This window comes from Phyllobacterium sp. K27, assembly GCF_054796155.1.
The window spans coordinates 1-115,343 of the sequence record NZ_JBTWND010000003.1 but is presented as its reverse complement, the minus strand read 5'-3'; the positions used below and the strand labels follow the sequence as shown (position 1 = coordinate 115,343).

The following is a 115,343-nucleotide window of genomic DNA, read 5'->3' as shown; positions in this document are numbered from 1 at the left end:
GGCGGTTTGGCTCGAGTGTGTTTCGGGTTTCCGTTGGGTGTGGTTATTTATCGTGAGCAGCACCGAATAGGTGCGTATGGACGGCATTGGAGCGTTTTTACGCTTTCCGTCGTACTCGCCGGTGTGTTTGCAATTCCAGTCGATTTGTCTGCGCAGAGCTTTCCATGGGTGGATCTGTTTCTTATCACCATATGTCTGCCTGCCATTGTCATTGGTGGTATTGGACAGACAAGCGCCATACGTTCGAGTTACGTGCTCGGTGGTTTGTCTTATCCGGTTTACATTTTGCATTTTCCTGTAATTTTGATGATGTCGGGTCTTAGCCAGTCATTGCTTTCAGGCTGGAATGTTCACGTTATTGCCAGCATCAGTTTCATTCTGATCCTGACTTTTTCCTGGATTGCCTGGCGTTTCTACGATGAGCCGCTGCGAAGAGTGCTCACGTCCATGGTGCGTAAGGGAGATGGCAAGCTCCATCCGTCACCGGAACCTGTGAGTGGTGCAAGTCAATCAGACGGGAGGAAGGTCAATGTTGGGGTTTAATATCAGAAGTCCAGAACGGGATCGCGAGGCTGATACTGCGCGGTTCAAACGTATTGTCACGACGCTGCTGGCCGTCAAGAATGAATTGCAAATGGAACAGCTGGGGCTCAATAAACGTTTTGCTGAAGCATCGGCAGATGCGGCACTGACACTTGAAGCAATGGCCGAGATTGCCGAACCGGACTCGTACGAAGGTCGTTTGGAAAATCTGACAGGCGTAATAAGAGCTTATGAAAAGCGAGCTGCATTTCTTGAAAGTCAATTGAGTTTTGTGGAGGGCATTTTGGGACAGGTTTCATCTTTCCACGACAATCTATAGTAACCCAAACAAATATCGGTATCAGATAATACACTGATTTCCATGAACCAGTGCCTGTTCAGAAATATTTATCCAGGTTCTTTTCTTTCAAAAAGACCTCAACCCTCTTGCGCTATGTCGATATTTTGCGGATAGTCGAGACTTAAAGCGAATTTATCTTATAAAAAACGAACCAGGACCGGAACATTCCGTGTTTCCGTTCTCTTTACGAGTACTTCAAAGACAATATTAGTACAAATTTATTATAGTTTTACCTTCGGTCTCTTGATAAGACCGTGCGGGTAAGCTTGATAAAGATGTGACTGACAGGCCATGCAGATCGTATATCGGGAAGAAACAGTTAGATAAATCCGGGGCTTATTCGGAATGAAGATTGCAGTTTTTGGAGAGGCAACTGTAAGCCTGGGCGGGCAACTTGTTCCCCGTGTTCCTGCGAATTTTTTTCGTATTATTGTTTACCTTCTGCTGGAAAGTCCTAATCATTCCGTTTCTCGCGGCAAACTTTCACAAGTTCTTTGGTCCGAGACGGATCAATCCCACGCCTCAATGAATCTGCGGCAAAGTCTTGCGCGTATCCGCAAATTTCAGGAGCAATATGGCTTAAGTCTTATCCAGGGCGATGCGACTTATGTTTACCTGAACCTCTCTCAGGTGAGAGCCGAGCTTCTGCGTATCGATCTTCTCGAATATATGGAGCTAATGCAGAAGGGGGATATCGAATCCTTGCTGCCGATGATCGAGCTTTATACGGGCGATCTCCTCGCACAAAACGAACCGCAAGCTTCCGATTTTGACGAATGGCTGGATGTTAAGCGCGTGAAGATTCGCGATGATTTGACAGCGATGTTGCTTTTGATGATTGATCAGCCTACCGGCGTAAGTATTGATGAAAAGCGCCAATGCGCACGCAAGTTGACCGAAATTGATCCTTATCAGGAAGTTGGCTATCGCGCTTTGATGCAGACGGCATCGCAGCTTGGTCTGATTGCCAAGGTGGAGCGGACATTCCGGGAATGCGCGAAAAAACTGCGCGACGATCTTGATGTCGAGCCGGAAGAGCAAACCATCGAGCTATATCAGCAGTTGCTGCCCAAGCTTTCACCAGCAACGACCCGAGGGCTCATTGCCACGCAACCAGCACAACCCATTACAATCCGGACCGAGATACAGACACCGAATGCGATCCGCGCTGCCACCCAGTTGCAACAGGCCAAACAGGCTGGCCTGCCGCGAGTCATGGTTCTCTATCTGCCGCATAATGCCTCCGATCCCATGGAACAGCTTGCCGCATCGCTGGTGGACGATATCACGATCGGCCTATGCCGTTTGCGCACACTTTCCGTTATCGCGCCCTATACGTCGAAGCGCGTGGTAACAGAATCGCCGATTGACAGTTTCGACGGACTCAAGACGCAGTTCGGTGTCAGCTACGCGGTAGACAGCAAAATTGTGCGGCGTGACGGATTTTGCTTCCTGTCGGTCAAGCTGATCGACACCGAAACGCAGGAGATCGTCTGGGCGGAAAAAACAAAATTCGATTATGTGCTGCCGGAACAGCAATATCGCCAGCTTTCCATCCGCATTATTCTTTCCGTTGTCTCGACAATCGAGAAGTCGGAACTTGACCGCTATAACAAGCTCTACCAGGACCCGAATGCCTATTACTGGTATCTCATGGGCAAGCGCGAAATCGACAAATTCGATTTGTCGAAATTGCGTCAGGCTCGTCAATCTTTCAAAAATGCCCTGACAGCTTCGCCGGATTTTGTTCCGGCACTCAGCGGCATCGCACGCACCATGCAAAAGGAATGGCTGATGCTGGCGCGTAATGAAAAAGACATACTTCTTGCCGGTGAAGAAGTTGCCAAACGCGCTGCCCCAGCCGACCCTGATGATGAGCGGCCTCTGCGGGAACTGGGCACTATCAGTATGTATCTGGGCAAATTCGACGACAGTCTCGAATATTTCGACCAAGGCAAGTCGATTAACCCCCAACATGCGGATTTGCTAGCCGACTATGCCGATGCTCTGACACATTATGGTGATTTACATGCAGCACTTGAAAAAATTCAAGAGGCAATAAGCCACAATCCGTTGGCACCCGATTATTATTATTGGGTCGGTGCGGGCACCCTTCACAGTCTCGACCGTCATCAAGACGCTATTGACTCTTTATTAAACATGCAAAACCCACGTGCAGCCTCGCGTCTTATGGCGGCGTGTTGGGCAAAGCTTGGTGAGTCAGAGAAGGCGGCAGAATATCGAGGTTACGCGTTGGAGGATAATCCGTCCTTCAAAATCGAAGATTGGACTAAGGGTTTGTGTCTAAGGTTGCCTGAGCATCGTATGAAATATGAGGCAGCTCTTCGCGAGGCTGGCTTCGAGTAGCAATCATCGCAATGAAATTTGAATAAAGGAGCGGCTCCATGGCAAAATTCTTCATCCTCGGCGAAGCAGAGACCCAAAAACTTTGGCTGGTTGATGTTGAAGGAGAGACAGTCGAAGCGTTATCGCTGGAAAAGCTACCAACTGCTGGGGACAAAAGTCTCGTCCAGCTAGTCAATCATGCTCGTGAGCACAACATAATTCTGATTAAAGGCGTCGACGTCGCAATATCGATGGATAGTCGATCGGAAGCAGCAACGATGTCTTTGTCGGAAAACGAAACAATAAACAATAAAGATTACTGAGTACAATCCAAACGTATTCTTGCTCTAAATTCGAATCATCTTATCTTTGTCATGTGGGCTCTCCTTAATGGAAAGGTTATTCGCATGGCACAAATTTATATCAGGAATGAACCAAACACAGATAAAATGTGGTTGGTAGACGTAGAAGCAAGGACTGTTGAACTTCTGGATCAGGACGTAATTGGTTCGCTTGGTCAAGCCGGCAGTACGTTTATTGAGACAATCAACCAGTTGGATCAGGATATTGTCGCTTCATCAGACCAACGCGGTGACTGTTCAGATAGGGCACTTTCGTTTGACAAGCGAAGTGATCCGTCTGATCGGGCGCTCTCGTTCGATTGGCGAAGCGGACCATCCGACCGGGCACTTTCAGCCAGTCCGTCGAGTCACTGACTTTGGACTTTTAAACGGCCTGTTGGAGCATTCATGAAATCACGGGCCGGGATTTCGGTTTTCGAAAGGCTCTCAACGGATGAAGCCAAGCTTCGTTCCGCTGCGGGCAATAACGACCCGTCATCCACAAGACTGCATGATGCGGATGTAACCGTGAACCGGTTGCGTCCGCACTTTTCCCGTTTGGGCATTGTTCGAATGGCCGAAGTGACAGGCCTGGATCGCATCGGTATCCCGGTCTGGATGGCGGTGCGCCCCAATAGCCGTACCTTGGCCGTCAGCCAGGGCAAAGGTGTTACGGCAGCACATGCGCGTGCTTCTGCTGTCATGGAAGCCGCTGAAATCGCCATTGCGGAGGATATTCCGGTTTCCTCGATCACTGCCACGAAAGCTGCGCTGCGCGACAACGGACATGCTGTTTTCGATGGGCGCATGCTTCTCATGCGCGGTGCTGACGAACCGGACGATAACGAGTCCATCGAATGGCTGGAAGGGTTTGATCTTCTCAGGCAAGTACCGGTTTTCGTGCCGCGTGAGGTCGTGTCGCTGGACTTCACGTCGCAGCGACAGCACTGGCATTACAGCCAATCAACTGATGGGTTGGCCTCCGGCAACTGCCTGCTGGAAGCCGTTATCCATGGATTGTGTGAACGGGTGGAGCGCGATGCGACAGAGCTGTGGCGCTTTCAGCGTGACGCTGGCGTTCAGGCGCGCTGTGTCGACCCGCATGCATTTTCAGACAGCAATATTGATTGGCTCGTCGACCATATCACCAGCGCTGGGTTTGTACTGAGACTTTTCGATACAAGCTCTGACATTGCGCTGCCGGTTTTCATGGCAACCATCAGCCCTGCGACGCAGCACGGCACCTATCTGCATTTCGATCTCGCGGCCGGATATGGCTGCCACCTCTCTCCACATGTAGCGGCCATGCGCGCAATTACCGAGGCGGCACAGACCCGCATCACCAATATTTCAGGGGCGCGGGATGATTTCGATCCATCGGAATATGCGCAGCGGCTTGCGCCGGACCTTGCCGTCTATATTCATGCGAAACCCGAAAGTGTTTTTCATTTCGAAGACCCGTCTCCGGTCGCACGCGCCAGTCTTGAAACCTATCTCCAACCCTTGCGCGAGCGCGGCATCAGGAGCGTGGTTGCTGTGCCGCTTGGCGGAGAAGAATATGGATTTTCCGTATGCCGCGTGCTGGTCAATGAGCTTGAAAGTCCGGCAGGAATTCGCAAGCATCGTTTTGGCGGGAGGGCGCTCAATGCAATGCTCCGCCAGTAAAGTAATGCCATGAAGATTCTTTTCGCAGGCCCAAGTCTTTCAGGAACCGAGTTTGTGCCATCACGCAGTGGAGAAGATGTGCTGCTGCCGGACCATGAACTCACCTGCCGCGGCCCGGCCAAATGCGGTGACATTACCCACGCGGTGGATCAAGGCTTTCGCACGATCGGGCTTGTCGATGGACGTTTTGAGGATGTTGCAGCCGTCTGGCACAAGGAAATCCTCTATGCCCTGTCAAAAGGCGCAACAATCTACGGCGGTGCCAGCATGGGGGCTTTGCGCGCCGCCGAATGCTACCCCTTTGGCATGATCGGCATAGGCGAAGTGTTCGAACGCTATGCCTTTGGCGGGCTGGAGGATGATGCAGCTGTTGCGCAGGTTCATGCGCCCGCCGAATTTGGCTATATCGCGTTCAGTGAAGCAATGGTCACGATTGACGCAACATTGGAAAAGGCCAAAGCCGCCGGAGCAATCAATTCGGATGAGCTGCTTTATATTCGCACCACGGCCAATGCCATATTTTTCAAGGAGCGCAGTTGGCGGCGGGTATTTGACGAGGCTTCAAAAAAAGTTGCCAGTGCAGAAGCCCGTGTCAAACCATATATCTGCAACATAAAGCGGCAAGACGCGACATTGTTGCTGGAAGCAATGTTGGGGCGACATGAGGCAAAAATGATGAGTGTGCGCGGCGTTCATTATTCTGACTGGAAATTCAACGAAACCAGCCAGTGGCTTAAGCTGAAGACTTAACTCTGCATTCATGTTCCTAGCCGAATTCAGTACAATCCTATTAGTTAGCGCAGATTCTGTAGAATTTTCTCAAAATACCGTTTGAGTCACGCTTGCGTAACGGGCAGCGATTTAGCTTTGTTCGTGTGGTCGCAAGTTTTTAAACGCATGAAAACAAAACAAAAAAAATCAAGCGTGTGTGGGAGCGAGCGGGCAGTCAGTGGGGGACCTACGCCGGAATTCTAAAGTGAATTGAATGTAGAATTTCGGCGTAGCACTGCTTCATATCCGTCCTGAAGAAACCAACCAAATAATCAAGACCCGGGCACGACACGCGCTCTCGCCGGCGCATGCGATGTCACGGGCGAGGGGTAGTATTGTGAAAGTAGCGATCGTTCATTATTGGCTTTTATCAATGCGAGGCGGTGAAAAAGTTCTTGAAGCGCTGAGCGAGATCTATCCGGACGCCGACATTTTCACACTGGTCTATGACCCGGACGCTATCACGGGCCGGTTGAAGAACCACAAAATCACAACGTCTTTCCTGCAAAAGATACCCGGCTCAAAGAAGCACTATCAGATGCTGCTGCCCTTAATGCCGCTGGCGCTGGAGAGCATGGATCTGACCAGCTATGATCTCATCATCTCAAGCGAGTCTGGTCCGGCAAAGGGTATCATTCCCAAACCCGACGCGCTGCATGTTTGCTACTGCCACTCACCCATGAGGTACATCTGGGATCACTACTTTTTCTACCATGCCACTGCGGGCTTCGTGAAACGGTTGTTCATGCCGGTGATAGCATCCTGGCTACGCCAATGGGACGTTTCGACCAGCGCGCGCGTCGATTGCTTTGTTGCCAATTCCCGTCATATCGCCAACCGCATACAAAGATATTACCGGCGGGATGCGGTCGTCATCCACCCGCCCGTCTCTGTCGATGATTTTGCCGTATCCGATGTTGTGGATGATTTTTACCTGTGTGCCGGGCAACTGGTAGGTTACAAGCGCGTTGATCTTGCGGTGGAAGCATTCACCAGAATGAACAAGAAACTTGTGGTGATCGGTACAGGCGAAGAAATGACCAGCCTCAAAAGCAAGGCAGGGCCGACAATCACATTTCTGGGTCATCAGCCTTTTGCATCTCTGAAAAGCCATATGGCACGCTGCAAGGCGCTCATTTTTCCCGGAGAAGAAGACTTCGGTATTGTGCCGGTTGAGGTCATGGCTAGCGGTCGGCCGGTTCTTGCCTATGGGAAGGGTGGGGCAGTCGATACAGTGATCGAAGGCGTTTCCGGCATGCTGTTTGCAGAACAATCGGTCGAGGCCATGATGGACTGCGTAGAGCGATTCGAGCAGGCGGAAAGAAGCTTTGTCCCTTCCAGAATTCGCGCGCACTCGCTGCGATTCAGCAAGCAGACATTCAAAGACAAAATTAGCCAACTCATCGGCAGGGAATTTGAACGCCGCAATGCGCAATACGCTGCAGACACGATGTTGCAGGCACCAGTCGTGCCTGAGAGGGGTCGCTCCGGTGCGCTTGTGCTCGCCCTGAAGCCGCCGGCACAAGCTGGTACAAACTCCCTGCGACCGGGCTGAAGGATATTTACCCTATGCTTGAACGTGTCGTAATCATCAATGACGAAGCCGTGGCCAGTGGCGGCGCGGCTGCCCTGGCATTGCTATCGGGAAGGCTGCTACACGAGGCGGGCATCGCCGTTACCTTCCTGACAGGTGACTCTGGCGCCGGTTTTCCGTTGCAGGGGAATAATGTGGAGGTTGCGGGTTTGGGAAGTCAACCACTCCTCAAATTGCCGGTTCACAAGCGCATTATGGATGGCGCATATAACAAGGCCGCCTATGAGGCGATTACGCGCTTTATTGCGCAAAGGGATACGCCGGGCACAGTTTATCACGTCCATGCATGGGCGCAGATACTGTCGCCTTCCATATTTTCGGCGCTTAAACCAGTCTACAGCCGTCTGATAATATCAGCGCATGATTTTACATTGGTATGTCCCAACGGGAGCTATGCCAATTTCAATACAAACACGGTATGTTCGTTGACGCCGTTAAGCGGGCAATGCCTGGCTTCAAACTGCGACAAACGCCGTTACGCCGACAAGCTGTGGCGCTTTGCACGTTCGTGGTTGCGCACACGGCTTCTGGATATGTCCAAGTCCAACTGCACGATTGCTTCCATTCATCCAATGATGAATGCGTGGCTGGAGCGCGGTGGAATTCCGCCATCACGCATCAGAACGGTGCTTAATCCAGTCAAGCCTTTTGCAAAAAAGCGTATAGCTGTCGAAGATAATGGTGATGTATTTTTTATAGGGCGGCTTGAGTTTGAAAAAGGTGTCGACATTGCTGCCGAAGCCGCACGGATAGTGGGACGCCGGTTGCGTGTCATCGGGGATGGAGCATTTCGTGCAGAACTCCTCCAGCGCTATCCGGAAGTTATATGGGAGGGCTGGAAGACCCATGATGAGATCAATGAACTTCTTCAGGAAGCCCGTTTCGTCGTCATGCCAAGCAGGCTCCCGGAACCCTTTGGGCTTGTCGCTCATGAAAGCCTTCAAAGCGGAATACCGATCGTCGCGTTCAAATCTGCTTTCATTGCCACTGAAGCGGAGGATATCGGATGCGGAATTGTTGCAGAAGCGCCTGACGCTGAAAGTCTGGCAGCGGCATTTGCAGAATTGGATAGTGATGATCGCGTCAAGAGCATGAGCATTGCTGCCTTCGCTCTTTCTCCGGGCTTGGCCAATACGCCAGAAAGCTGGTGCAAAGAACTGATCGACCTTTATGACGCATGTCTCACCAGTGGAGAATTGCAGGATGTGCGCCAGCTTGCTGATCGCATTGCTGGCTTGCACCCTTTTCAACAGGCGATCTGACGATCAAGCCATCAAACTACATCCGCTTTGATTGTCTTGTTTACGGGCATGAAGTGGCGATCCTGTTCGTTTGTTCACCTGATGATGCGAAATTCAGGATTCGAATGGCCCGCGCGTCCGACGACAACGCGCTATCCTTTTATTCATACTTTTTAGTTAAAGTTGTAATTGATTTAGTAGAGGGCTAAATCTGCCGGACTATCTTTGGCCCAGATTCAAGGATAGGGTTGGTTTCGTCAAAAATCCAATGCTACGAGATAGATGAAAAATACTTCTGAGAATATTGACAGTTCACGCGAGCGCCCAACGAAGTCATTTTTTGACCTCGTGGAAGAGAAGTATCTCATTCGCTGGGCTGCATTCTTCCTTTGCGTGATGTTCTGGCTCATTATCTGGCGGATGCTCTAAATCCGCTCAATCCCGTTTTCAGCTTCGTCACCGCTCGCCGCAAGCCACTCGCGCAAAATAGCAACAGACATTGGCCCGAGATTTGGGATTAGATTCAATTCCAGTTTGGAGGCCCACTGCCTGTCAGGCTCCCAATCGGGTGGCATGTCCCAAGGTGCCCCACCCTGTTCGACCCACAAGGCGTTGGCGATCCTTGTATGGACCGTTTTGGACGGGCAAAATGATTGAAGGAGAGGGGGCATGAGTAACCCAGACAAGAGTTGCATCCGTATCACACCGATCAATATGTTCGCCAAGAGCATTTCGAACTAAAACGGCTGCGAAATACCCTAACTGTTTGTTTTTACGCAACTCCGCATGGAAAATCGTTCTACACTTTCCAGGATTTGCTCTCACCAGTTTTCAGTTCAGCAGCTTCCTTTCGCCAACAGCACGACCGATACTGTCCGTATCATGATCTTCATATCGCCCCAGATAGAGCGTGATTTGAAATAGTCTGTGTCGAGTTGCACCCGTCTATCATATCCAGTACCGCTACGACCGCTAACCTGCCAAAGGCCCGTTATGCCGGGTTTCATCTCGGTGTAATATCGATAGGAATCGCCATAGCGGCAAATCTCTTCCATTACGATCGGACGGGGACCCACAATACTCATTTCCCCACGCAAAACGTTGATGAGCTGTGGAAGTTCATCCAGGCTCGAGATTCGCAAGAAGCGACCGACTCGATGGATTCTCGGATCTGTTTTGAGTTTTTGAGTTTCCGTCCATTCACGCAGTGAATCCGGACACTGAGCCAGAAGCGTAACCAGGCGCGCATCTGCATCTTTCGCCATGGAGCGGAACTTGAAGCAAGTAAACTCTCTGCCGTTCAGGCCAATTCTGTGCTGCTTGAAAACTATCGGGAAGCCGTCAGTCACGGCCAGAATGCATACAATGCAGATCAGTAACGGAAGCAGAAATATGAGCGCGAGACTGGCCAATGTGACATCAAGGGTTCTCTTGACTACATCGTAGTATAACCGGCTTTTTGCCGACATTTTTTCGGTCCGCTGTTCTATCAGCGGTTCTGTAATGTAGGACATAATGCAAACCCCAACCCATCCCATAGTTTCGGCTTGTCCAGACGCGTCGCGCTAGAAATCCTTTTGAACCGCGGCATAGACCCACTGCGTTCCAAAAAACTGCAAGCCCCCAAGCAAAAAGTCTATTCTAGTCAGGAAACTCGAAATTTACACGCTGCAACTATAGTATTGCAGAAGTTGTTGTATTGTTGTTATTTGCCGTTCGATTCCCTGTATACAAATAAACTATAGTATAAACGTTTTGCGTCAATAATTAATAGTACTTAAAGGGACATGTTGTACCCTTAGCAATATTCATTAAAATTAGAGCTAATTCCGTTAACTGCCATCGAGCGCGCTTGATTCGACGCAGCTTCGTCCGGATGGGAGTGTGCGGCGGTCGTTGAAATCTAAGCTTTATTTACTCTTGCATAAATCTATTACGAATCGGGTTCCGAGCGTATCCAGATGGTGACACCCAACAATACCGTTCATGAAGTCGGGTCTAACCAATTTTATAGTTTCTTCCGCATAATCTTCAGCATCCAGTCGTGTAATTTCCTGGATATTAAGTCCGTAGCCGTAAACCCCATGAGAATTACATTGAGACGGGCGGAAAACCCGATCACCTACTATATGAACCCGGCCTCCGTTTCGGGCGATGTCACTGCCAATAATGACAGGGTTGCGTTTATGAGGGATCACGGTTTTCAGATCTGGCCCGTCAACGGCAAAGGCATAAAGCTCGCTGGAGTGATCCATGAACGTGTGATGATCCGATAGAGAAGTCAGCAGCCACCATTGTCCTTTTGCCTTGAACATCGTTGTGTCAGCTGGGCTTTTGCCTTCAAGCGCTGTCGAGTGAAGTTCCCACCTCAGTGGAAATTGCGTGCACCGCCATATCTCGACCCGGTCTGTCTGGTGGGTTTCGGGAATCATATAAATGTCGGAACCGTTGTTGAATATAAATGGATAGGAAAGATGGTAACTCGTACGCAGGCAGGTACCGAGAAACTCGGCTTCCGTTCCGGACAGACGTGCAACGGATATCCAGGCATTCTGGCTGTTGTCCGGGAAACACTCGAAAAAGACATAGTCCTGGTCTTGCCAACGAAACAGAAAAGGATCAGCTGCCCACATGCCATCAGCAAGCTTGAGGGGTTTGGCCTTGTCGGGAGCGAAATTCTCAATGCTCCCATCACCCATATAGACTCCCCAGCTCCTGGCATTAAGTCCAACTGTCGCCCTTGTGCGTATCGCCAATTTCTCGCAGATGTTTCGGCCAAGCTGCCCCAGATATGCCATGGAATCGCCAAGCTGCGGGGCGGTTCGTGCTTTAACAGGTGGCATGGTGGAGCTTGTGACCAGCTTGCGCGTTTCAGCCAATCTGCGTAACTCGCGCAGAAGGAGAAGGACGGACTTTTCCTTGGTGAATGCACCATTCAGTGCCGCGCTGTACTTTGTGTTATAGCGTGCGCTTGCAATAACAAGAGGCTGCGGTTCCAGGTTCAGGTGCGCTACCAATTGAACAAGGGTCAGAGCGGCACGCTCTTTAACTTCCCAAAAGCCTGTCCAGTCGTGTCCATTGGCTGCATTGTCAACAAAGTCGAGTGACCATTCGCCAAACTCAATCTGCCCCAGGCATGCCTGCGGGAGAGCTTTTGCAGTCAGCCGCACTGCCACATCGATGTTTACATCGAGCAGTCCGTCACGACCGGCCCGCAAGGGCACAGGAATCCGATATTGCTTGTTTCCAAATGGTTGGGGGGGATAGTGCAGTTGTTTGACGAATATGCGCTGTTCCAGTCTGTCAATAAACCGTCCGGCAAATGATGCTTCGCGCGCCGCACCCGGACCGGTTTCGATGATTGCTGTCAGATCAAACTCGCTGCACTTCAGGATGCCTTTGATGAGCTTGATTTCCCAATTCTGTAGCCGCCCGAAGGAATCGGTTATGATGCCGATGCGAAGCCTTGTAGACATTGTGTCCCCCTTGCGCCGCGCTCATCAGCCCCCCGGACTGCGTTTAAATGCGCAAATTTCTCTTGGGTTGAGGGCGGCCCTGGACCGAATGTTCCACTTTCGCAAGCGTCCGTCCAGAATGCCTAATCTAATTGATTAGCGGGGTAGTTCCTGAAACGAAACCGGCCATCTGGTATTGATAGGGCAATCGCTTTCTACAGGCTGGTTGAACTTTGTGTGCACGCGACACGTGTCTGTGCAGAGCCAATCCGAGCGTTCAAAGCAAATGCCGGGGACATCACGCTGAAACAGTTTTCTCAGATATCTGCCGAGAGGCTTACTGCCAGGAAAGCAGCCGTAATGGGGTTTATGGCCGTGGCTTCGCGCATCTGTGCTCAGCTGGCGCAAGTTGTTGTTTTCGTTCTGGCCGCGCGAACGCTCTCGGCAGCAGAATTTGGTATCTACACCCTGATCCTGGCTATTGCCATCCTGTTGACCCGTATTGCCGAAGCTGGCTCGCGAGAGTTCATAATGAGCTGCCGTGAGGATATCTCGCTGTTCAACCAGATCGCTACAATGGCTTTGGCCAGCGGAGCAACAGCAATGGCGATTGGCTTTGGCGTTTCGGGAGCGATGGACCAATTTTTCGAGATGAGGCTGGCGGCTGAAATTCTCGCCATCTTCTCGGTCTGGGTCATATTCGCAACCTTCAGCGCGGTTTATGCCGGTTTATTGGTTCGTCAAAGTCGATCTGAAACGCACTCCATTCTTGTTATGATCGGCGAAGGCATCGGGCTGGTGGTAACATTGGCCGGTTTGCTCGCGGGGTGGGGAATATTTGCCCTGGCGGTGGGCAAGCTTTCCATGCAGATTACATATCTCTGCTGTGCCATGATCCTGACGAAGTGGATACCTCGCCCGCGCCTTCATTGGTCAATAGTGAAGGAACTCGCTGCGTTTTCCCGCTACATACTTGCGACCCGCATGGTGGCTTATTTTCATACCTATGCAGTCACGTTTGTGATCGGTATTTTCTTCGGTACGGCAAGCGTGGGTTACTACCGGGTGGCAGAACGGCTTGGGTCATCATTTGCCGATATGATGGACGAGCCGAGCCGTCTGATCGCCTGGGTCAGCCTTCGGCGTACAGTCCGGGACGATCAGAATCTTTCCGAAGTCAAACGAAGTGTGGGAAAAGAAGCGACCTTGCTGTTGCCATTCCTGCTTGCCCTTGCTGCTCCGGTTTTTATTGGCCTTGCGCTGATATCGGAAAAACTGGTGGTTCTCTTGTTGGGAGAGCAGTGGCATCCGGCAGCGCCGCTGACTGCTCTGCTCGCCTTGATGTACATGCTATACAGTCCGGCTGTACTCACCGAGCCGGTCTTGTCATTGACGGGGCAAGTACGACGTTTGCCGCTGATCTCGCTTTGTAACGTTGTTGTCGCCGTGGTGTTTCTGCTGGGAGCAGTTCCCTTTGGTATAGTAGGCGTTGCTATCGGGCAGGTCATGGCAAGCATGATAACGATATGCATAACTGTGTGGCTGCAGAGCCATTATGGCGGAGTTAACTGGAAGCGGGTAGGCACCAACAGCATTATTATTGTGCCAAGCCTGATCGCGATGATCGCAGGCATTTTCTGGGTTTCCCGGTTATCTCTGTCGCCTGAACTGGACCTTGGACTTCAAATTCTAACAGGTGCCCTGATCTATACCGGCGTGCTCGCCACGCTCTACATTTGCTTTTTTAAAGTGAACAACACTTTTGCCTGGAAGAAGGTGAAAGTGCCGAGCGAATCCAACCTCTAAAGCTGAAGAGAGTCATGATGCAGCCGACCATGAAGAATACGGACACAATATTGGCCGCTCCCGCTCAAATGAAACTTCACAGTTTTCTTGGCGTAGAGCTCGAAATTGCGACCGGTGTGCTGATGCCCAGACAAGAGACCGAGTTGCTCGGTCGGACAGTCATCGACATGCTCGCGGGCATGGGATCACCCCTCGTGATCGATATGTGTTGCGGTTCGGGAAACCTTGGGCTTGCAATTGCAGGCGCAGTTGCCTCGGCAAAGGTCATGTGTGCGGATTTGACCGATGAAACGGTGAGTGCTGCCCGGCACAATGCGATGAGGCTGGGTCTCTCGGACCGTGTCGAAATCTATCAGGGCGATTTGTTAGGTGCATTTGACGGGAAAGATCTGGCTGGAAAAGTCGATCTGGTTGTATGCAACCCGCCCTATATTTCCGCCAAGCGATTGCACGAAGCACTAGCCCATCTTCTTGTAGACGAGCCGCGTGAGGCCTTTGACGGTGGTCCTTTCGGGATTTCCATACTTCAAAGGCTGGTTCGGGATTCCGTGGCTGTGTTGCGGTCCGGCGGTTCTCTGGCTTTTGAGTTCGGCGAAGGCCAGCATCAGCAGGTGGCTCATCTGCTGTCACGATCAGGGGCATATGAACAAATTTCGTTTGTCGACAATGAAGCGGGGGTCCCCCGTGTCGCAGTTGCACGAACAAGATAGCAGGCGATGGAGAGCGTTGTATGGACGGCGCGGCATTCAGTGAGGTTCGGAACTTGGCATCCCGGGATATTCCTGCGGTGGCGGCCATGTTCTTGCGCACGTTCAAACCAGCGCATGCCACTCTTCCGTCATCGTTAGCGGATTATCTATCCGAACTTTACCTTGATCCAAACAACACCACGAATATCATTTCGCAAGTGCATATTCGCGGAGATGGAGTGCTGTCGGGCTTCATCGGGGCTCTTCCCTTGAAGATGACTTTCGCAAATGCATCGTTGCAAGCAGCAATTTGCGGCCCGTTGATGGTGGAAGATCATGAGGCAGATCCGCTTGCCGGTGCACGCCTGTTGCGCGCTTTTCTTGCCGGTCCGCAAGATATCTCATTGAGCGAAACGGCCAACGAAACATCACGGATTATGTGGCGCAAGCTGCGTGGCAAGATTCTGCCAGGATACAGTCTGGAGTGGATACGCGTGCTACGTCCTGCCGCCTTCTTTGTGGAAACGGCATCGAAGCGGTTCAAACCTTTGAAATATGCCAAGGTGCTATCGTGGTCTTTCGATGTCATTGCGCACCGCCTTATGAAAACCGGTATGCCAGAGGCACCTCACGGTGTGAGCGACTGTGACATTGGGCCGGACAGGCTGGTGCCGCTCATCACATCCTGTTTGAAAGATTACCTATTGAGGCCGGACTGGGAGCCAGCCGCTTTAAGCGAGGTTCTGGCAACCGCGCGCAATAAATCGACCTATGGCACCATGCACAGTAGAGTTGTAACGGGCCGGAATGGCGCTCCACTCGGTGCTTACCTGTTTCATGGCGATCGTGGAAAAACCGCACGCGTGCTGCAAATCATTGCCTCGAGAGGGCATGAGTCCGCCATATTGGACAGCCTGCTCTGCTATGCAAATTCCATAGGTGCAATTGCGGTTCGGGCCCGTTCACAACCACAGCTTATGGAAGCCATGATGACCCGCCAGGGCGTTTTTTTTCAACGCTCCTCCACCGTGGTGCATGCGCGGGACGCCAACATTGTGGAGGTTTTTTCAAGAGGAGATGCGTTCTTCAACGGACTTGCTGGTGAAGGCTGGAACCGTTTGAATGGCGATGAATTCTTCTGAGAATGGAACTACAAATTTATGTTGTTCGCCTTCATGAAGCCCCATATGGATTTGTTGACATCGACAATGGAGTCGATTGTTGTCTGAATCCGCAACATTTCCGCATCATCGAGTGCTTCAACTTTTCCGTATTTCAGGTTCTCATCCATATCGACAATCCGCATCAACTGAGTTGATGCGGTTCGCCCGGATTCGTCAAATGAGTATATGCAGTGGTTATACTTGTTCCGCAGGCGTTGCTCACGGGTCATTCTGGCGGTGATTTTAAGAACCGCAGCTTTGGTTTCTGGCGTTGTCGAATGTATTTTTGCAAGACGTTCGATCAGATCAATGCGGGCTCGTGTCGTGTTAAGCGTCAAGAAAATGACAGTTGCCGCTTCCTTGTTGGTATCCAGCAGGTGGGCAATCAAATAGATGAACAAACTCTCGGTATTGGTCCAAGTGTAGTTCAGTTTGCCCACCAGCATGAGGACATCGTCGAGCCGCGACATGGACACTACATAACCCGGGCCATTTCTGGCGCAGTTGCGTAGTGGCTTACCGGCGCCTTGTAACCTCTAAAAGGGGGCTGGAAGGCCTCCTGATCCCTGGTATTACGGTATACGGCAGCTGCCTGCGTGCGATTGTGGACCCGTAGTTTACGGATAAGGTTATGGACATGGACCTTAACTGTATGCTCGGACAATGTCAGGCGATCGGCAATGATCTTGTTTTGCAGGCCTTCAGAGAGCAACTCCAAAATTTGCTGTTCACGGATTGTCAGCGTTTTAATTGGTCGCGTTACACCGTCGGTCGGCTGATGAGGGTTGCTTTGAGCTCGCCCGTTCATGCCATCTCGCATTCGATCTGCCAGGCGACTGATTTCAGGCGGGTAATATTCGCCGCCATTCAACATCAGCCAAATGACTGCAAGCCATATGTCCAGTTTCAAATTGAAAGGCAGCAGACCCTGGATTGCTTTGCTATCGAACAGACTGTTGAGTTCATCCAGTCCCGTTACATTGTCATCGATCATCACCGTGATGGAAGCGTTGGGAAAGCGCTGCCTGCACCGTGAGGCCGATTCACTGAAATTCGCCACGAAGCCCGCATGTATGAGAACGAGCTGGATGTCGTCATCATAAGGCTCAGCTTCTGTAAAGACACTGCTAAGATGGATATCGATATTTGTGAAGGTGCGTTCCAGTGACTGCACCAGCCCCTGAAAGACTACGCCGGCTTCGGCATAAATAAAAATCGAACTTTTAAAGGCCTTCCCATTCTCTGCTGTTTGATCAGTTTTGATATGATCTGAAAGCTTGCGTGGTATGTTTCCACTCATGATATTCCCCTACGCCCTTTATCGGGAAGTATTTCTCCCGAGGTTTCTTTTGTTTTCTGGATGTTATCTGAATAGTTTTTCTCATGATCATTAATCAGTGTGTGTGTAGCCCCCGCTACAGGCTCTGATTACTTAAGGGTTAATAAACATTGCGTGACGCGGTCGTGACGTAGAAAGACTGATTTGCTGCCGCGTCATCCAATCCGTGCATGATTTGCTCCAAATAGGAGCGGGTCTGTTTAACCCGGAAGCGTTCAAACGCAATGAAATCCATAATATTGCTTACGTCGGTAAGTTTCTCTCGTTGCCTGATACGACCAAGAGCTAAATATAAGTGGTAGCTTTCGGTCTCATCATTTGCGTCATACCGTTACGACATCTTGGATTTCGCGGAGTAACGTAGGTGGAACCAAGAAAATAAAACCCGAGTATCTGTATTCTGAGTTTCAAGGTTCGTGATTTTCTATCACGAACTTGAGAGTACTGCTGCTTTTAAAAATCAACATCTGTCGGACGGGCATCGTAACCTCGTTAAAATGCATAGAGGTTTTGTCTTTACTCCGCAGATACCGGAGGACGAACTATGAACAATCGCAACAATCATCATCACCAGAATCCTGGTGTAGACCCATCAGCGTCAGCCAGTGCCGATGCTTCAGCCTTTGCTGCTGCTTTGGCCTTACAGCTACAGGGACAAGGCCAGGATCAGGGACAAGGCCAGGGACAGGACCAAGGCCAAGGCCAGGGTCAGGACCAAGGCCAGGGTCAAGGGCAAAGCCAGGATCAGTCTTCAACTTCAGAAAATCTCAATCTGAACGGCAATCTGAACGGCAATGGAAACTTTAACGGCAATCTTAACGAGAGCTACAACGGTAATTCCAATTCCAACTCCAATAACAATTCTTCGCACACAGAAGTAAAAGTAGATGTTGGCGTGGGATTAGACGGTTATTTGCCGACTGATGACGACTTTGCCGACCTTGATCTTCATGGCAATACTTTTGATAACATCTTTATCACCGAGTCGGGCAGTATCGACTTTGATCCCGGCAATGATGTGAACTTCGACCACGTCCTTAACGGCGCTTTCAGTGGCGGCGGCAATGATACGGGGTTTGCACTGAATCAAGTTATTGATCTTGTCGACAATGATTCACTGTCCGGCATAACCCAGACAAACAGCGGCACTGTCACACTGACCGCAACCGGCGGTGGCGCGACTGCAGGTGATGGCATCGGTACTGATGATGGAGCCTGGGGTGGTATGAACCACAGCTTCTTCGGTGGTGGTCACGGTGGCTCTGGTGGTAGCGGCGATATCGCCGCTGGCGACGACGTATCGGGCTCAAGTGCAGCAAGTGCCGCAGCCAACCTGACATCGACAGCTTTCACTCAGGAAATCGTACTCGGTGCAAACCTGCAGCAGAACGCCTTCGATGCCACTGTTATCAACGGCTCGTACACGAGTACATCGACCGGCGACACAGACGCCGTTTGATCGATATAGCGGGCGAGTTGCCTGCTTCAGAAATGGTCTGCGCGCAATGTGCGCAGACCAACTCTTCCGTACAAATATATAGAAAGCATATTGGCGGGAGCCATCAGAAAAATGTTCGGATTTGGCGATCATATTTCAGAATCCATTGCGCACTTCATCGGGTACTTCAGCACGTCGATTGAAGCAGTGAAGATGCGCCTTGAATATCGTGAATTCAAAGCCACACCGGATGCTCCGCATGCACATGGCGAAATTCTGGCTGTCGAAACAGACCCGCAGGTGCAATTGATGCTCGCCGGGTTTGTGCCGGATGTGAACTACCTTCCTGCGCCGTGGACACCAATTGGGAACAGCATACTGCCTTGGGTGAACGTCGAGCCAATTGATGTGCAGTTGCATGGACACAACCTCCTTCACAAGCTGGCCCCAATACAATCTTCCGGTCATGGCAATGGTAAACCGTTCGAGCACAGTCCTTTCATTGGGCCGCAGGTTCCAGAAACATCCGTTGTGCTTCAGCAGACCAGCCACATGCAGGATAACGACATTGTCGTTGTGGGCGAGCATTCCGCTGTTGGCTTGCATTGGGGGGATAATTCCGGTTTAGCCAGTCTATCCGTCGATGCATTGGTTGTTTCAGAATCATTTTCTGACGAGTTGCCTGAAACTACCTCCGGTATGCCACAATTTTTCGACGATCAGAGAGATAGCATAAATACCGCGGTAGAATCGTTGACCGAAACGCCGGACGTCACAGTGATCGGTTCCCCCTCAGAGGGAGTTTACCTCAATGGAACCAGAACCTCGGAAGCACCGGTACTGGATGATTACAAGCCTGCGCAACTGAGCACACCAAACGCGCCAGCACCTGCGACAAGCCACCAGACAACAACCATTAACGGGAAAGATATCGTTGGCACTGTTTCTTTGGAGGCGGGTTCCAACATACTGGTAAATGAAGTTGTTCTGAATAGTACCGGTACTTCCGGCGCGCATTTCGCTGTTGCTGGCAACTACTACAATATCAACGCCATTATCCAGACCAATGCCTATAGTGACGCAGACAGTTTCGATAATGGGTTTGCTAACCAACAGCAATTGTGCCAGCCATCCACCAACGCAATGAACATTGCCAGTTTCATCTCGCATACAGGGCAAGTTCAGGTTTCCCCTCCAACAGGCGAGGCTCCTGTTTTCCCGCAAAATTGGCAGGTCACCGTCATGAACGGAGATCTGATGCAGATGAACTGGATATCACAATATAATTTCCTCTCGGACAATGACGCGCATGTGCTCACGTCAACAGGCTCTTACACGACGATTGTGACCGGCTCGAACGGGATGCTGAACACTGCATCTCTCGCAAATCTCTATAATTCGTATGATTTGGTCATCATCGGGGGGCATCTCTACAGCGGAAACCTGATTTTTCAGACCAATGTGCTTTTTGACGATGACACGCTTACCACTGGAAGTGGGGCAGGCACGTATAGTGGACAACTGTCAACAAGTGACAATCTTTTGTGGAACTCGGCCAGCATACAAAGCGCGAGTACGACGAACTGGGTTGCCGGGCTGCCGGATCATTACAAGGATGCGATGGACGGCCTGGCTGGTGGCGATTACAACATGCCGGACGGTTTTCGATCTGACCTCGCACTCGAAGGCATTTCGGGGCTCAAGATGTTGTACATCTCAGGCAATGTCTATGACCTGAACTATATCAGCCAGACAAATATTCTCGGCGATTCTGATTATGTGGCCCAATACGAAGAGGCTCTTCTAGCCGCATCTCATGACACAGTCTGGGATATCAGCACGGGTTCGAATGCTCTGATCAACACCGCCACGATCGTTGATGGTGGGCATGGCAATGGAACATCCTATGCAGGCGGCGGCGTATACTCGGACTCTATCCTTATTCAAGCAGAGATCCTCGCAGCGCAGCCTGAACAGGGAGCAGGGCAGGGTCAGCCGCTTGCCAATGAAGTTGTTGCATTTCTCGATGATGAGGCAATGCAGCCGCAAACGACCGATCATGAACCAATTCACCTGTCGGATACGACGCATTCGGTGGATGTGATGCAAACAGCTCTCGCCTAAAAAAAAAGAATGCGTGGGGGGACGCGAGAACAATGAAATATGATGAACAGACTGACTTGCGGGTTATCTCGCAGCAGTCGCGGCAGGCATTGAATACGCGTGAGCAGGATCGAATTGAATTTGATGCCTTGCTGGCCGAAATGGAGAAGTCCATTTCTCAGGTTGCTGCTGACAGGATTGATAGGGCGCCAGAGGAAGCGCGACCGCCTTCAACCTCTGACAAAAAACAGGAAACAGAACACAAGCCTGAACAGAAAAATCCGCATGAACCATCCAGCCGCAGTGAGACTGCTGCGGTGCCAGTCATCGTCGGCGAGGGTATCGGCAAGGTTATTGAAGCGGATCGTGGCGTCTTGCCGCCAAGGGAAAACGGATCTGGCGGCAACGGTTCCGGCAATAATAATATTGTCGGCAATGGTGGCAATGGGGGTAGTTTCCACAAGCGGGTAGCGGCGGCGAGCTTTGCCGACAGTTTCAAGAATGGCGTCAATGCCGTTCGCCGAAACCTGATCATTGCCATGGGCTTCACGGTTTTTCTCAATGTCCTTGTCCTGGCGATTCCGATTTATCTGTTCCAGATATCCGACCGCGTGCTGACCAGCCGCTCAGCAGATACGCTGGTCATGCTTACAGTGGTTATTGTCGGCGCAGTGCTTGTGCAGGTCGTTCTCGACGCAATCCGGCGGTTCATTCTTATGCGGACAGCGGTCGAAGTGGCTGTGCAGCTGGGCGCTCCAATCCTGAGTGCCGCCGCACGTGCGTCCCTGCATGGCAATGGCAAGGATTACCAAGTACTTGGCGATCTTCAGCAGCTACGTTCATTCCTGACATCGGGCACTTTGCTGTCATTTTTCGATGCACCAATTGCCCCGTTATTCCTGCTTGTCGTATTTCTGATTCATCCGCATCTGGGCTATATCGTTATTGTTTCGTCTTTGCTGCTGATTGTTATTGCTTTCATAAATCAGCGCGCTACTGCAGCGTCATTTGCCGAGGCAACGAACTACCAAAGCCGGGCGATGCTGCATCTCGACTCCATGTCGCGTAACGCGCAAATCATCAATGCTCTGGCCATGATTCCTGAAGCGGTCCGCATCTGGGGGCGCGACATGGCCGGCTCCTTGAAATCACAGGTCAGAGCGCAAGATCGGAATATCATTTTCGCCAGCATTTCCAAATGCTCGCGATTGCTGACACAGGTCGCCATGTTGGGTTGGGGCGCGCATCTGGCGATTGACGGCCAACTCACGGGCGGCATGGCAATTGCGGCCTCGATCATTGCGGGTCGCGCACTGGCACCAATCGAAGGTGCTATCGAGGGCTGGAACAGTTTTATCCAGTTCCGATCGGCGTTTGGCCGTATTCGAAATCTTCTCCAGAATTCTCCGCTGAATATGGAACGCTTAAGATTACCCGATCCGCAAGGTCGGCTTGATGTTGAGCGTATTCTTTATGTTCCGCCGCCCAACAAAAAGGTTATCCTGAATGGCATTTCTTTCACATTGATGCCCGGCGAATCCATGGCTGTCATCGGAAATTCAGGTGCTGGAAAAACCACACTTGGAAAGATGCTTGTGGGGTCCATTCTCCCCACTTCGGGGAGCGTCCGTCTGGATCTGATGGACTTGCGCAACTGGGATCAGCGGCAGTTCGGTGAAAATATCGGCTATCTGCCACAGGACGTTCAGCTGTTCCCCGGCACCATCAAGGCCAATATTGCACGAATGCGCGAGGATGTAAGCGACCAGGCTATTTTTGATGCGGCTGTGCTTGCTGATGTGCATGAACTCATCGCGACCTTCCCTCAAGGGTATGAGACCGTTGTCGCAGCAGATGGCTCGCCTCTTTCCGGAGGGCAAAAACAGCGCATCGCCCTGGCACGTGCCTTCTTTGGCAATCCTACCCTTGTCGTTCTTGATGAACCAAACTCCAACCTGGATCAACAGGGCGACGTCGCACTGACCAAAGCGCTGTTTCATGCAAAAAAAAACAAGTTAACTGTTGTCACAATCACGCAACGGCCGGCGCTTTTAAACTGCGTCGACAAGATCATGGTGCTGAATAATGGCACTGTGACAATGTTCGGCACGCGCGATACTGTGCTGGAAGCACTGTCCAAGAAGAACAAACCCAAGCAACCCGTACAGACAATACAGGCGGGTGAATAGAAAATGGGAGCGATAAAATGACGGCTGCCAGCATTATGAACAGTCTTGAGTGGTATGACGGCGTTCCGCGTTCGATAAAGCCGTACAGCAAGTTTGGTATCGTTCTGGTTTTCGTGTGCTTTGGTGGTTTTGGCACATGGGCTGCAACGGCGCCCTTGGCCGCCGCTGTCATTGCGCCGGGAAGTTTTGTCGCGACGGGCAAAAACAAGGTCGTTCAGCATCTGGAGGGCGGTATCATCAGGGAGCTGCTGGTCCGCGAAGGTGATCGCGTCTACGAAAAAGATGATCTTGTTCGGCTTGATGAAACGGCAGCAAAGGCAAATTCGCAGCAATTGTTTTTACGTCAAGCGCGTTTGGAAGCGATATTGGCGCGCCTTCACGCCGTCGTCAGGGGCGAACAAAGATACCAGCCCCCCAAGATTATTCTCGACAATATGGGCAATCCGGAAATACGTGCCGTGAACGATAGTCAAAGCGATAATTTTGATGCAGCCCATGCCAAATATGCCAATGAATTACAGATGATGGAACGTAATATTTCCGCGCTGGAGTTCCGGCGTATCGGCCGGACAGCGCAAATTGAAGCGACACAGACGCAGGTCAAACTTCTGAAAACGGAATATCAGTCAAAATACTCTCTTTTCAAAAAAGGTTTGATGGCAAGGTCCGAGGTCAGTGTTCTGGAGCGGGCCGTTGCCAATGGCGAGGGAGACATTGCCCGCCTGCAGGCGGAAATCATGGAAGTGAACGCCCAGATCGAGAAATTTCAAAAAGAGATCATCCAGACGAAAGACACCGAGAAACAAGCGGCTCTCGATGAAATTCAAAGCGCAGAGGCGGAGCTCGACACAGTGCGCGAACAAACCCGCCAGGCTGACAGCATTCTTGATCGTACCTTGATCAAGGCACCGGTCTCAGGAACAATTATTCGGCTATACTACCACACGGCTGGCGGCGTCATAGAAAGTGGAAAGCCCATTGTGGAAATACTGCCGACAGGCGTTCCGTTGATCATTGAGGCGCAGATACCACGCATGCAGATTGATGAGGTGAAGGAGGGACAAGAGGCTCACATTCGCCTGAGTGCTCTTAATCAGCGCACCACACCCATCATCAATGGCCGGGTGGATTATGTGTCCGCTGACTCGATGGCTGACACCACCGCTGGCCAGAATCAGGACATTTACATAGCTCGGATCAGCATACCTGCTGACGAACTGGCGCGCATTCATGGCTTCACCCCGACACCTGGGATGCCGGCAGATATTCTCATCCAAACACATGAACGCACATTCTTCGAATATCTGGCCAAGCCGGTTATTGACAGTATGTCGCGGGCTTTCAGGGAATCCTGATCAGGATTTGGGCGTAATTGGCGCGGCAGGGTGCAGCCTTGGCTGCATCGCTTTGTTGACGGCGTTTGTTCGGGATTGTTTTGGCACCGGGAACACAGCGACAGCTGCAGCACCCGAGAGCACATAAAAGAGCATTCCCAGATCGTAGACAGTGCTGACAAGAAAGGCTGCGATGAGGCTTGCCCCGAGACCAGAGCGTATGGCCCGGACAATATGCCGATCGACCGCTCCATTGCGGAAAATTGATCGTCTAAACAATGTCGATAAAATGAATATTGTGAACAACAACAGGCCGGGCAAGCCGACATTTGATAGCAGCACAAAAAGATAGCTGGAAGCTCTTGCCCCACCAACCCCGACACCCAGACCATAACTGTCAATGAAGTTTGACCATGCTACCTCATTCCAATGGCCGCGTTCCCGCCCTGAAGCACTATCGAGTTTGCCGAGCAGACTTTCATCCAGAAATGAGCCTATTGCTTCCACCAGGGTGGGGGACAAGACGGCCATAAGAAGGACAACAGCAACAGCGCTCAAACCTCCGACGTATAACAGCAAGGGCTTGCGCATCTTTCCGCCCTGCAATGTTGGAAGAATTGACTGAACGGTCAGCATGACAAGGACAAAGATCAGTCCGACATAGGCGGTGCCTGATGTCGATAAAGCGAGCAGAATGAGAAATGCCAAAGCAAACAGGCCGGATGTGAAAGGCCGGACGTGATCGAGATAAAGGCTTGCCGATATGGCAAATAGAATGAGTGTGAAGCTGGCAAAACTCGACGACTCTGGAAAACTGGCAGAGATGCGCTTCAAGCCACCCATTTCGACATTGGTCATCAAGGAGTAATTGGCCGTATGGATGAAATCGAGAAAATCCATCGGGCCGGTGGCAAAGGTGATGAGGTCAGCCAGGGCAAAAAGCACATTCAGGCCGCACAGGATGAAGAATGCAGTGAGGAAATGCTGGTAAGCGTCCCGCGTTCTGAAGTAAGCGAACGAGGCCGCAAAACATGCGATACCCCCCAGCGCATAGACTGTCTGCGTGATGTGCGTACTGGAGAAGCTTAACGGGTTAAGTGCAATTCGACTGAGGCCTGCGGGCAGCCGTTGCACGACCATCGTTTCGGTAATGCCTGCCATCAATCTTGGGAAGAACAGGGTGGCGACAAGGCCATAAATCATAAGGAGCAGCAGCCAGAATCCGGTGCTGGGATAGAGCAAACTGCTGATCGCTGGACTAAGCCCGGTGACACGCACCACCCGAAGCGCGAAAAACACCATGAAAGCATTGGCGACAAGGATGGAAGCACCGCCCATGGCAGGCAGTGTCACGGCCGCGGCCGCGCCGAACAATGTGAGAATTACCATGCCGTAGAGGGCATATCGATGGTGCATGAACTGGACCATGATACCAAACAGAATGACGCATAACCCGAAAACATTGGTTGCCATGATCTATCTCGCGACCTTCAAGCTCATTGGCTTTGGCTTCCCGCCATCTGGTCATGTCTGATAATGTCCTGCACAATTTTGAAGGCGGCCTTTGGTCTCCCCATCCGCCAACCATTGTTTCCGTCACTGTCGAGCCGGATAAGCCCCATATAGGCCTCGAAGTCCGGCGCCCAGTAAGTTTCATCCATCAACTCGTAAATATGCGCTGCCTCGATGGGATAGAGTTTGCGCAGCCGCTGGAGCAGTTCCATTGTGGCTTTCAATCCGGCGGCCTGCGTCTCCTCATTTTCGGTACTTCCTTTGGGATGATTGAACTCAGTAATCCAGATTGGCTTTCCATATTCCGCCAATGCCTTGAATGCCCATTCCGGGTCTTGCCCATAGAGATGCCAGACTGAAATATCCCAGTCGATACCGCTCTGTTTCATGCGTTGAAAAGCACCGATGTGGCCCCACCCGGCAGTTCCCATAGCGGTTAGATAATTTCCGCCAGCCTGCTTCATGCCGGCATCAAGGCCGTGCATCACCGCTGCGACTTTTTCCCAGCGCGGCCCATAATAATCGAGTGGATAAAGCCCCCCTGCCGGGCCCCATTCACAGGGATACTGTGTGCCGTCATCTCGTATCTCACAAGGTTGGATGATGGCAAAGTTCTCAAGCTCATTGCCGAGTTCCCACACTTTGACTTGTGACCCCAGCAGAGTCGCTGTCTCATAGGCAAGGGTTTTGGACGCTGCGTGGATTTCTTCTGCCGTCGCAGTATTCAAATCCAGTTTGGGCGTGAACACAGGGAGTACGTCCACGCCGATCGCTTCAGCGAGATCTACCAGTTTTTTCAGCCTCGGAAGTTGTTCAAGGGTTTGCACGTCAACGCGATAGGAGCGCACGCCCAAAGCATTCAGGGCAGCCACCTGCTCCTCTAAACCAACGCCATGATAGGATGCCAGCGGGTGACCATTCACGCCCCAGATAAAGACTTGCTCTTCTGCCCGCGCAACCGGCTTCGGCAGTGCAAAAACTGCCAACAGGATCATTGCTGCAACAAGGCCATTGAGCTTTGTCGGCACTCTCTTTGCTCTAGTCGCCATGGAAATCAGCTATAGGCGTAACCAGTTGCGGTCCAAGATGCAGATAGCGGGTTGCCTTGCGTTTTGCGCGTATATCGCGCCAGACGCGCAATATCTGATCCTCGGTCAAATGGGCCGATGCTGCTGTTACCACAGCAGGCAATGATTCATTCAAACCGTACAGGCACTGATCCATCTGGTGGTAAGGGAGAGCAAAATAGAACTCCTCCTGTGTTTGCGCCAATTGGTAGGTATCGGTGGTAGGCGGCCGTGATGTGATCTCTTCCGGGACACCCAGATAGGCCGCCAGCTGATAGACCTGTGATTTGTAGAGATGGGCAATAGGTTTCAGATCGGCTGCGCCGTCTCCATTTTTAACGAAGAAACCTTGATCATATTCCAAGAGGTTTGGTGTGCCGATAACGGCGTAGTTCATACGGTCTGCGTGGTAGTACTCAATTTGCTTGCGGGTTCGCTGTTTCATATTGGTTGCAGCAACAATGCCCAGATAAACGGAGCTTGGCATCCGTAACTTTTCAGTTGTTCCGTCTGGACGCTGCAACACGAGCGATGAAATATTGTAGCCTTCATTCGCCAATGCATTGGCGATAACGATCTTGGACGCCCATCCGGGGCCAAACTCGGGCTCAACCTGTTTGATGAATGCATCACGCCGCTCATAGCAACCCATTGCTTCCAGTGCGGGGCCTATATCCTCAGTGACGCTTTCCAGACCAAATGTTGCAGCCACCAGCTTGCCAAGCCGCAAACTATCAGGGTCGGAATCATTTTCTGGCATGAAAAGGCACAGTACGTTTTGTGCCCCGACAGCTCTTGCGGCAAGCGCAGCACAGACGCTGGAATCGACACCTCCCGACAGACCCAGAACAAGTCCGCGGCGGCGCAAATCATGCCTTACCTGTCCGCGCATGGCAGCAACAATCCGGTTTGTTTCTGCCTCCGGGTCAATAGTCAGCGATATATGTGACACGTCGCTCTTTGCCGGCGCATGATTGTTCATGTTCAACTCTCCTGCGGCTCGGCAGCCAGTCTGCGGCTCACCTTGCCAGTGTCGGTTTTGGGTAGACTTGCACGGAACTCTACGGATTTTGGAACCATGAAATCTTCAAGATTCTTTGCGCAGAACCGGATGATCTCCCGATCAGTCAGAGCCGGATCGCTAAGGACAATAATTGCCCGTATTGCTTGTCCGAGCACCGGATCATCAATACCAATCACCACAGCTTCGGCGACCCCTGCGCAAGAATGAAGCACAGCTTCGACTTCCTTCGGGGCAACCTTCTCGCCACGCGTCTTGATGATGTCGTCTTTGCGACCGACAAAGTAGAGATAACCATCACGGTCCATCGAAAAGAGATCGCCGGTATAGAGCACTTTTTCCCATGGGTTGGGGCCGGGCCGTAGCATCCGGGCGGTTGCTTCATCGTTCTCCCAATAACCCTGCATGACGTGAGGCCCGCGAATGACAAGCTCTCCCACTACGCCTGGCTCAACGACTTTGCCTTCATCATCCACGACAAACGCTTCCGTGTTTGGAATGGCTATCCCTACTGATCCAGGGCGATGATCCAACTGTTCAGGTGGCAGGTAGGTGCAGCGCTTGCATTCGGTAAGGCCATACATGGAGTAGAGGCGGACACCGGGGAAAAGCTCGCGCAAACGTGCAATATGCGCGGGAGGCAATGCGGCAGCCGTATTGGTGATATAACGCAAGTCCGGCAGAAATCCGGCTTCTATATCGCGCATTTGAAGGATCAGTGCCGCCATGGTTGGCACCAAGGGAAAGCCTGTCACATGCTCGCGCCGCATGACATCAAAAATTGCCTGGGGGAAACTGAACGACGCTTCGAGAACAAGAGTAGCGCCGCTCCGTATCGTCATGAACAGCTGATAAAGCCCATAGTCAAACGCGAGAGGCAATACATTGAGAATTATATCGTCTTCGACGTTTTGCACATAGGTGGTGATCGAGGTTGCGGCGGCTTCGACATTGCGATGGCTCATCATTACACCCTTGGGCCGCCCCGTCGATCCTGATGTGTAAATGAGCATCGCAAGATCAACGTCGATACCGCTATGCAGAACCGGGTGCCGAGCGACTTGCAACATTTGCGTGAAAGAATGTGTTCCCAGCCGAGCGGACCCTACATCTCGTCTGGCCACAATCAACTCGCAGGCCCTGTTCAATCCAATCGCTTCGACAGCTACGGGTGCCAGCTTTTCCTGCGTGATGATTGCTCTGGCGCGACAGTTTTCAATGATATAAGCCAGCTTATCGGCTTTTGTTGATGCATTGATCGGACTGAAAACGGCCCCTGCCTTCAATATTGCGTAGATGGCAACTGTTGCCTCCCAGCAGTTGTGCATAAAGACCAGAACACGATCCCCACGCATAATGCCCTGCGACCAGAGTGAGGCAGCCAAGCGATCTGAAAGATCATCAAGCTCGGCATAGCTCAGTCGCTTGTCGCCTGCGACGAGTACAGTCTTGTTGCCCAACCTTTTCGCCGTTTGACGAAGAATGTCCTCTATCCGCATGATTGGCTCACCCTTTCAGCTCAAGCAACCGACCGCTGAAGAATGGTCTTGTTTGCCACATAACTTGCGATGTTGGCGATTGAATCAAGATTCGACGGGACGATTTCAGCGTCCTGGACACTGATCTGAAACGTGTCTTCCAGATAGGTTACGAGTTCCAGCACTCCGGTTGAGTCAATAATGTCGGTTTCGATAAGAGAGGTTGTATCGTCAAGTGGATGGCTGGTATCGCCGAACAGATAGTTTTCGACGATGAAATCCCTGATCTGTGTTTTGAGGTGCGATGTCATTTTTCTTTCCTTTCATTCAGCGGCGACAGCGTGCCGCTGTGTTTGCGCTGTGAATATTTGGTGCCATAGTTGCGTCGAGAGGATTCCAACGAAGGCCGAGTTGTCGCGGTAGCCCGCCTGTGCACCGCCCGCGCATTTCTCGACCAGTTTTCTGACAGCCACCGGGTTAAACAGGCCGGTATCGGATATCGCCTCTGTTCCCATGGCGGCCCGAACATAATCCGGCATTCCAGTCGCCGTGAACGAACGGCTATCAGGTGCACGATAGGGCTGCTTCGGTCTTGCCGTGATCGCTGGAGGTACCAGATCGCGAACGGCTCGCTTAAGAATGTGCTTCTCGGCAAGACCTTTGAGCTTCATTCCAACGGGAATGCGTGACGCAAACTCGACGAGACGATGATCGAGGAACGGGAAGCGACCCTCAAGCCCATGGGCCATGGCCATCCTGTCACTCTGACAATTGAGGATATAGCCAGGCAGAAGGAGCGATGTTTCCAGATATTGCGCCTGATGCAAGGGGTGCCATCGCGCGAAATCCTTGGAAAGACCGGAGGCAAGATCGACCGCTGCATCATAGCCTTTCAAGGCGGTTCGTAGTTCCGGGGAGAAGAACATCTTCGTTGCCGCAGTGCCCCGAAACCGTGGGCGATGCGAGTAAAGCGGGTCGGACATATTGTCGACACCAGTGCCGAAAAATGCCGCCAGATATTCCGGTGACTGCTGCTTCAGGCCGCTGAGATAGGGATAAAGTTTACGAAACAGTTGCGGACGTATCCGCGAGTTCGGCTGCGCAGCACAGAAACGGCGGACTTTCGCTTCACGAAACAGATCATATCCCGCAAAGACCTCATCGGCTCCTTCTCCAGTCAATACAACTTTATAACCCTCGCTGCTCGCAAGGCGCGACAAAAGATAAAGGGGGGCTGGAGCTGTGCGGAGAATGGGGCGCTCTGTATGTGCAATGACCGAGGGGAAGATGTTTGCGATGTCGTTCTCGCTGCAGGTCAGTGCCGAGTGATCGCTACCCAAAGCTTCGACCATTTGCATCTGAAAAGAAGTTTCGTCGTGCTCGGCCGAGTCAAAACCAATGGAAAATGTCCGCAAACGACCCGGTACAATCTTTGCTGCGATTGCAGAAACGGCGGAGGAGTCGAGTCCGCCCGAAAGATATGAGGCAACTGGCACATCTGCCCTCAAGCGAATGCGCGTGGCATCGGTCAGAAGATGCAGCAATTCTTCGCAGACATGTTCTTCCGATCGGGCAGAAGTTGCGCTGTCACGATCAGGGTATTGCAATCGCCAGTATGGCGCAGTCTTGACCGTCTCGCCCTCTACAAGCATCAAATGGGCTGGCGGCAACTCAAAAATATTCTTGAAGATCGTACGAGGAGCAATAGGTGCCCAAAGTGTAAAAATCTGATCCAAAGCATATGCGTCCACTTCAGCTTCGATACCGGGAACGGTCAAAAGGGATTTGGCTTCCGAGGCAAAGAACATGGTGCCTTTATGCCAGGTATAGAACAGTGGCCGTACACCCATGCGGTCACGTGCAAGCATCATCCGGCGACGCTTCTTGTCCCACAGCGCAAATGCAAAATCACCATTGAGCTTCTTGACGCAATCGGGGCCAATCTCCTCGTAAAGATGGAGGATGACCTCGGTATCACTGGATGTGCGAAAGACATGTCCCTGCGCGATCAGGTCATCGCGTAGTTCTACGTAATTGAACACCTCACCATTATAGCTGATGGCGAGATCGCCGCGGGTATTCTTCATGGGCTGTTGGCCATCACCAAGCCCTACAATGGAGAGCCGCATGTGTCCAAGACCAGCATTATGATCTACATGAATCCCGCTTTCATCAGGGCCGCGATGTGAGATTGCGCCAATCATTGGGTCCAACACTGAACGCCCGTCCTGAAATGCGCCTTTTGCGGCGAAATAGCCTGCAACTCCACACATAATTGCCCCCAATGACTGTAGCTGCGGAGTATATTCCCCGCTTGGGTACAGTCATTGAAGCGTATAATATGGCACTCTTGGGTCAATAAATAATTGGATTTAAAGGGCAGGGCAATACTAGTTATATTCGGGTTTTGGGTTGTATATTCATACTTTCTCACACCGATGGATAGGCGATAAAGTATAGTGTGCAGAAATGCTTTGTAGCATTTAAAAATGACTGTAAAGTTGTGGAAAAATAGCCCAAATAAGCCAAATTTATTACAATAAATCCATGATTGATTAATTGCCACCTACCCGCAGCTCCACGATAATAGTGAATAATAATAAATTGTGGGGCAGCAAAATGGGTGCGGAATTTACGTGGACGATCAATGGGATCGTGCGCAGAATGGCAGCAGCGGCGATAGTACTTTCGTGCCTTGGATTGTCGGTTCCAGCTTACGCCAATGGTGATTACAAGCTCGCTCCCTACACGCGATTGAGATTGACGGTTCTCGAGTGGATCGCTTCACGGGGAGAGTATCGCGAGTGGACTGCACTCAATGGCGAATATGTGGTGTCGGACAACGGTACCGTTCTCTTGCCGCTTATCGGTACAATGGAAATCTCTGCCCTTGATGCTTCATCTGCCGCGAGCGAAATCTCAAAGCGGATACAAAAAGCCACTGGCTTGGTGAACATGCCAAATGTGGCTGTACAGGTAGTGGATTACCCTGCCATCTTCCTCGTCGGAAACGTCGAGCGGCCCGGCGAATACAGGTTCCGGCCGGGTCTCACGGTCTTGCAGGCCGTTGCTCTGGCCGGTGGGCGGTATCGCCCCAGAGAAGAAGCACGGACCGTCGAACAGATTCAGTATCTCGGAGAGCTTCAGGCTGTTCATGGCGAAATGGTACGAACACTTGCCCGTGTCGCGCGTCTGAAAGCAGAGGTTGCCGGCGCTCAGGATATTCAGTTTCCCGGCAATCTTTCGCAATTGGCTGACGATAACAGTGTTCAATCCATCATTTCTGAAGAGCGTGCGATCTTTGATACGCAGGCGAATGGTTTAAAGCGCCAGCTTACGAACCTTGATGAGTTACGCGCGCTCTTCGCATCTGAAATCGAGGTGCTGCAGGAGAAGGTGACAGGACAGGAAAAACAGATAAAGCTGATGGATGCGGAGCTGGAGACGGTCAAGCCGCTGGTCGAGCGAGGAATCGCCACGACGTCCCGCCAATCGGATTTGCAACGCATTATCACAACGTTGCAGGCCGACAGACTTGATCAGGTTACAGCAATTATGCGGGCCCGGCAGAACATCAGTCAAGCGAGCCGCGATGCGCAAAATCTGGTCAATCTTCGCCAAACAACAGCAACGACCGAACTTCAGACAGCGCAGGCCGCTTTGGACCAGCTCAAGATAAGGCAAGATACAGCCGAGCGACTGCTCGTTGCAGCAGGATCAATTCTCTCAGGCAAGCTGAAACCGGGAGAAAGGCAGGAGCCTGATCTGGTCTTCACCATCACCAGGGCAACTGCCGCCCAGCCGATCGAGCTATCCGCAAACGAGGACACAGTGTTGGTACCCGGTGATGTCGTGCGGGCCGCTTTGAACGTGCGGTTCTCGCAGAAAACAGCCGCTTACGACGAGAACGACAAGGCCGCTGAAATCGGCGAGCCTGTATCACCGCCGGTTCCGCTCAACGCGGCAACGACACACGTCAAAACGACCCAATAAGAGATCGTGGACAATAAAATGGTCAGACAAAAACAATACTCCGCACAAACAGACGAGTTTCAGGCCGATACCAACTTGATCGGCATGAGCGACATTGTTGGGTTCCTGCGGCGCAACTGGCGCTTTGTCGGCGCTTCCATCATGGGGTCCGTACTAATCGCGATCAGCTATCTTGCTGTAGCGGAGCCAGTTTTCACTGCGACAGCGCGTATCGTCATCGATCCTGAGCAAGCAAGAATTGCCTCACAAGATGCGGTTTCTGGAACGATTGTGATTGAAACCGGGGAGGTCGAAAGTCAGGTAGAGATTATTCGCTCCGAGGCTATTGCCAAGAGCGTCATCGAGCAACTCTCATTGACTGAAGATCCTGAGCTTCAAGACGAAAAGAGCCTTCTTTCCAGTCTCGCTTTCTGGCGACCAGGTGAAGACAAGGAGGTTGAACCGGAACTGACCATGCGCAAGACAGTCGCTGGTTTCCTTGAACGCTTGCGTGTCTGGCGGGTAGGGCAATCTTATGTGCTGGACGTCGCATATAATTCTACAGATCCGGTCAAGGCCGCTACGGTCGCAAATGCCACTGCGCTGGCCTATATCAAATCCGGTCTTGATGCAAAATCAACCGCAGCAAAAAGTGGCGCTGGGTGGCTGGAAAGCAGGCTTGCTGAGATCAGCGATCAAGCCAATGCATCGGCCCGTGCCGTAGAGAACTTCCGCAATCAGAACCAGATATCGCAGGCGGGTGCTACCTCACTCGATGAGCAGCAGCTATCGGAGGCAAATATTCAGCTGTCCAGAGCCAAAGCAGACACTGCGGCCGAAAAAGCAAAGCTTGCAATGATCAACAAGTTTCTTCAATCGGAGACTTACGTTGACGGATATGTCGATGAAGCATTGCGCAGTCCGCAGATTACAGCGTTGCGTGAACGGCTGAACACCGCGTCAACTCAGCTTGACGAGTTGAAAGGGCGGTATGGCGAGAATGGACCAGCAGTGCAGGCGGCCCAACAAGAGATCACGCGCCTCAAAGGCGAGGTGCGGCAGGAAATCGTCCGGATCGGGCAGGTGTACAGATCAAATGTCGAAGCTGCTGAACGCCGTGAGCAATATGTCAATGATCAGTTGCAGGCAACAATACAGTCCGGTCTAAGCAAGGGCATGGCGCGTGTTCAGTTAAGTGAACTTGAAAGCCGCGCCAATACCTATCGGCAAATGTATCAAAGCCTGATGCAGCAATTGATCAGTGCATTGCAGCAGGAATCTTTCCCTGTAGGCGACTCCCGTCTGGTCTCCTCGGCTGCGATACCCCTTGGCAAGACCTGGCCCAAGGGGTCGCTTGTTATTGCTCTGGCAAGTGTGCTGGGCGGCCTGGCAGGCCTTGCCTATTCGGCAGTTAGAGAAGTGAGCGATCGCCGTATCAAGACGGAAAGCCGTTTGCGACGGGAACTTGGGTTGAACAGTTTGGGAACATTGCCATTTGTTTCTGCAAGAGCCATTTCAAAGGCTGCGCCCCAAGACCAGTATCAATTGCTGAATTTTGTTCTGGATCACCCCGATCATCTCTTTTCAGACGCTGTTCGCAACACCAAAGCCTCGCTTGATCTGATCATGCGGCGGCAGGGCGCGAAAGTCGTCGGCATCACATCGGCGCTGCCGGGCGAAGGCAAAACGACCGTCGCCAGCAATCTGGCACAGCTTTATGCCGCGACAGGTTCAAGAACGATGCTGATTGACACCTGTGCTGCCAATCCGACGCTGACCCGGCTTTTAACCACTATTACCGAGCCTCATCAGGCAATCCCAACAGACGTTGCGAAAGATCGGCGCGAGCTTGATCTGACAAAGGATGCAACCCGCCGCGATGCACGGTCGATACGGAAAGTCGATAATGTCAGGACCGAGGAGCCCTATCCTTCTGTGTCTGTGATAACGCCACCTGCTTTGATGGGTGTGGATGAGATAACGCATAACTCAGGTCAGGCGTATCGGTATCTGAATCTTCAGGCTCTTGAGAGTCACCTCGACAGATTGCGCGACCAGCACGATATCATCATTCTTGATCTGCCAGACCTGACAACCACTGCCGATGCACGAATTGTCAGCGTTATCGTTGATTGCGTTATTCTAACAGTGGGTGACCGGCAGAATGTTACGCTTGATGTGCTCGGGGCAGCAATTGCAAGTTGTAGCGGCATCAACCCGGATGCAGTTGGCGTCGTTTTCAATACGCCCCGGCACCCACGTACGACCGCACCACAGGCTTTGCCGTCATCGACCAGCCGAATGGACAATTCGCGCAGTTCGTTTCGACGACTTGCGAGCTGGATGACACCTGTGCGGTGGAGCAAATCCTGATGTGTGAACCGAAAAAACGACTCAAAATTGCAGTCGGGATCCCGTCAACGGGGCGGGCTGACATACTTGCCGCCACTGTGCCTTTGATTGAGCGGCAGAGCCGTTTTCCCGATCAAATTGTCATCTGTACATTGAAGCCAAGTGACGTTCCAGAGAATGTCGGGGAAGGAATGACCACGCCTTTGCTGTTGCTCCAATCATCGTCCGGATTGGCCAAACAGCGCAACGACATCATCCGGTCATTGGCAGACTTCGATATATTGCTATTTCTTGATGACGATTTTCTGATGGCACCCAATTATATAGCTGAGGTAGAACAGCTGTTCCTTGAACATGATGATATCGTCATATCAACAGGTAATGTTCTTGTCGATGGAATCGGGACTCCCGGAATTCAAGTCAATGAGGGCGCCACTCTATTGGGCGCGCTGATGGAGGTCCCGGCATCGCGCCCCGATCTGTTGAAGGATGTTTACAATGGATATGGCTGCAATATGAGTTTGCGGCTTGATGTGATGAGGCGCAACAATATCTGGTTTGATGAGAACCTTCCTCTCTACTGCTGGCTTGAAGACGTTGATCTGAGCCGGCTGCTTGCCAAACATGGCCGCATCGTCAAGTCAAACAAGCAGCGTGGTATACACCTTGGCGTGAAGAGTGGTCGCACCTCTGGAATAAAGCTCGGTTATTCGCAAATTGCCAATCCATATTATTTGGCCAGAAAAGGCACCATGGTATTCTCAAAGGCCATAGCAATGGCCTCCAAGAACCTCATTGCCAATATTGTGGGAAGCATTTCGCCGGAGGCATGGATAGACCGGAAAGGACGACTAAAGGGAAATGGATTGGCGCTCTTCGATCTTCTCCGCGGAAGGATTTCGCCGTCGGGCGTATTGGACGTTGAAAAGGCTGATTGATTATCCGGCAGCGCATCATGCCCTTGCGTGGGCTTTGTTGGTAATGATCATGGTGATGACGGTAGGTCCTGTCACTTTGCGCCCAGCGACGTGGATCGGGCCAAATGTCGAGCGGTTTTCCGCATTTCTGCTGCTGGGTATCACATTCAGCCTGACCTATCCAAAGCGGCTAATTTTTGTGGCGATCATTGTAATAATATCATGCGGATTTTTTGAATATGCGCAGCATTTCATGCAGAATAGACATGCGGATATTGGGAATTTTTTGGTGAAGATTGCGGGCGCCGCTATTGGAATGGCGGCGGTTAAATGGTTTCGTTGAACGAAGCGAGGCGGGCCTCGCTAGCACCCGCCGGATTGAAACATGGGTCCGCCGCGCCAAGCGGGATAGCCATAGCCGTTAATGAGAACAAGATCGATGTCGGAAGCGCGTAAGGCTATGCCTTCTGCAATGATGCTGTCACCCTCGACCACCAGAGCATCAATGATCTTTGCTATGATCTCACCCTGCTCGAATGAGCGACGCGCTATATTCTTGTCTTGCGAAATGGCTTCGATAAGAGTGGTTACAGCAGGGTCGATCGATCTTTTGCCGCCATCATAGGCGTAATAGCCCTTACCCGTCTTCTGACCAAAGCGTCCGGCTTCACACAAGCGATCAGCAATGGCAACATAACGTGCGGAGGGATCGCGCTTGTCGGCATCCCGCTTGCGGCGAGCCCAGGAAATGTCCAATCCCGCCAGATCAGTGACGGCATAGGGTCCCATGGGAAAACCATAGGCTTCGACGGCCGCATCAATTTCATGGGGCAGCGCGCCATCTTCAAGCATGAAATCGCATTGCTGCCGGTAGGCGGTAAACAATCGATTGCCGATGAATCCTTCACACACACCACTGACGATACCCAGCTTGCCCAGTCGCTTGGCAATCGCCAATCCTGAGGCCAGAACATCCGGTGCGATATTCTTGGTCCGGACAACTTCAACAAGGCGCATGATATTGGCCGGGGAGAAGAAATGAAGGCCAATGAACCGGCTTGGGCCATTTATCACCGAAGCAATGGCATCCGGGTTGAGATAGCTGGTGTTCGTTGCGAGAATGGCGTCGGGTCGGACTATAGAGGAAAGGGAGGCGAAAAGTTCCTGCTTCACGTCCAGATCGTCAAAGACTGCTTCAAGAACAAGATCGCACCCGGCAAAAGCAGACCGATCAAAATGAAAGCCAATACGCGAAAGCCGTTGTTCTTTAAGAGCAGGATCAATACGTCCGGATTTCACCATGCGGTCGTAAATAGCTTCGATCCGCTTGCGGCCCAGATCCATGGACTGCTCGTCGCGCTCGACAATTGTGACATCGTACCGGGCATCCGCAAAGGCAACAGCAATACCGGCACCCATGAGTCCGGCACCCGCGATCCCGACATTTTGGACGTGGCGGGGCGCTACGCCATCAAGATCGGGCAGTTTTGCCGCGAGGCGCTCCGCAGCGAAGACATGACGTAGCGCCAGCGCCTGTTCTGAACCGACCAGTTCAAGGAATTTTCCGCGCTCAAGTTCCAGACCTTGCTCAATTGGCAGATCGCCCGCACGATATACTGCTCGCGCAGCCTCGCCCGGCGATATCTGTCCGCGCGCCTTGCGCTCTATGGCGACGATCTGTGCCTCTACCACCGCCTTGTCGAATTCACGCACCGGGAACCTTCCGGTTCGACGCGGTTCGGCACCGGCAAGCGTTTGTGCAAATGTCAGTGCATCCACAATCAGGTCATTTTTTGAGATGCGGTCAACCAGCCCCAAATCGAGGGCTTTCTGTGCTGAAATGCGCTTGCCGCTTGCCACCATATCAATGGCCTCGGACATGCCAATCAGTCTGGGAAGCCTCTGCGTTCCGCCTGCACCTGGTATGATGCCAAGCTTCACCTCTGGCAGGCCAAGCTGCGCATCAAGCGACGCAATGCGGCCATGGGCTGCAAGCGCGATCTCAAGCCCCCCGCCTAAGGCCGTTCCATGAATAGCAGCAACCACAGGTTTTGCGGAATCTTCGATCAGTTGCACCAGATCATTCAGGAATGGGGGGTGAGGCGGCTTGCCAAATTCCTTGACATCTGCACCAGCGACGAAAGTCTTGCCTTTGCACGCCAAGATAATAGCTTCGATTGCAGCATCTGCATTTGCTTGCCCCAGTGCGGTAGCCAAACCCTCCCGCACCGCATGGGAAGTGGCATTTACCGGCGGGTTATCAATCCAGATCAGGCCGATATTGTCTTGGCGGTTCCAGCTGACAGACATCATCAATCCGGTACGACAGCGGTCGCCTGAATCTCGACAAGCGCTTCATCTTCGATCAGGCCTGAGACCTGCACCACGGCCATGGCTGGAAAATTCCGTCCCATGGTGGCTTTATAGGCGGCGCCAATTTCCTTTAAGGCTGCCGAATATGCCTTTCGATCCAGAACATACCAGGTCATAGTGGTGACATGTTCGGGGCCCGCACCCCCTTCATGCAAGATAGCGATGATGTTTTCGAGCGTCTGCCGCACTTGACCCGCCAGGTCTTTCGCTTCGAACTCGCATTGCCCATTCCAGCCGATTTGCCCTCCAACAAAAACCGTTCGTCCACGCGCTTCCATTCCATTGGAATAGCCGATTGGCCGGGCCCAGCCTTCCGGCTGCAAGATGCGATGGGGTGTTTTTACGGTGGTTTGGGTCATGCTAACTTCCGGTCAATTGGAGAATGCCGCTATGCCGGTTATGGCGCGGCCGAGAATAAGGGCGTGGATATCATGCGTGCCTTCATAGGTATTGACGACTTCAAGATTGATCAGATGGCGCGCAATCGGGAATTCGTCGGAGATGCCATTGCCGCCCAGCATGTCACGGGCATTGCGGGCAATTTCCAAAGCCTTGCCGCAGGAGTTCCGTTTCAGGATGGAGGTCAATTCGACGGGAGGCGAGCCTTCGTCCTTCATACGTCCAAGGCGCAGGCATCCTTGCAGTCCGAGCGCAATTTCAGTTGCCATATCAGCCAGCTTCTTCTGGATCAGCTGGTTTGCTGCGAGCGGGCGACCGAACTGCTTGCGGTCAATCACATAATCGCGTGCTGTCTCATAGCAGGACTCCGCAGCGCCCAGCGCACCCCAGGCGATACCGAACCGCGCCGAATTGAGGCAAGTGAAAGGCCCTTTCAGACCGGTCACATGCGGAAGAATATTCTCTTCCGGCACAAGCACATCTTCCATGACGATCTGACCGGTGATCGAGGCGCGCAGACCAACCTTGCCGTGAATGGCAGGCGCGGAAAGCCCTTTCCAGCCTTTTTCGAGAATGAAGCCGCGGATCAAACCGTCTTCTGTTTTAGCCCAGACGACAAATACGTCCGCAATCGGCGAATTGGAAATCCAGGTCTTGGAACCGCTCAACAGATAGCCGCCATCGACCTTGCGGGCGCGACTTGCCATGGAGCCGGGATCAGAGCCGTGGTCCGGTTCGGTCAGTCCAAAGCAGCCGATTTTCGTACCGGCAATCAGACCCGGAAGATATTTCCGCTTCTGATCTTCAGTGCCAAAGCTATGAATCGGAACGATGACCAGTGAGGATTGCACGCTCATCATGGAGCGATAGCCGCTGTCGATCCGCTCAATCTCCCGTGCAATCAGGCCATAGGAAACATAGTTTAGCCCCGCACCGCCATATTCTTCCGGCACTGTCGGCCCAAGCAGGCCAAGCGCCCCCATTTCAGCGAAGATGGACGGGTCGGTCTTTTCATGGCGGAAAGCTTCCTGCACGCGCGGGAGAAGCTTGTCTTCGGCATAGGCACGTGCGCTATCACGCACCATCCGCTCTTCCTCGCTCAATTGTGCGTCGAGATGAAACGGGTCCTGCCAGTCGTAATATGCTTTTGAACCATGCATGTGATTTATCCTGCCTTCCTGCCAGCGCTCTTCATCAACTCGCGGCCGATGATAAGTTTTTGAACTTCGGTTGCGCCCTCGTAAATGCGCAGGGCGCGTATCTCGCGGTAGAGTCGCTCGGTAATTTCCCCAACCCGCACGCCGCGCCCGCCAAAAAGTTGCAGCGCCTGATCAATGACCCATTGGGCATTCTCGGTCGCCGTCAACTTTGCCATGGCCGCTTCGCTTGTTGTTGGGAGTTTCTGCACGTCGCGCCGCCATGCGGTGCGGAAAGTGAGCAATGCGGCAGAGTCGATTGCGGTCGCCATCTCGCCCAATGTGCTTTGTGCAGTGGGCAGATCGGCAAGTGTTGCCCCAAACATCTTGCGGCTTCTGGCATGCGCTACTGCCTCATCAAGCGCCCTGCGGGCAAAACCTATGGCCGCGGCAGCCACAGATGGGCGGAAAATATCAAGCGTTCGCATTGCGATCTTGAAGCCTTCGCCGACAACCCCCAGAAGCTGCGATGCGGGTATGCGGCAATTGTCGAAGCGAATGCGGGCCAGCGGATGGGGCGCAATGGTCTCGATGCGTTCGACAATGGAAAAACCTGGCGTATCGGCAAAGACCACAAACGCCGAAATACCGCGTGTCCCCGGTGCTTCACCGGTGCGAGCGAAGACCGTATAGATATCGGCTATTCCGCCATTGGAAATCCAGATCTTCTCGCCATCCAGAATAAAATCATCGCCATCCCGGCGGGCGGCACAACTGAGTGCGGCGACATCTGAACCGGCATCAGGCTCCGATAATGCGAAAGCCGATATCAACTCGCCTCGCGCAATTTTAGGCAGGATCTGTTGCTTCAGTTCCTGCGAACCCGCAAGACTAATCGCGCCAGTGCCAAGCCCTTGCATGGCAAAGGCGAAATCTGCCAGCCCGTCCGCATAGGCAAGTGTTTCCCTGATGATGCAGAGCGAACGGCTATCGATCTCTTGCGAAACGCCGCCAAAATCCTTTGGTACGCAATGACGCAATATCCCGGCTGCGCCTAGCTGAGCGACCAGTTTTTTGCATGCGGCATCGGCATTGGTGTGATCGATCTCGCCCAAACCGCCGCTTGTGACGAAACTATCCAGTTCGGTTGCCAATGCACGCGCGTCCTCGCCAAAAAAAGGCCATTGCAAATGCTCGCGGGTCAGCATTCCCAGGGGTTTGGAAACCATCATCTAGTTCCCTTCGAACTGCGGTTTGCTCTTGGCCGCGAAGGCCTCAAAGGCACGCCGGAAATCGCCGGTCGCCATGCAGATGGCTTGTGCCTGGGCTTCCGATTCGATGATCTGGTCGATGCCCATGGCCCATTCCTGGTCCAGCATCTTCTTGGTCATGGCATGGGCAAACCATGGGCCATCGGCAACTGTGCGGGCAAAGCGCTGCGCTTCACCAAGCAAGTCAGGCCGTTCATGCAGGGCATTGTAGAATCCCCATGTATGGCCCTCGCTCGCAGTCATGGCGCGACCTGTAAAGAGCAGTTCGCTGGCACGTCCTTGCCCGATGATGCGCGGAAGAATGCCACAAGCCCCCATATCGGCACCGGCAAGTCCAACGCGGGTAAACAGAAAGGCGGTTCTGGTTTCAGGCGTGGCAATCCGGAAATCAGCGGCCATTGCGAGAATGGCTCCCGCTCCGGCGCAGATGCCGTCCACTGCCGCGATGACCGGTTGCGGGCAGGCCCTGATCTGGCGCACCAGATCCCCCGTCATGCGGGTAAAATCCAGAAGATCCGGCATTGCCATGCGTGTCAGCGGTTCGATGATGTCGAATACATCGCCGCCGGACGAGAAGTTGTTGTCAGCGCCGGTCAGTACGACTGCACGCACATCACTTGCGCGGGCAAGCGAGCGAAACAGTTCGGTCAGTTCCTCATAGCTCTCGAAGGTAAGGGGATTCTTCTTTTCCGGGCGATTGAGTGTAATCGTGGCAACGCGGCCATCGGCATCCGTCTCAAACAGAAAGTGTCTGGCCTTGTGATCCTTGAAGGGACGCTTTTTATCCTGCATTGGATTGCTCATTCCAGCCTACCCTCCCATCACTTCACCGCCGGCAACGGGGATTGCCTGGCCAGTAATTGCACTTGCTTTTTCAGACGCCAGCCAGAGCACCGTATCGGCAACTTCCTGTGGCGTAACCAGCCTGCCTTGTGGATTGGTCCGGGCAAGGCTGGCGCGGGCCTCGTCGGGCGAGCGGCCGGTCTTGTCACTGATCATTTCCACCGCATTATCGAGCAAAGGTGTATCGGTGAAGCCGGGGCAGACGGCATTGACAGTGATATCCGTTCGCGCCAGTTCCAGCGCAAGCGATCGTGTCAGGCCAATCACCCCATGTTTGGCGGCGCAATAGGCTGAAACGTATGGGTAGCCGGTAAGCCCTGCCGTGCTTGCAATATTGATGATGCGACCATTGCCGGAAAGGCGAATGGAGGAAAGCGCCGCTTTCGTTACGAGGAATGTTCCCGTCAGATTTATACCAAGAACCCTGTTCCAAAGATCAAGATCTGTCTTGTCAAAGGGAGCCGATGGCGCTTCACCGGCGCAATTGACAAGCACATTGATCTCACCGCCAATAGAAACGGACTTTGCGATGCCTTGCTCGATTCCGGCGGCGTCCATCACATCGAATCCATCAAGGACCAAAGCCTCGCCGCCCTTGTCGACGATCACGCTTGCGACTTCCGCAAGAGGCGCATGCCGCCGCCCGGCAAGCGTCACATGCATGCCTTCAGCAGCCAATGCCAATGCGATGGCCCTGCCAATGCCGGTGCCAGCGCCTGTTACGAATGCGTGCTTCTTTGCCGAGGTCATGGTTTGGCTGCCCGCGCCAGATTGTTCACATATTGCGCCTTGGCCGAATAATATTGTTTCGGCCATGCCTGATCGGCATAGCCGATCTTTGCCGCTTCATGCATCACGAAGGACGGATTAGCCAGATGCGGACGGGCCACAGCACAAAGATCCGCACGCCCTGCAGCGATAATTGAATTGGCATGATCGGCTTCGGAAATTGCGCCAACGGCAATCGTTGGAATCTGAATCTCATTGCGGATTTTGTCTGAGAACGGTGTCTGGAACAGGCGGCCATAGACCGGCTGTTCTTCCTTGACCACCTGACCGGATGAGCAGTCGATCATATCTGCCCCTGCCTCCTTGAACATTTGCGCAAAAATGGCAGCGTCTTCCGGCGTGTTTCCGCCTTCAAACCAATCATTGGTCGAAAGGCGCACGGATATGGGCTTGTCATTCGGCCAGACTTTCCGGATGGCGTGAAAGACTTCCAACGGAAACCGTGCACGACCTTCGTGGTCGCCGCCGTACTCGTCTTCACGCTGATTGGTGAGCGGCGAGAGGAAACTCGACAGGAGATAGCCGTGTGCGGCATGCAGTTCGAGAATATCGAAACCAAGCTCACGTGCTCTTTCAGTGGCTCGCACAAAATCAGCTTTGACGCGGTCCATATCATCCCGCGTCATGGCGCGCGGCGTATCAGAGTTTTGCAGATAGGGTAGGGGTGATGCAGAGATGAGGGGCCATCCGCCTTCTGTCACGGGCTGGTCAATTCCCTCCCAGGCGACTTTGGTGGAACCCTTGCGGCCCGCATGTCCAAGCTGAATACCGATCTTTGCAGGAGTCTGGTGATGCACAAAATCGACCACGCGTTTCCACGCCGTTTGCTGTTCGTCATTCCATAATCCCAGACAGCCGGGAGTAATACGCGCATCGGGGGAAACGCAGGTCATTTCCGGAAAAATCAGCGCCGCTCCACCCATAGCGCGGGCGCCGAGATGTACGAGATGAAAATCATTAGGCAGGCCGTCGGTAGCCGAATACATTGCCATGGGCGAGACCATAATGCGATTATGCAGGGTGAGGCCGCGAATTTTGAACGGCGTGAACATGGGTGGAGGTATGGAACCGTTAGGGGCAGGATCAACCCCCGCACGTTCGGCAAACCAGCGCTCAAAACCTTCCAGCCACTCCTTGTCACGAAGCCGCAGATTCTCATGGCTGATGCGCTGCGAGCGGGTCAGCATGGAATACATAAACTGTTCTGGTTCAAGAGTATCCGCATAGCGTGTGCCGACCACCTCAAACCATTCCATTGCGTTGCGCGCGGCATTCTGGATGCGCGCAACATCAACACGGCGCACATCCTCATAGGCTGCAAGAACCGCCGGTATATTGGCCTTGTCGTGACCGGCAATATCGAACTGCCGTGTAAGCTCAATAGCATCGTCAATCGCGAGCTTGGTGCCAGACCCGATAGCGAAATGTGCAGTATGGGCGCTATCGCCCATCAGAACCACATGGTTTCGGCCGTTGAAATGGCTCCATTTCTCGCAGATCAAACGGCCAAAATTAAGCCAGGCCGAACCGCGCAAATGGCGCGCATTGGTCATCAGCTTGTGCCCATCAAGCGTCTCTGCAAACAGATTTTCGCAAAAGGCGATGGATGCGTCCTGATCCATCTTGTCGAGGCCATGGGCCTTGAATACTTCATCGGTGGTTTCAACGATGAATGTGGATGTATTCTCGTCAAAACGATAAATATGCGCCTGAAACCACCCGTGTTCGGTCTTCTGGAAATCGAAGGTGAAGGCATCAAAGCATTTGTTTGTTCCAAGCCAGACAAAACGATTGGGCCGGACCACCATATCCGGACGGAAGACATCGGTATATTTTGTGCGTATCCGCGAGTTTACCCCGTCGGAGGCGATAATCAGGTCTGCCTCGGGAAACTCTTCGTCGCCATTCACGTCTTTTTCGAAGACAAGTTCCACACCAAGTTCAAGACAGCGGTCCTGTAGAATGTTCAACATTTTCTTGCGACCGATGCCGACAAAGCCATGACCGCTCGTGCGGATCTTCCGGCCCTTGAACACCAGTTCGATATCGTCCCAATGATTGAACGCTACCTCAATGGTCTCTGCTGTCTGCGGGTCCCATTGGCGCATGGACTGCATGGTTGCATCAGAGAACACGACACCCCAGCCGAACGTATCGAAGGCACGGTTACGCTCCACGACAGTTATGTGATGTTCGGGATGCTGGCGCTTCATGAGAAGAGCGAAATAGAGGCCGGCAGGGCCGCCGCCGATACAGACAATCCGCATGCTTGTTCCTCCACTTGGCCAGATGATGCTCTTCGTTTCGCGCCATCACAGCCGTTGAAAATCAAAATGAACCGGTTACAAATAAATTTCAAGCTTAAAATATATTTGTGCGGTTTAGTCTTTAGCTGTCGCGGTCTAGCTCCAATCAAACGCCGAGATAACGATCTTGAAGGGCAGACGTGAGTTGCTCGGGGGTGCCAGCAAAAACCGTCGCACCTTTTTCCAGAACAAAACAGCGATCTGCCACGGGCAGCAACTCCGCCAGTGTCTTATCGACCACCAGGATTGATTGCCCGGCAGTTTTAAGCTTTCGAATAGCCGCCCATATGTCCTGACGGATGACGGGAGCAAGGCCCTCCGTTGCTTCATCCAGCACCAGAAGACGGGGATTTGTCATAAGTGCCCGACCGATGGCCAACATCTGCTGCTCGCCGCCGGACAAAGTATTGGCAAATTGATCGCGACGTTCATTCAGGCGCGGAAACAGTTCGCCAACCTTCTGTACTGTCCATTCACTGCCTCTTGCCGCTGCAAGCAGGTTCTCGAGAACCGTCAGGTTTGGGAAACAGCGCCTTCCTTCCGGAACAAGTCCCAGCCCGAGCCGGGCTATCCTGTGCGGTCGCATGGTGGCCACCTGTTTGCCGGCAAAGCTGATGGTACCGGACCGCGCATGGGCAAGACCAAAGATTGAATTGATGGTCGTCGTTTTTCCCATACCATTGCGGCCCATCAGGGCGACAACTTCGCCTTCCTTCACATCCAGATCAACGCCGAACAATGCCTGTGAAGCACCATAGAACGTCTCAAGGCTCTTGATGCTGAGGAGCGTCATGCGGCTTCTCCAAGATAGGCTCGGCGCACGTCCGGATCATTGCGAATTTCTTCGACTTTTCCCGATGCGATAATGCGCCCGTAAACCAGCACGGATATACGATCCGCCAGAGCAAACACGGCATCCATGTCATGTTCGACAAGAAGGATCGGTGCCTCGTGACGCAGACCATCAAGGAATCCGGTCAAAGCCTTGGAGCCTTCCGGACCCATGCCTGCCATAGGCTCATCGAATAGGAACACCTTCGATCTGAGCGCCAGCGCGATGGCGATTTCAAGCTGACGACGTTCGCCATGGGAAAGCTCGGCAGCAGGCAGGTTTGCGCGTTTGGCCAAACCAACGCGCTCCAGCATGGCCATTGCTGGTTCTGTCAGGCTTTTGTCAGTCATCACGGGACGAAAGAAACGAAAGCTTGAACCTTGCCGCGCCTGCACCGCGAGCATGACATTGCGCAAGGCGGAAAATTCCGGTGCCAGCGATGATATTTGGAAACTGCGACCGAGGCCGCGATGCGCTCGCTCCGGCATGCCCAAGCCTGCCATATCCTCGCCTAGAAAATGAATGGTTCCGCTATCCTGCCGTATGGAGCCGGATATCTGGTGGATGAGCGTGCTCTTGCCAGCACCATTTGGCCCAATCAGGGCATGGATTTCTCCGGGGCGAAGATCAAGGCTTATGCCATCGGTTGCTTTGAGGGCACCGAAGCTCTTTCGCAGTTCCTTGATTTCGAGAACAGGCTCAACCATGACGCGCCTTTCCTGCAAACAGGCCCAGCAATCCGCCGCGTGCGAAAAGGACCACGCCGAGCAGAATGAGTCCGAGGAAGAGCTGCCATCTCTCCGTGATCCCGCCGAGCGTAAACTCGAACAAAACATAGAGCATGGCACCGGCAAGCGGGCCAAAGAGCCTGCCTTTGCCCCCCAAGATTATGAGCACGATCAATTCGCCGGACATGTGCCATGACAGCATTGAAGGACTGACGAACCGGTTCAGATCAGCAAAAAGTGCGCCCGCCAAACCGGTTATCATTGCTGAGGTGACGAAGGCGACGAGCTTGATGTTGAAAGGCGCAATGCCGACGGCAGCAAGGCGTGTCTCATTTTGCCTGGCTGTTTGCAGTGCGGCACCGAAGCGCGAGCCGCGCATGAGCGCAAACAGCGCCATTGCCAGAAGCAGCAATGCGTAACAGATAAGAAAGAAGGGCAAGGGCTTTGCCGTATTGAGCAGCGGAAATGTGTTGCGCACAGACAAAGACAGGCCATCCTCTCCCCCATAGGCGGGCCATGAGATGGCGAAATAGTAGATCATTTGCGCAAAGGCGAGCGTGATCATAATGAAATACACGCCTGCCGTGCGCAGGCTGATTGCTCCGATAGGCACTGCCACAAGGCCGCAGATGACAATTGCGACAAGCCATATCCACGGCATTGATGTGGTGCCCTCAAGGCCTAAGAACAGTGGTTCGGCATTGAAGGCGTGGATTGCCAGAATACCAGCCGTATAGCCGCCTATTCCAAAGAAGGCAGCATGTCCGAAAGAGACAAGCCCACCCAGTCCAAGCGCAACATTAAGCCCGACAGCAGCAAGCGCCAGAATGGCGACGCGCGTTGACAGTGTGACATAGAATGGTTCGCCGATAACGGTGGCAACCAGCGGGACTGCAAGCAGGAGCAGAGCCAGAACTGTATTGATGATTGTTTCGCGGGCAATCATTGGCCTGTCTTCCTCATGCCGCAAACAGGCCACGCGGCCTGAATGCGAGGATCAGGGCCATGACGATGTAGATCAGCATGGAGGCGAGGGCACCACCGATCATTCCGGCCTGTGCCGCAGGGAGTATCAGGGCAAGCGTCTTGGGCAGGAGAAAGCGCCCCATTGTATCTATGAGGCCCACAAGAATGGCGCCAATGAGTGCGCCTTTGATTGAGCCTATACCGCCAATGACGATAACCACGAAAGCGAGGATGAGCACGGGTTCCCCCATGCCGACCTGAACGGATTGCAGAGCGCCGACCAATGCACCTGCCAGCCCGGCCAATGCTGCTCCAAGCGCGAACACGATGGTATAAAGCGTTTGAATATCAATGCCGAGTGCCGCTATCATTTCGCGGTCAGACTCGCCCGCTCTTATGCGCATGCCAAGCCTTGTCCGTGAGATAAGAAGATAAAGGCCAAGCGCTACGGCAATTCCCACAGCAATGATGGCGAGCCGGTAAAGCTGATACTGCCCGCCTCCGGGCAAGGAAACGGCACCTTGGAGAACTGGCGGTATATCGAGATAAAGCGGAAAGGATCCGAAAACCCACCGTGATCCTTCCGAAAAAATCAGGATAAGGGCAAAGGTAGCCAGAACCTGGTCGAGATGGTCGCGGTCATAAAGGCGGCGGATAACGACAATCTCCATTATTGCTCCCGCGGCCGCGGCTGCAGCAAGGCTTGCAACCAGTCCGAGCCAAAATGAACCTGTTGTCGAAGCGACGACCGCGCAAGCGAAAGCACCGATCATATAGAGCGAGCCATGGGCGAGATTGATGAGACCCATTACGCCGAAGATCAGCGTCAGGCCGGCCGCCATGAGGAACAACATCACACCGAGCTGAAGCCCGTTGAGAAGTTGCTCGATGAGGAGTGCAATGGACAAGACGACGATCCCGGATTTAGCGCGCAGGGTTAAGCATGACACCCGCCGCAACGCGGCGGGTTAAATGGCAGATGCGAACTACATCTTGCACTTGTCTGCGTAAGCATCCTTGTGATCTTCAAAGGCAGTCGCCACGATCTTGTTTGTCAGAACGTTATCTTCCTTCACGACTTCCCGCACATAGACATTCTGGATAGGATGGTTGTTGTTATTAAATACGAATTTGCCACGCACCGACTTGAAGTCTGCTGCTTTGAGCGCTGCCTTGAATGCTTCCTTGTCCTTCACGCTTGCCTTGGACAGCGCTGCCAGAATGAGGTTTGCCGTATCCCAGCTTTGTGCCGCATAGATCGAAGGCAGGCGTTTATACTCTGCCTTGAAGGCCTCGACGAATTCCTTGTTGGCATCATTGTCGAGGTCCTTCGACCAAGTGGCCGAATTCTTCACGCCCAAGGCCGCATCGCCAATGGCACCAAGCACATCCTGGTCGAAGGAGAAGCCCGGCCCCATGACTGGCGTTGTAACTCCGGATTGCGCGTATTGCTTCATGAAGGAAATGCCCATGCCGCCTGGCAAGAAGAAGAAAACAGAATCGGCGCCTGAATCGCGGATTTGCGCGATCTCAGCAGCATAATCTGTCTGACCAACCTGCGTATAGACCTCACCGGCAAGCTCACCCTTATAGAAGCGCTTGAAACCGGTCAGGGCATCCTTGCCTGCTGGATAGTTGGGCGCGAGGATGAAGGTCTTCTTGTAATCCTTATTGGCGTACTGGCCCATGGCCTCATGGAAATTGTCGTTCTGATAGGCGACGTTAAAATAGTTTGCGTTGCAGTTCGCCCCAGCCAATGCTGAAGGACCGGCATTTGGTGAAAGATAGATGATATCCTGCGCCACAGTGTTGGGCACGACGGCCATGGCAAGGTTGGACCAGATAATTCCTGTCAGCAGGTCTACCTTGTCGCTCTGGATCATTTTCTCTGCCAGCTGCACGGCAATTTCCGGCTTTTGTGCATCGTCCTCGATAACAAGCTCGATATCCTTGTTCCCGGATTGCTTCATCGCCAGGGTAAAGGCATCGCGCATGTCGATACCAAGCCCTGCACCACCACCGGACAATGTTGTTATAACGCCGATCTTCACCGGTTCTGCATAGGCAGCGCTTGCCAGTGCAAGGCTCAATATACTGGTCGCCAGAATTTTTTTCATTTCATTCCCCTTTTATAGGTGTTCCCGTTATTTGTTGTTTGGTCGTGGAGCGTCGAGCGAACTTTTCAGAATTACAGGCATAGTTCAACCTCTGATAACAGCCCTTTTTGTCTTACAACCTCTCTCCCGTTCGAAGCCTGAACCGTTGCACTTTGCCGGTCTGGGTTTTGGGTAGGCTGTCAATGAACTTCACTGAACGCGGGTATTTATAGGGCGCGATCAGCGTCTTCACATAATCCTGTAAACGCTTGACTGTAGCATCGTCCCGCGTTGTTCCCTCTGTCAGAACGACGAATGCCTCGACGATCTGCCCGCGCTCATTATCCGGCTTGCCGACCACCGCGCATTCAAGGATTTCGGGATGTGTAAGCAATGCTGCCTCAACTTCTGGACCAGCCACATTGTACCCCGCGGTTACAATTATATCGTCTGAGCGTGCAGCGAAGTGGAAGAATCCGTCATCGTCCTGATAGAAAGCATCGCCTGTGAGGTTCCAGCCATCCCGCACATATTCGCTCTGCCGATCATCAGCCATATAGCGGCACCCTGTCGGCCCGCACACCGCAAGCTTGCCAATGGTACCGCGCGGCACTTCACGCATTTCCTCATCGACGATCCGCGCACTATAGCCGCCAACCGGTTTTCCGGTGGAAGAAGGCATAAGATCATCAAAGCGATTGGAAATGAAAATATGCAACATTTCCGTGGCGCCGATACCATCCAGAATGGGCGTTCCGGTCTTGGTAGTCCATTCTTCGAAAACGGGGCCGGGGAGGGTTTCACCCGCCGAAACGGCTACCCGAAGGGAGGAAAGGTCGGCTCCCTCATCCATGGCTTTCAGCATAGCCCGGTAAGCGGTTGGGGCAGTGAAGCTTATTGTTGCCTTATAGGTTTCGATGATCTCGATCATATTGGGCGGGGTGGCATTTTCCAGCAAGGTTGCGGCAGCGCCGAACCGCAGCGGGAAGATTGCAAGACCGCCCAGGCCGAAGGTGAAGGCCAGCGGCGGGGAACCTACAAACACATCGTCCGGCGTGACCCCCAGCACTTCTTTCGCATAGGCATCCGCAATAATGAGAAGATCGCGGTGAAAATGCATCGTTGCCTTGGGCACACCGGTCGTGCCGGAAGTAAATCCGAGCAGCGCAACGTCGTCCCGGCCGGTCTGCACAGCGGCAAATTCATGAGGTTTGCCCAAGGCAGCGCGGTCGAGTTCCGCATCATGACTGGCGGTGCCATCAAAGCCGATAACCTGCTTGAGAAACACGCTGTCCTTGGCGCAGGCGATCATTTCATCCATCAGGCGTGTATCGCACAGCGCCAGCGATATTTCTGCCTTGTCGATAATCTTGGTCAATTCACCGCTGCGCAGCATCGGCATCGTATTGACCACAACGGCACCGGCTTTTGTCGCGGCGAGCCAGCAAGCCACCATGGCGGGATTGTTGGCGGATCGGATCAGCACCCGATTGCCCGGCTTGATGCCATAATTGGAAACGAGCGCATGAGCCAGCTGGCTCGTCCACTCCGAAAGCTCCTTATAGGTGCGGCGACGGCCATTACCGATCAAGGCAATGCGATCGCCAAATCCTTTTTCCACCATGCGGTCGGTAAGCTCAACTGCGGCGTTCAGGTATTCAGGATAGTCAAATCCATCCAGACAAAAATCCGGCCACAGGTCGGGTGGCGGAAGATTATCCCGCGTAAATGTATCAGTATGCGCTGTCGGTCCTAGCATTTTGCGGCTTCCCCTGCCTGCGTTCGCTCATACCCTGGCTTCTTTGTCCGGGGCACATTGCCTGTTTCATGGTTCCCAATTGCTGCGAAAGGATTTGAGCATGACGGCAAGATGGCGTGCGTCTTCATCGCCAATGCCGCCAAGCAGTTCACCTACCCATTTTTCGTGTTCTGTTGCGATCTGCCGGAAAAGGGTCAATCCCGTATCGGTCAGTCTGACAATTGACGTGCGGCGATCACCCTCGCGGCTGGATCGGACGACAAGCCCATCCGTCACCAGCCTATCAACGATCACGGTGACATTGCCGTTTGAGACCAGCAGAAAGCGTGAAAGGTCGCTCATCAGCAGGCCCTCAGGCTCACGATTAAGCGCTGCCATTACGTCAAAACGTGGCAACGTCATATCAAATGCAGATTTTAGCCGCAGTCGTAATTCGTTCTCAATTGTTCTCGATGCACGCAACAGTCGAATCCACAAACGGAGCCGATCCTTGTTGCCGAATCCGGTATGTTCTGCGGGTCTCGAAGCGCTAATATCGTTCATCGGTTACCTCTATGGGAGGTGGAAATGGCTCCGGGTATACGGTGCTCTGCTGTAGCCACTGCAACTTCTCCAAACTGGATATACGCAGCATGACACAGCTTAAAATTATTTCAAGCATGAAGTTTTAAGTTTGAAATAATTTGTGCCAACCAGGTAACGACTGACATCGTGAAAACCGCGGTAGCTGGCAGAATAGAAATATGACTTGATAAGTCATATTTAGACAGGTAATCAAGAGATAGTCCATAAAGACCACTTTGCCGCCAGGAGTTATAATGCAAGATATCCGCTTGACCGCGACCGCGCGGGTCAACCTCCCGACACCGCTGCATTATCTCAATAAGTTGGCCGATCACTTTGCCGAGCATGGCGAGGTTGTACGGACTGAACGCACAGGCCAGATCGAGTTGAGCTACGGTACAGCAACAATTGAAGCTGACGAGGAAAGCCTGTTGCTTCGAGCGGAAAGTGTCGATGAAACCGGCCTTGCCTATATGAAGTATGCCATCGCCGACCATGTTATCGAGTTCGCCAGCAAGGAAGAGCCAAAAATCATATGGGCCGGCCACGGCACGGCGGGAAGCCCATTGCCCTATTTTCGCGAGATGCGCGTTGTTTCGGCAGAAAACATTTCTCCTAATATGAGGCGGGTACGTTTGAGCGGCAAGGATATGAACAGATTTGCCTATGGCGGCATGCATGTCCGAATTCTTATTCCCCCAGCAGATATTGACATCCCACACTGGCCCGTCTCCGGCGAAGATGGCCGTCCGGTCTGGCCTGACGGCGAGCTGAAATTGACTTCCCGCGTCTATACTATTCGCCATATCAATCCCGAAAGCGGCGAGGTCGATATTGATGTGGTGATTCATGACGGCACACCGGGAACGGAATGGGCACTCGGCGCGGCCTGCGGCGATGTCGTGGGCATGACGGGACCAGGTGGAGGCGATGCCGATGATGCGGATTGGTATTTGCTAGCTGGCGACGAAACGGCTTTGCCCGCCATTGGCCGGATCATTGAGCGCCTGCCGCCAGGTGCGAAGGTCGTTGCGCGCATTGAGGTCGACAATCCTGCCGAGCACCAGAATTTCAATTCGCAGTGCGATCTCGATCTTCAATGGCTGCATCGCAATGGCGCTCCAGCCGGGACAACGACATTGCTTCAGGATGCCGTGAAAACTGTACGTCTTCCTTCAAATGGCGAGCGCATATTCGTATGGTCAGGTTGTGAATTCACTGGTTTCAAGGCCATTCGCAATTATGTGCGTAAAGATCTGAAGCTCGCAAGAACACAACACCTTGTCGTCTCGTACTGGCGACGCGGAGTCGCTGACGACTAAAGGGTAGGAATGACATTCCATCCACGTATGACAAGCCGTGTAGAAGGCATCTCGTTGATCGAGGACTTGAAGTGGCGCTCCTGGACCGGCGTGATTGCAGACGTCTGGTCCGTCAGATGTGATCCCGATGCCAATGGTGAATATGTATCCGAAGATCCGCGCCTCTTTGTAATCCTCGACAAGACCGGTCCTGGTAATTTCAACCTGTCTCTCGATCCAGCGATCCGATGGATCAGTCACGCCTGTGCGCCACACCTGATGAGCTATATCCCGGCCGGTTTGCCCATTTGGGGACATCTTGAGAATGTCCAGTACCTGCGTCATCTCGACCTGCATCTTGATATAGGTATGTTGCGGCGACGTTTTGCAGACGACCTGATCGGTGACAGGCTCTCGGTCCCTCGTATTATGTTCTCCAATGACAAGATCGCGGCTTTGTCCCGGCTGATAGCCGGCGAATGTGTCAATGAGCAGCCTCTTCACGCTCTATATGGCGATGGATTGACGATGGCGCTTTTCGTCGAGCTCTTTCAGATTGGCGAGGTGAAGAAGCGTCCGCGTAGCCAGTTGTCACCGCGGCAACTGCGCACTGTCACGTGCTATATTGAAGAGCATTGCCTGCGGAACATACGTTTGCAGGAACTTGCTGATCTGGTTGGACTTTCGCAATCCTACTTCAGTCATGCCTTCAAAGCGTCCACAGGCATGGCACCGCATCAATGGCAAATGCGTGCCCGCATCAGAAAGGTCCAGTTGCTATTGAGCAAACCGGAACTGTCCCTGACATATATCGCATCAAGTACCGGTTTCTCCGATCAGGCGCATTTGACACGGGTATTCAAGCGCTTCGTTGGCGTTCCGCCGGCCGTGTGGCAACGGGAGCGCGCCTGACACGCTATCGCTGAACAACGAACCAAAAACGTTCAAATTACAGCAGAAAGCATCAATCCTGCGCCAATAAGTTGATGTATGAACTCAACTTATACTATCCGCGATAACGACTGGTCCTCCCATCAGCGCGGTCGCGTCGAAAGGCATTGCGAGGGGCTTATCATGCAAGCAACATTCAAATTGACAGTTTCATTATTACTGGGCAGTTCGGCTGCGTTGGTATCTTTAACGTCCGCCAGAGCTCAAACCGCAGATTCCGTTATCCGTTTGAACGAAATCGTTATTCAAGGCAGCGAAGAGAGCACAGCAACAGGGCCTGTCCAGGGGTTTGTGCCAAAACGTACCGCAACCGGCTCAAAAACGAGTACGCCGGTTGAAGATATTCCACAGGCCGTTTCGATTGTCGGCCGAGACCAGATCGACGCGCAAGGCGCGCAGAAAATTGATGAAGCGCTGCGGTACAGCGCAGGTGTATTTGCCCAACCATTCGGTGTCGATAATGATACGAACTGGATTTACATCCGCGGCTTCGATGCGACCGCCAAAGGAACTTATCTCGATGGTTTGCAGAACTTCAGCTATGGCTTTGGAGGATTTCTGATCGATTCTTTCGGGATCGAGCGCATTGAGGTTCTAAAAGGTCCCGCTTCTGTTCTTTATGGCGGGAGCAACCCTGGAGGTATTGTCAACTATATCAGCAAGCGTCCGAACGGCGAGCGCATACGCCGTGTTGAAACGGGCATCAATAGCTACGGCAATGCCTATCTGGGATTTGATATTGGCGACAAAGCTTCCGACGCGGTTGATTACAGGATCAACGGCAAGATCGGTGGCGGGGACAATTACACTGATTATTCCGAGGAGTTTCGCGGCATCATCAATCCAAGCATCAGCTGGAAGCCGGATGATGCAACCAAGCTGACCTTGAGCGCCAACTATACCCACCTTGATGCTACCCATGATGGCGGTGGTTTCCTGCCTTATTATGGTACTGTGGTGCCTACGAAATTCGGGAAGATTGACCCGAAATCAAACTTTACCGAGCCTTCAATTGATCGTTACGACCGTGAACAGGTGTCGCTCGGCTACGAATTTGAACATACATTCGACAATGACTGGACGTTCCGGCAGAACGCCCGATACGGACATAGCAGTGTCAAAGAGCATTCGCTCTACGCATTTGGCTATGCCAGCGGCCCATTTGGTTTTGCAGAACAGCCTGATCTTACCGATAATCTGTCGCGGATAAATTTCGAACACGATACGACGGTAAACAATGTTCTGATCGACAATCAGCTGGAGGGTGTTGTCAATACGGGTGCGATTGAACACACCCTGCTGTTCGGAGCTGAGTATAAATACTTCAATATCGACCACGTGCAGACAAGTGGCAGCGGTACGCCGATCAGCGCGGGCGATCCCGTCCCCGGCGCTCCGCAAGTGCCTCTTGGAGAGCCCTATATCGATCAGGTGGTGAAACAGCATCAGATCGGGTTCTATGTTCAAGACCAGTTGCGGTTCGGCGATGGTTGGCTGGTCACATTAAATGGGCGCTACGATTATGTGGATACGGAAGCAACGGGGCTTCCCTCTTATAAAGGTAACGAAGGTCGGGCGAGCGGACGAGCAGGAATTGCCTATGATTTCGCCAATGGAATTACGCCCTATGCCAGTGTCGCAACATTCTTTAGTCCGGAGATTGGCGTTACCAGTAATCTTGAGTTTTTCAAACCTGAAACAGGCCAGCAATACGAAGTTGGCGTGAAATATCGTCCCGAATGGTTTGACGGGCTGATTACCGCTTCATTGTTCGATCTGACCAAAAAGAATGTTGTAACAGGAGGCTTCCGGCAGGAAACACAAATCGGCGAGGTTAACTCTCGCGGTTTTGAGATCGAAGCTCAGGCAAATATCAATGATGCATGGAAGGTAACTGCAGCTTTCACCGCTTATGATCTGGAAGTGAAGGAGGATGCCGATCAAACTATCATCGGCAAACGGCCCTTCCTTCTTCCTGAAACGCAAGCCTCGCTTTTTGCCCAGTATACGGTTCAAACCGGAAAACTCGAAGGATTGGCACTCGGCGCCGGCGTTCGTTATGTAGGCTCGAGCTACGCCGACAAAGCGAATACACTGAAAGTACCTGATGTGACTCTGCTGGACCTGAAGATCGGCTACAAGAAGGACAATTGGGGTGTTGATCTGAATGTCACCAACGTTTTCGACAAAGAGTTTGTTTCCGGTTGTCAGGGTGTAAATGTCTGTGCGTATGGTGAGGGACGCAAGGCGCTCCTCAAAGCGCACATGACCTGGTGAGCGCGGTTTATTGATTGCGCATGCGGGATCACCGGATAAGCTGGTGGTCCCGATTTCAAACAAAGTTTTTTATGATTTCGCATTACCGCCCCATAAACCGACGTGCCATGCTTGCTCTTTCATTGGCCGCAGTTTTGCCTGCCAGATTGGCATGGGCAAAGGAACAGCGCGTTGCTGTAATTGATTGGGCCATGTTGGAGACCGCCTTGGCAATCGGCATTGTGCCAGTTGCTGCGACGGAGTTACTTCAGTTTCGATCCATTGCGGTAGAGCCGCATATGCCGGATAGTGTTGCCGATCTGGGGTTGCGGGGCACACCCAACTTCGAAATGCTGCGCATGGCAGCACCCGATATTATTCTCAGCTCAAACTTTTACGAATACCGCCGAGCCAGTCTTGAAAGGGTTGCGCCGGTCTTTTCGATGACAGTTTATGAGCCGGGAACCCCGCCCTACGGTCTTGCCGAGAAGGTGGCATTCGGGCTTGGTGACAAGCTCGATCGCCGGGAACAAGCTGCCGCCTATGTTGCACAGACATCGGCGATGATATCGGACCTGCGGACGCAATTGCAGCATCATGCCAGCCGTCCGGTTTTCATTATCAACATTGGCGATGCGAGGCATTTTCGGGCCTTCGGGCCAGACAGCATGTTCGGGGATGTTGCGGCGCGGCTTGGCTTTACAAATGCCTGGGCTGAAAAAAGCAGCTATTCCGCAGCCGCACCTGTGGGCATGGAAGCCTTGGCCCGCGTGCCGGAGGCTTCAATCATCATTGTCGGTCCCGTTCCACCGGAAGCGGAGAGCGTGCTGCCGCAGAGCGCCTTATGGAATGCGCTTCCTGCCGTGAAGGCGGGCAGGGTGGCAATGCTTGATCCGGTCAACCATTTTGGCGGCCTGCCTGCTGCCAGACGCTTCGCCCGGCTATTGGCGGGTTCCTCGCTTTTTTCAGCTGGTGGCAGCAATGGCTGAGGGCAGGACGCTTAACAGCGGGCGATTGCTATGGAGCGCTTTGCTGGTTGTTGCCGCATCGCTTTTTGTCGGACAGATCGCTGCCCAGTTCAGTCTCGTCACAAATGCCGCGCCGGAATTTGCCGGATTGCAGAAGATCATTCTGATGAATTCCATTTTGCCCCGCAGCGCAATGGCCATCCTTTGCGGGGCTGCGCTTGGCTTTTCGGGGCTGCTGCTTCAACGGGTCTTGCGCAATCCTTTGGCGGAACCTTCGACGCTCGGAATTTCGGCGGGTGCACAACTGGCTATGGCGAGCGCCATGCTGTACTTTCCCGCCCTGATGGAGAATGGTCGTGATGCCGTCGCCTTGGCAGGCGGTCTTGTTGCTGTCGTGCTCATTCTTTCGCTGACATGGCAGCGCGGTCTTGAGCCTGTCTCCTTGGTCCTGGCCGGCATGATGGTTTCGCTGACTGCGACAGCGGCAAGTGCGGCGCTTGTCCTTGCCAATGGCGAATATATGTTCTCGCTGTTCATCTGGGGCGGGGGCTCGCTGGCGCAACAAAGCTGGCAACCGGTTTTCGGGATTGTCTGGAAACTTATTTTTGCCGGTGTGGCATCCAATGTCCTGCTGCGACCCCTGTCTATCATGGGTCTTGATGATGCCAGCGCCAGGAATCTCGGCGTGGCGCTCCATACTACACGTTTTCTGGTCATTGGCCTTGCCGTCTGGCTTGCAACAAGCGTTACAGCCGAAGTTGGCATTATCGGCTTTGTCGGGCTGGCCGCACCGGCTTTGGCGCGGCTGACGGGCGCACGATCCCAACAGCAAATGCTGGTAGCTGCTCCGATTATCGGCGCGATCTTGCTATGGTTGGCGGACGGGTTTGTGCAATTGGCGGCAGGCTCCGGTGGCGAGCGCATTCCCACAGGAGCTGCAACCGCGCTGCTTGGCGGTCCGTTGTTGCTTTGGCTTTTACCAAGATTGCGTATGTTTGAATGGCCATCTCTTAATGCCAAACCTGCGCCATCCCCACGTGCGCGCAGACCAGGATGGCTCCTCGCTGCGCTTGTCGCGCTTTTAGTTTGTGCTATCTGGATGGCGCTTGTTTTGGGACGCGGGCCTGAAGGTTGGGTGGTCGCACGCGGCGATCTATTTGCCGATCTCATGCCGTGGCGCTGGCCCCGTACAGCGATAGCTGCTGCATCGGGTGCAATGCTGGCCGCCGCAGGTCAAGTCATGCAGCGCGTTACCGCCAATCCCCTCGCAAGTCCCGAAATTCTGGGGGTTGGCACGGGCGCGGGGGTAGGTATTGCTGTGCCGCTCCTGCTTTTGTCGTCTCCTGGTCAAATCACCTTGCTGGCAGGTGCCATGAGCGGTTCAATTGTTGTTCTGACATTCATGCTTGCAATGTCTGTGCGTAGCGGCTTCGGGCCCGAACGTCTTTTACTTTCCGGTATCGCCATGGGCGCTTTGTGCAGCGCCATATTAACGGCGATCATCGCAACAGGAAGTCCGCAGGCGTTCCTGCTTCTCGGTTGGGTTAGCGGTTCATCGGCCGAGCGTCAGCCGGAAGAGGCATGGCTGGCGCTGAGCGCGCTTCTCCTTCTCGCGTTGCCGCTTGTTATCACCAAACGTTGGCTCAACATGCTGCCTTTGGGGCGTGCAGTCGGTTTGGAGACTGGGTTGCCGATCCCTATGAGCCGCGCAATACTTATCGTGTTGTCGGCATGCCTCACAGCAGTTGCCTCGCTTTTCGTTGGTCCCTTGAGTTTTGTCGGTCTGATCGCACCGCATCTTGCCCGTCTTATCGGGCTGCACAGGCCGCTTATGGGCCTTGCCGGTGCCATGCTGATTGGTGCTGTTCTTATGATCGTATCGGACTGGCTTGCCCGCATGGTGGCGTTCCCTTATCAGCTGCCGCTGGGGCTGTTCGCATCGCTGATTTCCGGGCCATATCTGATATGGCTGCTGAGCAGAGGCGGTCGGACTTGATCAACCACGCATAATCATATCAGCGGCCTTTTCCGCAATCATGATTGTCGGCGAGTTGGTATTGCCCGAAGTTATTGATGGCATGATCGACGCATCGGCAACACGAAGCCCCTGGATGCCGCGCACCCGCAATTGTGGATCGACAACGGAGTCCGCATCAGCGCCCATCCGGCACGTGCCAGCCGGATGAAAAATGGTGGTTCCGATAGCGCCCGCAGCCTCAAACAGCTCAGCATCCGTCTGATATTGCGGCCCCGGTTTGAACTCTTCCGGCTTGAATTTCTGCAGAGGTTTCTGTGCAACAATGTTGCGTGTGATACGGATAGAGTCAGCTGCAACCTGACGGTCACTTTCGGTGGTCAGATAGTTTGGCCTTATGGCCGGATGGGCTCGATGATCTGACGATTTTATGTGGACCGTGCCCCGACTGTCTGGACGCAAATTGCAAACGCTCGCCGTAAAGGCCGGAAAAGCATGGACATTCTCGCCAAATTTTTCAAGCGACAGTGGCTGCACATGATATTGCAGATTGGCCGTGGCGAATGATGGATCCGATCGTGTGAACACGCCAAGCTGGCTGGGTGCCATCGACATGGGCCCTGATTGGCGAACGAGATATTCCAGGGCAATCGATGCCTTTCCGATGAGCCGATTGGCCTTTTCATTGAGCGTAGGAATGCCCGTCACCTTGTAGGCGCAGCGCAATTGCAAATGATCCTGTAGGTTCTCGCCAATATTGCGGCGCTCCAAAACCGTTTCGATACCAGCTGCTTGCAGAATATCGCCGCGCCCTATGCCGGACAGTTCCAGGATTTGCGGCGATCCGATTGAGCCTGCCGACAGAATAACTTCGCGTCGGCATTGCACGGTGGAAACGGTGCCTGCCTGATCGAACTCGACGCCCTTGACCTTCAGTCCGTCAATGACGAGCCTGCGCACATGAGCACCGGTTTTAACGGTAAGGTTGGGACGGTTCTTTGCGGGACGCAGGAAGGCCTTTGACGTATTCCAGCGAATGCCACGCTTCTGGTTGACCTTGAAGTAGGAAGAGCCCTCATTATCGCCACGGTTGAAATCGTCCGTGCGGGGAATGCCCGCCGCCTCTGCGGCATCTCTGAAAGCATCCAGAATATCCCAATGAAGCCGCGCTTCTTCGACGCGCCATTCACCACCCGACCCGTGAAACTCACTTGCGCCCAGATAGTAGTCTTCTGATTTTTTGAAATAGGGCAGAACATCATCCCATCCCCATCCCGTACAACCATCTTGGCGCCAAAGATCATAGTCGCGGGCCTGACCGCGCATATAGATCATGCCGTTGATGGACGAGCAGCCGCCAAGAACTTTGCCGCGTGGATAGGCGAGGGATCGCCCATTCAACCCTGCTTCTGCTTCCGTGCTGAAACACCAGTCGGTGCGGGGATTGGAGATACAATAGAGATAGCCCACGGGAATATGTATCCAGTGGTAATTGTCTCTGCCGCCCGCCTCCAGCAACAGGACAGAGACATCCTTGTTTTCGGACAGACGATTGGCGAGCGTACACCCCGCCGTGCCGGCACCGACAATGACGTAATCATAAACATGGCTCATGGTCAGTTTTCCGGCTTGCCTTCAAGTTTCTTGCCGAAACGCGAAGCATAAAGCTCACCGATAACGCCGCGACGGAACACAAGGACACAGACCATGAAGATAATGCCGGTCAGTACGGTGACCGGGAATGCGGAAGTGGCCAGGTAATTCCCCAGCGCCACGATCAGGGCGGCACCAAATACAGGCCCGACCAGCGTTCCTATACCGCCAAGGAGTGTCATCAGCACCACTTCACCGGACATTTGCCAACTGACATCGGTTAACGTTGCAAACTGAAAAACAATTGTCTTTATGCCACCTGCAAGACCTGCAAGAGCCGCAGACATGACAAAAGCTGCCAGCTTGTAGCGCGCTACAGAATAGCCAAGCGAAATGGCGCGAGGTTCATTTTCACGGACTGATTTCAGGATCATGCCGAATGGCGAATTGATTATGCGCCAGATGATGAACATGCCTGTCAAAAAGACGGCAAGCACGAAGAAGTACATATTCAGCGGCTGACTTAAGTCGATGAACCCGAACAGATGGCCGCGCGGAACACCCTGTATGCCGTCTTCACCATGGGTGAATGAGGCTTGAAGGCAAAAGAAGAAGAACATCTGCGAAAGGGCGAGGGTAATCATCGTGGAATAGATACCCTGACGCCTTATGGCAAAGAAGCCAATGATCAGGCCGAGAAATGCAGCACCCGCAACACCAACGAGGATGCCCAGCTCCGGCGGGAAACCCCATTCCTTGACTGAGTGCGCCGTGAAATAGGCGGCGCCTCCGAAGAAGGCCGCGTGGCCGAACGAAAGAATACCGGTATAGCCAAGCAGCAGATTGAAGGCGCAGGCAAACAGCGCAAAGCACAGCACCTTCATCAGGAAAACCGGATAGAAATAGAACGGTGCAAGGATAAGCAGGGCAATAGCTACAAGGATCAGCGCCACTTCCAAACTGAAGAAACTACGCTTTGGTATGGTTGTGATGACAGATTGTGTCATATCACGCATCCTTTCCGAATAGGCCTGCAGGACGCACGAGAAGAACGATTGCCATGATCACGAAGATAACGATGTTGGATGCCTCCGGATAGAAGACTTTTGTAAGGCCCTCCAGAATACCGAGCATATAGCCAGTAATGATGGCACCCAATATGGAACCCATTCCGCCCACCACGACAACCGCGAACACTATAATGATCAAGTTTGATCCCATGAGCGGGCTGACCTGATAGATTGGTGCCGCAAGTATTCCGGCAAGCCCGGCAAGTCCTGCGCCGAGACCATAGGTAAAGGTGAGTAATAAGGGCACATTGATGCCAAATGCGCGAACCAGAGTGGGATTTTCTGTTGCTGCCCGTAGTTGCGAGCCCAGCCTCGTCTTTTCAATGAGCAGCCAGGTGCCGATGCAAACCACGAGTGAGGCCAGAACGACAAAGCCGCGATATTTTGGCAGGAACATAAAGCCCAGATTGTAGCCGCCTGTCAGGCCGCTTGGTACAGCATAGGGTTGTCCCGCCGCACCATAGTAATAGCGAAATGTGCCTTCCAGAACGAGCGCAAGACCGAAGGTAAACAAAAGGCCGTAGAGATGGTCAAGATTGTAAAGCCGCGAGAGCGCGACACGCTCGATCAATGCACCGGCGAGCCCCACTATGAGGGGGGCGAGTATCAGGGCTGGCCAATAGCCAATGCCAAGCTCTGAAAGCAGCAGGTAACCGACGAATGCGCCGATCATATATTGTGCGCCATGGGCAAAATTGATGACGCGTAAAAGGCCGAAGATGATAGCCAGTCCAAGGCTGAGCATCGCGTAGAAAGAGCCATTGATGAGGCCGATCAGCAACTGCCCGAGAAAAGCCTGAAGCGGGATGCCAAAGATCATTGTCATGTCAAACCCCCAATGCTTCGTTGAGCATGGTCATACGGTCTGGCAATTCATGAACCGGAAAATTGTCGATAATCTTGCCATGATCGACCACGTAAAAACGGTCAGCGACCTTGCTGGCGAAACGGAAATTCTGTTCGACAAGGAGAACCGTCATCCCCCGCTGCTTCAAAGTGACAAGCACTTCGCCGATTCTCTGAATGATAACGGGCGCAAGGCCTTCAGTCGGTTCGTCCAGCAGGATCAGCTTTACTCCGGTACGCAGAATGCGTGCTATCGCCAGCATTTGCTGCTCACCACCGGAAAGCTTCGTACCGGGGCTGTTGCGTCGTTCCTTGAGGTTGGGAAAGAGGTCGTAAATCTCTTCGATAGACATTCCCCCATTCGCAACAACCGGCGGGAGGCTGAGATTCTCATCAACCGACAAGGTTGCAAAGATACCGCGTTCTTCCGGTACAAAGCCGATACCGGCATGAGCTGCGCGATGAAGCGGTACGCGCATCATGTCTTTGCCGTCAAAGGTGATAGAACCCGTGCGCTTGCGGATAATACCCATGATCGAGCGTAAAGTGGTCGTCTTGCCGACGCCATTGCGCCCCAGCAAGGTCACGGTCTCCCCCTGATGGATGTCCAGATCAATGCCATGCAATGCATGGCCTTCACCGTACCAGGCATGAAGATTGCGGACGGAAAGAAGTGGTTTGGTGTCAGTCATGCTCTGTCCCCATATAGGCAACGCGCACACGTTCATCCTGGCTGACGGTCTTATAATCGCCGGAAGTCAAAATCTCGCCGCGTTGAAGAACTGTGACCTGATCGCAAAGATCCGCAACGACTTTCAAATTATGCTCAACCATAAGGATGGCGCGGTCCCTGGCGACCTCGCGGATAATGTCGGAAACGATATGCACATCCTCGTGCCCCATGCCCGCCATCGGTTCATCGAGCAGCAACACTTTCGGATCAAGTGCCAGTGTTGTTGCGATCTCGAGAACACGTTTACGGCCATAGGAGAGATCTGCGGCGAGCTCGTTGCGCGCATCACTCAACCCGACGGCTTCGATAAGTTCATTGGCGCGCTCATTCAACTTGTTCAAGGCGCTCATGGGAAGCCAGAATTGTGTTGACAAGTTTCCCGGGCGCTGCAACGCCACGCGCACATTGTCCAACACCGTCAGATGCGGAAAGACAGCTGATATCTGGAATGAACGGACCAATCCCATACGGGCAACCCGCGCCGGATCAGTTTTCGTGATATCGTGATCCAGCAACTTTATCGTACCACTGGTAGGCTGCAAAAACTTCGTCAACAGGTTGAAGACGGTGGTTTTGCCAGCTCCGTTTGGCCCGATCAATGCGTGGACTTTTGCATGGTGGACATCAAGATCAACATTGTTGACCGCAATGAATCCACCGAAATCGCGGCGCAGGCCACGGGCGGAAAGAACCACCCGCGAGGCCTGCTCCCCGGATGTTCCGGGAGAGGATTGTCCTCCCCCGAACGCAGTTGTGGAAAAACTTGTCATGCTTGCTACTTGACCAGATCGCAGCCGCTTTCGGCCGGTTTCATATAGGCTTCGTCGCCGGGTACCGTGGCCAGAACCTTGTAATAGTCCCAAGGCGCCTTGCTCTCTTCAGGCTTTTTGACTTCCATCAGATAGACATCGCTGATCAGGCGACCATTTGCTCCCACCTTCGCGCCACGCCCGAATACGTCATCAACAGGCATTTCGTGCATTGCTGCCGCGACTTTTTCAGTATCGTCTGTGCCCGCCTTCTGAATGGCTTTGAGATATTGGGTGACGCCAGAATAGGTTGCCGCATGAACCATATTCGGCATGCGGCCCGTGCGGTCGAAGAACTTCTTGCCGAAGGCGCGCGATTCATCGTCACGATCCCAGTAGAAGCTTTCCGTCAAGGTCAGGCCCTGAGCGGCTTCAAGACCAAGGCCATGAACTTCTGCAAGCGTAAACAACAGAGCCGCGAGGCGCTGACCGCCTACAACAATGCCGAATTCGGAAGCCTGTTTGATAGCGTTTGCGGTATCGAGACCAGCATTTGCAAGGCCAATGACTTTTGCGCCCGAAGACTGTGCCTGCAAAAGGAACGATGAATAGTCACTGGTTGCCAAAGGATGGCGCACCGAGCCTACGATGTTGCCGCCTTTGGAGGTAACGTACTTGCTTGTCTGCTCTTCCAAAGAGTAGCCGAAAGCATAATCGGCTGTCAGGAAGAACCAGCTGTCGCCACCCGCACCAACGAGCGCGCCGCCTGTGCCAACAGCCAGGGCGTGGGTATCATAAGCCCAATGGAAACCGTAGGGTGAGCACTGCTTGCCTGTCAGTTCAGCCGTGGCAGCGCCGGTAACGAGATCAATCTTTTTCTTTTCTTTGGAAATGCCTTGAACGGCCAGCGCCACAGAGGATGTGGTCAGTTCCATAATGGAGTCGACCTGTTCCGTATCATACCACTGGCGAGCAATATTTGCGGCAATATCCGGTTTGTTCTGATGGTCCGCTGAAATGACTTCGATGGGGGCATCAAGTACTTTTCCGCCGAAATCTTCTGCAGCCATTTTGGCAGCTTCAAACGACCATTTTCCACCAAAATCCGCATAGACCCCGGACTGATCATTAAGGATACCGATCTTCACCTTGCCGTCGGAAATTTCCGCGCTGGCGGCCGGCATCACTGTTGCTGCCATCAAGGCTGCCGTTACTACGCTTAAAAGCTTCATTCTTGTCTCCTCCCAAAGATTAATCGCGTGGCTGAACATCACAGGATGAACCGCCATTGATGAATTGATGCAATTTCCAGATGCCGGTCGCGATACTGCGACAGGTTTGCGGTTCGCCTCTTGGTCTCCTCCCTCGAGCCAGCTTGTTTTTGCTGAACATCATTCTTCCCATGATTGCGCCGATTCTCCCGACCGGCAACCATGTTGTTGAAAAAACTCTAGCATTGACAAATAAGTACACAAACACCTAATTTTGCACATATTCCGTACAAAAATGTACATGAGAGGGTTGGAACCAATGCGACAGTTCACGTGGGACGATCTTCAATATTTTCTGGCTGTCGCCCGTACCGGCCAATTGACCACTGCCGCGCGTCGTTTGCGTACAAACCACGTAACTGTTTCACGCCGCATTGAGCGATTGGAGGAGGCGCTTTCGGCACGCCTGTTCGAGCGCAACCCTCGCGGCTATATTGTCACGGCCCTCGGAGAAAAGCTTATCGAGTCGGCGGAAGTCATGGAACGTGAAGCCGAACGCTTTCAGAATGAAGCATCGGGCGGAACCGTATCGCTCAGTGGTGTCGTCCGGCTAAGCATCCTTGAAGGATTCGCAAATTTCTTTCTCGCCGACCGCTTGCCGCTGATGACACAATCATATCCCGGGCTTTCCGTGGAAATGGTGACAATCCAGCAGATCGTATCATTGTCCCGCCGCGAGGCGGATCTGTCGATAACGCTCAACGCCAGCCGGACAGGACGCTATCATCAGGAAAAACTGATGCCTTACCGGCTGTTTGTCTACGGTTCGGCAGATTATCTGGCGCGGCACCCAAGGATCAAGCAGCAAGCGGATCTCTCAGAGCACAGATTCATTGGCTATATAGAGGATATGATTTTTACACCGGGTCTTGATTATATGCGCGAGATACTCCCCGGTTTGCGCGCCTCCTATCAAAGCTCCAGCATTTTTGCCCAGCTTAGCGCCGCACGTACCGGTTTTGGACTGTGCATTCTGCCCTATTACATCGCTTGCAACTATCCGGAATTGATCCCGGTCCTACCGAAAGAATTGCATCTCAATCGTGACTATTGGCTCATATGCCACGAGGATATTGTGGGTACGCCGCGCATCAGAGTGTTGAGCAATTTCATCAAATCCGAACTGGAAAGCCAGACCGCAAGCTTTGCTGGTCAGCCGCTTATGGATGGATCGTGAAAGCGAGTGGGCGATAATCGTGAAAGAAGGGACTCCGCGGTAGTATCAGGCGCACGTTCTCTGATCAGTGCTGCTGCAAGCGCTGACAGTGCCGGGGCTGTCTGGATACCATAGCCGCCCTGTCCTGCGAGCCAGAAGAAACCGTCCACGGTTCCGTCAAAACCGGCGACAGGAGTTCTGTCCGGCGCAAAGGTACGCAAGCCTGCCCAACTGCGTTCAACGCGATTGACTGGAACGGTAACGGCCTGTTCGAAGCGATAGAGGCCCTCTGCAAGGATCATATCATCAACATAGGCATCATGCGGCTCGACGGGAATTTCATCGGCCGGAGACACAAACATGCGCCCGCCATCGGGCTTCAGATACCAGGCCTCGTTGACATCGTCGACGAGTGGCCAGTTGCGGGTATCATGGCCGTCAGGCGCTGGCAGAACTGCAATTGATCGGCGCAGCGGTGTTAACCCGATCGGCTTTGCACCAAACATTGCTGCCGCCAGATCAGCCCATGCACCTGCGGCATTGACAACGATCCGTGCGCTGAAAACCTTCTCTGGTGTCTCGATGATCCAAGCTCCGGCAACCCGCTTGGCACTGGTTACTTCAGTGTTTGTAAAAAGTTGGACACCCAGTGTTGATGCTTTTCGCAGCCAGCCTTGATGCAATGCGTTAACGTCAATGTCTTGCGCATCCTCCTGGTAAGCTGCAGCTTTGACATAATCGCGACTGAGTATGGGAACCATAGCGATCGCTTTGTCGATGGAAATTGCCTCGACACCAATGCCGTCGCGAACAAACTCTTCACAAACCTCAATGCTGTTTTCATCAGCAACTGTCAGGGAACCCCGCGATGTCAGCAAGGGTTCAGGGAAAAAACTTGTGTCACGATGATGAAACATCGGGGCGCTGGCACGATTTAGCCCTCGAATGACTTCATTCCCATAATTGGGAATGAAGATTGCGGCGGACCGGCCTGTGGAATGATACCCCGGCTGGCTCTCGCGCTCCAGGACAATGACGCTGTGTGTGTCAGCCAAGGCAGCCGCCACTCCCGCACCCGCAATGCCAGCTCCGATGACAAGGACATCGGTTTCAATAGTATCACTCATTATCGTCTCGTCTCTTACTTGCTTTGCTTGTGCACAAACGGGCTGAAAACCATCAGACTCAGAATCTCAAAAAGCACTTGTGCTCCCGCATGGGCGGTATTGGTGGTTGAGTCATATTGTGGTGCGACCTCGACCACATCGCCTCCTGCGAGATTAATGCCTTTGAAGCCCCGGATGAGTTCGAGCACTTCACGGGTTGTGAGCCCTCCGATTTCGGGCGTGCCTGTGCCTGGCGCAAAGCTGGGGTCAAGACTGTCAATGTCAAAGGACAGATAGGTGGGCCCATCGCCAATTATCGCTTTGGCTTTTTCGATGATTGCCGGAATACCCATCCCCGTCACTTCTTCTGCATGGATCACAGTCATGCCGGACTCGTAGGAGAACTCCCACAAATATTCTGCAGAGCCACGAATGCCGATCTGGATTGTTCTGGTCGGATCAAGAACGCCGTCCAGAACCGCATTGCGGAAGGGACCACCATGATGGAATTTGGTCTGATCAAAGGCGCCGCCCGTATCGCAATGCGCGTCAATGTGGATCATCCCTACCGGGCCATTCTTGCCGACTGCTTTCAAGATGGGGTGGCTGATCGAATGGTCGCCGCCGACTGCCAGCGGCAGGACGCCAGCATCAACAATCTGGTTGAATCGCCGTTCGATATCGTCATGGCTTTGCTCCAGTCTGTACCGGCTGGCAAATGGCACGTCACCAATATCGGCAACGCGCAGGTCAAATACCGGTGCGCAATCCAGCACATGATTATAGGGGCCGATACGTTCAATCGTGCGAACAGCACGGGGCCCAAAGCGTGAGCCAGGTCGATTGGTGACGCCAAGATCCATCGGCACGCCCACAATAGCGACCTGAAGATTGCCGAAATCAGGATCGGTGGCATCAAGCGGCATATAGGGTGCGGTCAGAAATGTCGGCACGCCTGCATAAGGCGCAAGGCGTGTGCCACTCTTGGAAAATATCTTGTCAGCCACTTTACGGAATCGTTCGTCGAACAATTCACCACCATGGCTCTCGCCATATTTGGCGCGCAAATCGTTCAGTTTATTTTCGTCCCACGATGGCATGATGCTGGCTTTCCGAATGTTATGTCGCTGGCTAGTGGTCAGGACACCCTAAAGTGGTGGGGAAATCAATCGTCATTGTGTGAACATCTCATGCGAAATAGTCACAGGTGACTCCAATCCGCTTGATGATTAAGAAACTGGTTCATTCCGGATCAAGCAACACAGGGTGAATGATGACCGTTGCAATGCTCAATACCCTCGTAACCAGCCTGTCGCCGCCGCCGATACCGGCAGTCCAAGCCTGGGGGAAGTCCTATGATGGAAGCCAAGGTTCGCTCATCGACCTGTCGCAGGCTGTCCCCGGCTATCCAGCGCATGACAAGATGCTGCAATGGCTTGGCGAAGCCGCGTCATCACTGGCTTATACAAACTACGGCCCGATTGAAGGTGAAACAATATTGCGTGAAGCCTATGCCGCGCATGTATCCGAGGTCTATGGCGCAAAATTAGCTCCCGGGAATGTTCATATTACCTCGGGCTGCAATCAGGCATTCGTCTGTGCTTCCATCGTTGCGGCCTCGGCCGGCAATACCATTCTCACGACCGATCCATTCTACTTCAATCATGACACTACTTTGTCCATGCTTGGAATCAAAACGCGGATAGTAGAGTGTTTTGCATCAGAGGGCTTTGTTCCCACTGTTGATGCGATCAGGATGGCGATAACGCCGGATGTTCGCGCATTGGCACTGGTCACGCCGAATAATCCTACCGGTGCAATCTATCCTGCGGATCGGTTGCAGACGATTTTTGATCTTTGCAGGGACGCGGGCATTTGGCTTATTCTTGATGAGACCTACCGGGATTTTTTGCCGGATGGTGCAGGTGCCCCGCACAGTCTGTTTGCCACGGCAGACTGGCAAGAAAATCTGATCGAGCTCTATAGTTTCTCAAAATCCTTTTGCATTCCCGGGCACAGGCTGGGTGCAATAGTGGCGGGTGGAGCAATCGTCGAGCAGATTGCCAAGATCATGGATAATCTACAGATATGCCCGCCCCGCGCGCCGCAAGCCGCCGTCGCCCGTGCACTGCCTGCACTGACGGAATGGCGAGCCGGAAACCGTATGGAAATTGACGTGCGGGCAAAGGCGCTGCGAGAAGTAATGGATGGTCTGAATGGATGGAAGCTGGAATCGATAGGCGCTTATTTTGCGTTTGTCAGGCATCCGTTCGAAGACGCGACATCAGCCCTGGTAGCGGAGCAATTGGCAAAGCGTGTCGGCGTTCTCACTATCCCGGGCGAATATTTCGGCGAAAGGCAAACCCCATTTCTGCGGTTTGCCTTTGCCAATGCCGCTGCGCCAACCATCCGTGAGTTACGGGCAAGGTTGGCAGAGTTCGCCTTTAATATCCACGCGCTGAACCGGAGCCGGAACGGCTGTCCATAGCACCATTATAACGGGCGCCACCGCCCTCGGTAATTTCGCCGAGGCTCTTGCCACCCACAAGAATGCCTGCTGCCTGACCCCAGATCGTCCAGTTCTTGTCGATGCCCACATCGTGACCCATTTCCGTCAGGATTTTCATCGTATCGGCGGATAATGCGTAAGGTTCCATATAAACACGGTCAGGCAACCACTGGTGGTGGATGCGGGGCGCATCTATCGCCTCCTGGATGTCCATTCCGTGATCGATTACGTTGATGATCGCTTCAAGGGTAATGGTGATGATGCGCGCGCCGCCGGGACTGCCGATGACCATAAAAGGCTTGCCGTTTTTGGAAATGATCGTCGGGCTCATCGAGGAAAGTGGTGTCTTCTTCGGTTGAATGGCATTGGCTTCGCCCTGCACCAAGCCATAGAGATTTGGAACGCCAGGCTTTGAAGTGAAATCGTCCATTTCATTGTTGAGCAGGATGCCAGTGCCCGCTGCAACAACACCGGCGCCGAACGAACCATTGAGGGTGTAGGTGACGGCGACAGCGTTGCCCTCATCATCGACGATGGAATAATGGGTTGTCTCGGTGCTTTCGCCAAATCCCTTTGGCGTCAGCTCTTTCGATACACCCGCTTTATACGGGCTGATCTTGTCGCGTATGTCTTTGGCATAGTTTTTGTCGAGCAGTTTGGAGACAGGGTTTTCAACAAAATCCGGGTCGCCGAGTGAGGCATTGCGGTCGACATAGGCATGGCGCATTGCCTCTATCATGGCGTGAACGGTCTCGGCGGAACCATAACCAAGATAACCCAGAGGATAGCCTTCAAGTATATTCAGGATTTCGCAGATGATGACCCCGCCCGAACTCGGAGGAGGTGAGGATACGATGTCATAACCGCGATAATTGCATTTTACCGGTTCAAGCTCGCGAACTTTGTACTGCTCGAAATCCGCCTTGGCGAGGATACCGCCGCCAGCCTCGCTGGCCTTGACAATGGCATCAGCGATTGCGCCCTTATAGAAGGCGTCTGAACCTTTTTCAGATATTGCCGCAAGCGCTGTTGCCAGGTCCGCCTGAACCAGTGTCTCGCCAATCGCATAGGGTTTTGCGTCGGCCTTCAAGAATATTGCAGCTGCAGCCGGGTCCTGGGATAGTTTTTTTGCACCATTCGTCAGCGATGCAATGTCGCCTTGGTCAAGCACAAAGCCATCGCGGGCAAAGCGTATGGCGGGGCCGATGAGTTCCTCACGTGATTTCGTACCGTACTTTTCTCGCGCCATTTCAAAGCCAGCCACGGAGCCAGGTACGCCAACCGCCATATAGCCGTTTGTACTGCGACCCTTGACGATATTGCCCTGGTCGTCGAGATACATGGTCTTGGTTGCTGCAAGAGGAGCCCGTTCCCGGAAGTCGAGGAACGTGGTCTTCCCATCTTTCAAGCGGATCGTCATAAAACCACCGCCGCCAATATTTCCGGCGGTTGGATAAACAACAGCCAGAGCATAGCCAACCGCAACAGCGGCATCGACAGCGTTTCCGCCGTTCTTAAGTACTTCGATGCCAACTTCAGATGCGAGGTGCTGAGCTGTGACTACCATTCCATGCTCTGCTGCAACTGGCTCTGGCGATGCGGCACGAGCCGGCGTAACAGGTGCAAGAGCCAGCCCAAGCGCAGTAACAAAGACTCCTGCCTTCATGAAACGAACATCCATGACTTCCTCCTATGATTTGAGTGAAGTCAGTGGAACCTCTTCAGCGGACCAAGTCCAGCGCAAATCGGGAGGAAATTGCAAAATATAGTGTCCTCACCCATCCTGATCGAGTTCTGGATAATGTCGGAAAATGCCGGATGTATTGAAGTCAAGACGACGTTCCGAGCGGAGATAAGCCTTGATATTCGGGCGATTGCCGACATTGTCATGCAAAGCTTGCAATGCTGGATAATCCTTGGCCAGATTTTTCGTGGCACGCGGGAAGGCATAGCGAAGTCCCTCGAAGACCTGGAATAAGGAAATATCGACATAGCTCAATGATTTGCCGATTGCATGAGCCTCGCCTTCAGGGTTTTGATGAAGAATCCGTTCAAAGTATTCCAGAAACTTTGGCATGCGATTTTCGATGAAGTCTTTCGATCGCAGCTTAGCTGCGTCCTTCTGATCTTCGTAATATTGCGTTGTTGCGATTGGATGGTGCGTATCGTGCACTTCTGCAACAAAGTCCGTAATAGTCAGCTGCAATCCGTTTGCGACTATCCGTTGATTATCACCTTTGGGTGCGAGGTTGAGTTTAGGTCCAAGGTAAAACAGGATGTTGGCGACATGGGACACAATCAGATCGCCATCTTTCACAAATGGTGGCGCAAAAGGCGGATGTAGTTCACTTTTGCTTTTGAGTATCTTCATCATCGCGCTCATACCCTGATCAGGGCCTTGTTCACGCGAGATGTCGATATAATCAGCCCCCGCTTCTTCCAGCGCAAGCCGTATGAATTCACCCCGGCCCTGCAATCCATCCCAATAGTATAACTCGTATGGCATAAGCGCCTCCTGATGCTTCAAGCTCTTCTCATTTGAGCAAGCCAATGTGACATTACGAGGCTTATTTCCGGAATTAGGTAGCAACTACCACCAAAGTTTTACGAACATGCTAAATCCAATTGCATCGGAAGCGACCCTTCAGTGTACAAGGGTATGCGACTGCCGACGCGAAAGCCAAGGCTTCGGAATACAAGCGGTATGTACGTGCGCTGGAATTGCATCGCGAATTCTATAGGCGGACGGGGCAACGCTACGAAGTAGTGCGCGAGGCGATCCGATCCCTGCCGTATTTGTCGGAAGGATTCAGCATCTGAGGCGGCCCACGGTAACATTCGAAAGCTTTCGGATTATAGGGAAGCAGGCTTCTGTGACAAGGGCTGCACAATGAACCCTGCAGGTAAGAACAGGGCAATCTGGCGTGCATCAACGCGCCATTGTCGATTTACATCGATGCCGACACTCTTCTTGCTTGTCTGCTACTCCAAAACACCTAAAGGCAGTGGCGTCCACATGTTCGCGCGTTCTTTCGGGAGGTTGCAGCGAAGTTAGCTCTATCGGAGCTGAAAAGTAACGTTTTTCATTGATTGGACGGCATTAGGAACGTTTCGTGGGAGGCCGGAACGTTTTTCATGAAACCCACCTTCTCTGGCCCTAGCGGCGTAACTTTTTGCTTTTACAGAAGCGATGATGCATCCGTATGAATATCCAACTAAATTGAATTGGGCACCACTCTCTGAGAACTCTCCCTTCATTATCATAAGATAATATCCAGATTGATTCAGTTGCGTTACAGCCATAGCATCAGTCCCCATTGCCGGCATTCCATAAGCGACACCGTAAACTTAACCAGTTGGCGATGTTTCTTTGGGATTTTGAGTGATGACCGAGGTTCGTAATCTACTTTATCACCGTCACCGTTTTCCAGCTGAGGTCATCGCCGAGGCAGTATGGCTGTACTTCCGCTTCCCGCTCAGTCTTCGCATGGTCGAAGACATGCTTGCCTACAAAGGGCATAATCGTCACACACCAGACGATCCGCACATGGGCGGAAAAAATCGGGCGGGACTACGCTAACAAGATCCGCAGGCGTACGCCATGCCTTGGGGATAAGTGGCACCTTGATGAAGCCGTGGTTTCCACAATGGCAAGAAACACTGGCTGTGGCGCGCGGTCGATCAGGATGGCTTTGTACTGGACGTTCTTGTGCAAAGTCGCAGGAATACCAAGGGAGCCAAACGCTTGATCCGGAAACTGCTCAAGAAACAAGGCCACGCGCCACGCGTTATGGTAACGGATAAACTCAGATCCTATGCGGCTGCCAACAGGCAGATTGGTCTGACCGTCTGCGTTCACCGCCAGCATAAAGGTTTGAACAATCGGGCAGAGAATTCACATCAGCCGATCCGGCGACGAGAGAAGGTCATGAAACGCTTCAAGTCGCCTGCACATCTTCAGCGATTTGCCTCCATTCATGATCCTGTCGCAAACCTTCACCACTTTCCCCGCAATCAATATTCATCATTTGAGCATCGCGAACTTCGTCATGCTGCAATGATAGCATGGCGCGAAATCACACGCATACAAGCGGTCTGAAACGGGCAACAGAGCCACCAGTGCACCCAAAGAGCGAATACATCAGGTTAAGTTTACGTGCCGGTGCGGCTTGTGTCGTCGTTGGCGCTCATGCGCCAAGTCTTCATTCGCTCGCGAAGGTCGCGATCATCGCCGCGCGGTTTCGTAACGGATCGTCATGCGGCAGCAGCCCATGGTTTTACACGCCCGCCGTTCGCTCATCCGATGCTGGTTCATCAGATGTGCGACAGCTTTCCGCTTGGCTGCGGGCGTCACCACTTCTTTCCCAACAGGTCTTTCAAGGCAGCATTGTCGAGCATGGCGTCCGCCAGAAGCCGCTTCAGCTTCGTGTTCTCGTCCTCCAGCGTCTTCAGCGCTTGGCCTCCGACACATCCATGCCGCCGTATTTGGCTTTCCACTTATAGATGCTGGCGTCGCTGACACCGTGCTTGCGGCAAAGCTCCGAGACCGGTGTGCCTGCCTCATGCTCCTTCCGAATCCCGATAATCTGTTCGTCTGTAAAACGGCTGCGCTTCATTCTCTGGTCCTCTCAATTGGGCCAGAGCTTACTTCAAAATGGATTATGTCAACGGGGCAAGGTCAAAAACGCTCGCCTGAAATCAACGGGCAACCATCCCCGTGGCCTGAAAACTTAACCTGACATCACCTTTCTTTCGCAAGCTGCTTCAATGAGCGCAGTCTGCGGCCTCCTGCGATAACATGAAAGTGGCCTTCCTTGGCGGATGCTTCAACCCCGGTTTGCCGCTGGTGGGTGTGAGCATAGCCCGGGCGCTTGGCCGCACTTATCTGTTGGGCATGGAGCAGCGCCTGTTCAAGAGGTGTGAGCCCAAACCGCCGAAAATTCCGGCGCCCGAAAAATGCTGATGACAGCCATACATTATTCGCCGTTAATAAAAACATTCTTCGAGCCAGTAACGACTGTTCCACCACAATCTATCGGGTCGTCGACGCGGCCTGCCTTTTTGCCATTTATGTAGACATTCGGTGAGCCGTCAGCGAGCACCCTGGAATGAGCCGGTTTGGGGCATGTAGGGCAGCCATGGGATTCAAAATGATCATCAACTCGCAGTGCTTTCAGGCCATTAACCCAGACATTTGGACTTCCCTCAATCGCGGGGGTCTCTGGGAAATGGCAACTATGGCCCGAGCCAATATCAGTCTTTCGTGCAGCTTTTGGCATGGTACACTTTCCAAATTCCAACATAGTATGCTCGTCTAACGTGCCTCAAGGCTTTATCGCATTCGCTTAAACTGATTACGTTGCCATAGAGACAGCTGAGATATCTGTTTAAGTGAAGCAAATCCTAGCGACCCCTAAGGCATTGAACTTCCCGGTTTGCCATCGATGCGAAGGTGTAGCTCATTGTCGGAATACCATTGCCGAATAAGGTTACCTTTCGCGTCGTGTTGAAGATGCATTTTATTCCAACTACGCACGTCAGCTGGTTTGGATCCATACTCATCGATGAGGTCGATTGGACCACCCGAATGCGTGGCGTAATCCCGGGCCCAATGCGCAGTTAGGGCGGATCCAAACATGTCACCAGGAAAAGCGACGAGAGCAGACCCTGCGGCCATTGCAATCCGTCTGTTACCATGCAACTGACCGCTGGCCGAGCCTATACGGCGATGGACAACGCAAAAAAGAGGTGACTCGGCTGAGTCCAGCAAGAAGCTTTCTGCATTAGGGAAGCCATCACCCACCATGCGGGCAGCAAACGAGATTGTCTTCTCCGAACGGTTGATCATAAGGTCGAGGGACATCGCGACGTCCAAATCTGGCACAATCGTTTCGAAGACGTCGCGGGGTGACGTCTGAATGGGATAAGACGGCATGCCTGGTGAAGTAGGCACCCGGATTTCGACCTTCTGATCCGGTTTATCCATGCCTGGCATCGCAAAGTTTTGGCCACGATAGGCCAGGAAGAGCTGGGCATGTTGATCGCCGTCTTTGCGGTACGGATCAACCTGGCCGCTAATAGTTCCGGTCGGCTGTAGGCTTGGGTCCGTGTAATGTTGATCCCAGCCCATCAATGCATTTCTGCTTCGGTGTGAAAATGTGAGTCCCTTCTCAACTCTCGCCGCTGCCAAATCTATGTAATTTATGTTTCTTATCCTCGACGTAGCACCCATGTCGTAGGAAAAATCTCTGTTATCGCCTTCATAGAAAAATCCTCCAAGGCCGAAATTCGGCATTGGATGGAACGACCTCGTACAAAGCGTAAGCCTGCTCATTACTTACGCTCCCGCACAACGCAAGAAAGAGAGCCCTCAAATTCTTTGCAGTTGTAACGCTCTTCCAGATAACCCAGTTTTACTTCAGATCCCAGCGAGCGGGACTCCGACTCATCGGCGTCGGGCCCAAGGATGCTGAACACCTGGACAACCGGTACAAACATTTCTTCGCGCGTTTTCGGATGGTAGTCATAAGTGTTTCCAGCTTCGACAAGTACCGATCCCTGTTTTTCAGGGGGTATCCCACTCTCGAGGGATGGAAGGAAACGAAAATCGTAGCTTCCTCCAGCTGGATAATCGAAGCGCACAATACTGACTTGCCCGAATGCCAGAACGGAAAGTCGCCTGTCACGTTCCGATATCGGCTTGCGAACGTCGAGCCGGTGGTCTTTTCGGGCCGGATTAAGCTGGCCGGGGACTGGCTTCCATTTATCCAGCGGCACTTCACGCGGTACTACGAAAACAGTACCTCCGCGCTCGAGCAGCGGGCCCTCAAGGTAAATGGTAACATCTGATTTCATGGTGTGATCTTGTGCCTCGGCGGTAGGAATTGTGATAAGGAGAATTGCAAAGACAACGCTTAGGACGGCGCAATGCCCAAGACATGTTATTGCGTGTCTTTTTAAGGCGTTAAGCATTCAGGTCGATCCTAGGGGCCTTCATGTCGATATGTTCCTCTTCATCAACGATGAATTTTGTCCCCTTTAGTGTAATGACACCATCGGGTTTCATTATGATTTCTGATTTCCCGCATCTCAGGTGAATTTCGCCATGGGCGTCGATCATGCGCTTGCCGCCAACCACATCGCGATGATCTTTCCCTGCTGAGTGAAAGCTGGAACCACCAACATTTACCGTCTCGCTCACACCAATCATGGACATGTATACGCCGACGACTTCGACGCTGTACGACTCTGTAGTGCTCATACTGATGGACGATGATGCATTCATGCTCAAATGGCCCGCACCAAAACTTTCACCTTTGGTTGCCTCCAAATGATAAGCAGCTGGAAGCATTCCGAAAGCACGGCTTTTCAACACCTCGCCAACAATTGCGCTGCCGCCCATTGTCCCGACATTGATGGTATAGTTACGTCCGATATTCTCGGAATGTGACTGCTCCACTTCGAAATGAGACATTGCCCCAACGGATGTCACCCGATTTGAATCGACTCTTTCCGTTAGATGATTTTCGACCTTGATCGTCATGTCCCGTTGGGCACGAAGGAGGACCTCTTCGCGGCCCCGCTCATCTTCAAAGGTCAATTCGTTAAAGCCTTCACCCTTATGCGTATTGGTCCTGAACACGGACTTTGTCTTATTCTCTGGCAGTTTATACGGCACCTTTGTGCTTGGATTGGGTACAATTCCAGTAACAACGGGGCGATCCGGATCGCCTTCAAGATAGGTAACCATAACCTCCATGCCGATGCGGGGGATGACTTGTGAGCCGAATGTGCTGCCAGCCCATGATTGCATGACGCGAATCCAGCAGGTATCGGAGCCGTCTTTCTTGGCACGGTTGCGTTGCCACGGAAACCATACCTTGATGCGGCCGTACTCGTCTGGGTGGATTTCCTCGCCGGGCGGTCCGGCGACGATAGCCACTTGCGACCCGTCGACCCGCGGTTGCGGTGTCGAGCGGTGCGGCGTTGCAGGAAGCCTGCCGGGAAGCGCAATAAAGCTGTTGGAGTAATCGAGCGCGCCGTCTTCGGCCGTTTCGTAAGAATGATCGACAATCCGGTGGACAATGGCGGTGACCACATATTCTTCAAACACGTGATCAGCGTGCGCGACTTCATAGGGTTTAAATTTGCGCCCTGCAGCAAGGGTCCTGACCGTCGATGAACCCTCGACCTTCTCATGATCGGCTTCAACCGCCTGCATGCGCAGTTTCGATGCTTGCTCGTTCGAGGATTGATCCAGCGCCTTGGCCGGATAATGGAACAGTTCGTACTCTGCGTTTTTCGGTAGCGACACGAGCGAAGGTGTCACTGCTCCCTGCGGGCCTTGCGGCTTTTCAAAGTTCCAGTCACCACCAGCACGCTTTCCTGGCGTAAACTGATAGTCTCTGGCAAACGCACTGATATGGTTTCTGTCCGTGGAACCTGCTGCAAACCTGACATCGGTTTCCGGTCCCTCGGTATATCCAAAAGGATGACTGGCGACATGGAGCGTATGCTGGCCGTCTTCGTGTTCAAACCAATAGAACAAGCCGTCATATTCCAAACGGCGGGTGAGGTAGGCAAGATCCGTCTCATTCCATTGCACTGAATAATGGATCGGCGCTGGAGGTGTAACAACACCGCCGGTTACAGCAGCCTTGATCCCATGCTCTGAAAGCAGCGTTTCAACGATCTGCAACGTTGTCATGTCCATGAAGATGCGGCAGTCGGAGCGTTGCGACAGCAGCCACAATTGCGGGCGCATGGTCAGTTGGTAGGAGCGAAGGCCGCGTGAGACAGGCGGCCCTTCGCGAAAACCTGTTATCAGCCCATTCCACGGCCTGCGCTGGCCATAGGCTATTTCCAGTGAAACATCCGCAAATGTCCCGACAAGTTCCTCCGGCTTGAGGTCAGTGCGCTTGGATTTGACATCGACATGAATTTCAAACAGGCCGTTGATCTCTTCCCGCACGTCCATCTTCTCAGCAAGAAGAACATCCAGCCCCAGAACCGTCGAAATGCGAAGAATGCGGTCAGCCTGAATCAGCCCTGCGTCGAAAAACTCATATTCCATGCATGGCATTCCCCTATCAAAGCAACAAAGCTCAAGCTTGACTCAACATTCACTATGGAAGTTTCCTAACCAGAAAAACGTCCGTTTCTTGGTGATTGATACAGCCAAGAAAATTGCGCCGATTTCCGCTAGATTACCCGACACGAAAAAGTATACAAGAATGCGTTCCAATGTTTTTCTTCTTGGGTTCAGGCAATGCTCATCGGTTATATGTGTGTTTCAAAGAGTGATGGTAGTCAGACTCTGGCGCCACAGCTAGATGCCCTGATTGAAGCCGATATCGGTGTCGATGACCTTTATGAGGCGCTATCACATTAACTTGGCGTAGACATGGCAGTCCTTCGGCTGTGATTTCAGTCGAGGGTTCCGGTTACTTTTCCAGTGTGCCATAGCACGAAGCCTGTGTAGGTGAATGGCAAAGGCTGAGCGGTCGTGGTGAGAGGGAACGAACAGATTAAGCAAGGCGGAAAAAATCGAGACGAAGCGCTCAATCCTCCCGGTAACCGGAAGCCCTGCATTAACCCTACCTGTTTTCGCAACGGACATGCGAATCCTCGGGTCAGATGTTCAGCCCTTTGTAAGAGCGGTGCTCGTCATCCGGCATGACTTGACACTTTGCTGCTCCATAGGAACGAAGCTTGTTTACTCCCGCTGCATTGACCTTGCGTCTGATCCAACGCTTCCAAAAGATCATTAAGCCTCGCTCTTAAACACAACGGCGACACGGACAGCTATTGATGAATAACTATCCGAGAACAAAAGTACGTTAATTGACCAGCATCTATTCGAAGGTCAACCAATCCACACCCTGAATCAGCTTGCCACCATGCTCGCAGCCATCGGTAATACGAGCAACCTTCTTGCCATTGATTTTCGCAACTGATGAGCCGCCGGTAATGGCTGCTGTTGTTGGAACGCCGCTGCAAAGACATTTGTCTGTAACGGTTGCGATCGGAACACCGGCGACGGTCACGAAGCTCTGTCCGGTTGAAACTACCGGCCCACCAACATGAGGGCGAGGGCCGGGATCAACCATCGGACAAGTATGCATATGGCCTAGAAGGGTAACCGCGCGTCCAGCCATGATCAGTCGTCACCACGCCGCAATCGCGAAATTTCCTGCTGACATGTCATTATATCCAACTCACCGGTTCTGCGTCGGGAATTCTGCTATCCAGAGCTCCCTTTTTGAATAGCGTGACCGTTTTCTCATCGCCTTCATTATTGTCAAACCCGACTAGTGCGAGGCCTATTTGTGGAGCATAAACAGAATAGTCGTCTTTAAACAATTCTTTTGCGATCTCATTTAGCCGTTTTAGGACGGTTTCTGGGTCCATCGCGAATAACGAGACCCCCTCCAGTATAAGAGGGTCTCCATGCTTGCTGAATATAAGTTCTTTCAGTTTATTGTCTGGATCAAATGTTAAGGCCGGAAATTTTAGGTCTCTATATTCTTGGCGATTGCCGCTGGGTCGAATGATAAAAGTTTCATTTGGGCCAATCCTGTTTTCAGCGTCTTCCGAACTCATACCAAAGCTAAGTGGGCCTGCGCCCTCGAAAGGTCTTATAATCCAATCCATATCATTCTCCCGGTAAACTACGGTTACGAAACAGGGGGCTGGGCTGGTGGGCCGTCCCCGGGTAACGTCCCTGTTTCAGGCTTAGGTAGTAAGCCGTGTTTTTCCATGCATTTTCTGTAAGCGTCAGCATCCTTGATCCGTTGGTCGAATTTATTGGGATCGCCGAGTTTTTCTGCCAGTTTTTTAAGGTCTTCGACATCCATGTCGAATGCCTCTTTCCATTTCCCTTCTTCGATCAACTTTTTCTGCAAATCTCTATACGCTTTGGCGTCATCACCACTACCCCAACTGCCGGTACTCTGATGTTCTTTCGGGGGCATTCGCATAGCAGGGCCATCGTCGGGATGCAACTTGCCCTTATAGCTGTCTTTCGACGGTGTATGATGGGAATCCAGATTATCTCCGGATGGACCTTTCATCTCCTCGTGGGCACCACCTTGGTTTTCACCTTCGCCTTGCCCTTTTTTCAGATGTTCGCAAGGGTTTTTCGGGATTTTCTGACAGGTTGCGCATGTTTCAGCAATCGGTACATCTTTAGTTTTGGTTTCCGCATCGGTATTGGCATCCTCCATAGCAGTGGCAAGTGCCTCCGCTGCTGCACGCCCGGCGATGCCTCCAAGTTTGGAGCCGACCCAACGGCCTGCAAAGGTGCCTACAGGTCCAAAAATGCTGCCGATAGCGCCACCAAGGAAACCGCCCGCAATCTTGCCACCGTATTCGCCAGCCGTTCCATAGACTGCGCTGCTCATGATAAAACCACGTCGCCAGAGCGCAATGCATCAGCGGTGTGCTGAATAAGTGATTTTACCCGGTTATCGGGTGAGTCATTCCCATCCTTGATATAGTTTCGCACTTCAGGAATATCTGCAGCTTTGCCATCGGACATCATCATAACATAGGACCAGCGCGCTCTACCGCGCTCGGTAAGAATACCAAGTTCGTCGGCAGTCTGCTCACTCGCCAGTGTTGTACCCCAGACGAACTCATCCGTGATACCTGAAAAGTGAGGGGGAATGTTCCCTTTCAAATATCTGGCGATCCGCAACCTCGAAGAATGTAACATTGCTTCCTTGAGGTCTTCGACCTGTTCAGGATCGATCTGCAAAAGTCCCGGATTTGGCAGGGGTAAGTCGTTAGGTCGTGGAGCACGCTTAAGCCCCCCATAGTCGGTTGCGTTCATGATGATGCCGTTTGCCGGTCCAAAGACGCGGGCAAACTGTTCCGCATTCAGGAGAGAAAGAATACTACCCAATACATTGGGGTCCCAGTGCCGGAAGAGGACACGTTCGTATTTGACCGGAGTACCTGACTTCCCGTCATTGCCCTCGATACGATCATCGGGGATCATGATCTCATTAATGCTCCTAAGGTGCCGCCAGAGAGCCTGTTCACCTTCAGGGCAAGACCAGAACACAGCGCATGGCTTTTCGAGGGCAAGTTCCTCGATGTGGTTGCGCGTGCGCCTGTCGTTAAGTGCTACCATCCACGGCCCGTCGCGGCGTATGTCATCATCGCCGCCACTCAGGAACAGAGAGCGACTGGTAATACCGGCGTCGGCAAGTTCATCTTCCAAATCATCAAATTGGCCGCCATCAAGTACTGCAAAGAGTGGTCCGGGTAATGTGTCCAATGCTGCACGAAAAGCCCGGGCAGCATTTTCGGCATTTGGAAGATCGAGTTTTGGGATCTCCATAGGGGCCTACATTCTTACAAATGGCGTTTGGGATTGTGACATCTTCTTGAGGCAGGATGTACCTTTGCCTGGCCCGCCTTTTTTGAAGTTGATCGCGTTGCCTTCGATGTCGATTTTAAGTGCGTAGAGCTTAATACCCTTCTTGTTGATGGTGATATATCCACCGGGAGCGGACAGGCGTATCTCGTCATCAGCGTAGATTTCCCATGTCTTGGCTTCGCCATGATACTTTTCGCCGGAAACAATATTGTAAAGCTGGCCAACCTCTATCTTGATTGTTTCGCCGACTTTCGTGTTTTGCTCTTTGCCGATCTGGGTGAAGTGGGTTGATCCAATATTCGTTACCTTGCTCACCCCGATCTGCTCGGCTCTGGCAACACCGATCGTGTCGGATTTGAAATTGCCGACGATGGTGTTCATGATACCAGGCAGTTGGAACAGTGCGCCGGTGGCTTGCCCCATGCCATCGCCGGACGCCGCGAGTGCCGTTCCCTGATCAGAGCGAGGACTTGGGCCGGAGACAACGCCGTCGCGTGCACCAAGGCCGGTCGCCGAGAGAAAGCCGAGTGCAGATTGGCCCAACGACATGGCGAAGTTGACAAGATTGGGGGCACCTCCGGCAACTTGTCCTGCCTGCTGCATCAAGCCTGCTGTTTGTCCGGCAAGTCCTGCAACTTGTGCAACAAGGCCCAATGCACCAGCACCGGTACCGCCGACGACCATGTTCATCGAGCCGCCGATTTCGTGCTTCTGGTTGCCTGCAACTTCAACAGCACGGTTGGCGCCTACCGATGAAACCTCATTGGCGTCAACGCGCTTCGTGCGGTTATTCAGAACCCGCGTGGTCTGATCCTTTTGGGCATGGAAGAACTGGTTCTCCTTGCCCTTCTCATCTTCAAAGGAGACTTCATTAAAGCCTTGGCCCTTGTGTGTATTGGACCTTAAAACAGTGCGTGTCTTATTCTCTGGCAGCTTGTATGGGACTTTTGTGCTTGGATTGGGTACAATTCCAGTAACAACGGGCCGGTCCGGGTCGCCTTCCAGATAGGTGACCATCACTTCCATGCCGATGCGGGGGATAACTTGCGAGCCGAATGTGCTGCCAGCCCATGACTGCATGACGCGTATCCAGCAAGTATCGGAGCCATCCTTCTTGGCGCGGTTCCGTTGCCACGGGAACCAAACCTTGATCCGGCCGTATTCATCCGGATGGATTTCCTCGCCCGGTGGTCCGGCAACAATGGCAACCTGCGAGCCGTCTATGCGCGGCTGCGGCGTTGCCCTATGGGGTGTTACAGGAAGCCGTGACGGAAGCGCAATGAAGCTGTTGGAGTAATCGAGCGAGCCGTCTTCGGCCGTTTCGTAAGAATGATCGACAACACGGTGGACAATGGCGGTGACCACATATTCTTCAAACACATGATCGGCGTGCGCGACTTCATAGGGCTTGAATTTGCGACCCGCTGCAAGGGTCCTGACCGTGGATGATCCCTCGATCTTCTCATGGTCAGCTTCAACCGCCTGCATGCGAAGTTTCGAAGCCTTCTCGTTCGAGGATTGATCCAGCGCCTTGGCTGGATAATGAAACAGCTCATACTCGGCGTTCTTCGGTAAATTCACAAGCGAAGGCGTTGCTGCGCCCTGCGGCCCGCTCGGTCTTTCAAAGTTCCAGTCACCGCCCGCCCGCTGACCCGGTGTGAACTGATAGTCTCTGGCAAACGCACTGATATGGTTTCTGTCAGTGGAACCCGCTGCAAACCTGACATCGGTTTCCGGTCCCTCGGTATATCCAAAAGGATGGCTGGCGACATGGAGCGTATGCTGGCCGTCTTCGTGTTCAAACCAATAGAACAAGCCGTCATATTCCAAACGGCGTGTAAGATAGGCGAGGTCCGTCTCGTTCCATTGGACGGAGTAATGAATTGGTGCCGGTGGACTCACGACGCCGCCGGTTACGGCAGCCTTGATGCCGTGTTCGGACAAGAGAGTTTCAACAACCTGCAACGCTGTCATGTCCATGAAGATGCGGCAGTCGGAGCGTTGCGACAGCAGCCACAATTGCGGGCGCATGGTCAGTTGGTAGGAGCGAAGGCCGCGTGAGACAGGCGGCCCTTCGCGAAAACCTGTTATCAGCCCGTTCCATGGCCTGCGCTGGCCATAGGCTATTTCCAGTGAAACATCCGCAAATGTCCCGACAAGTTCTTCCGGCTTGAGGTCAGTGCGCTTGGATTTAACATCGACATGAATTTCAAAGAGGCCGTTGATCTCTTCCCGCACGTCCATCTTCTCAGCAAGAAGAACATCCAGCCCAAGAACCGTCGAAATACGAAGAATGCGGTCAGCCTGAATCAAACCCGCGTCAAAAAACTCATATTCCATGCATGGCAATCCCCGATCAAAGCAACAAATCTCAAGCTTGACTCAACATCACTATCGAAATTTCCCAACCAGAAAATGCCCGTTTCTTCGTGATTGATAAGCCAAAAAAATTGCGCCGATTTCCGCTAGATTACCCGACACGAAAAAGTATACAAGAATGCGTGCCGATCTTTTTCTTTTGGTTCAGGCGATTCTCATCGGTCATATGTGGGCTTAAAAGAGTGATGGTAGCCAGATGCTGGCGCAACAGCGAGATGCCCTGATTGAAGCCGGTATCGGTATCGATGACCTTTATAAGGATTTGGCTTCCAGTCGAAAGTAGCATCGGTTTAACCTGGATGCTTGCCTAAAGGCATTGCGTGCTGGCGCCACCTTGGTCATCGGGAAGCTTGATCGGCTTTGGCCGTAATTTCAAACATCTGATCACTCTCGTTGATGATCTGCGCAACGTAACATCGACTTCGAGGTGCTGACAAGACAGGGTACCCAGATCGATGCCACGACGCCGAATGGTAAAAATGAGGCTTTGGTGCAGCAATGGAAGCGGGTCCAGTCGATGCCGGACGGCGTGCGGCTTCAACTTATGGGAACGCACTGGATCATTCAAACTTTAGCCAACTAATACCCTGCACTAGCTTTCCGCCATGCTCACATCCATCATTAACTCGTGCTACCTTCTGGCCACCAATCTTTGCAACCGAAGAGCCTTCGGTAATGGCTGCTGTCGTCGGTACACCACTACACAGACATTTTGATCCGACGGTCGCAATCGGGATACCGTTGACCTTAACAAAGCTCTGGGCTGTCGAGATCACGGGGCCACCAACATGTGGCCTCGGCCCCGGATCAACCATTGGGCAGGTATGCATATGTCCTAAAAGTGAAACGGGGTGGCCCATGATTATTCGTTCCAATTGTTCAATCAAGTTTTCGCAAATCGTTGCCAGTTTGATCAGTTAGTGTAGGAAGATGTAACCTACAGGAACCGATGCAGCTCGCTTAGCATCCCGAGAGGGGTCCTTTTAGCCAATTGGCTGTCAGGTTCCATCTTGATGGCCGGCCTCCTGCTGAAGCAGTACGCAATCCCTTTTTTCAAGCGAAATCTGCGGGTGAATTCGATAAGCGGGCAGTATCTTCTGCGGCTTGATGTTCACCTTTCCAAGCGTATGGATAAGTGCCGCATGTTCTGCATCGATAATTGTCCAAGCGTTGTGAAGTTGTAGTGCTGCGATAACGACCTCTAATGCTTCTGTGGCTACGCCATCGCCGCTTTTGCTCGGAGATATCACGCCGCCGACTTCCTCATCAGCTCCAACTTGGAGAAAACCAATTGGAGTCCTTGGGTTAGACCTAGTGGCACCAACATAAGTGCGGAGCCCTTGCGCACGTTTTTCACGCCATTCGACAATCGCAAACTGAGTGTTTGCTATGCTTGTAAAGGGAGGAAAGGGACTGTACCGGCAGATATCAGCGTCCGATAGAAGTTCATGTAGCCCCGGGCCATCCGAATAGACTGGCGGGCGCAAAATCAACCTAGCGGTTTCTATACGGTCCAGATCAACCTGATTGAAAAATCCAGCATTTGCGATTTGTTGTGTCATTTTTCATTACCAGCTCCAACAGAGGAAACTCAGGATCACGGGGGAGCGGAAGGGACGTGCGCTTTGCGACAGTGGTTGTGCGTACTCCATAGGGTTATCCCCATCCACAATGTCTTTTTCACTAAAGCAACATCACGCCAATTCGGTCAGACGACTTAAGATCTTGTCGGTCTCGACTGCGCCGCCCGTCTTTAAGATCTCGAAGGAATCGTCCTCACCTGGGATAAGCCAAATTTTCAGAACGTAGCTGTTTTCCCCTTGTTCTTTTTCTCCGTTTTCATCAATTTCCCAAGTTCCTCTCCCCGGGAGGACCTCGTAGATCAGGCTGTACTTGTTTTGCTCGATTGTGATCTGATCATAATGAAAAATAGAACCCACATTAACCGGCGTCTCAGAAATATCGAAGGGTACGCGTAAACAGGAAATCGCATCTAGCGAGAGTTTGAAATCATTAGCAATTTCGATTTCCACAAGACAAATGAAAGCATGTTCGGGTACTGCAAGGCTAACGATTCCCGGGGACCATGCAAAACCTTGTTTCAGTTCGTTTTCGCCCCATAAGTGCCCCGGACGTTTGACGGATGGCAAATATATAATCAGTTGGCCATAGTTGATCATTACGCTAAGTGATGTAAGCATTATCATGGTCCCGTGACAATTGTAATTCGGCAGCCCGGAGGCACGCCTACTAAGTTCGCTCCGATTATACCACCAGATACCCTGTTGTCATTTTTTGGAATATTCCAAACGCTGGCGGTTCCATTATTCTCGACAAAGGCAGCTGGTGGATATTCATCCGGTTCATATCCCGCTATGCGTGGCACTCCCATTGTGGATCGATACCTGCGAGCGCGAGCTGCTGAGGGATTTGCATCATATGTCAACGTGCTTGGAAATCCTGCAGCCTGGGCCGCGTCTATGTGCTTTGCGGATTCCGGTGCTCGAGAATGCGGAATAACAATGGTTCGTTGACAGCAATTGCCAGTTGCGCATGAGGCGGCGGCAGCTGCAGCAAGGCTTTTTGCAAACTCTTGAACCTTTTTTAGCCGCTCCGCTTGCTGTTCGGGCGTTAGACCTGGAAACGCGCCGGTTACGGCCGCTTCTGACATCACGGGAGTATCTCCACTCAAGAGCAGCCCCGTTCCAACAATAGCTGCGCCACCTAAAATAGTGCTCGTTGAAACCGTGGCCGTCGTTGCAGCGGCGCCTCCGAGTGCTATCGTACCCCCGCCACCAGCACCTGCCAGCAGTGGGGCACCGAGACCAAGCCAAGGCATTAGCTCACTTCTCCAACTGTGCCTGCAAGGCGGGTTATCTGATGGAGAAGTGTCTCCATATTTTCGTCCGGAGTGCCCGGGCCTGATTGCACGAACTGTTTAATCTCCGGCTGATGCTCGAACCGATCGCCGCTGGCGATCATAAGGAATCCCCATATGCCAAGAGATCGTTCTTGGGTTAGCCCCAGTCGATTGCCCGACGCTTCGTATTTCAAAACCCGGCCATTCAGTTCCTGCTCACTCATGCGTGCCGTTTCATGTGGCGCCATCTCCCTGAGGTGCGCAGACATTTGCTTGCAGTAGGCGGCCCGGCGCTCAGAATCCACATCTTCGAGTTGATCTCTACGGATGGTGAGGAGGCCTTTGGTTGGTTTCGAGGGGTGCTCTGGTCGCAGCGCACGTTTCAGTCCGCCCTGACTTGTGGCATTTATGAGAATCGCCGTTGCCGGTCCAAAGAGGCGCATGAATTGCTCAGCCGTGAGCAATGGCAGGAAGCTTCCAAGCACATTGGGGTCCCAGTGCCGGAAGAGGACACGTTCGTATTTGACCGGAGTACCTGACTTCCCGTCATTGCCCTCGATACGATCATCGGGGATCATGATCTCATTAATGCTCCTAAGGTGCCGCCAGAGAGCCTGTTCACCTTCAGGGCAAGACCAGAACACAGCGCATGGCTTTTCGAGGGCAAGTTCCTCGATGTGGTTGCGCGTGCGCCTGTCGTTAAGTGCTACCATCCACGGCCCGTCGCGGCGTATGTCATCATCGCCGCCACTCAGGAACAGAGAGCGACTGGTAATACCGGCGTCGGCAAGTTCATCTTCCAAATCATCAAATTGGCCGCCATCAAGTACTGCAAAGAGTGGTCCGGGTAATGTGTCCAATGCTGCACGAAAAGCCCGGGCAGCATTTTCGGCATTTGGAAGATCGAGTTTTGGGATCTCCATAGGGGCCTACATTCTTACAAATGGCGTTTGGGATTGTGACATCTTCTTGAGGCAGGATGTACCTTTGCCTGGCCCGCCTTTTTTTGAAGTTGATCGCGTTGCCTTCGATGTCGATTTTAAGTGCGTAGAGCTTAATACCCTTCTTGTTGATGGTGATATATCCACCGGGAGCGGACAGGCGTATCTCGTCATCAGCGTAGATTTCCCATGTCTTGGCTTCGCCATGATACTTTTCGCCGGAAACAATATTGTAAAGCTGGCCAACCTCTATCTTGATTGTTTCGCCGACTTTCGTGTTTTGCTCTTTGCCGATCTGGGTGAAGTGGGTTGATCCAATATTCGTTACCTTGCTCACCCCGATCTGCTCGGCTCTGGCAACACCGATCGTGTCGGATTTGAAATTGCCGACGATGGTGTTCATGATACCAGGCAGTTGGAACAGTGCGCCGGTGGCTTGCCCCATGCCATCGCCGGACGCCGCGAGTGCCGTTCCCTGATCAGAGCGAGGACTTGGGCCGGAGACAACGCCGTCGCGTGCACCAAGGCCGGTCGCCGAGAGAAAGCCGAGTGCAGATTGGCCAACGACATGGCGAAGTTGACAAGATTGGGGGCACCTCCGGCAACTTGTCCTGCCTGCTGCATCAAGCCTGCTGTTTGTCCGGCAAGTCCTGCAACTTGTGCAACAAGGCCCAATGCACCAGCACCGGTACCGCCGACGACCATGTTCATCGAGCCGCCGATTTCGTGCTTCTGGTTGCCTGCAACTTCAACAGCACGGTTGGCGCCTACCGATGAAACCTCATTGGCGTCAACGCGCTTCGTGCGGTTATTCAGAACCCGCGTGGTCTGATCCTTTTGGGCATGGAAGAACTGGTTCTCCTTGCCCTTCTCATCTTCAAAGGAGACTTCATTAAAGCCTTGGCCCTTGTGTGTATTGGACCTTAAAACAGTGCGTGTCTTATTCTCTGGCAGCTTGTATGGGACTTTTGTGCTTGGATTGGGTACAATTCCAGTAACAACGGGCCGGTCCGGGTCGCCTTCCAGATAGGTGACCATCACTTCCATGCCGATGCGGGGGATAACTTGCGAGCCGAATGTGCTGCCAGCCCATGACTGCATGACGCGTATCCAGCAAGTATCGGAGCCATCCTTCTTGGCGCGGTTCCGTTGCCACGGGAACCAAACCTTGATCCGGCCGTATTCATCCGGATGGATTTCCTCGCCCGGTGGTCCGGCAACAATGGCAACCTGCGAGCCGTCTATGCGCGGCTGCGGCGTTGCCCTATGGGGTGTTACAGGAAGCCGTGACGGAAGCGCAATGAAGCTGTTGGAGTAATCGAGCGAGCCGTCTTCGGCCGTTTCGTAAGAATGATCGACAACACGGTGGACAATGGCGGTGACCACATATTCTTCAAACACATGATCGGCGTGCGCGACTTCATAGGGCTTGAATTTGCGACCCGCTGCAAGGGTCCTGACCGTGGATGATCCCTCGATCTTCTCATGGTCAGCTTCAACCGCCTGCATGCGAAGTTTCGAAGCCTTCTCGTTCGAGGATTGATCCAGCGCCTTGGCTGGATAATGAAACAGCTCATACTCGGCGTTCTTCGGTAAATTCACAAGCGAAGGCGTTGCTGCGCCCTGCGGCCCGCTCGGTCTTTCAAAGTTCCAGTCACCGCCCGCCCGCTGACCCGGTGTGAACTGATAGTCTCTGGCAAACGCACTGATATGGTTTCTGTCAGTGGAACCCGCTGCAAACCTGACATCGGTTTCCGGTCCCTCGGTATATCCAAAAGGATGGCTGGCGACATGGAGCGTATGCTGGCCGTCTTCGTGTTCAAACCAATAGAACAAGCCGTCATATTCCAAACGGCGTGTAAGATAGGCGAGGTCCGTCTCGTTCCATTGGACGGAGTAATGAATTGGTGCCGGTGGACTCACGACGCCGCCGGTTACGGCAGCCTTGATGCCGTGTTCGGACAAGAGAGTTTCAACAACCTGCAACGCTGTCATGTCCATGAAGATGCGGCAGTCGGAGCGTTGCGACAGCAGCCACAATTGCGGGCGCATGGTCAGTTGGTAGGAGCGAAGGCCGCGTGAGACAGGCGGCCCTTCGCGAAAACCTGTTATCAGCCCGTTCCATGGCCTGCGCTGGCCATAGGCTATTTCCAGTGAAACATCCGCAAATGTCCCGACAAGTTCTTCCGGCTTGAGGTCAGTGCGCTTGGATTTAACATCGACATGAATTTCAAAGAGGCCGTTGATCTCTTCCCGCACGTCCATCTTCTCAGCAAGAAGAACATCCAGCCCAAGAACCGTCGAAATACGAAGAATGCGGTCAGCCTGAATCAAACCCGCGTCAAAAAACTCATATTCCATAAGCACTATACCTTGGATCAGATGAAGTAGAATCTCAACGATAACTGGTTCGCGGGTAGTGTGAGTTGATGAGGCAGTATCGAACTGCCTCATCACGTATGGTTGTGTTTAGGATGCGCGTGTTGTCGCAAGATCGTAAGAAGCAATCAGTGGCGATTGTGGCTTCTGGTTCTCATCATATGGCGTGTATTTCATTTCCATTTTCGTGAAGTTCAAACGGAGCGTTTCAACCGGGCGGTCACCGTTGGAATCTATCGAATAGTTGGCAATCAATGTATTGGTGAGTTTGTATTCGATATAGGTTTCACCCGGATTGCCAGTTGTTACGAGATGAATCGTTGCCAGTTTTCCTGATCTGCCGGAAACTGCTTCCTGAAATAATTTCGTTGAAGACGAGTCGCTGACTTTGGTCAAAACGACTTCGCTGATCGTTGGTTCGGACGCTTCGCGGTTGGCAGCCGAGCCTGCCGACGTGTTCATTTTGCGGCCCACATTCCAATGTATAGCCTCAACATCCATCCAGCGCTTGTGGGTCTCCTGAGTTGCATCGCCCTGAATCCCATCAAGTTGTAAGTAAATCGGCATGCTTGCTCCTTTGGCAGAAATGCTCGTATGGTGAAATATCTTAGTCAAAAGTCTAAACCATACAAGCTGAAAGAATATGACAGAGTTGGTAAGCGAAGTTTGATGTCCACGGAATACTTTTGTTCACGCAACACCGGCAAATCGAATATTTTTGCCTAGAGGGCCTCGCCACGACAAATGCCGGTTTCCTTACCATTTGATTGCAGGAATGACGGAACAAAGCCTACTTCCCCTCAGTGGAAACCGTGGCTTTGTTTCGCCCGGTCGTCCGCGGGCCATCAAAGGTGCGGTAACGCGATTGATGAAATAGGCAAGGCAAGCGCGGCAGCGCTTGTTCGCTGACAAGTTCCCGTTTAACAGGCACCAAGCGTCCTCTGACGTTCAATATCAAGCAGGTTTCACACGTTCCATCATAACAACTCCTCGTGAATTTCTCGGCGTCGCCCACGCAACTTCTTACTCCAAGCTTTACTGCAGCCAATCGCTCGCATCGCCTTCTTGACTTAGTCAAATGGAAACTGCGGCTGGTAACACTGATATTGACGCCAGATCCTACATACGGTTGATGTGATATTGTGCTTTTTAGAGAGTTACATGTTTGTGCTTAATTTGGTAGCTCTGTCGGATAGTTCGGAAAAATGTGTCATGAAAATCAATACATTAAAAATATTTGTGTAGCGTGTGTTCTTCCCGTCGTTGATATGTCACCATTTGTAATTTACTAGAAAACTTACTTAAGGCGAGTGAAATTAAGCATCGGTGATTCGATACCCAAGGGGCCAATACTGTATGAATCGTTCTCTTCGTTCATTACAATCGACCACAACCTTGGGCGGGCAAATCCTGCTCCTCAGCGTGGCTTTCATCGGGGCCGGCCTGCTTGCGCCAAATATCGCTGTTGCACAGCAATATTGGGATGGTCAGGACACAATGGGAGGGCCGGGCGTTACAGGCGGCGATGGAGTATGGGATGATACCTCTACCAATTGGACCGATGAAACGGGAACGTCGAATTCGACTTGGCTAGGGGGTGTCGCGGTCTTTTCTGGCACTCCTGGTTCGGTAACGGTCAACTCCCCTCAAAATATTACCGGCTTATCCTTCAAGGCAAACGGTTATCTTATTCAGGGTTCGAGCCTTAATCTCGTCGGCATAGAAAACGAATTTTCTGTTGGCGCAGGTATGTCCGCCTCCATCAATTCTGTGGTTTCTGGGTCCGGCGGGCTCGCAAAGACGAGTGCTGGCACCCTGGTTTTGACCGGTACTAACAGCTATTCAGGCGGCACAACGATCAGTGACGGCATCCTCCAGCTTGGCAATGGCGGAACCGGCGGCTCGCTGACCGGTAACATCACCAATAACGGTCAGTTTGTATTTAACCGTTCCGACGAACTGGTGCTTGATGGCGATATCAGCGGCGGTGGCAGCGTCGGCCAGATTGGCAGCGGTACCACAATCCTTACCGGCACTAACAGCTATACGGGCGGCACAACGATCAGTGACGGCATCCTGCAGCTTGGCAATGGCGGAACCGGCGGCTCGCTGACCGGTAACATTGCCAATGACGGTCAACTTGTATTTAACCGTTCCGACGAACTGACGCTTGATGGCGATATCAGCGGCGGTGGCAGCATCAGCCAGATCGGCAGCGGCACCACCATCCTTACCGGCACGAACAGTTATACCGGCGGGACAACAATCACTGACGGAACATTATCGGTTTCCGCTGACGAAAATCTTGGCGCCGCAGATGGCACCCTGACACTCAATGGTGGAACCCTGCAGGTGACGGGAACGGACTTTGTGGAACTCGGCACAAACCGCAATCTCGTCATGACCGATCAAGGTGGCGGGGTGAACATTGATGATTTGAACAACACCTTCCTCATGTCGCAGGTTCTGACAGGCAATGGCGGCTTCCGGAAAGAGGGAGCCGGAGCATTGGCCCTAAGCGGCGACAGCAGCGGTTTTACAGGTGCAACGGAGATTTTTGCCGGCACCCTGCTTGTCGATAACAAGCTGGGTGGCAATGTCAGCGTGCTGGATCAGGGGACACTTGGCGGTAACGGCACAATCGGCGGCAATGTTGATATCGCTGATGGGGGAATAATTGCTCCAGGCGGAACTGTCGGCAAGCTATCAATCGATGGAGATCTTGCCTTAAGTTCCGGGTCCAGTTCTGAATTTGAACTAGGTGCACTTGGCAAGAATGATTTCATTGCTGTTGGCGGCGATCTGACACTTGACGGAACGCTCAATCTCTCGAACGCCGGTGGAGCAAACGGTAATGCAGAGATCGGTTATTACCGCATCATGTCCTATGGGGGCAATCTGACTGATCACGGCATTGCAGTCGGATCGGCTCCAGGCGGTTTGCCTGGAGCTGATATCTCTATTGATGTGCAACAAAGCGGCTATATCGATCTGGTTGTTTCGGACGGTACCGAGCAATACTGGAATGGTGATGATGACGAGGGAGGCAGCGGCACCTGGAATAGCAATACCGATTGGGTAAATGCAGATGGCGGAACGCCCGCTCCTTTTACGGGCGGAACTGCCATTTTCCGCAATCTTGGTAGTGAGCCCACAAGCTTCGTAACGGTCAATGGGTCGTATACTGTCGAAAGCCTTCAATTTGTCACCAATGGATACAGCCTTGTTTCGGGTACGAATGGTGTCTTGGTCTCGAGTAATCTGTTCCGCCCCATGGAATTGCGTGCCCTTCAGGGTGTGAGTGCAACAATCGACGTGCCCATTGTTAGCGGCGCGCTGGGAATCTGCGGCGGCATCGAAAAAACTGGTGGCGGTTCCGTTGCGCTTGGCGGCGATAACAGCCATTGCGGAACGACGATCGACGATGGAACGTTGTCGGTCTCGGCCGATGAGAATCTCGGCGCGGCAAATGGCTCTCTGACATTGAATGGCGGGCTTCTGCAGGTCACGGGTACGGGGCTGACAGGACTGAGCAACAACCGTGATCTCACCATGACTGGCAATGGCGGCGGGATTGACGTTGATGACGTGGACAACACCTTTACCGTATCGCAAGCCTTGAGCGGCACTGGTGCCTTCAGCAAAGAAGGTGCCGGCACATTGGTCCTTACCGGCACGAACAGCTATACGGGCGGCACAACGATCAGCAGCGGCATCCTGCAACTTGGCAATGGCGGCACCAGCGGTTCGGTGGCTGGTAATATTGCCAATAACGGCCAGCTTGCTTTCAACCGTTCCGACGAACTGACGTTTGATGGCGATATCAGCGACAGCGGCAGCGTCAGCCAGATTGGCACCGGAACCACGGTCCTTACCGGCACAAACACCTACACGGGCGGCACAACGATCCGTGACGGAAAACTGTCGGTATCGGCGGATGCGAACCTCGGTGGGGCAAATGGTTCACTGCAATTAGATGGCGGCGTCCTGCAGGTGACGGGCACGAGCTATGCGGAATTGGCCGCAAGCCGTAGCCTTACCATGACAAGTGAAGGCGGCGGCATCGATGTTGCCGCGGCAGGCAACACCTTCACCGTATCGCAAGCCTTGAGTGGCACCGGTGTCTTCAGCAAAGAGGGTGAAGGCGCATTGGTTTTGACCGGCACGAACACCTACACGGGTGGCACGACGATCAGCGATGGCATCCTGCAGCTTGGCAACGGCGGCACCAGCGGTTCGGTGGCAGGTGACATCGCCAATAACGGCCAGCTTGCTTTCAACCGTTCCGACGAACTGACGTTTGATGGCGTTATCAGCGGCAGCGGCGGTGTTCGCCAGAACGGCACCGGAACCACGGTCCTTACCGGCACGAACAGCTATACGGGCGGCACAACGATCAGCACCGGTACCCTGCAGCTTGGCAACGGCGGCACCAGCGGTTCGGTAACCGGCAACATCGCCAATAATGGCCAGCTTGCTTTCAACCGTTCCGACGAACTGACGTTTGATGGCGTTATCAGCGGCAGCGGCGGTGTTCGCCAGAACGGCACCGGAACCACGGTCCTTACCGGCACGAACAGCTATACGGGCGGCACAACGATCAGCACCGGTACCCTGCAACTTGGCAATGGCGGCACCAGCGGTTCGGTGGCTGGTAATATTGCCAATAACGGCCAGCTTGCTTTCAACCGTTCCGACGAACTGACGTTTGATGGCGATATCAGCGACAGCGGCAGCGTCAGCCAGATTGGCACCGGAACCACGGTCCTTACCGGCACAAACACCTACACGGGCGGCACAACGATCCGTGACGGAAAACTGTCGGTATCGGCGGATGCGAACCTCGGTGGGGCAAATGGTTCACTGCAATTAGATGGCGGCGTCCTGCAGGTGACGGGCACGAGCTATGCGGAATTGGCCGCAAGCCGTAGCCTTACCATGACAAGTGAAGGCGGCGGCATCGATGTTGCCGCGGCAGGCAACACCTTCACCGTATCGCAAGCCTTGAGTGGCACCGGTGCCTTCAGCAAAGAGGGTGAAGGCGCATTGGTTTTGACCGGCACGAACACCTACACGGGTGGCACGACGATCAGCGATGGCGTCCTGCAATTAGGCAACGGCGGCACGAGCGGCGCGGTAACCGGCAACATCGCCAATAATGGCCAACTTGCCTTCAACCGCTCCAATACACTGACATTTGGCGGCGTTATCAGCGGCAGCGGCGGTGTTCGCCAGAACGGCACCGGAACCACGACCCTTACCGGCACGAACACCTACACGGGCGGCACAACGATCAGCACCGGTACCCTGCAGCTCGGCAATGGCGGTACCAGCGGCTCAGTTGCAGGTGACATCGCCAATAATGGCCAGCTTGTCCTTGATCGCTCGGATACACTGACGCTTGATGGCGATATCAGCGGTAACGGTAACATCAATCAAATTGGTACCGGCACCACTGTAGTTACTGGCGACAGCAGCACTTTTGCGGGCAACACAGATGTTACAAAAGGTAGGCTGCGCGTAGACAGCAATTTAGGCGGCAATGTAAATGTTGCCGCTGGAGGGCAACTGGGCGGCAACGGTACTGTCGGCGGTAATGTCAACGTAGCAGATGGCGGATCGATCGCTCCGGGTGCCTCGGTCGGCCGTTTGTCAATTGGCGGCGACTTGACGCTTGGCGCGGGCTCCACTTCCGAGTTCGAACTCTCAACGCCTGGTACCAATACAGACCGGGGCAGCAGCATAAATGATTTTATTGCTGTTGGCGGTAAACTGACACTTGATGGGACGCTTAACCTTTCCGACGCTGGTGGCGCTGGCATCGGTTACTACCGGATTATGTCCTATGGAAGCATCGCTGATAATGGCATCAACATTGGAACATTGCCAAGCGGTCTGGGCAACGAGATTTTTACGATCGATAAGACAACACCGGGTTATATCGATATCGTAGTTTCGAATGGGTCGGAGCAATATTGGAAAGGCGATGATGACGCCGGAGGCGCTGGCACCTGGAATAATGACACTCTTTGGGTAAACGCCGACGGAGAAGGACCTGCCCCTTTCAAGGGTAATCTCGCGATTTTCAAGAACACGACCGGCGATTTGGGTGGGGTGGTGACTGTTGAGGGCGCCCAGAAGGCAGGAGGTCTTCAGTTCGTCAATAACGGATACAGCCTTGTCGCCGGTACAGGTGGTGCTCTGGTAACCGATAATGCATCCAACCCCATGAAGTTAAATGCACTTATGGGTGTGACCGCATCGATTGATGTACCGATTACGGGCGGTGCCGGTGGCTGCGGTGGCATCACAAAAACCGGTGGAGGTACCGTTAAGGTTGGGGGCGCCAACAGCCATTGCGGAACGACGATCGACGATGGAACGTTGTCGGTCTCGGCCGATGAAAATCTCGGCTCGGCAAATGGCTCTCTGACATTGAATGGCGGACTTCTGCAGGTCACGGGTACGGGGCTGACAGGACTGAGCAACAACCGTGATCTCACCATGACTGGCAATGGCGGCGGGATTGACGTTGCTGCGGCAAACAACACCTTCACCGTATCGCAAGCCTTGAGCGGCACTGGTGCCTTCAGCAAAGAAGGTGCCGGCACATTGGTACTGACAGGTAACACCACCTATTCCGGCGGCACAACGATCAGCAGCGGCATCCTGCAACTTGGCAATGGCGGCACCAGCGGTTCGGTGGCTGGTAATATTGCCAATAACGGCCAGCTTGCTTTCAACCGTTCCGACGAACTGACGTTTGATGGCGCTATCAACGGCAGCGGCAGCGTCAGCCAGATTGGCACCGGAACCACGGTCCTTACCGGCACAAACACCTACACGGGCGGCACAACGATCAGCAGCGGCATCCTGCAACTAGGCAATGGCGGTACCAGCGGCTCAGTTGCAGGTGACATCGCCAATAATGGCCAGCTCGCCTTCAACCGCTCAGACGATCTGACATTTGGCGGCGCTATCAACGGCAGCGGCAGCGTCAGCCAGAACGGCACCGGAACCACGGTCCTTACCGGCACGAACACCTACACGGGTGGCACGACGATCAGCGATGGCGTCCTGCAATTAGGCAACGGCGGCACCAGCGGCTCAGTTGCAGGTGACATCGCCAATAATGGCCAACTTGCCTTCAACCGCTCCAATACACTGACATTTGGCGGCGTTATCAGCGGCAGTGGCGGTGTTCGCCAGAACGGCACCGGAACCACGACCCTTACCGGCACGAACACCTACACGGGCGGCACAACGATCAGCACCGGTACCCTGCAGCTGGGCAATGGCGGTACCAGCGGCTCAGTTGCAGGTGACATCGCCAATAATGGCGAACTCGCCTTCAACCGCTCCGATACACTGACGCTTGGCGGCGATATCAGCGGCAGCGGCAGCGTCAGCCAGATTGGCACCGGAACCACGGTCCTTACCGGCACAAACACCTACACGGGCGGCACAACGATCACTGATGGGAAACTGTCAGTTGCAGCAGATGCGAACCTTGGTTCAGCAAATGGTTCATTGAAGCTGGATGGAGGCCTGCTCCAGATAACGGGCACAAGCTTTGCGGAATTCGATGCAAACCGCAATCTCACCATGACCGGCAATGGCGGCGGGATTGATGTTGATGACGTGGGTAACACCTTTACCATATCGCAAGCTCTGAGCGGCACCGGTGCCTTCAGCAAGGAAGGTGCAGGCACACTGGTGCTGACCGGTAACAACAGCTACACGGGCGGCACAACGATCGGCGACGGCATCCTGCAGATCGGCAATGGCGGCGCCAGTGGTTCGGTGGTTGGCAACATCGCCAATAATGGCCAGCTTGCCTTCAACCGCTCCAACGAACTAACATTTGATGGCGATATCAGCGGCAGCGGCAGCGTCAGCCAGATTGGCACCGGAACCACGGTCCTTACCGGCACAAACACCTACACGGGCGGCACAATCGTTAACGCCGGGACCCTATTGCTGGGCGAAGGAGGCACCCTCGGTGCGTTGAACGGGAGTACAACGGTCAACGGCGGTCTGCTGCAAATGGGCGGCACAAACCAGACCCAAGCCAATTTGTCGTTAACCGGTGGCGGCGTCAGTCTTGTCAATGACAAAACCGGCGATCGTTTTAATCTTACTTCGAATTATCAGGGTGGGCAGTCGGGGCAGATTTTGCTTGATATCGACCTTGCAGCTGAAAGCGCCGACGTCATTACAATTGGCGGCGTTGCTATGGGCAAAATGAATCTCCGTCTCAATAGTATTTCCGAAGTAACGGAACCGATTCTTGGAAGTTCAATACTGCTAGTCGATATTCAGGGGTCTGGAAATAACCTTGATGTTACCGCAGATGGTTTGCCCACCGGTGGTGTTGTCCGTTATGATCTTGTCCGTCAACCTACCAGCGGAGGTAACGGATATCAATATGTGGTTAAATCAGGGGTTGACGGGAATGCTGCAAGCGCTGTCGTTTCAGGTTTTATCGCTGCCCAAAACGTAGTTGCTTCATCTTTTTTCAAACCGTCAAGCGGCCTTGTTTCGGCGCCAATTGATCCTGATAAGAATCAATTTGGTATTGCGCCCTGGATGCGGACCAATTCTGGCATGTCAACAATCGAGACCTCAGGAACAATCCGGCAGCCCGACGGAACGCTGATAGATACGCCCGCTAAACTGGATTCCCAGTATATAGGCTATCAGTTTGGTTTTGATGGCGGCTTCTTCAACATCAATGACACAGACGCCAACATCAACGTCGGCGTTACCGCGGGTCAGATATTTGGTAGTTCCGATCAAAAGAACTATGAAAATACAACGGATTTCCAATCTGTTTTCTATGGTGCTTATGCGGCCTTTACCAAAGGCCCGCTTTTCCTGGATCTGCAAGTCCGCCAAGAACTGACTGATTATACTGTCAATGTGAATGATGAAGTGTTTCAAATTGGGGGGGAGAAGGTTTCTGGGACCCGGAACTCTATTGGCGGTTCGGCTTCCTATACCTACGCACGAAACGATTGGAGTCTTATTCCTGCCGTTGGCTTTACCTACTCGACGAATCAGACTGATGATCTGTCAATACCACGCAACATTCTCCTCAACCAAAAAGAGGGCAAAGTTCGCTTTGAGGATGTGGAGAGCATGATCAGCTTTGGAGGGTTGACTGTTTCAAAGAATTATTTCGTTCTTGATGATCGCCTTCGCCTTTCACCGTTTATTACGCTAACGGCCTACCATGATTTTGCCGGCGATATCGATGCAACCATGACGATTGATCAAAACAGCGCTAATCCGATCGTGCTTCCAGTCACAACGAAGCGGCTTCAGACGTATGGGGAAGCAAGTATCGGCATGAATCTTTTATCGTTGACAGGCAAGATCGGTGGTGCTGAACGCCTGATGATCGGAAGCGTGCGGGGTGATTTCCAATTCGGCGAAGATGTCGTTGGCGGTGCAGTGACAGCACAGTTCAGAATGCAATTCTAAGATCTAACTCTACCATATCGAACCGGTGTTGTTAACTAACCGATAGAGCTACGACTGTCAGGTTATCAGCTGTTCCATTGATCAATGTATCATCGATAATTCTGTCGACAATCGCTTCAACGCGGTCGTTGGCCATCAAGTCGGGGTCATTGGGTTCGAGTACGCCTTCGGCAACGTTCGCCGTCATCAGCATAAATTTGTCTCCGGGCAAAAGCTCGCCGGTAACAGTGCTGGATGTTGCTTTGAATTGCAGTTGCAGGGTAGAGCCCGAACGTTTGCTAAGGCTGGTATCGGTTAGCTCGATCACTTCATCGCCTCGAAGCAGGATGCAGTGAACATTTCCCTGCACAATCAATCCAAACCGGCTTTCGCGAAAGACAAAGCTGAGCACGCCCGCCTGCAGCGCTGGACCAGCGACCGTGATATCAAGACGCTCGGTCAATGCTCGTTTGGCATCCTCCAATCGTTCCCGCAGGACCTGTAAAGCATCATCAATGCCAGCCGGCAACTGAACGCTGTCCAAAGCTGCCAGCAGGAAGCGTGAAATAGTTGCACTGCGACTGAGGCCAAAGGTTCCATCCGCGATGGAGACAAGCCCTTTATCCAATCGAAACACGAAGCTTTCGATGTTTTGCTCAGCCAATGTTCCGCGATGGGATCGTGCAGCCAAAGATAGCGCTCCGGCTTTGGCTGATTCAGAAGACATGCCGTTATTGTGACGGGACAGTCCGCTTTGGCGTGCGCGCTCGAAGACGTCATCAAAATTCGCAGGCGCGGAGCTGTCAGTAAAAAACGACGCAAAGGCGCTGGCTGACGGCCAACCACTGTATAGCGAGATGCCAGCCTTGCGTCGATCCGATCCTGAAGTCCACCATACTGATCGTGGCTCGGAGCTTTGATCATTCAGTGCTGCCGCAAGGGGAGAAAATATAGCTGTGGTTTCGGTATCCTGCTTGGGCTGGCCGATATTAAAAGCTATTTTAGCCAGCCGGTGATCGAAAAAATCGAGATCGAAGTCATCATCAAGTACGCTTAAAACCAAACCCTCGAGCGACTGCAGCCATTCATCAGTCTGCCCGACTGCGGCAACGGTGAGGGCAAAGTCCGGTATTTGTGCTGCTGCGAGAAAAGGAAAATAACGGCCTGCCTTGTCAACGCTCGGGATCATCATCCCCACAACGGGATAGGGTCCGCATATTTCCGCCTCCAGATAAAAACGCCATATCGGTGCGTTCAGATAAAGCTCCAGCCATTCACCAGCGAGTGTTTCCTGACTTGTCTGTAACGCGGATTGAAGCCACTGATCAAACTGCGCACGAACATTGCGATCAATGCGCCGGCTGACAAAATCTCCCTTTGAGGGGATTTTGCCGAAATATCCTGCCAGAACCGTGTCACGGTGGTGCATAAAACCTGGTTCCTTACTTCCATTGGTCTGGCAGGCGTCCATTGCCTTGCATTTGACTTGAGGTTACAGGCCCTCAGGGCATTTAAACGAGCGTATTGCATTCAACGCAAATGGATTGAGTACCGACCCGACCCTGATATCAAAGCTCGCCCTACGGCTGCCTATCCGGAATATTGCAGTAAACTGATCCGCGCTGGATACGTTTTTTTGTGCCATGTCAAACAGGCGGAACATCGCCCACGGGCCGTTTGTCTTTTTGGTTGTACCAGGTCCTGGAGGATTGAATGCGATGCGTGCTTCGCGATTCCCTTCGCCCGGCCATTGGAAGGACTGCGTTTGGGGAGGGCCGTGATCGTAGGTGATGTTCTTGCCATTAATATCAAGGGAGACACTCGTCGAATTGCTATCAAGGTCAGCCGGCGTAATATCCAGATCGAGACTTAGCTCGTTGCCGCCTTTTGAGAAGAAGGCCGTCTGTATCTCTTGAGCATTTTCAAACTGGATGAGAGCATCGCTTGGAATAGCTTCGGCGCCGTTCATTCCGGTTAGGCGCCATGGGGACTGTGATACATCGACGAACGGTTTCAGATGCAATTGGAAGAATGTTGCAAACTCACCGGATGGTCCGAACATCCGAATGAAATCGTTGATGGCGACATCGTTGACACCATTGGGGTTGAAAGGATAGCGGCCTTCGATACCAGCCTTGCAAACGCGTGCCGCTGAAGCCTGCCACATAGCAGACATTGACTGACGGGCACCGTTAGCTGTCAATCGCGCAATATCTGTCGCAAGACGGCCAATCCAGATACTTACCGGTTCAGGCAATCGCTGTGCCTGTGTCACCAGCATCTGATTGGCCGATACAAGCTTGCTTTCTACGCCGAAGATCGTGTTGACATCTCCGGCGTTGATTGCGGCGCGGCTCAGTTGCAGGGATAGCTCTTCAAGGATCGGAGAAAGATCAGAAAATTCTGATTTTTGACCCTCAGGCGCCTGCAGTGATTTACGCAATGCAGCGTAGGGATCGAGCATGTTTGTTTCAAAACCATCGGTCAGCAACTGCAACGCCTCAACGCGTGCGGATTCTGCCTTGGCCTTTTCCTCTGCCAGACGCTGCTGCGCTTCGTCTATTGCACCCTCTTTGGGGGCTGGATTTTTAGATGTTTCAGGTGCCGCAAACTGCTGCGGATCGAGATTTGTTGCGTCAGCGATGGCAGTGGCAAGAGTGTGCAGAGGATTATCATTGGAAGCGAGAATACGCACAATCTCTGCGGCTTGAATAAGATCGGGAGCAGGAAGAATGGTGAGGTCGCTCAGCAGCGCTGCCCACTGCATGCGGTTGGCATTGAAATAGATGCGCAATACGTAGGGTTTGAGATCGTCGCCAGATTCTGCACTCGCTTGATCTTCGCCAATAACCCAGCTTTCCTTGGCGAACTGTTCTGCCATTTCCGCAAGTCGAGGCAGAAAATAATTGAAGTAGCCGTCACGCGTGAAAACGCCCGGTATGCCTTCACGCAGGTCCGTTCGGCTTTGCCGCGCGAAGAGCAATTTTGCTCCTGAACCTGCTTTGTCGAGAGGCCGCCACTCCGGTATCGCAAGAGCATCAGGGCTTGCTACAAGAAGTTCGTACAGTTGCTGTGCCCGCGGGATGGCGCTCAGCTTTTCGCGGGCCTTCTTGATCAGGTTGTCGTCCAGCGTTATTGTCGTCAATGGCCGCGACAGCAACGCACTACTGTGAGCAAGTAAACTTTCGCGGGCCTGGGTGCGTCCAGCACCGGGCAGGCTTGCTTCAAATGTTGCCCGGAGCTGGCGCAGAGCAAATTCCTCATCAAGCGGCCCGAGGCCGCCAAGCATGCTGTAGAGTTTAAGCGTGTCATACCGCTGGCCCGTGCTGATCTTTGAATCATTCATCCGGTTTTGCAGATGAACCAGCAAACGCGGCAACAGGAAGCCGTTTAACCCGCGGGCATAAGTCGCCTGCATGCTTTCACGAAGTTTTTCTTCCTGATCAGTACCGAAGTGATACCAACGGCTCTTCCCCGCAATGTCATCCGTGAGGGCTCCGCGCAATGTATCAAGCGGCGATAAAATGCGGTTTAAATCGTCAGTCGTTATGTCTTCGACAGGAATGGACATCGCTTCGCGGTTATAGGATGCAATCCTTGCATTCACGGCGCCCATCGTGCCTTGGTTGGTGAAATAGGCGTGTGCCCAGCCCCCGAACAGTCCGCCGGCAATAATCAGAGGAACCAGATAAAAGATTGCAGACATGATGCGCTTGCGGCGCTGAACTTTGAGATCTGTCGTAACGAGATTGGCTTCACCAAAGATCACGTCATTGAACAGACGTGACAGGAAGAATGCCTTCTGTGATACCGTTCCGGTTGTATTTGGTCCCTGCAGAAACGAAAAACGCTCGGAAGTCGACCGGCCAACCTTGTCATACACTGCGCCGGTTTGGGTGGCGGAAACAAAATAGACGCCGCGCAGCAATGGCGCACCAACCAGTTTCGAACTCGCAGTCAGTTCGCCGATCTGTTCGACGAGCACATTCTTGATAGATGCAAATTGTGCGGGGAACCGGAATACGCTGCTTCGCCGGATATCATCGGGCTCCTGCTGCATGCGCTCCAGCAGTATCCTGTGCATACGTTCCAGCAACAGATCGATTTCACCCGAAAATGCCTGAGCGATCTTGCCTTTCGACTGACTGACGCCAAGCGGGAAGGTAACTCCCAGAACCTGTTCACGATCAAACTTGTTGAAATTGTCGAAGAACTCGCCAAATCCCGCAAGCATATCGACCTTGGTGAACACGAGATATACGGGGAGGCGTACCTTCAGACTGTCTTCAAGATCACGCAGGCGCTGTTTGAGTATACGAACTTCCTTAAAGCGCGCCTGCGCACTTTGGGTAAGTATGTCCGCCATGCTGATCGTTACGATAACGCCATTGATAGGCTTTAACGGGCGATGACGCTTCAGTAGACCCAGAAAGCTTTGCCATGCAGTACTGTCAACGGTAACGTCGCTGTCCTGCGTCGTGTAGCGCCCGGCTGTATCAATCAGGACAGCCTCATCGGTAAACCACCAGTCGCAACTCCGTGTGCCACCAACGCCCTGAATGGCCTGCTCGTCCATTTCATCGGCAAAGGGAAAGGACAGGCCTGAATTCACCAGCGCAGTTGTCTTGCCGGATCCGGGAGAACCGATGATCAGATACCAGGGAAAGTCGTAAACGTAGCCAAACCGCTTTTTGCTGATCGATTTGAGGCGCAGCAGTGCGTCTTTTAGGCGTTGCCTGAGGAGCGTAACCTCTTCTCTTGCATCTGCTTCGGAATCCGTACCGTCCTCCGCGACGGCATCAATCATCGCAGCTTCAGCCCGGCGACGCCTGAATGCTGAAACAATTGCGTAGATCAGCCAAGCCAGTACGACGACGCCAATCGCCACCAGACGGCTATATTCGGTTTCCAGCGGGCGCCATTGGCCGAAGGCTACGCTTTCGCCGTAAAACCAGATCATCACAGAAATGGCGACAACCCAGATTAGCGACCAAAACCTGCCGCCCTTGAGGAAGCCGGCGTAGCCCTCAAGATAAGATCGGATTGTGTAGAGCCAATTGAGGATATTCACTGTTGAGTGCCTGCGCCGGTTGCCGTGTCATTCTCGGGGTGCGGAGTAGCAATTACGACGATTTCTGTTCGTCTGTTTGCCTCTTTACCCTCTTTGGTATCATTCGTATCGATCGGCTCAGACTCGCCTTTACCGTCGAAAGTAATTTGATTGCCGGGTACATAAGCCCCAAGGATTTTTGCGACGTTTTCTGCTCGTGCTCGCGAGAGATCAAAGTTTGATGGAAACCGGGCATTTCTAATCGGATCATTATCGGTATGACCGAAAACCTGCACTGCAAAATGCTCCTCCGCAATGGCCCTGCCAATGCGATCTATCAGACCCTGAAACTGTGGTGACACGTCTGCTTTTGCCGATGCAAAAAAGCCTGCGTTACGAAAACGCACGAGCACGCGATTACCGTTGCGTTGAGTCGTAACCAGGCCGCGATCTACTTCCGGTTGCAGGAAAGCGAGGAAATTACGAATCCGGTCAACCTGCTCGACGGGCTGGGGAGCTGGTTCCGCAACTTTAATTGATGGATTGCCTTCGGGTGGTGCAGCCGCCATGGCTACCATGACTGCGTCTGAGTTTGTATTGAGCAGCCGCAGAATTCCGATGTAACCGAAGGCGCAAAGCAGTACCAGTAAACCAAGCAAGGTCGGATAAAGATTCTTGAAGCGCCCCTTGAGGAAGCGAGCATTGATTCCGCGCCAATGCGGCGACACTTCTCGTTCGACATCCCCCATTGTGGCTTGAAGCGTCCGGTACAGGCTGTCTCTGATCTGAGACAGTTCCAACGCCCCACGCGCACTAACCCTAAGTTTGCCTTTGAAACCGAGCGAAAGACACAGATACAGTAACAGCAGAATATCTCGGTTGCGGCCTGGATCTTTGTGAAAGTGCTCAAGCAGTTCAAAAAAACGTTCGCCGCCCTGGACATCCCGGTGGAACGTCGAGACGATACTGTTGCTCGCCCAATTGCTTGCGCCGCCCCATCTTGTGCTTAAGACGACGTCGTCAATAGTAGCGCACAAGGCATAATGGGCAACGCGTGCGTGCTGGGCATCAACATTGGCATTGGCTACTTTGCGTTCGTATGCGCGCATTTCGTCAATGACCGCCGTACGTAGCTGATCTGGATCGGGACCTTCATGAAGTCCGCGCAAATGATAAAGCAGGTTGAGCTGTGGCCGTGCTGCCGACACCAAAAACGGCAGGCCTCTAGGCGTGCCGTCGATCATCTCGACGCCGCTTTCGGTTAATGCAGCTTGCAGCGTGGTCGTTTCGGCAGATTCGGCCATGCTGGATTGGGCATTACGACCACGATCACCGCCGGGTTTAGGCTTTATGATCGTCGGTTCGCTGCGCCAGAACTTGTCGTCACTCATAGCGTCATGACTTTATTGCCCAAAGCTCAAACTCAATGGACGGAAACTCACCGGCCAGATGCAGGGCGATAGCACCGGAAGTGCTAAGCTGTTTCCACAAGGGGCCGTCTCTATCGAGTTCAAAATAGCTTGTGCCCGGGCGATAAGGCAATTGGCGCGGCGCTACAGGCAGCGGGCGAACCGCTATGCCCGGAAGAGCGACATTGACCAGTTCGGCGATACGTTCGACTGGACCGACCTTGATCTGGCGAGGCAGGGTGCTGCGAAGTGCTTCCGATGGCATATCGCTTCGTACAGCTAAAACAAAGCCGCTGCCGAGGAGCAGATTGCGGTCTGTGATCGTGCCAACGCGTACACCATGCTTGCGTTCGTCGAGTGGAATTTCCACCGCTGAACGTTCCAGCACGGAAGAAAGTGACTCGCGCAAATCTGCCAGAACCGGATCAAAAGAGCCGCGCAGATCAACATGGCGGTAACCGGGGAAAACCGACCCCCTGCGCCGTTCCTTAGTGAAGGTTGAAAGCTCTCCGGAAAGCTGCGCACAGAGCACATAAAGCGTCTCCGGATGCAAAGCAGCAAGATTTTCGCGGTGATGCCGGAAGACTGCTTCATTGCGGTTAAGGACTTGCAGGAACTGGAAGTCGGAAACCTCTGCCGTGCCGCGTATGGATGGATCGCCCATTCGATCGGCAATCGCTTCGGCACGGTGGGATATGATACCCAAAATTTCGGTGACAATGTTTTCGAGTTGAAGCTGGGCCGCGCAATTTGTGGCGGATGCAATGAAGGTATCGTCAAGTACGACCGACTGATCCTGACGAACCTCGACAATACGGGCTACTGCGATGCGATCATAACCAGCTAATTCTTCATCTGATAAAAGAAAGTTCAAGCGCAGCCTGCCAACGTCCAGAAGCGCAGAAATTGAACTGCCTTCATTCGTATCCTGCACCTCATACTTCTGACGTGCGTAACGAATGCTGCGACCCGGGGTAGTCTCGCCGCCTACTTCGGCAAGCCCTGCCTGTTGCATAGGGAGGCACAGATAGACCAGAACATTCTTGGTACCTTCCTCCAGTCGCAGTGCCGGGGGCAGATCAACGGGGCCGGGGGCCTCGAAAACAGTACCGTCCGGCATCACTCCCCGCGCACTGGAAAGAGCGAACAGACCATTGCTCAAAAGCTGTTCATTGATCGCAAGACGGGAAACACCCCACGGGAACTTTACCAGTTCACGTGTTGCCGCCTTTACAAGCTTCTCGGTCCAGCGGTCCTGTTGCTGGAAATGCTGCACCCGAAGGAACATACCTTCCGACCAGACGACGCGATTGTCATGTTCCATCAATAAACACCGTATCGATTAATTGCTGGCGGACGCACTGACAGACAGTTTTCCGACAGAAATGCTTAACTTCCCGGAGCCTGAAATCGGAGCGAGTGCACGCCAGCGGGCGTTCTCAATGTCGCGGAAACCGGCGATTACACCAGCATATGCTCCGTCAATGCCGGGATTGATAACCAGATTGGCAGTTTCACCCGGACGTACAGAAATCGTCTTGCGCTCTACAAGATCGTCACCGAGGGCGCTTCCGCCTTTCAACTGAAAATAATCGAGTGACTGGAAGCGGCCGGGCGACTTCAGCACGGATACTTCTACCGCTGTGGGCGTGGCCGAGCCGGAAGGTGACGGATTGGCTGAACTGCTGGCGGAAACAGTGACAGGAATTGGTTCCTGGTATCGTGGGCCCGTGTTCTCGGGCGTTGATGTGCAGGCAGAAAGAAACGTTGCCGCCGAAGCAGCAAAAGCGAAAAGAAAAGATCGTTTTGACGATGTGTTTTGGTGACGAGACTCAGATACCTCAAGCGTTTCAAAACGCATACTATTCTCCCGATTCAATCCATTTACGGACTTTACACAACCTAAGTGACTAATCTGGTTGTAACTTGCAGATAAGACACCTTCACGTCAACGTAATCTTGAGTTGGCGAGATTTATGTTTTGTAAAAGAATTTGCGAAGAAGTTTCAATAGTGCAGGTTTGCGCTTTTCGCCCTGTTGTTCCTCGAAAAGTGTTGTCGAGGCAAGGAATTCGTCCCAAAGAGCTGCCTTGCGGAGCGCCGGTATCGCTTTTGATTTGGTTTTGCTTGCAAGAGCGGAAGGATCGATCGCCTGTTGGACCTCTCCGATAAAGTCCAGCACGGCTGCCGACAGATCGGTCTGGTAATTGGTGATCGAGCGAAAGTCGCGCTCAATGAGCTTCATGTCAGCAGGTTCAGCCTCGTTGATGAACTCCACGACGCGATACATCCGCTGGCTGTCCTCCTGACTTGCCAATGAAAATATCCAGGGTGTGTCTCCAGCAATGCCTTCCAGCTCCAGGCGACCAGCGGATGCATTCTTTCCCACATGCATTTCGTAGAGTTCGCTCAAGGCGATTCGCATAACAGCGCCGGCTTTTCGCAAGAACTGTTCCGGATCAAGACCAGGCTGTGTCGATGCATCCAATCCGGCACCGTCCAGGAAAGCCTGAAGCAATTCAGCAGCTTCCTGTGCTGAAACAGTTCTTGCTGGGGCCGCTTTTGATGGCGTTGGTACAGGAGCTATGGCTTCGGGCGTTATCGAAGGCTGCTCAAACCGGACCGGCTGCTGTTGGATAACCGGTTCTTCGTCATCACTATCCCAATTGTCCGGAAGGATAGGGCGCACGACCGGCAATTCAAACAAGGAGTTTGCCGCTGGCGTTTGTTCTATCCTGTCGGAAAGGGAAGAAGGGCGGGTGGCCCGATACGGCTTGATGATATCCACTTCAGTTTCGGGCGGTCCATCCCAGCCGATATCGGAGACGCCTAAGCCTTCACGCGACGCAGGTTTGGCTGGCTTATCAAACAATTCATCGTGGCTTTCGCCGGGCAGTTGGCCTGTGGCTCCGACGCCCGCAGGAGCAATATCCGAGAGAATCGACGTTACGCTTGGCCCTGCCAGCAAGTCGGTGCTACTACTTTGCGCGGCAGGTGTTCGAATGGCGTCGTTCTTCTGCATGACCAGTTTAAAGCGGTAGTCTGCAATCTCAATAGTGTCGCCATCAAACAATTGCTGACCATATTGCCGGTCGACAGCAATTCCACCAACGCTGACGCCGTTTGTACTTTTGTCGATAAGATAGATGCCCGTATCACGCTGTTCCAATGTGCAATGATGCTTTGAAACGACACGGCGGCTATCCTTGATTACCCAATCGCAGCTTTCGCCGCGGCCTATGCTAAAACGCTGCCCCTGAACCACCATGGAACCACCGAAAGAGGTGTCATTCGAATTGTTCATGGCTTGAAGTTCGATTCGCATTGATAGTTCCTGCATGTGGTAGGTAGTAAATCTGTGCGTCTTACGACGGACAAATAACTCGTATATCTTAGCCTTCGCCATAAGACAGTTGCAAGTACAGCGATATCTAGGCTAATTTTGTGTATACACTGTGATCTGCTGAAGATCGGATGAAAACAGGAGTGTACCGGACGACAAGATTTGTCTGGTAACGCCCACAAGTTAAAGAGACAGTGAGTGTCCTCTCATGTGCAATACATCAGTCGATTGGCTTCGTTCGCGCTACGCGTGAGTGCGATGCTTATTGCGCTGTTTTTTGCACTGCAGAGTGCCCAAGCAGAAATACTGGGGCTTCCGGTACAAAAACGCATTGCTTTGATCATCGGTAACGCCGACTACCAGAATGTCGAGAAGCTCGTAAATCCATCAAATGATGCCAAAGGTATCTCGGACGCATTGAGAGCGCAGGGATTTGATATCTTTCCTGCAAGCAACACCACGCGCGCCGAATTCGACAGGATTTTCGAAGATTTCAAAGTGCAGGCCAAGACTGCAGACGTATCGCTTGTCTATTTTTCGGGCCATGGATTTCAGTTGAATGGTACGAATTATCTGGTGCCCGTCGACGCGCATCTCAATGATCGGGCAAAGATTGTCGAGGAGACGATCAGTCTCGACAGGATCATTGCCGAAGTGCAGTCGCCGGACCGTCAGACACTGATTTTTCTTGACGCCTGTCGTAATAACCCCTTGCCGGGCGGCGGATCGGTAAATGCCGGCCTTGCACAGGTTACAGGCGGCGCGAACGTATTCATAGCCTTTGCCACCCAACCCGGTAACATCAGTTATGATGGCGCCAGTTCGTATAGCCCATTTACCAAGGCTCTGCTCGACCATATCAATACACCCGGCCAGGATATCTCAAACATGATGATCAAGGTACGTGCCGATGTGTTCGCAAATACACTTGAGCAGCAGCTGCCTTGGGATCAGTCTTCCTTGAAGAAACAGTTTTACTTCTCGCAGCTGGCTGATACGGGTGAAGATCAACAGACTACCATTGCGATGGCTGCTCAACCGGCAATAGGCGGGCAGGGCCTTTCCCGCCGGACGGACCTCGGATCAATGATTGATCCTCCGGCAGTGGGTCTGACGATTGCTCCGCCGGGTGCTGGAGCTACACCGTTTCCCCCGGCCATCAATCCGGAAATTATGCCAGGCAACGGTTTGAATCCGCCGGTGATTTATATGCCTACGGCACCGGCAGAAATATTCGGGCCAGAGGATCTGGTCTGGGGTCTGCAACAGGAATTACAAAGGCTTGGATGCTATACTTCTGATTTGGACGGTGTGTGGGGAGCGAGCTCACGGGAAGCGCTTGCTCGGTACTATTCGAACAGAAACCTCAAGGTTACCGATACCGCACCGACACAGTTTCATTATGAAAACTTGCGGCGTGAAACGAACACCGTTTGCGTGTACGTGCCACCTCGACAGGCGGTTGCTCCGGCACGCAATGGTCCACGGGCTCAGGTAAAACCTACTAGAGCGCCACGACCTGCAACAACATCAGCGCCGCGACAGCAGATTGATGCACCTGCCCGTGCTGCGCCGCCACGCAAAGGTTTGCGCGATATTGGTATTGGCGGTGTGTACCGATAATGCCTATCAGGGGCGCGCAAGTCTTTGTCAGCTTCATATGGTGACTTATGAAGCATGAAGGATCCCTCCATACCATCAACGCGGACTTCAAGCAGGCAAAGAAACTGTTTGGAAGGCGGCGTTTGATACGGCGTTTCACACGCTTCCTTTCGTTCACTTTCATTATCGCTGCGATCGGTTCTGCGATATATTTTATTCCGCGTTTTGCCAATGCCCCTGAAGATTTGACAGACCAGACATTGGTTATCCCGGAAGGCGAGGTTAACCCCACTGGCAAAGAGGGGGATTTCGAGCTGGCCGCAACTGATGACCGGCGAGATGCGCTGCTGCTGCAAAATGTCAACAATGAAAAGCCGCAGGCCCGTAAAACTGAAATCCGCTTCCAGAAGAACGATAGTGGCTCCGAAATAAAGGGGCCGATCTTCTATGTCTCAGACACGATGCTTTCGAGTTCCGTCCGGTTGATGACGGCATTGCCTGCAACTCCGCAAGATTTCGCCCTTATGCAATCAGCTCCTGAAGCGCCGGCAACATCGGCAACGCCAATGAGCCAGCCGGATGCCGAATCTAAACCCGGTGACTCCGCCCCCACCGACGCCGGCTGGGAAGGCGGCGTATCGTCCAGTGAAAATACGCAGATCGGCCAGACAGCGCCGGGCAGCTCCAACAATATTGAGATCATCGGCGAAAAGCAGCGCCCACCGCAAAATCAGCAATATGTAATCAAGGTTCTGGCCGAACGAAGTGTGGCTGACGTGCTGACAGATGGCCACACAACACTAGGTGAGAATGCCCGTGTATCCGAAGCCGTGGCTAGGCTTTTGAACATTCAACTGCTGCGCCCGGGTTATCTTGCTGTCTGGCGAACATCAGTTGTCGATCCGCAGAGCCTGACGACCGCACCTGTACAGCTTTCACTATACGGAACCGAAGGGCTGATCGGCAGCTTGGCGCGTGCCGACGACGGCAGCTACCTCAAGATTGACGATCCCTGGAAAGATGAAAGCTGGACAGAACTCGTAACAGGAGGCAAGTCCGAGGCTAGTGAACAGAATTTCCGCATCATGGACGGCATTTATAGTGCCGGGATACGCAATGACATACCTTCGAACGTGGTCACCGAGACAATTACACGGATGTCGCGACTGTATGACCTTGGTAAGTTCATCTCGCCCGAAGACAAGGTCACATTGCTTTATTCGGAATCTCCGCGCGATGGACCCAGCGAAAGCGGACGTGTGCTTTACGTATCGGTCCGGCGTAGCGGCGAGACTTTGCAATGTTATCTCCTGCGGCCCGAGCGCGGTGGTGACTACTCTTGTATGACGGAAAATGACACCACGTCGGGTCTTGGCGGCGCAGAAGGTTTCGTGCTCCCTGTCAAAGGCGTATTCCGGTCTGGTTTTGGCCCGCGTGTTCATCCAATTCTTGGTTCGGTAAAGTTTCACGAGGGCGTGGACTGGTCAGCGCCTGCCGGGACACCCGTTTATGCATCTTTCGACGGGACCGTATCTTTTGCCGGTACCAACGGCAATTTTGGCAATTTCATCAAGATCAAACATGCGGGCAATCGTGAGACGCATTATGCGCATCTACAAGGATTTGCCGGCAACGTGACAGTCGGAAAATCGGTGAAAGCTGGTCAGATAATCGGCTTTGTTGGTTCTACCGGCCTTAGCACCGGCCCACATCTGCATTTTGAGCTTGTGGCCAATGGCCGGCTGGTTGACCCATTAGGCTCCAGCTACAGCGAAATCGGGCTTGATGGGGAAGCAGCGAAACTTGTTCAACGCATTATTCATGTGGAGAGCGGCGGCAATCCTAATGCAGCCAATCCATTGTCTTCTGCCAGCGGTCTCGGCCAATTCATCAATAGTACATGGTTGCGGATGATGAATTCCTATCGAGGCGATCTTGTTTCCAAGATGAGTGTCAGCGAACTGCTCGCGTTAAAATTTGATCCGACGCTTGCTACGGAAATGGTCATGAACCTCGCGAACGAGAATGAGGCGACATTGAAAGCATCGGGAATTCCCGGTACTGCAGGAAATCTCTATCTGGCCCATTTCCTTGGCGGCGGCGGTGCCGTTACTGTGCTTTCGGCCGCGCCAGACACGCAGTTGAGCTCGCTGTTCGACCAATCGGTATTCGCAGCCAATCCGTTCTTATATGGCAAAACTGCTGGATGGATCGTCGATTGGTCCAGCCGTAAAATGTCGGGCAGCACTGGGGGTATGACGTCTCCGGTTTATCGTGAAGCTCGGGTCAAGGCATCGCGGTTCCGGCAA

The 115,343-nt window shown here is 53.0% G+C and carries 86 protein-coding genes and 4 pseudogenes (1 of these 90 running past the window's edge); 32 read left to right on the top strand and 58 right to left on the bottom strand.

Annotated elements, in window-relative coordinates:
* The 10 genes from ACYJL1_RS18365 to ACYJL1_RS18320 form a co-directional block, all read left to right on the top strand.
* A protein-coding gene (locus tag ACYJL1_RS18365; RefSeq protein WP_460898374.1) for an acyltransferase family protein crosses the window boundary here: on the top strand, positions 1-543 show its end. The gene continues 603 nt to the left of window position 1, outside the view; the window shows 543 of its 1,146 coding nt (coding positions 604-1,146); the start codon falls outside the window, past its left edge; it ends in the stop codon at positions 541-543.
* The gene (locus ACYJL1_RS18360) at positions 530-862 is read left to right on the top strand and encodes a hypothetical protein (protein WP_460898373.1); all 333 of its coding nucleotides are present in this window, start codon (positions 530-532) and stop codon (positions 860-862) included. The genes ACYJL1_RS18365 and ACYJL1_RS18360 overlap by 14 nt, the downstream gene beginning before the upstream one ends.
* A gap of 366 nt (positions 863-1,228) precedes the next feature.
* Positions 1,229-3,250: a BTAD domain-containing putative transcriptional regulator gene (locus ACYJL1_RS18355; protein ID WP_460898372.1), complete on the top strand. Its 2,022-nt coding sequence runs from the start codon at positions 1,229-1,231 to the stop codon at positions 3,248-3,250.
* 38 nt (positions 3,251-3,288) lie between these two features.
* Entirely contained in the window at positions 3,289-3,552 is a 264-nt protein-coding gene (locus ACYJL1_RS18350; RefSeq protein ID WP_460898371.1) for a hypothetical protein, read from the top strand.
* A gap of 84 nt (positions 3,553-3,636) precedes the next feature.
* Complete coding sequence (locus ACYJL1_RS18345) at positions 3,637-3,945, top strand: hypothetical protein (protein ID WP_460898370.1); 309 nt, start codon at positions 3,637-3,639, stop codon at positions 3,943-3,945.
* Positions 3,946-3,978: 33 nt separating this feature from the next.
* Positions 3,979-5,235, top strand: coding sequence for a YcaO-like family protein (locus ACYJL1_RS18340; protein WP_460898369.1), 1,257 nt, complete (start codon positions 3,979-3,981; stop codon positions 5,233-5,235).
* 9 nt (positions 5,236-5,244) lie between these two features.
* Positions 5,245-5,985, top strand: a complete 741-nt coding sequence (locus ACYJL1_RS18335; RefSeq protein WP_460898368.1) for a TfuA-like protein — start codon at positions 5,245-5,247, stop codon at positions 5,983-5,985.
* Between the two features lie 358 nt (positions 5,986-6,343).
* Complete coding sequence (locus ACYJL1_RS18330) at positions 6,344-7,561, top strand: glycosyltransferase (RefSeq protein WP_460898367.1); 1,218 nt, start codon at positions 6,344-6,346, stop codon at positions 7,559-7,561.
* A gap of 14 nt (positions 7,562-7,575) precedes the next feature.
* Positions 7,576-8,862, top strand: coding sequence for a glycosyltransferase family 4 protein (locus tag ACYJL1_RS18325; RefSeq protein ID WP_460898366.1), 1,287 nt, complete (start codon positions 7,576-7,578; stop codon positions 8,860-8,862).
* Positions 8,863-9,123: 261 nt separating this feature from the next.
* Entirely contained in the window at positions 9,124-9,270 is a 147-nt protein-coding gene (locus tag ACYJL1_RS18320; RefSeq protein WP_460898365.1) for a hypothetical protein, read from the top strand.
* 407 nt (positions 9,271-9,677) lie between these two features.
* Here ACYJL1_RS18320 and ACYJL1_RS18315 read toward each other — a convergent pair whose 3' ends face one another.
* Both ACYJL1_RS18315 and ACYJL1_RS18310 read right to left on the bottom strand, forming a co-directional pair.
* A complete protein-coding gene (locus ACYJL1_RS18315) occupies positions 9,678-10,310 on the bottom strand; it encodes a sugar transferase (protein ID WP_460898364.1) in 633 nt (210 codons plus the stop codon).
* A gap of 441 nt (positions 10,311-10,751) precedes the next feature.
* Positions 10,752-12,317: a glucosamine inositolphosphorylceramide transferase family protein gene (locus ACYJL1_RS18310; RefSeq protein ID WP_460898363.1), complete on the bottom strand. Its 1,566-nt coding sequence runs from the start codon at positions 12,315-12,317 to the stop codon at positions 10,752-10,754.
* Positions 12,318-12,656: 339 nt separating this feature from the next.
* On the opposite strand from ACYJL1_RS18310, the gene ACYJL1_RS18305 reads away from it, so the two are divergent.
* Genes ACYJL1_RS18305 through ACYJL1_RS18295 form a run of 3 tightly spaced genes read left to right on the top strand, consistent with a single transcriptional unit; the run spans position 12,657 to position 15,933 of the window.
* The gene (locus tag ACYJL1_RS18305) at positions 12,657-14,102 is read left to right on the top strand and encodes an oligosaccharide flippase family protein (protein WP_460898362.1); all 1,446 of its coding nucleotides are present in this window, start codon (positions 12,657-12,659) and stop codon (positions 14,100-14,102) included.
* Positions 14,103-14,116: 14 nt separating this feature from the next.
* Complete coding sequence (locus tag ACYJL1_RS18300; protein ID WP_460898361.1) at positions 14,117-14,812, top strand: N5-glutamine methyltransferase family protein; 696 nt, start codon at positions 14,117-14,119, stop codon at positions 14,810-14,812.
* A gap of 20 nt (positions 14,813-14,832) precedes the next feature.
* Positions 14,833-15,933: a hypothetical protein gene (locus ACYJL1_RS18295; RefSeq protein ID WP_460898360.1), complete on the top strand. Its 1,101-nt coding sequence runs from the start codon at positions 14,833-14,835 to the stop codon at positions 15,931-15,933.
* Between the two features lie 8 nt (positions 15,934-15,941).
* On the opposite strand, the gene ACYJL1_RS18290 is transcribed toward ACYJL1_RS18295, so the two are convergent.
* A complete protein-coding gene (locus ACYJL1_RS18290; protein ID WP_460898359.1) occupies positions 15,942-16,424 on the bottom strand; it encodes a hypothetical protein in 483 nt (160 codons plus the stop codon).
* 5 nt (positions 16,425-16,429) lie between these two features.
* Positions 16,430-17,254 carry a response regulator transcription factor gene (locus ACYJL1_RS18285; RefSeq protein ID WP_460898358.1) on the bottom strand — a complete coding sequence of 275 codons (825 nt, stop codon included), beginning with the start codon at positions 17,252-17,254 and terminating at the stop codon, positions 16,430-16,432.
* A 583-nt stretch (positions 17,255-17,837) separates the two neighbouring features.
* Here ACYJL1_RS18285 and ACYJL1_RS18280 point away from each other — a divergent pair.
* From ACYJL1_RS18280 to ACYJL1_RS18265, 4 genes are all read left to right on the top strand, one after another.
* Positions 17,838-18,752, top strand: a complete 915-nt coding sequence (locus ACYJL1_RS18280; protein ID WP_460898357.1) for a hypothetical protein — start codon at positions 17,838-17,840, stop codon at positions 18,750-18,752.
* A gap of 111 nt (positions 18,753-18,863) precedes the next feature.
* The gene (locus ACYJL1_RS18275) at positions 18,864-20,855 is read left to right on the top strand and encodes a hypothetical protein (protein ID WP_460898356.1); all 1,992 of its coding nucleotides are present in this window, start codon (positions 18,864-18,866) and stop codon (positions 20,853-20,855) included.
* Positions 20,856-20,887: 32 nt separating this feature from the next.
* Entirely contained in the window at positions 20,888-23,023 is a 2,136-nt protein-coding gene (locus ACYJL1_RS18270) for a type I secretion system permease/ATPase (RefSeq protein ID WP_460898355.1), read from the top strand.
* A gap of 17 nt (positions 23,024-23,040) precedes the next feature.
* Complete coding sequence (locus tag ACYJL1_RS18265; RefSeq protein ID WP_460898354.1) at positions 23,041-24,378, top strand: HlyD family type I secretion periplasmic adaptor subunit; 1,338 nt, start codon at positions 23,041-23,043, stop codon at positions 24,376-24,378.
* On the opposite strand, the gene ACYJL1_RS18260 is transcribed toward ACYJL1_RS18265, so the two are convergent.
* The 6 genes from ACYJL1_RS18260 to asnB are packed head-to-tail and all read right to left on the bottom strand — an operon-like array spanning position 24,379 to position 31,708.
* A complete protein-coding gene (locus ACYJL1_RS18260; protein ID WP_460898353.1) occupies positions 24,379-25,830 on the bottom strand; it encodes a hypothetical protein in 1,452 nt (483 codons plus the stop codon).
* A 23-nt stretch (positions 25,831-25,853) separates the two neighbouring features.
* A complete protein-coding gene (locus tag ACYJL1_RS18255) occupies positions 25,854-26,897 on the bottom strand; it encodes a glycosyl hydrolase (RefSeq protein WP_460898352.1) in 1,044 nt (347 codons plus the stop codon).
* Positions 26,898-26,907: 10 nt separating this feature from the next.
* Complete coding sequence (gene nadE, locus ACYJL1_RS18250; RefSeq protein WP_460898351.1) at positions 26,908-27,918, bottom strand: NAD(+) synthase; 1,011 nt, start codon at positions 27,916-27,918, stop codon at positions 26,908-26,910.
* A 2-nt stretch (positions 27,919-27,920) separates the two neighbouring features.
* Positions 27,921-29,456 carry a class I adenylate-forming enzyme family protein gene (locus ACYJL1_RS18245; protein WP_460898350.1) on the bottom strand — a complete coding sequence of 512 codons (1,536 nt, stop codon included), beginning with the start codon at positions 29,454-29,456 and terminating at the stop codon, positions 27,921-27,923.
* A 20-nt stretch (positions 29,457-29,476) separates the two neighbouring features.
* Positions 29,477-29,746 (bottom strand): acyl carrier protein, encoded by a 270-nt coding sequence (locus ACYJL1_RS18240; protein ID WP_460898349.1) that lies wholly within the window; start codon positions 29,744-29,746, stop codon positions 29,477-29,479.
* A 12-nt stretch (positions 29,747-29,758) separates the two neighbouring features.
* Positions 29,759-31,708 (bottom strand): asparagine synthase (glutamine-hydrolyzing), encoded by a 1,950-nt coding sequence (gene asnB / locus ACYJL1_RS18235; protein WP_460898348.1) that lies wholly within the window; start codon positions 31,706-31,708, stop codon positions 29,759-29,761.
* A 346-nt stretch (positions 31,709-32,054) separates the two neighbouring features.
* Here asnB and ACYJL1_RS18230 point away from each other — a divergent pair, with 346 nt between their 5' ends.
* The 4 genes from ACYJL1_RS18230 to ACYJL1_RS18215 are packed head-to-tail and all read left to right on the top strand — an operon-like array spanning position 32,055 to position 37,019.
* Positions 32,055-33,428: a polysaccharide biosynthesis/export family protein gene (locus tag ACYJL1_RS18230; RefSeq protein ID WP_460898347.1), complete on the top strand. Its 1,374-nt coding sequence runs from the start codon at positions 32,055-32,057 to the stop codon at positions 33,426-33,428.
* A gap of 18 nt (positions 33,429-33,446) precedes the next feature.
* Complete coding sequence (locus ACYJL1_RS18225; protein ID WP_460898346.1) at positions 33,447-35,780, top strand: GumC family protein; 2,334 nt, start codon at positions 33,447-33,449, stop codon at positions 35,778-35,780.
* Positions 35,780-36,697, top strand: coding sequence for a glycosyltransferase family 2 protein (locus ACYJL1_RS18220; RefSeq protein ID WP_460898345.1), 918 nt, complete (start codon positions 35,780-35,782; stop codon positions 36,695-36,697). The genes ACYJL1_RS18225 and ACYJL1_RS18220 overlap by 1 nt, the downstream gene beginning before the upstream one ends.
* Entirely contained in the window at positions 36,681-37,019 is a 339-nt protein-coding gene (locus ACYJL1_RS18215; RefSeq protein ID WP_460898344.1) for a hypothetical protein, read from the top strand. The genes ACYJL1_RS18220 and ACYJL1_RS18215 overlap by 17 nt, the downstream gene beginning before the upstream one ends.
* 20 nt (positions 37,020-37,039) lie before the next feature.
* Here the strand turns inward: ACYJL1_RS18215 and ACYJL1_RS18210 are convergent, their stop codons facing one another.
* From ACYJL1_RS18210 to ACYJL1_RS18145, 14 genes are all read right to left on the bottom strand, one after another.
* Positions 37,040-38,989 (bottom strand): 3-hydroxyacyl-CoA dehydrogenase NAD-binding domain-containing protein, encoded by a 1,950-nt coding sequence (locus ACYJL1_RS18210; protein WP_460898343.1) that lies wholly within the window; start codon positions 38,987-38,989, stop codon positions 37,040-37,042.
* Positions 38,989-39,408 carry a RidA family protein gene (locus tag ACYJL1_RS18205; protein WP_460898342.1) on the bottom strand — a complete coding sequence of 140 codons (420 nt, stop codon included), beginning with the start codon at positions 39,406-39,408 and terminating at the stop codon, positions 38,989-38,991. The genes ACYJL1_RS18210 and ACYJL1_RS18205 overlap by 1 nt, the downstream gene beginning before the upstream one ends.
* A 12-nt stretch (positions 39,409-39,420) precedes the next feature.
* On the bottom strand, positions 39,421-40,608 hold the full coding sequence (locus tag ACYJL1_RS18200) for an acyl-CoA dehydrogenase (RefSeq protein WP_460898341.1): 1,188 nt from the start codon (positions 40,606-40,608) through the stop codon (positions 39,421-39,423).
* A 5-nt stretch (positions 40,609-40,613) separates the two neighbouring features.
* Positions 40,614-41,816 carry an acyl-CoA dehydrogenase family protein gene (locus tag ACYJL1_RS18195; RefSeq protein ID WP_460898340.1) on the bottom strand — a complete coding sequence of 401 codons (1,203 nt, stop codon included), beginning with the start codon at positions 41,814-41,816 and terminating at the stop codon, positions 40,614-40,616.
* Positions 41,817-42,659, bottom strand: coding sequence for an enoyl-CoA hydratase family protein (locus tag ACYJL1_RS18190; RefSeq protein ID WP_460898339.1), 843 nt, complete (start codon positions 42,657-42,659; stop codon positions 41,817-41,819).
* A 6-nt stretch (positions 42,660-42,665) separates the two neighbouring features.
* Positions 42,666-43,448 (bottom strand): SDR family NAD(P)-dependent oxidoreductase, encoded by a 783-nt coding sequence (locus ACYJL1_RS18185; protein ID WP_460898338.1) that lies wholly within the window; start codon positions 43,446-43,448, stop codon positions 42,666-42,668.
* Positions 43,445-45,754, bottom strand: a complete 2,310-nt coding sequence (locus tag ACYJL1_RS18180; RefSeq protein ID WP_460898337.1) for a bifunctional salicylyl-CoA 5-hydroxylase/oxidoreductase — start codon at positions 45,752-45,754, stop codon at positions 43,445-43,447. The genes ACYJL1_RS18185 and ACYJL1_RS18180 overlap by 4 nt, the downstream gene beginning before the upstream one ends.
* A 145-nt stretch (positions 45,755-45,899) precedes the next feature.
* Positions 45,900-46,586 carry an ABC transporter ATP-binding protein gene (locus ACYJL1_RS18175; RefSeq protein WP_460898336.1) on the bottom strand — a complete coding sequence of 229 codons (687 nt, stop codon included), beginning with the start codon at positions 46,584-46,586 and terminating at the stop codon, positions 45,900-45,902.
* A complete protein-coding gene (locus ACYJL1_RS18170) occupies positions 46,583-47,332 on the bottom strand; it encodes an ABC transporter ATP-binding protein (RefSeq protein ID WP_460898335.1) in 750 nt (249 codons plus the stop codon). The genes ACYJL1_RS18175 and ACYJL1_RS18170 overlap by 4 nt, the downstream gene beginning before the upstream one ends.
* On the bottom strand, positions 47,325-48,299 hold the full coding sequence (locus tag ACYJL1_RS18165) for a branched-chain amino acid ABC transporter permease (RefSeq protein WP_460898334.1): 975 nt from the start codon (positions 48,297-48,299) through the stop codon (positions 47,325-47,327). Before ACYJL1_RS18165 ends, ACYJL1_RS18170 begins: the two co-directional genes overlap by 8 nt.
* Positions 48,300-48,312: 13 nt before the next feature.
* Positions 48,313-49,227: a branched-chain amino acid ABC transporter permease gene (locus ACYJL1_RS18160; RefSeq protein WP_460898333.1), complete on the bottom strand. Its 915-nt coding sequence runs from the start codon at positions 49,225-49,227 to the stop codon at positions 48,313-48,315.
* Between the two features lie 78 nt (positions 49,228-49,305).
* Positions 49,306-50,436: an ABC transporter substrate-binding protein gene (locus ACYJL1_RS18155; protein ID WP_460898332.1), complete on the bottom strand. Its 1,131-nt coding sequence runs from the start codon at positions 50,434-50,436 to the stop codon at positions 49,306-49,308.
* Between the two features lie 112 nt (positions 50,437-50,548).
* Positions 50,549-52,174 carry an AMP-binding protein gene (locus ACYJL1_RS18150; RefSeq protein WP_460898331.1) on the bottom strand — a complete coding sequence of 542 codons (1,626 nt, stop codon included), beginning with the start codon at positions 52,172-52,174 and terminating at the stop codon, positions 50,549-50,551.
* A gap of 66 nt (positions 52,175-52,240) precedes the next feature.
* The gene (locus tag ACYJL1_RS18145) at positions 52,241-52,717 is read right to left on the bottom strand and encodes a MarR family winged helix-turn-helix transcriptional regulator (protein WP_460898330.1); all 477 of its coding nucleotides are present in this window, start codon (positions 52,715-52,717) and stop codon (positions 52,241-52,243) included.
* Positions 52,718-52,992: 275 nt separating this feature from the next.
* Here ACYJL1_RS18145 and ACYJL1_RS18140 point away from each other — a divergent pair, with 275 nt between their 5' ends.
* The 5 genes from ACYJL1_RS18140 to fhuB all read left to right on the top strand — a co-directional run bounded on the left by ACYJL1_RS18140 (position 52,993) and on the right by fhuB (position 60,210).
* Positions 52,993-54,060 (top strand): DUF2218 domain-containing protein, encoded by a 1,068-nt coding sequence (locus tag ACYJL1_RS18140; RefSeq protein ID WP_460898329.1) that lies wholly within the window; start codon positions 52,993-52,995, stop codon positions 54,058-54,060.
* 9 nt (positions 54,061-54,069) lie between these two features.
* Positions 54,070-54,951, top strand: a complete 882-nt coding sequence (locus ACYJL1_RS18135; RefSeq protein WP_460898328.1) for a helix-turn-helix domain-containing protein — start codon at positions 54,070-54,072, stop codon at positions 54,949-54,951.
* A 162-nt stretch (positions 54,952-55,113) separates the two neighbouring features.
* Complete coding sequence (locus ACYJL1_RS18130) at positions 55,114-57,267, top strand: TonB-dependent siderophore receptor (RefSeq protein WP_460898327.1); 2,154 nt, start codon at positions 55,114-55,116, stop codon at positions 57,265-57,267.
* A 107-nt stretch (positions 57,268-57,374) separates the two neighbouring features.
* On the top strand, positions 57,375-58,235 hold the full coding sequence (locus ACYJL1_RS18125; protein WP_460898326.1) for an iron-siderophore ABC transporter substrate-binding protein: 861 nt from the start codon (positions 57,375-57,377) through the stop codon (positions 58,233-58,235).
* Positions 58,228-60,210 (top strand): Fe(3+)-hydroxamate ABC transporter permease FhuB, encoded by a 1,983-nt coding sequence (gene fhuB, locus ACYJL1_RS18120; protein ID WP_460898325.1) that lies wholly within the window; start codon positions 58,228-58,230, stop codon positions 60,208-60,210. The genes ACYJL1_RS18125 and fhuB overlap by 8 nt, the downstream gene beginning before the upstream one ends.
* On the opposite strand, the gene ACYJL1_RS18115 is transcribed toward fhuB, so the two are convergent.
* Genes ACYJL1_RS18115 through ACYJL1_RS18090 form a run of 6 tightly spaced genes read right to left on the bottom strand, consistent with a single transcriptional unit; the run spans position 60,211 to position 66,412 of the window.
* Complete coding sequence (locus ACYJL1_RS18115) at positions 60,211-61,803, bottom strand: GMC family oxidoreductase (RefSeq protein ID WP_460898324.1); 1,593 nt, start codon at positions 61,801-61,803, stop codon at positions 60,211-60,213.
* Positions 61,804-61,805: 2 nt separating this feature from the next.
* Positions 61,806-62,789 carry a branched-chain amino acid ABC transporter permease gene (locus ACYJL1_RS18110; protein ID WP_460898323.1) on the bottom strand — a complete coding sequence of 328 codons (984 nt, stop codon included), beginning with the start codon at positions 62,787-62,789 and terminating at the stop codon, positions 61,806-61,808.
* Between the two features lies 1 nt (position 62,790).
* Positions 62,791-63,678, bottom strand: coding sequence for a branched-chain amino acid ABC transporter permease (locus ACYJL1_RS18105; RefSeq protein ID WP_460898322.1), 888 nt, complete (start codon positions 63,676-63,678; stop codon positions 62,791-62,793).
* Between the two features lies 1 nt (position 63,679).
* Entirely contained in the window at positions 63,680-64,390 is a 711-nt protein-coding gene (locus ACYJL1_RS18100; RefSeq protein ID WP_460898321.1) for an ABC transporter ATP-binding protein, read from the bottom strand.
* The gene (locus ACYJL1_RS18095) at positions 64,383-65,201 is read right to left on the bottom strand and encodes an ABC transporter ATP-binding protein (RefSeq protein ID WP_460898320.1); all 819 of its coding nucleotides are present in this window, start codon (positions 65,199-65,201) and stop codon (positions 64,383-64,385) included. Before ACYJL1_RS18095 ends, ACYJL1_RS18100 begins: the two co-directional genes overlap by 8 nt.
* A 5-nt stretch (positions 65,202-65,206) precedes the next feature.
* A complete protein-coding gene (locus ACYJL1_RS18090) occupies positions 65,207-66,412 on the bottom strand; it encodes an ABC transporter substrate-binding protein (protein WP_460898319.1) in 1,206 nt (401 codons plus the stop codon).
* A 298-nt stretch (positions 66,413-66,710) separates the two neighbouring features.
* On the opposite strand from ACYJL1_RS18090, the gene ACYJL1_RS18085 reads away from it, so the two are divergent.
* Positions 66,711-67,628 (top strand): LysR family transcriptional regulator, encoded by a 918-nt coding sequence (locus ACYJL1_RS18085; RefSeq protein ID WP_460898318.1) that lies wholly within the window; start codon positions 66,711-66,713, stop codon positions 67,626-67,628.
* Here the strand turns inward: ACYJL1_RS18085 and ACYJL1_RS18080 are convergent.
* Entirely contained in the window at positions 67,604-68,734 is a 1,131-nt protein-coding gene (locus ACYJL1_RS18080; RefSeq protein ID WP_460898317.1) for an NAD(P)/FAD-dependent oxidoreductase, read from the bottom strand. The two genes, ACYJL1_RS18085 and ACYJL1_RS18080, sit on opposite strands and share 25 nt — an antisense overlap.
* Before the next feature lie 14 nt (positions 68,735-68,748).
* Positions 68,749-69,813 carry an agmatinase gene (speB, locus tag ACYJL1_RS18075; RefSeq protein WP_460898316.1) on the bottom strand — a complete coding sequence of 355 codons (1,065 nt, stop codon included), beginning with the start codon at positions 69,811-69,813 and terminating at the stop codon, positions 68,749-68,751.
* A 173-nt stretch (positions 69,814-69,986) separates the two neighbouring features.
* Here speB and ACYJL1_RS18070 point away from each other — a divergent pair, with 173 nt between their 5' ends.
* Positions 69,987-71,201 carry an aminotransferase gene (locus ACYJL1_RS18070; RefSeq protein WP_460899155.1) on the top strand — a complete coding sequence of 405 codons (1,215 nt, stop codon included), beginning with the start codon at positions 69,987-69,989 and terminating at the stop codon, positions 71,199-71,201.
* On the opposite strand, the gene ggt is transcribed toward ACYJL1_RS18070, so the two are convergent.
* Positions 71,158-72,888: a gamma-glutamyltransferase gene (gene ggt / locus ACYJL1_RS18065; protein ID WP_460899154.1), complete on the bottom strand. Its 1,731-nt coding sequence runs from the start codon at positions 72,886-72,888 to the stop codon at positions 71,158-71,160. The two genes, ACYJL1_RS18070 and ggt, sit on opposite strands and share 44 nt — an antisense overlap.
* Positions 72,889-72,996: 108 nt before the next feature.
* A complete protein-coding gene (locus ACYJL1_RS18060) occupies positions 72,997-73,728 on the bottom strand; it encodes a glutathione S-transferase (RefSeq protein WP_460898315.1) in 732 nt (243 codons plus the stop codon).
* A gap of 879 nt (positions 73,729-74,607) precedes the next feature.
* Between ACYJL1_RS18060 and ACYJL1_RS18055 the strand changes: the two are divergent.
* Positions 74,608-75,321 (top strand): annotated as a pseudogene (locus ACYJL1_RS18055) (IS6 family transposase).
* A gap of 48 nt (positions 75,322-75,369) precedes the next feature.
* On the opposite strand, the pseudogene ACYJL1_RS18050 reads toward ACYJL1_RS18055, so the two are convergent.
* From ACYJL1_RS18050 to ACYJL1_RS17965, 18 genes and pseudogenes are all read right to left on the bottom strand, one after another.
* Positions 75,370-75,838 (bottom strand): annotated as a pseudogene (locus ACYJL1_RS18050) (transposase); the annotation flags it as partial.
* 360 nt (positions 75,839-76,198) lie between these two features.
* Positions 76,199-76,501 carry a PAAR domain-containing protein gene (locus tag ACYJL1_RS18045; RefSeq protein WP_460898314.1) on the bottom strand — a complete coding sequence of 101 codons (303 nt, stop codon included), beginning with the start codon at positions 76,499-76,501 and terminating at the stop codon, positions 76,199-76,201.
* Between the two features lie 134 nt (positions 76,502-76,635).
* Positions 76,636-77,517, bottom strand: coding sequence for a hypothetical protein (locus ACYJL1_RS18040; protein ID WP_460898313.1), 882 nt, complete (start codon positions 77,515-77,517; stop codon positions 76,636-76,638).
* A gap of 38 nt (positions 77,518-77,555) precedes the next feature.
* Positions 77,556-78,077, bottom strand: coding sequence for a hypothetical protein (locus ACYJL1_RS18035; protein ID WP_460898312.1), 522 nt, complete (start codon positions 78,075-78,077; stop codon positions 77,556-77,558).
* A gap of 109 nt (positions 78,078-78,186) precedes the next feature.
* On the bottom strand, positions 78,187-80,295 hold the full coding sequence (locus ACYJL1_RS18030; protein WP_460898311.1) for a type VI secretion system Vgr family protein: 2,109 nt from the start codon (positions 80,293-80,295) through the stop codon (positions 78,187-78,189).
* 309 nt (positions 80,296-80,604) lie between these two features.
* Positions 80,605-80,938 (bottom strand): annotated as a pseudogene (locus ACYJL1_RS18025) (hypothetical protein); the annotation flags it as partial.
* A gap of 138 nt (positions 80,939-81,076) precedes the next feature.
* Positions 81,077-81,379 carry a PAAR domain-containing protein gene (locus ACYJL1_RS18020; RefSeq protein WP_336441308.1) on the bottom strand — a complete coding sequence of 101 codons (303 nt, stop codon included), beginning with the start codon at positions 81,377-81,379 and terminating at the stop codon, positions 81,077-81,079.
* Between the two features lie 49 nt (positions 81,380-81,428).
* Complete coding sequence (locus ACYJL1_RS18015) at positions 81,429-81,875, bottom strand: hypothetical protein (RefSeq protein WP_336441309.1); 447 nt, start codon at positions 81,873-81,875, stop codon at positions 81,429-81,431.
* Between the two features lie 23 nt (positions 81,876-81,898).
* Entirely contained in the window at positions 81,899-82,624 is a 726-nt protein-coding gene (locus tag ACYJL1_RS18010) for a hypothetical protein (protein ID WP_460898310.1), read from the bottom strand.
* Entirely contained in the window at positions 82,621-83,568 is a 948-nt protein-coding gene (locus ACYJL1_RS18005; protein WP_460898309.1) for a DUF4123 domain-containing protein, read from the bottom strand. The genes ACYJL1_RS18010 and ACYJL1_RS18005 overlap by 4 nt, the downstream gene beginning before the upstream one ends.
* Positions 83,569-83,574: 6 nt before the next feature.
* Positions 83,575-85,947: a type VI secretion system Vgr family protein gene (locus ACYJL1_RS18000; protein WP_460898308.1), complete on the bottom strand. Its 2,373-nt coding sequence runs from the start codon at positions 85,945-85,947 to the stop codon at positions 83,575-83,577.
* Between the two features lie 130 nt (positions 85,948-86,077).
* Positions 86,078-86,272, bottom strand: a complete 195-nt coding sequence (locus ACYJL1_RS17995; RefSeq protein ID WP_460898307.1) for a hypothetical protein — start codon at positions 86,270-86,272, stop codon at positions 86,078-86,080.
* Between the two features lie 274 nt (positions 86,273-86,546).
* On the bottom strand, positions 86,547-86,801 hold the full coding sequence (locus ACYJL1_RS17990; protein WP_460899153.1) for a PAAR domain-containing protein: 255 nt from the start codon (positions 86,799-86,801) through the stop codon (positions 86,547-86,549).
* 183 nt (positions 86,802-86,984) lie between these two features.
* Positions 86,985-87,548: a GNAT family N-acetyltransferase gene (locus tag ACYJL1_RS17985; protein WP_460898306.1), complete on the bottom strand. Its 564-nt coding sequence runs from the start codon at positions 87,546-87,548 to the stop codon at positions 86,985-86,987.
* 132 nt (positions 87,549-87,680) lie between these two features.
* Positions 87,681-88,187 (bottom strand): competence protein ComJ, encoded by a 507-nt coding sequence (gene comJ / locus ACYJL1_RS17980; RefSeq protein WP_460898305.1) that lies wholly within the window; start codon positions 88,185-88,187, stop codon positions 87,681-87,683.
* 637 nt (positions 88,188-88,824) lie between these two features.
* Entirely contained in the window at positions 88,825-89,769 is a 945-nt protein-coding gene (locus ACYJL1_RS17975) for a DUF4123 domain-containing protein (RefSeq protein WP_460898304.1), read from the bottom strand.
* A gap of 6 nt (positions 89,770-89,775) precedes the next feature.
* Positions 89,776-92,148 (bottom strand): annotated as a pseudogene (locus tag ACYJL1_RS17970) (type VI secretion system Vgr family protein).
* 108 nt (positions 92,149-92,256) lie between these two features.
* Positions 92,257-92,733, bottom strand: coding sequence for an Hcp family type VI secretion system effector (locus ACYJL1_RS17965; RefSeq protein ID WP_460898303.1), 477 nt, complete (start codon positions 92,731-92,733; stop codon positions 92,257-92,259).
* Positions 92,734-93,522: 789 nt separating this feature from the next.
* Between ACYJL1_RS17965 and ACYJL1_RS17960 the strand changes: the two genes are divergently transcribed.
* Positions 93,523-101,652, top strand: coding sequence for a beta strand repeat-containing protein (locus ACYJL1_RS17960; RefSeq protein WP_460898302.1), 8,130 nt, complete (start codon positions 93,523-93,525; stop codon positions 101,650-101,652).
* Positions 101,653-101,683: 31 nt separating this feature from the next.
* On the opposite strand, the gene tagF is transcribed toward ACYJL1_RS17960, so the two are convergent.
* The 6 genes from tagF to ACYJL1_RS17930 form a co-directional block, all read right to left on the bottom strand.
* Complete coding sequence (gene tagF, locus ACYJL1_RS17955; RefSeq protein WP_460898301.1) at positions 101,684-103,060, bottom strand: type VI secretion system-associated protein TagF; 1,377 nt, start codon at positions 103,058-103,060, stop codon at positions 101,684-101,686.
* 63 nt (positions 103,061-103,123) lie between these two features.
* Positions 103,124-106,702, bottom strand: a complete 3,579-nt coding sequence (gene tssM / locus ACYJL1_RS17950; RefSeq protein WP_460898300.1) for a type VI secretion system membrane subunit TssM — start codon at positions 106,700-106,702, stop codon at positions 103,124-103,126.
* Complete coding sequence (tssL, locus tag ACYJL1_RS17945) at positions 106,699-108,072, bottom strand: type VI secretion system protein TssL, long form (protein ID WP_460898299.1); 1,374 nt, start codon at positions 108,070-108,072, stop codon at positions 106,699-106,701. Before tssL ends, tssM begins: the two co-directional genes overlap by 4 nt.
* 4 nt (positions 108,073-108,076) lie before the next feature.
* Positions 108,077-109,414 carry a type VI secretion system baseplate subunit TssK gene (gene tssK, locus ACYJL1_RS17940; RefSeq protein ID WP_460898298.1) on the bottom strand — a complete coding sequence of 446 codons (1,338 nt, stop codon included), beginning with the start codon at positions 109,412-109,414 and terminating at the stop codon, positions 108,077-108,079.
* A gap of 18 nt (positions 109,415-109,432) precedes the next feature.
* Positions 109,433-109,951, bottom strand: coding sequence for a type VI secretion system lipoprotein TssJ (gene tssJ, locus ACYJL1_RS17935; RefSeq protein WP_460898297.1), 519 nt, complete (start codon positions 109,949-109,951; stop codon positions 109,433-109,435).
* Between the two features lie 113 nt (positions 109,952-110,064).
* Positions 110,065-111,414 carry a type VI secretion system-associated FHA domain protein gene (locus ACYJL1_RS17930; protein WP_460898296.1) on the bottom strand — a complete coding sequence of 450 codons (1,350 nt, stop codon included), beginning with the start codon at positions 111,412-111,414 and terminating at the stop codon, positions 110,065-110,067.
* Positions 111,415-111,630: 216 nt separating this feature from the next.
* Here ACYJL1_RS17930 and ACYJL1_RS17925 point away from each other — a divergent pair, with 216 nt between their 5' ends.
* Together ACYJL1_RS17925 and ACYJL1_RS17920 are read left to right on the top strand one after the other, a co-directional pair.
* Positions 111,631-113,055: a caspase family protein gene (locus ACYJL1_RS17925; RefSeq protein ID WP_460898295.1), complete on the top strand. Its 1,425-nt coding sequence runs from the start codon at positions 111,631-111,633 to the stop codon at positions 113,053-113,055.
* 122 nt (positions 113,056-113,177) lie between these two features.
* A partial coding sequence (locus ACYJL1_RS17920) for a peptidoglycan DD-metalloendopeptidase family protein (RefSeq protein ID WP_460898294.1) occupies positions 113,178-115,343 on the top strand: 2,166 nt, incomplete at its 3' end.

What these genes read in the sequence shown, in the direction of transcription:
- tssJ (WP_460898297.1), bottom strand. Translation starts at nt 109,951, where the DNA reads ATGCGTTTTGAAACGCTTGAGGTATCTGAGTCTCGTCACCAAAACACA.
- ACYJL1_RS18035 (WP_460898312.1), bottom strand. Translation starts at nt 78,077, where the DNA reads ATGAAATCAGATGTTACCATTTACCTTGAGGGCCCGCTGCTCGAGCGC.
- ACYJL1_RS18000 (WP_460898308.1), bottom strand. Translation starts at nt 85,947, where the DNA reads ATGGAATATGAGTTTTTTGACGCGGGTTTGATTCAGGCTGACCGCATT.
- ACYJL1_RS18085 (WP_460898318.1), top strand. Translation starts at nt 66,711, where the DNA reads ATGCGACAGTTCACGTGGGACGATCTTCAATATTTTCTGGCTGTCGCC.
- tssL (WP_460898299.1), bottom strand. Translation starts at nt 108,072, where the DNA reads ATGAGTGACGACAAGTTCTGGCGCAGCGAACCGACGATCATAAAGCCT.
- ACYJL1_RS18180 (WP_460898337.1), bottom strand. Translation starts at nt 45,754, where the DNA reads ATGCGGATTGTCTGTATCGGCGGCGGCCCTGCCGGCCTCTATTTCGCT.
- ACYJL1_RS18325 (WP_460898366.1), top strand. Translation starts at nt 7,576, where the DNA reads ATGCTTGAACGTGTCGTAATCATCAATGACGAAGCCGTGGCCAGTGGC.
- ACYJL1_RS18115 (WP_460898324.1), bottom strand. Translation starts at nt 61,803, where the DNA reads ATGAGCCATGTTTATGATTACGTCATTGTCGGTGCCGGCACGGCGGGG.
- ACYJL1_RS17975 (WP_460898304.1), bottom strand. Translation starts at nt 89,769, where the DNA reads ATGGAGATCCCAAAACTCGATCTTCCAAATGCCGAAAATGCTGCCCGG.
- ACYJL1_RS18340 (WP_460898369.1), top strand. Translation starts at nt 3,979, where the DNA reads ATGAAATCACGGGCCGGGATTTCGGTTTTCGAAAGGCTCTCAACGGAT.
- ACYJL1_RS18205 (WP_460898342.1), bottom strand. Translation starts at nt 39,408, where the DNA reads ATGACCCAAACCACCGTAAAAACACCCCATCGCATCTTGCAGCCGGAA.
- ACYJL1_RS18130 (WP_460898327.1), top strand. Translation starts at nt 55,114, where the DNA reads ATGCAAGCAACATTCAAATTGACAGTTTCATTATTACTGGGCAGTTCG.
- nadE (WP_460898351.1), bottom strand. Translation starts at nt 27,918, where the DNA reads ATGAACAATCATGCGCCGGCAAAGAGCGACGTGTCACATATATCGCTG.
- ACYJL1_RS17990 (WP_460899153.1), bottom strand. Translation starts at nt 86,801, where the DNA reads ATGGTTGATCCGGGGCCGAGGCCACATGTTGGTGGCCCCGTGATCTCG.
- ACYJL1_RS18245 (WP_460898350.1), bottom strand. Translation starts at nt 29,456, where the DNA reads ATGCGGATAGAGGACATTCTTCGTCAAACGGCGAAAAGGTTGGGCAAC.
- asnB (WP_460898348.1), bottom strand. Translation starts at nt 31,708, where the DNA reads ATGTGTGGAGTTGCAGGCTATTTCGCCGCAAAAGGCGCATTTCAGGAC.
- ACYJL1_RS18090 (WP_460898319.1), bottom strand. Translation starts at nt 66,412, where the DNA reads ATGAAGCTTTTAAGCGTAGTAACGGCAGCCTTGATGGCAGCAACAGTG.
- ACYJL1_RS18260 (WP_460898353.1), bottom strand. Translation starts at nt 25,830, where the DNA reads ATGGCAACCAATGTTTTCGGGTTATGCGTCATTCTGTTTGGTATCATG.
- ACYJL1_RS18220 (WP_460898345.1), top strand. Translation starts at nt 35,780, where the DNA reads ATGTGTGAACCGAAAAAACGACTCAAAATTGCAGTCGGGATCCCGTCA.
- ACYJL1_RS18290 (WP_460898359.1), bottom strand. Translation starts at nt 16,424, where the DNA reads ATGTCGCGGCTCGACGATGTCCTCATGCTGGTGGGCAAACTGAACTAC.
- ACYJL1_RS18230 (WP_460898347.1), top strand. Translation starts at nt 32,055, where the DNA reads ATGGGTGCGGAATTTACGTGGACGATCAATGGGATCGTGCGCAGAATG.
- ACYJL1_RS18185 (WP_460898338.1), bottom strand. Translation starts at nt 43,448, where the DNA reads ATGACCTCGGCAAAGAAGCACGCATTCGTAACAGGCGCTGGCACCGGC.
- ACYJL1_RS17995 (WP_460898307.1), bottom strand. Translation starts at nt 86,272, where the DNA reads ATGCTACTTTCGACTGGAAGCCAAATCCTTATAAAGGTCATCGATACC.
- ACYJL1_RS18315 (WP_460898364.1), bottom strand. Translation starts at nt 10,310, where the DNA reads ATGTCGGCAAAAAGCCGGTTATACTACGATGTAGTCAAGAGAACCCTT.
- ACYJL1_RS18240 (WP_460898349.1), bottom strand. Translation starts at nt 29,746, where the DNA reads ATGACATCGCACCTCAAAACACAGATCAGGGATTTCATCGTCGAAAAC.
- ACYJL1_RS18060 (WP_460898315.1), bottom strand. Translation starts at nt 73,728, where the DNA reads ATGCCATACGAGTTATACTATTGGGATGGATTGCAGGGCCGGGGTGAA.
- ACYJL1_RS18145 (WP_460898330.1), bottom strand. Translation starts at nt 52,717, where the DNA reads ATGAACGATATTAGCGCTTCGAGACCCGCAGAACATACCGGATTCGGC.
- ACYJL1_RS18210 (WP_460898343.1), bottom strand. Translation starts at nt 38,989, where the DNA reads ATGATGTCTGTCAGCTGGAACCGCCAAGACAATATCGGCCTGATCTGG.
- ACYJL1_RS18310 (WP_460898363.1), bottom strand. Translation starts at nt 12,317, where the DNA reads ATGTCTACAAGGCTTCGCATCGGCATCATAACCGATTCCTTCGGGCGG.
- ACYJL1_RS17965 (WP_460898303.1), bottom strand. Translation starts at nt 92,733, where the DNA reads ATGCCGATTTACTTACAACTTGATGGGATTCAGGGCGATGCAACTCAG.
- ACYJL1_RS18285 (WP_460898358.1), bottom strand. Translation starts at nt 17,254, where the DNA reads ATGAGTGGAAACATACCACGCAAGCTTTCAGATCATATCAAAACTGAT.
- ACYJL1_RS18345 (WP_460898370.1), top strand. Translation starts at nt 3,637, where the DNA reads ATGGCACAAATTTATATCAGGAATGAACCAAACACAGATAAAATGTGG.
- ACYJL1_RS18170 (WP_460898335.1), bottom strand. Translation starts at nt 47,332, where the DNA reads ATGGTTGAGCCTGTTCTCGAAATCAAGGAACTGCGAAAGAGCTTCGGT.
- ACYJL1_RS18040 (WP_460898313.1), bottom strand. Translation starts at nt 77,517, where the DNA reads ATGCCGAATTTCGGCCTTGGAGGATTTTTCTATGAAGGCGATAACAGA.
- ACYJL1_RS18355 (WP_460898372.1), top strand. Translation starts at nt 1,229, where the DNA reads ATGAAGATTGCAGTTTTTGGAGAGGCAACTGTAAGCCTGGGCGGGCAA.
- ACYJL1_RS18275 (WP_460898356.1), top strand. Translation starts at nt 18,864, where the DNA reads ATGTTCGGATTTGGCGATCATATTTCAGAATCCATTGCGCACTTCATC.
- ACYJL1_RS18155 (WP_460898332.1), bottom strand. Translation starts at nt 50,436, where the DNA reads ATGAAAAAAATTCTGGCGACCAGTATATTGAGCCTTGCACTGGCAAGC.
- ACYJL1_RS18195 (WP_460898340.1), bottom strand. Translation starts at nt 41,816, where the DNA reads ATGATGGTTTCCAAACCCCTGGGAATGCTGACCCGCGAGCATTTGCAA.
- ACYJL1_RS18030 (WP_460898311.1), bottom strand. Translation starts at nt 80,295, where the DNA reads ATGGAATATGAGTTTTTCGACGCAGGGCTGATTCAGGCTGACCGCATT.
- ACYJL1_RS18270 (WP_460898355.1), top strand. Translation starts at nt 20,888, where the DNA reads ATGAAATATGATGAACAGACTGACTTGCGGGTTATCTCGCAGCAGTCG.
- ACYJL1_RS18225 (WP_460898346.1), top strand. Translation starts at nt 33,447, where the DNA reads ATGGTCAGACAAAAACAATACTCCGCACAAACAGACGAGTTTCAGGCC.
- ACYJL1_RS18200 (WP_460898341.1), bottom strand. Translation starts at nt 40,608, where the DNA reads ATGCATGGTTCAAAAGCATATTACGACTGGCAGGACCCGTTTCATCTC.
- tagF (WP_460898301.1), bottom strand. Translation starts at nt 103,060, where the DNA reads ATGCACCACCGTGACACGGTTCTGGCAGGATATTTCGGCAAAATCCCC.
- ACYJL1_RS18095 (WP_460898320.1), bottom strand. Translation starts at nt 65,201, where the DNA reads ATGACAAGTTTTTCCACAACTGCGTTCGGGGGAGGACAATCCTCTCCC.
- ACYJL1_RS18150 (WP_460898331.1), bottom strand. Translation starts at nt 52,174, where the DNA reads ATGCTAGGACCGACAGCGCATACTGATACATTTACGCGGGATAATCTT.
- ACYJL1_RS18045 (WP_460898314.1), bottom strand. Translation starts at nt 76,501, where the DNA reads ATGCCAAAAGCTGCACGAAAGACTGATATTGGCTCGGGCCATAGTTGC.
- ACYJL1_RS18305 (WP_460898362.1), top strand. Translation starts at nt 12,657, where the DNA reads ATGGGGTTTATGGCCGTGGCTTCGCGCATCTGTGCTCAGCTGGCGCAA.
- ACYJL1_RS18335 (WP_460898368.1), top strand. Translation starts at nt 5,245, where the DNA reads ATGAAGATTCTTTTCGCAGGCCCAAGTCTTTCAGGAACCGAGTTTGTG.
- ACYJL1_RS18280 (WP_460898357.1), top strand. Translation starts at nt 17,838, where the DNA reads ATGAACAATCGCAACAATCATCATCACCAGAATCCTGGTGTAGACCCA.
- ACYJL1_RS18015 (WP_336441309.1), bottom strand. Translation starts at nt 81,875, where the DNA reads ATGGATTGGATTATAAGACCTTTCGAGGGCGCAGGCCCACTTAGCTTT.
- ACYJL1_RS18105 (WP_460898322.1), bottom strand. Translation starts at nt 63,678, where the DNA reads ATGACAATGATCTTTGGCATCCCGCTTCAGGCTTTTCTCGGGCAGTTG.
- ACYJL1_RS18010 (WP_460898310.1), bottom strand. Translation starts at nt 82,624, where the DNA reads ATGAGCAGCGCAGTCTATGGAACGGCTGGCGAATACGGTGGCAAGATT.
- ACYJL1_RS17930 (WP_460898296.1), bottom strand. Translation starts at nt 111,414, where the DNA reads ATGCGAATCGAACTTCAAGCCATGAACAATTCGAATGACACCTCTTTC.
- ACYJL1_RS17960 (WP_460898302.1), top strand. Translation starts at nt 93,523, where the DNA reads ATGAATCGTTCTCTTCGTTCATTACAATCGACCACAACCTTGGGCGGG.
- ACYJL1_RS18125 (WP_460898326.1), top strand. Translation starts at nt 57,375, where the DNA reads ATGCTTGCTCTTTCATTGGCCGCAGTTTTGCCTGCCAGATTGGCATGG.
- ggt (WP_460899154.1), bottom strand. Translation starts at nt 72,888, where the DNA reads ATGAAGGCAGGAGTCTTTGTTACTGCGCTTGGGCTGGCTCTTGCACCT.
- ACYJL1_RS18300 (WP_460898361.1), top strand. Translation starts at nt 14,117, where the DNA reads ATGATGCAGCCGACCATGAAGAATACGGACACAATATTGGCCGCTCCC.
- speB (WP_460898316.1), bottom strand. Translation starts at nt 69,813, where the DNA reads ATGCCATCGTGGGACGAAAATAAACTGAACGATTTGCGCGCCAAATAT.
- ACYJL1_RS18350 (WP_460898371.1), top strand. Translation starts at nt 3,289, where the DNA reads ATGGCAAAATTCTTCATCCTCGGCGAAGCAGAGACCCAAAAACTTTGG.
- ACYJL1_RS17985 (WP_460898306.1), bottom strand. Translation starts at nt 87,548, where the DNA reads ATGACACAACAAATCGCAAATGCTGGATTTTTCAATCAGGTTGATCTG.
- ACYJL1_RS18295 (WP_460898360.1), top strand. Translation starts at nt 14,833, where the DNA reads ATGGACGGCGCGGCATTCAGTGAGGTTCGGAACTTGGCATCCCGGGAT.
- ACYJL1_RS18110 (WP_460898323.1), bottom strand. Translation starts at nt 62,789, where the DNA reads ATGACACAATCTGTCATCACAACCATACCAAAGCGTAGTTTCTTCAGT.
- ACYJL1_RS18140 (WP_460898329.1), top strand. Translation starts at nt 52,993, where the DNA reads ATGCAAGATATCCGCTTGACCGCGACCGCGCGGGTCAACCTCCCGACA.
- ACYJL1_RS18360 (WP_460898373.1), top strand. Translation starts at nt 530, where the DNA reads ATGTTGGGGTTTAATATCAGAAGTCCAGAACGGGATCGCGAGGCTGAT.
- ACYJL1_RS18175 (WP_460898336.1), bottom strand. Translation starts at nt 46,586, where the DNA reads ATGACGCTCCTCAGCATCAAGAGCCTTGAGACGTTCTATGGTGCTTCA.
- ACYJL1_RS18080 (WP_460898317.1), bottom strand. Translation starts at nt 68,734, where the DNA reads ATGAGTGATACTATTGAAACCGATGTCCTTGTCATCGGAGCTGGCATT.
- ACYJL1_RS18165 (WP_460898334.1), bottom strand. Translation starts at nt 48,299, where the DNA reads ATGATTGCCCGCGAAACAATCATCAATACAGTTCTGGCTCTGCTCCTG.
- ACYJL1_RS18070 (WP_460899155.1), top strand. Translation starts at nt 69,987, where the DNA reads ATGACCGTTGCAATGCTCAATACCCTCGTAACCAGCCTGTCGCCGCCG.
- ACYJL1_RS18135 (WP_460898328.1), top strand. Translation starts at nt 54,070, where the DNA reads ATGACATTCCATCCACGTATGACAAGCCGTGTAGAAGGCATCTCGTTG.
- tssK (WP_460898298.1), bottom strand. Translation starts at nt 109,414, where the DNA reads ATGGAACATGACAATCGCGTCGTCTGGTCGGAAGGTATGTTCCTTCGG.
- ACYJL1_RS18190 (WP_460898339.1), bottom strand. Translation starts at nt 42,659, where the DNA reads ATGAGCAATCCAATGCAGGATAAAAAGCGTCCCTTCAAGGATCACAAG.
- ACYJL1_RS18320 (WP_460898365.1), top strand. Translation starts at nt 9,124, where the DNA reads ATGAAAAATACTTCTGAGAATATTGACAGTTCACGCGAGCGCCCAACG.
- ACYJL1_RS18265 (WP_460898354.1), top strand. Translation starts at nt 23,041, where the DNA reads ATGACGGCTGCCAGCATTATGAACAGTCTTGAGTGGTATGACGGCGTT.
- fhuB (WP_460898325.1), top strand. Translation starts at nt 58,228, where the DNA reads ATGGCTGAGGGCAGGACGCTTAACAGCGGGCGATTGCTATGGAGCGCT.
- ACYJL1_RS18100 (WP_460898321.1), bottom strand. Translation starts at nt 64,390, where the DNA reads ATGACTGACACCAAACCACTTCTTTCCGTCCGCAATCTTCATGCCTGG.
- ACYJL1_RS18005 (WP_460898309.1), bottom strand. Translation starts at nt 83,568, where the DNA reads ATGGAGATCCCAAAACTCGATCTTCCAAATGCCGAAAATGCTGCCCGG.
- comJ (WP_460898305.1), bottom strand. Translation starts at nt 88,187, where the DNA reads ATGCTTACATCACTTAGCGTAATGATCAACTATGGCCAACTGATTATA.
- ACYJL1_RS18020 (WP_336441308.1), bottom strand. Translation starts at nt 81,379, where the DNA reads ATGGCTGGACGCGCGGTTACCCTTCTAGGCCATATGCATACTTGTCCG.